Origin of the sequence: Sulfurisphaera tokodaii str. 7 (genome assembly GCF_000011205.1) — an archaeon.
In the GTDB taxonomy this organism is placed as follows: Archaea; Thermoproteota; Thermoprotei_A; order Sulfolobales; family Sulfolobaceae; genus Sulfurisphaera; species Sulfurisphaera tokodaii.
On sequence record NC_003106.2, the window covers coordinates 458,363 to 570,107 of the forward strand.

Genomic DNA, 111,745 nt, shown 5'->3' on the forward strand with positions numbered 1-111,745 from the left:
CTAATCTTCTTATTTCATACTTTTATAAAAAGTTCACTACTCTATTTTCCTCGTTAATTTAATGTATAGCTTTCTTAGTAACCTTATAATCGTTCTTGCCTCTTCCTCATCACCGATTCCTTTAATTAGGGCTCTTTTTAATGCTATATACATAGCTTCATCTCCTTCGTTACTTTTTATCAAGTTTACTAAATCTCTAGAGTATTTATCAATAAGCGATATAGCCTCTCCGCTAATAACTGGTTTATTTTCACCTCGACTTTTCCATATTTCGTAAAGCACTATACCAACAGCATGAGATAAATTAAGGACAGGGTATTCCGGATTTCCAGGGATAAATAAGAGTAAATCGGATTTGGCTATCTCTTCCCTAGTAAGGCCTACACTCTCTCTACCAAATATCAGCGCTACTTTTTTTCCTTCTATTATTCTAGGTAATTCCCAAGGTCTAATTGATTTTCTTAATATATCTCCTTTTATATCAGCTATACTAGAAGTGGCAATTTTAAGTTCAACGTCTTTTATTGCTTCATCAAAGTTATTTACTATTTTTGCTTTTTCTAAGTATTCTAAACCTTTAGCAGAAAATTTTTTTGCTTCTTCTAAGTCACAATGCGGATTGACTATATATAATTCATCTACTAGAAAATTTTTCGCTAATCTACTAATGAATCCTAAATTATATGACCCTTCTGGTTCAACTATCACTAATCTTATCATTATATATCTCTAAAGCATAAAGGGTTTCAAAACCTATAGTTTTCTCTTTTCTTAATGAAATTCTATATTTTAATTTGTTAATGATTTCTTGCAAATAGTCCTCATCATCCAAAGAAGAATATAGTGTATAGATCCTTTTTGCTTTAACAATTCTCAAGAACCTTACTAGTACATCTACTCCAGTTTTACCACCCGACCAACTATATTCGATCCATCTATGGTATTCTTCATAGGGTAAATATGGAGGATTAAAAATAGCTACATCAAAATTTACATTATGTCGAAAGCATTCCATTAAATCACAATTTAAAATATGATACGACGTAAATGGATACATTCTTAGAGTGCATAATGTAGCTTCTGTAGCAAATGGATTTATATCTACAAAAATAACCTCTTTAGCTCCTTGAAATAGGGAATGTAAACCCAAAATTCCAGTTCCAGTCCCAATATCAATTACTTTCTCTCCTTTATTTATCTTTATTATATCTAATAATAATCCAGTGTCATCTGATGGTTCATAAGTTTCATCATTTAGACATATTTTGTACTTATTATATTCAATAACTCTAAAACTTGACATGGTTTAAAATCCCTTACTCTTTTATTTATATCCGTACTTAAAGAAGAAGATAAATTACATAGTTTTACAGCATTTGTAATTTTTTTATTTCTATATTTACTTATGCATTTCAAAATCAAATTTATTTTCTCATCATAACTTCTAATTCTTGTAAAAAGAACAATAGTAGAATAAACCCTTGGTTTTGGTTTAAAAAACCATGGCGGAATATTTTCTTTCACATCTATTTTATAATAATAATTTAGTATGAAAGAGATATAAGTAGGCTCATTTAATATTTTTTTAACAAAATCATATTGTAAAATAAGAATTAGTTTCTTAATTTGATCTATTCTAATTATTTCTTCAAAGAATTCATAAGTAATGTAATATGGCAACGATGAAACTATTTGGCCTCTTATTACGGGTAGGAATCTAGCGTCAGCTATAACAAGATTACGAAGATAAGAAGAAAATCTCTTATCAATTTCAATTACTACATCTGGTTTGATATATTTAGTAATATTACCTTTTCCACCACCAATTTCTATTATTGGCCTAAAAGAGAGATCAACATAAGAAACAAATCTTTTTATAGTTTCCTCATTAACTAGAAAATGTTGACCCAGATTCATTATATTTTCCCAATTTCTCTAGGTACCCTATATAGATAGAATGTTCACCAAGTTTTTTACTCTTTTCATCAAATAACGGATATACAAATAGATAATATTTTTCTCCTCCTTGTAATTCTTTAATTATCCTCTCAATGAGTAAACCTACAACATCTTTTATCCCCACTCTGTTTTCAATATCTTTAAAATCAACAAAGGGCTGTTTCTTTCTCTCTTCCAGTATTATTCTTAGCGTTTTCTTACCTATATTTGGTAAAAGCTCTAAAGCATGAAGTTTTAAGGTAAGTGGTTCTGCCTTATTGAAAAACTCAACAAATATAGATGATTTATCTTCTGTAATTATCTTTCTAATAACTTTAGGTAGTTCATCCTTAGCAACACTTGTCAGATCTTCATAAGTTATGTGGAAATCAATCTTTATAGGTGAATTTTCTAATTCTAATTTTTGTTCTATCTGGAAATCAATATTACTTGATAAAGGAGTTGCCTCCATAAGCATAAAATAATCCTCTCCTAGTAATTGCATAACAGGCCTGTTTTTATGTTGTGGGTGTTTATCCAGCGGATTACCTTGCCTCATATAGTCTAAAATGTATGCAATCTTTTCCATTCTGACTTTTACATCCCTTCGTCTCTGCATACACAATATATTTGTTTTAAAGAGTAAAAATCTCAACTCTCCATGTGTGACTTAACTATATTAATTATTTTCTGTATTTGTTCGGTAGTATAAGTTTTCCCAGAATCTAATACTAAAATCGATCTAACTTCTTCTATTGTGGTAGGGCAAATACTTGCAATTACTGCTCTCACATCCTCTCTCTGTATAATCTCTTTTAATTCATCCATTATCTTTAATGCGTCTTCACTACTACATTTAGCTACACTATTTAAATATTCAAAAGTTCTTTGTAAAATAGTAGAAGAAGTACCATTAGATATAAGATCTTGAAGAATTTTTTTAGCAAAAGAATACGGAACATAATGCTCTTCTTCTATTTTTAGAGAAAAAGACAAGATCTTCACCCATTTTTAATACCATTAAATTTTGCCAAGTGCTCTGGTCTAACTATGATAACCTTCTCTTTATCACCTAATGTAACTCTTACGATATAGGCTTTACCTCTTTTTCCTTGAATTACACCTACCTTACCATGATATCTTCTATGAGGCATTCCTTTATGTACAGAAGGATTAATTTTAATTACTACATAATCTCCTTCTTTAAATTCTTCCATTAATAGACTTAATCTTGGTACTGCACCTCTTTCTCTCACATTCTTAGTTAAGAGCTTTCTAGTTCTTGTTCGATAACCCTTTGAATGCTTAACCATGTTTATTCCTTATCAAACTAAAACTAAGTGACAATTAAGATTTTTGTTTTCCTTTGCTGGTAAGTAGAAATTCTTTTCTTTTGAGAGACGCAATATAACATAGTGAACTCTATTATATTTCTAGATTATTTTTAGATGAGCCTCATGGAACAAAGAGAAATATAACATAGGTAAATAGCATTATTTCTAGAAATTTTCACATTATCTCACAATATGCCGATTGTGAATGAACATACAGAATTATCTAAAATAATACCGACAATTAACGATACAATAATTCTAGTAAAATATTTTTATTAGGACTATTATACTCTTTAAGACTTTAAAGGCATTATATATAATGTCTTTAACAACCCTAAATTCGAGAGTAAAGATCTTCTATTTAATATATATAGAAAACCCCTATGTAATTTTAGCGATACTATTGATATCAACTAATCTTCTACTTTATTTATTAATCCTTTCAAAATCTAGCTCAATACCTTTTAAGAATATTTATATTAAGGTAAAATAACACATCTATAAATGCTATATATACTCGAAACAACTTAAAAGATGTTTTCTGATCTAATTACATTAGCACAAAATACTATATTACATTTTATAATTCATTCCGTCTTCATAAGCAAATGTAAAGTTAATAATATCATCTTATTTTTTATTATTCTATTTATCGAACTATAGAGAGTCAAGGTATAACGTAATTTATGGTCGAAAACAATATAAGGGATTGCAAAAATATTTATTTCTAGGGCACGCGGGGGTGCCCGAGCTGGTCAAAGGGGGCGGACTTAAGATCCGCTGGCGAAGGCCTGCGTGGGTTCAAGTCCCACCCCCCGCACGCTGCTTTTACGTAAAATTCTACAATCTTATCTAAAGAACCCATGTAATGATCCTTTCTCTGGCTACCTTCACCCTTCTTTATTAGATAAACATAAACATAATACTTTCCCTTAAATTCCCTAATTCTGATATCACAAAAAGTGAAAGCTTTATTATCAATAACCCAATTATCACGCCCTTAGCTTAAAAACGTTGATAATTATCAAATCAGCCATGGAGTTGAAGGCGATGATAAAATTTTTTAATTACGCAAAAAACTGAATTTTAGCAACTAAGTTACTGATTAAAAATTAATGCCTTGCTCTTCACTTTTTTCCTTTTCAATATCTTTAAAGCTTATCTTCATGAATTTGTAACCTTTATCTTCATTCTCCATTTTCCTCAATTATGTCTCTTAACTTCAGTATCTCTTTTCAAGATTTTCTCTTGGTTTGTCTTTACTGAAGCTGTAATCTTAAGTATCTTATTCAGCTTAGGCTCATTAACCTCATTATACCTCATTAGTTTTAATTTGATATAGTCCAGGAGGAGAGTTCTTATAACATTAATAAAACCATCTTGAGTTAGCCATACATGTCTATTATTAAAATTGAATCCCATTCTCCTTTATCTCTTTTTCATAAAACCTTCCAAATAACCTCGAATTGTAGATTTAGGTGATTTTGAGTCTACCGTGTACTGTTGGAGCACACTCTCTCTCCTACGGTTGCAAATCCAGACTTGTTAAAGGCGTTATGATGTAGTATCTCCTCTAACCCTAATTTTATGTAAAATTCTATAATTTTGTCTAAAGATCTTGCTATTGATTATATCTTTTACCTTTATTTGATGATATAATACTTTCTCTTATCTTCCCTTATTTGATATTACTCTGTTTAATCATTCTTCTTTTTATGTATTATGAAAAGATTTTTGAAATGTGAATTAAAACTAGATGTTAATGGCTCAAGAACTACAAGAATTGGAGGAAATAACAAGTCAAAGTGCAAATTATGAATATGGTATTTATTATTATTATATAGAGAAAGGTGAGGGAGCTAATGATGATACGATGGAGCAGTTTACTTTGGCTGTGCGTGGTGGTTTAAGGGTACCACAAGAGTATGAGCAAGATGCTAGGTGTCAGGTTCTTGGGAATAGGAGGGCTTTTAAGGATAATATGTTTTGGCTTTATCCAGCGATGATAGTACCGGATAGAATGGGATCAGATACTGGGTCATTAGTGAACATTGTAAGGCAAGGTGTAGTGATAAGGTCTAATGAAGAAGGAGTATTGTGGTTTATTGGAGGGTGTGCACCAAGGTATTGGCGGTCTGGAAAGTACTATATATTTCAAGGAGGAACACAATTAGGCTATTCCACTTCAAATATAAAAGTTGGGGGAGGAACTAGGATAAACGCTAAAGCACTAGAGAAGTACGCAGTATCACTAAACGAGAACTACATGCAAATTTGCATAATCCCAGTCTTATTAAAACCTAACCTTCAATGGAAAGACCCAACATACTACACCCTTACAAGCAATACTAACTATCAAGAATCAGTAAACCAACTAGTACTCCCATCAGCAATACCACAACTACTAACATACCAACCCAAATTAAATGATCTAGCAATCTACCAGATTAATAATTTTAAATATACTAAGGAAGGACATACATACCTAAGTAAATCTGTGTCTACCCACTTAATAGAGTTAAGTAGTAAGTTCCCCTATCCTTATCCTGGGCTTTACACAGCTGGCTTGGTAAGTCCAAACTATCCTAGCCAATTATTTCTAGGACTTATGAGAGTTGTAGTGATTAATTTCCCAAAATTTTCACCATTTTACTCTACAAAAAACTTGCTCTACCCCGACTTTTATAATTTTCTTGCTTCACCCTCTTTCATGTTGAATGATATGTCTATTGGTTCTGTGCTTTATCTTGGTAAGTATAGTCCTAGTAATCCTGATATGTGTTCTAATTATGGTGTTTTGGGGTTGGTTAGTGGGATTACTAGCTTTGTTGTTAATATAGGTGGGCAGATAATTTCTGATAGGGGTTTGTTATCGCAACCTCCGCCAGATGATTTTAAGTGGGGTTTTTATATTTTGGCTGTTATGAAGGTTCCTGATGCGTCTAATATTGATGGTTTTATTGATGGTTTGGGGCAGAGGGAGGCTGTGAATATTGTTTTGGGTAGTGTTAGGAGTGCTAGGAGGGCTGTTGGTAGTCTTGTTGCTTCTGGTGTTCTTGCTGGTATAGCTTTTGCTGCTGTAATGGCTGTTGAAGATTGGGAGAGTGAGGAGCAAATAGTTAGTGATTCTAAGAAGTATGTTGAGAAGTTGAATAGGGTTTATAATGAGGTTTTAAACTTTATAAATAGTTGTATAGAATCTCAACCAAATTTAACAAGGAATGAGAAAATAATGTATGCGCAACAAGTGCAAGAGTACCTGAATGGATTAATGTATGATGTTGATGCTGAGGAAAGTGAGGATGATATAATCTCATTCCTAGAGGATGAGTTATCATTATATTTGGAGAATCAAGGAATATCTTGTTAATAATTTTTTCCTACTCTTATCTTTCCCAATAAGGGAATTTACGACCATGGATAAAGATTCTATTTAACGATGCCTCACTTACCGCAATATAATACTTTCATTTACTCTCAAAGATAGACGTTTAGTAAAAATTTGATGGATTTTAGATTTAGTTTTTATTCTTTATTCAATATATAAAATTTATAAATAAAAATTAAGAAATAGTCTCATAATAATTCACTTTTTATTAAGATTATATATTATTGGTGCGTTTGGTATTATTTGAAGTTTAATTATAAGGAGATGCGGGGGGTGGGACTTGAACCCACGCAGGCCTATGCCATCGGGGATCTTACCATTAAGGTCCTAAGCCCGACCCCTTTGACCTTGCTCGGGCACCCCCGCACAAAATAAAAAACTAATGTTAAGAATAAAAAGCTTATCAGTCTTTTACAGTTTCTAACATAGATACTACATTCCAAATTGATATTCTTGTATGTGTGGGCATATTAGGGTCTTGACTTATTTCTTCGAGTATGCCTATTGCATTTGCGGCTCTTACGGCCGGGCTTAATGATGAATCTTGCAAGTTTCTTATTGCATCAGTTGCGGCCCTTCTAATATTTCTTGGTACGCTAGTATCATTTACTATCTTTTGTAACATTATTATTGCTTGTTTTATTTTTGCCTCATTGTCATAAAGGGATGCCATATTTGATTCACCGTATCATATTTATTATACTTTGGTTTTTTAGTTTATACATATGAGTAAGGAAGATACTGGTGTGAAAAAAGCGGCAGAACTACTAAGACAAGGAGCTACAATGTTAGATATTGCTTGTCCTAAATGTCATATGCCTCTTTTTAAGTTAAAAAATGGAGATATAGTATGTCCTAATCATGGAAAAGTTATTGTTGTGAAAGATGAAGAAGAGGAAAAGAAGATTACTCTTTCTATCTCATTAGATATGCTAGAAGATGTATTATTTAAAAGCATGAATAGTGTTGTTGAAAAAATAAAGACTGATCCAATGGATAGTGATGCTTTGTTACAAATAATAAGGTACTTAGACGCTATTGAAAGAATAAGGAAGATTAAGAGCATTTCACCAGAGAACAAATGATTTGTACAGTTTTTTCTGTTAATTCTTCTATTTTAGACATGGCATCGAGTACTATAAAATTATATTTTCTAGCCAGTTCAAGGTACTTTTTCCTAACGGCTTCCAATGTAGCAATCTTTTCCTCAAAATTAAACTGGTCATCTTTTCTAATCCTCTTTATTGCTTCATTAACCTTTATATCAAGTAAGAAGACTATATCGGGTTTAGGGAATTTAGAATTTACTTCTTCTATCCATTTTTCGTCTAAACCAAGTACACTTTGATAAGCAATCGTAGAATGAAAATACCTATCCATTAAAACTATTTCAGGCTTTTGTTCCATTATCCATTTTATGTGAAAAGCTCTATCTGCTGAGAATAGTAGGGTTAACAATACTGGATCATTCCAACCAGCTTTCTTTATTAGCTCAGTAATTTCTCTCGTAAAGGGTTCTTGTGTTAAAATAACATTATATCCTTTTTTCTTTAGAACTTCATATACTTTTTTAGCTAATGTTGTTTTACCGGCTCCGTCTATTCCTTCAAATGATATGAATCTGGGCATTTTCTTATCTTTACTTCAGTATCTTCATAATTATCATTTAAGCTTATATAACCCAATAGGACACCATCAAAATCTTTTTCTGGCGTTTTGATTAGAACGTAATTCTTATTTATATCCTGGATTATACCGGCTCCTACAATTTTACCTTTTTTTGTTAGTCCTACTAATAAACCTTTAATGTTTGATACGTAATAACCTTCGCAAGGTAATTCGTAGACCAACTGTAAAGGCGTTCCCCAACTTATAAATAGGGAATCAGCTATCGGAGTACCAAATAGCTTATCACTTTCTATTTGTATTGTAGTGGCTTTATTAAAGTATTCTTTAAACAGTTCTTGTCTATATTTACGTCTTTGAGTCCTATCTCTTTTATCTGGTAGTGGAAATGCCTTTACATATAATATTTTGTTTTCAAGGGCTTTAGGGAAAGTTAATTTAATAGCATTTTCAAAAACTACTATATATTCTGGTTCTGTTAAATAAATCAATTCTAATTTATGTCTATATGCATAGATTCCAGTTATCCATCCATCTGTATCAATTACTATATTGTTGTTTTGGATAAGTTTTGAAACTAATGCTATATGTAACTTCGGATTTACAGATGGGCTCTTATGCCCAAAGAATTGAAGTTCAGAATATCCTTTTTCTTTGGTATTTAAGGTTTTTTTAATATTAGAAAGAGATATAAATGTAGGAATAAAAATTGAGGACTGTCCTACATCTGCATCTATTATTTGACTATTATTAAGATTTGCAACTAAATTTGAAAAATAAGTTTTCCCCGAATTTTCGTCACCTAGAACAATTACTTTTCCGCTTATTCTCTCTCCTATTTTTCTCCAATTAAGAGAAGGAAAGTAAGAAATTATTTGGCATTCTGTATCTATTTCACTTTCTCTCAAAGTAGTTAGCGTGTATGTTTTGTTGTCTTTTATTTCTATTTCATCGTTTATTTCAATACCTTGTATATCTATAGTACCTTGTTTTACTCTTATTTTACAAGGCCCTCTAATTACTATATCTATATCTTTGTTAATTAGCATGTAAGATTACCTTAAGGTAGACCTTAATGCAATCAAATATGCAGCTCTTATATCTCTATCTTTTATATTAATAAAGGGATTTTTGCTACTAGTTTTGTTTTCATTAACTATTTTAGTTTCCGTGAATTTAATTTTCAGCATTCTATAAACCAATTCTCCAATTTTGTTTCCTCCACCAACTCCTATATATAATTTTTTATGAGGAAACATATAGACTATATTACTGATTTTTTCTTCTATTTCCATTAAGTTACTATTTTCAGAATATATAAGTTCTCCGTCTCCTACAACAACCACTGTTAACTTTTCTTCTTTATTAGTATCAATTCCAATAAGTAATTCATTAAAGTTATCTTTTCCTCTGACTTTACAAACTATATATCCTATTAATTTATCGAAATTGAATTTTTTTATTAAATTATCTGTAATTATAATATCTCCATCTTCAGCAATAAGTATGTTAAATTTTTTCAAATTGGATATTAAATAGTACATGAGTTTTGGATCACTAACTCTTAGTGCTACTTTTTTTACCACACTTTATCTTTATATCTTAGTGGAATTTAAGCCTTGAAAATATCAGATTTCGTTTTTGAGAAGGGGAGTGTTGTTTCCTTATATGGCGTAGCTGGTAGTGGTAAAACTAATATTATACTTCAAGTTATTAATGAAATAACTCCTAGTCTTTATATTTCTACGGAAGGTGTCTCATACCAGGCTAGAGTTGAAGGCATTAGGTGGAAAAAAGATGTATATTTTGCTAATACAAATAATATTTTTGAGTTAATTTCAATAATAATTAAAGCAACTAAATTAAATTTGAAGTTAATTTCAGTAGATACTATAAATAGATTTTATAGGGAAAGTAGAAAAGTTAAGGACATAGAGTACCCTATTTTAATGCTATTAGCATTATCAAGAGAGAGTAACGTTAAAGTTCTTTTAAGCTGGGAAGTTGCTGGAAACAATAGAGTTAGCGGTGAAAAATTTATGCGAAAGATATCCGAGGACATTTTAAGGGTTACTAAAAACTATATCATAGGGAATCTTAGAGTTTGTAAGTTTAAGATAAGTTCGAATGGTGTTGAAGGGTGCCTATAATTTATTATGTTATATTTGCTATTTTGTATTATTTGCCAGCATTAGTTGCTAATGGAAGTGCTCCTTTTGTCAAAAATGGTACTCCAATAGATTTTAGAAAAAATTTTGTTGATGGGAGAAGACTTTTGGGTGATGGTAAAACTTTTGAAGGACTTTTAGTAGCGGTTACATTTGGAACTACTGTAGGTATAATATTAGCAAAATTCTTAGGTATTTATTGGATATATGTTAGTTTTATTGAATCTTTGTTGGCAATGCTTGGTGATATGGTGGGTGCTTTTATAAAAAGAAGATTAGGCTTAGCAAGAGGTGCAAGAGCTATAGGATTAGATCAGTTAGATTTTATACTTGGTGCCACTTTAGCCTTAATAATAAGTAAAATATCTTTAAATATATATGAATTTTTAAGTATAGTAGTTATAGCTTTTGTACTTCATATTTTAACTAACAATGTTGCATATCGATTAAAAATAAAAAGTGTACCGTGGTAATAAACTAGTATGCCTAAAACTTCAAAATCTGACAAAGTTTATAGTTCACTAAATAATGTTTACATACTGATTATCTTAATTGTTATAATGGCAATAGGAATATTAGGAGCTATTGCATTTCCTTATTATATATCGCCTATAACCTATTCTAATGGTGGTGTTCCACAAGCAGGTGGCATTGCATTTCTTGCAACCCTTTTGATTGCAGGATTATTAATAGGAACTTATCTTCTAGAAAATAAAAATCATGAGTTAGGTGCCACGTTTTTAATTGCTGTATTACTAATAATTATGGCTTATGTGTGGATAGCGTATGGCTCTACAGCGATTAAATTTTTATTTAATATAAGTTAAGAAGAAGTGGATAATTATGGATCAAATCAAAATAAAGCTATCTAGTGGTAGAGAAGTAATATTAGATGACGAAGCTATTAGGGCGTTAAATGAGTATGTAAGAACACAGTTAACACTAGAGCAATTAGCTAAAAGGTTAGGATTAAGTGGATGGGAAGAAGCCTATGAATTAGTTAAGCAAGTACCAGCATGGGTAATGTGGACTCCTCTTCCTATTTATAAAAAGCTAAAAGTTTAGACTTTTCTATAACAATCTGGTCTAGATTCGTAAATTAAGCCTTGTTTTCTCATATCGGTTAATAATTTTTCTACACTTGCTTTATCAATTCCTATTCCCTCAGCTTCTTTTACAATCTCTTTTACTTTTGCACACTCGTTTGTGCCAGCTAAGGTATCGATGATTTCTAGTATTCTGGCCATTTTTTCTCTTGCACTCTTTGGCTTTCCAGTCATAATCGTATCAATATCTATTTTGCCAGATTCTACATCTAATCCTACATTCTCGAGGAATATTCTCATTATATTTATTGCTCTTTCAGCATCTTCTCTCGTAACTTCATTTTTTAGTGCCATTCTTGCATAAGCTTCAGATATTCTTATTAAGGCTTCAAGTTGTCTTGGGGTTATAATTATTGGAGAATCTGGTGATTCAGAACTCTTCTTTCTCATCTCTACGAAGAAATCTTGCAATAAACTCTTTGCTTCATCACTCAGTTTTGGAAATACATTCTTCCTTGCATATGCTATGTACTTCTTAAGTAAATCTACATCTATAATTTCTGTACTCTTTGTTTTACCAGCATGAACATTTAATATATGTGAAGCTAATAATTGATCTTCTACACCAGGTTTATCTATTAGTATAAATATCAAATCAAATCTTGAAAGTATAGTAGGTGGTAAATTAATATTTTCAGCTATTCCTCTTTCAGCTATATATCTTCCTAACTTAGGATTTCCTGCAGCTACTACTGTAGCTCTTGCATTTAGCTTAGCAACAATTCCAGCTTTTGCTATAGAGACTGTTTGCTGTTCCATTGCTTCATGTATTGCTACTCTATCTTCTTCTCTCATTTTATCAATTTCATCTATTACTGCGACTCCTCCATCTGCTAATACTAATGCACCAGCTTCTAAATAATAATCTCCAGTATTTTTATCTCTAGTTACCGTAGCTGTTAATCCAGCAGCAGTAGAACCTTTTCCAGTTGTATATACAGCTCTAGGAGCAACTCTTGCAGCAAACTGTAAAATTTGAGATTTCGCTGTACCTGGATCACCAATAATTAGTACATGTATATCTCCTCTTACTCTGGTACCATCTTCCATTATCTTTGGTACTCCCCCAAATAGGGCTAATGCTATTGCTTCCTTTATCTCCCAATGTCCGTATATTGATGGCGCTATTGAACTAATTATCTTCTCTCTTATCCAAGGATCTCTAGATAATTCTCTAATTTTTTTCTCATCTTCTTCTGAGATCTTTACTTCATCCAATACTTTTTGTGAAATTTCTATACTATTAACTTTCAAATAAAAATCAAAGATAGCTTTGCTCCCTCTTTTTATTTGAGAATCTTTCTTTATCTCTAAAATTCCAACTATCTTCACTCTATCTCCAGGACGGGCAGAATCAACTAAATCGTCTTCAAAGACTACTTCAAGTTGTCTAGGTAACTGTCCAGGTGGAATTTCTTCTGGCCTCTCTTGAATGACTGCTTTTTGCCAATCTATGAATTCTGATCTGTCCTCAATAAGTTTAAATTGTCCAGCTTTTCCACACACCGGACATGTTGTAGGTAGTTCAATAATTTCATCAAATTCTCCTTCTGGTGGCCATACAAAATCTTGCATACAATCTGGATTAATGTGTTTAAACACTGATCTGCTCAATCTTTCTTTTACTGGAGTAGATTTAACTAATATACCTTCTATTGTAATTAGTTTTCCTGCATCACTACTTCTTATTTTTCTTAATTCTATGAGTCTTGGTACATTAGTAATTCTTAAGTGTATTTTCTTTATTTCCTCTTGGAATGAAGGATCTTTTTCTATTATATAGTCATATATTTTATTCTCTAATATAGGAAAAATTTCTTTAGGATTATTGATTATTTGAGTCGCTAGTTGCTCATTAAAGTTAAACAAATCGCTGAAATTTATTATAATGCTCTTCTTTCTATATGCAATAATTTCATTTATTTGATTAAGATAAGTAGGCTTACCTTTGCTATCTCTATATGTATTGATAAATTCAAGTAACAAGTCTCCGTAGTCAGCTTGTTGTATAGCCAATTATATCACCTATGGTATGCTCAATAGTATATTTTATGTTTCTATAAACTAAAATTTCTTCCGTTGTTAGCTTGTCAAGTATTGTTTGGTCTGAAATTCCTAGAAATGCTAATTGTATTATTTTTCTTATTCTTATTGATATTATCTCATTTATAAGTTGCCTTGCTTTTCTTATTTGTTCTATTGCTTCTAGGTCATTTTTTAGCTTCAAATTGTCGATAAGCAAAAGAGCTCTATAGTAAAAATCTTTAGGTAATTTTACTAATGACGCTGGTGTATTAATGTTTTGCCTTTCTTGGAATAAGATTCTACCCAATTCTTCTACTGAAACATAATCTAAAATTCTGACTATTGATTTTTTCTGTAACTCGTCTGCTAACCAAAGTTTTATTTCATCTTCGCTACCTTTAGTTAAACTAATTTCTTCGAAGCCATCATCAAAAGGTCCCCAATCATCCAATACCATGATCTTCTTTTTGTTTAACAAGTTTAATTTTGATAAAGCTTTAAGTTGTACAGTAAGCATTGACACAAAATAAAAATTAATCTAACAAAAAATAAAAGCATAGAGAGTAATGGAAGAACCGAAGTTAATACTTACTGTGAAAAATAACAAGAATAATAAATGTATAATTGAGATCCTTAATAGGTTATACTTAAAAGATCTAAATTCAAAGGCAGAAGAAATAATAAAAAATGTTATACTAGTCTATACCTCATTAACTCCTATTATGGCATATGGATTGTTAATATCAGCACCTCCTTCTTGTTTAGCAAAAATATATCCTGTCGATTTAGTAATTCATTCAGTAAAAGAGCGAGAAATTATAGATAAAATAACAGAATTTTTAAAGAAAAATATTCAATTTAAAACTTTTTATGTAGATTGTTATGATAGAGGTATTAAAATAAATTGCAGAGAGGTTGAAATAGGAATAGGTATAGGTCTTAGAGGATTTGCTAGTGTGGATTACAAGAACCCAGAGAAAGTGATTGTAGTTAACGTGATAAAGGACTCTACCTATATGTCGGTAATTAAAAAGGGTCAAGAAAAAGTTTCAGTTATCTCTCTCCGTTAAAATATATAGTATTACCAGAATATTTTAGATTGAGGTGAAAGTTTTGGATGAGCTAAGAGATTTGGTTGAGGATGCAATTAAGGGCTCAACAGTATTCGAGAAAAGCAAAGTTTTAACACCAGATTATATTCCTAAGAACTTGCCTCACAGAGAAAAACAGATAAAGGAGTTAAGTATAAATTTCAGAGAAATTCTTTCAAACCCTGGGAGTACATCAGTTAGAGTAGTAATTTCTGGTAAGACTGGTACTGGTAAAACTGTTACGACAAAAAAGTTTGGAGAGCTTTTTAGTGAAATTGCAAAAGAGAAGGGGCTTAGAGTTGTTTATACTCATATAAATTGTCATAGACAAAGAACTCTTTACCTTATGCTAGTTGAAATTGCAAATCAGTTAAATTTGCAGATACCTAATAGAGGTTTATCATCACAAGAAACCTTTAAGTTAATATATGATTACCTAGAAAAAAGAAACATTCAACTAATAATTACATTAGATGAATTTGATTATTTTGTAAGTACCTCACCAGTTGAAGACATTTATTTTCTAGTGAGGATATATGATGAACTTAACGCTTTAGTAAAACGCATTCACTACATTTTCATTCTGAGAGAACTGACTAGTTTAGCAAGCTTAGACAAGAGTATAAAAGATCACGTGATAAAGAATGTTATAGAGTTTCCCCCGTATACTTCTGAGGAATTGTATGATATTTTAATGGATAGGATAGTAAATGAGAAAGCATTCAGAGAAGGAGCTGTCTTAGAAGAGACTGTAAGATTCATTTCAGATATTTATGGTATTGATAAAGGTGGAAGTGGTAATGCAAGACTTGCGCTTGAAACACTAGAGCTTGCTGGCAAGATTGCGGATACGGAAGGTTCATTATTAGTAACTATTGATCATGCTAAAAAGGCTAATTCAAAAATTAACCCTGAATTAAGTATAATCTTAGATACGATAAGAGATTTAGATTTACATCAACTATTAGTAGTTAAGGCTATAATGAATTTACATAAAAAGGAAGGAGATGATTTCTTCTCAATGGGAAAAGTAGAAGAAGAATATAATATTGTAGCAAAAGATCTAGGAGAAATACCTAGGAAACATACGCAAGTTTTTGAATATATAAGAAAGTTAAAATTAATGGGTTTAATAACAGCTAGGCAAAGCGGTAAAGGAATGCGAGGTAGAACAACTCTTATATCTCTTTCAGTTCCTATATCAGAAGAATTAGATAATCTAATTAATAATGAAATAAGGGATAGACTATTACAGCAAAAGAACTATTAAATCCTAGTATTTTAAAAATTCTTTATATTTTATTTAAGGAAGGAGAGATAAACATAAGTAAACTAGCTAAGGAAACTAAATTAAACTATTCTACTTTACTTAAATATATTGAAATCTTAGAACAGAAGAAACTTATTGAAGTAATAAGAGGAGATAGAAGCAAAATAATCAGATTAAACTATGCTAATCCTAAAGTAATAATTTTAAAAAATTTGTTTGAGGAATTAGAAGATATATGACTGAAGCAAAAATAGTAGATATTTCATCTAAGGATATAGTTCTAAGGGAAGCTGTGGTAGAAGGTTATATAAAATTAAGAAAAGAAACAATAGAAAAAATTAAAAATAAAGAAGTTGAAAAAGGCGATGTAATTACTGTAGCTAAAACAGCTGGAATATTAGCTGCTAAAAAAACTCCAGAATTAATACCAATGTGTCACCCAATACCTTTAGAGTTTGTTGATGTAGAAATTAAAATTGAAGAAGAAGGATTAAGAGTAATAAGTACTGTTAAGGCTCATTATAAGACTGGTGTTGAAATGGAAGCACTAACCGCAACTTCAGTGGCTCTTCTTACTATTTGGGACATGGTTAAAAAGTATGAAAAAGATGAAAATGGACAGTATCCTTATACTGAGATAAAGTCAATTAGGGTTATTAATAAAATTAAGACTTACGACGATATGAAGTAGTTCTTCTTTTACTTGGTTCTTTTTTCTCTGGTTCTTCTATTTCCACTTTACTTCCTTCGTAGAATGAAGAAATTAACTTAATAACATCTTTTTCTTTTTCGGTAAGTTCGAGCTCCTTATCTAGTTTTTCCTGGTATTTTCTGTAATATATTATAAAAGCTGGTAGAAAATCATTAAGAGTTTTATCTTTTGAGGCATGTATAGCCTGGCCTATCTTTCTTAGTAATGTATCTAAAGCGTCTCTAATTTCTTTAGTTTTAGCTAACTGTTGAATGTACTGAGGAAACTGATACTTGACCCACTTAGCCTTATATGTAGGCTTTTTCTTCTCTAAGGAGGCAAAAGCTATACCAGGCCCCATTAGATCAAACGTATAGGATAAAAGATCCCACCCAACTAATTTAGATCTTGTTAAAAATAATGAAGCTCTTGATAAAGCATCATATGCTCTCCATACATCTTCTAAATTATCATATTGCAATGGTATATTTTCATCTAACCATCTCATTAAAAGTTCGTAATCTATCTGAGTATCTGTTACTGCGCTTTTAGCTTGCCAGTAATATTTAGCCCAAAATACACCTCTTAATGCTTCAAAAGGATCTAATTCTCTATCTTTTCTCCTAACTAAATTTTTAGCCATATCTAATGTTACTCTACCATAACCTTCTGCAACCCCTTGTAACATGTTTATAGCATATCTAGCGTCTCCCTCTGACTGTTCAATTATAAAATCTAATGCTTCATCCTCACATGTAATCTTTTCTGCTTCACATATTTTCTTAAGTATTCTCTTTAATGGGTATTTAGTTAACCTTTTTAATTCTATCATTTTTACAGCATTTCTTAAAGGTCTTAAGGAAGGGTCCCAAGGATCGTTAGCTGTTAAAATTATTGGGTATTTAGTTTTATTAATAAGTTCTAGAATAGCATCAATTGCACCAGCATCAGCTCTTGCATTCAAACCATCAACCTCATCTAAAAGTATTAATTTTCCCTTAATCCCGAAGATTGTCCCTGTTATAGAAGCTCGTTCAGCCATAGTTCTGATATCATTTAAATTTCTTGAATCACTAGCATTCATTTCAAATAATTCGAGTTTATAATCTCTAGCTAGTGCTTCAGCTAACGTTGTCTTTCCAACTCCGGGAGGTCCATAGAGCAATACGGCCTTATAATTAGGTTTTCCCTTTAACCAACTTTCTATCCATTCCACTAGTTCTTTTTTAGCATCTTCTTCGTTCTCTACTTCATTTAGAGTCTTTGGCCTATATTTTAGAAACCATTGTAGTGGCAATTTACTTCCCTTTTAAGTACTTTTCTCCGTAAACGGCCAGTTTAGCTAGAAGAGCATTTAGTTGGATCTCGTCGTCTGCCCCTTCCATTATTCTATATTCTACCTCACCAATATAATCTACTAGTAATACTTTTAAATCATCTGGAATATTTATTTCGTTACCTGTAACTTCTCTATGTATTTGTTTTATAATATCTTCACCTGACAATCCATAATTTACTAATAACTCTCTTAACTTCTCTCTCGCCTTAAGGAAATTTCCTTGTAGTGCCAACATAATCATTTCTCTTATTTCTTTTGGCTGTGCAAGTCCAAGAACTTTGTATACAGCTTCTACAGTTACTTTACCATATACTGATGAAGCTTGAAGTATATTTATCGCTTTTCTCATGTCTCCTTGAGTTATATCATAAATTGTTTCAAGGGCCTTCTGATCATACTCTACTTTCTCGTTTTTAGCTATATATGCAAGTCTAGCCACTACATCTTCTTTCTTTAACGGATAAAACCTAAAAAGTGCAGTTCTTGATTGTATAGGTTCAATTATTTTACTAAGATAATTACAAGCTAAAATGAAACGGGTTGTTTCTGTATATAATTCCATGGTTCTTCTTAAAGCTTGTTGAGCATCAGCAGTCATATTATCTGCTTCATCAAGTAACACCACCTTAAATGGTACGTTTCCCCCAGCTACTGTTCTAGCAAATTCCTTAACTTTATTCCTTATAACATCTATACCTCTTTCATCACTAGCATTAAGTTCAAGAAAATATTGCCTATAATTGTCACCGTATAAATCATGAACTAAGGCTAAGGCGGCTGTAGTTTTCCCTGTACCGGGAGGACCAGAGAAAAGTAAATGGGGCATATTCTTATCTTTTACGAATCTTTTTAATCTCTCTACAATATCTTTTTGATTAACTATGTCATCAAGGCTTCTAGGTCTATATTTTTCAGCCCAAAGAATTTCCTCCTCAAGTGACATGAAATTTACCCTTACATATATTATTCTAAAAAGATAGTTAAAAGGGCTACTTCCTTTTATACTTACCCATAATTACTCCTTGATCAATTATATGTCCTTTCATTAAATTCTTAAGCTCATCTGCAGTTATTCTTGATCGTTCTGGCAGTTCTGTATCAAGAGCATATACATAGAAGTAATATCTATGAGGAGGATGAGTTCTAGGAGGACATGGTCCTCCATAACCTATTTTTCCAAAATCATTTTCACCTTGAATACCAAATTCAGTTTTTTCAACTTTTTTTATATTTTCTGGTAATTTTGTTCCTTTTATATTATATATAATCCAATGTATAAAAATACCTCCAGGTGCATCCGGATCTTCTACTATTAAGGCATAGCTTTTTGCATTTTGAACCTTATCCCACTCTATCTCTGGAGATATATCCTCTCCGTCACAAGTGTACCTTACTGGAATAAAATCTTCATTCTTAAAAGCTGAGGACTTTACATTCATAATTATAAATTCCTAGAAAGGAATAAAAACTTTTAGATTTTTCTTTGAGGATAATATTCTTTTTCCTCATGTCCATTTTTAGTTATCTTACTCACTATTACTCCAGTCCCAGTATAGGGATCTCTTTTTATAGATGAGAAGATTGCTCTTCTAGCTAAGTCAGCAGCTTCATCTAATGTCATATCTGGCCTATATTCATCTTCAATTACGCCTATAGCTTCTACTGAACCAGAACCCGTCGCAGTATAATCCTCTTCTGTTATATCGCCTACATAATCAAGATTATATAATCTTGGCTGCTCATCTACACCACCTATTAATATTTGAACTATATAAGGAAGATACTTAGAAAATGATAACATATTAGCTAAATATGTAGCTAACGCTTTGATTGTAATTGGTCTCATCCCCGTTATTAGGTTATAATGATATATATTCTTTAGCAAATCATATATAAACTGTAAATCAGCTACACTACCGGCTGTAGTAATACCTATATTTGGTGCAACATAGAGGACTTTTCTTACATACTTATGTGCTACATACATTCCAGCACTTGCTCTTCTATCAGCAGCTAATACTACTCCATCTTTTACTTTTATTCCAACCGTGGTAGTTCCGGTTTTTAAAATCTTTAACTTATTATTAGTCTCCATCAAAACAAATTGTGTAAAACTACTTAATAAAACCAACAATTCCCATTATTTCCTCTGCAATATCTAAAACAGTTCCATCTTTATAGGGCTCTCCGCTAATCATTAACCCCACAGGTAAATCATTTAGCTTAGTTACTGGAATTGAGATTGATGGAGCTCCTAAAGTATTAAATATTTCGGTATTAGCAATTAAAGAGTCTCTATATTTTAGTTCATTCCCTATTACTTCTTGAATCTTAGGTGCGACAATTCTTGTTGTAGGTGAAATTAATGCATCTATTTTTTTAAAGATAGAGAAGTATTCCTCTAACAATACTTTTCTAATTCTTAAAGAGTTGACGTAATCTGTAGCCAAAATTTTGAAGCCTTCTTCGATTAATTTTCTAACATCAGACGAATACAAGTCTTTATATTTATCGTAATATTTCATATGATAAGATGAAGCTTCTGCTAAAGCAATAGTTTTTCTTACAATTCTAGAATGTTTAATCAGAAGTTCATTCTCTATCTGTACTAAATCAAAATAGGATGAAAGTTTATTTATTACTGGTTCTAAGGCCTTAGAAGTTTCATAATCTCCAAATAGGAATAATCCTAACGTAGGCCTTCTCTTAGAGTATGATATAAAAGGAATTTTATTTTCAGCAAGAGCTTCAATAGTTCTTCTTATTAATGAGATATCTTTTGCTAAGAAACCTATAGTGTCAAATGTCCAACTGAAAGGAATTACGCCATCAGTAGGTATAATTCCGTAGGTTGGCTTAAAACCTATGACTCCACATAATGATGCTGGAATTCTTACAGACCCTCCAGTATCTGTTCCTATACCAACATCAACTAAACCTAATGCTACTGCCACTGCTGATCCTCCACTAGATCCTCCACTTATTCTCTCTGGATCATAGGGATTTTTTGCTGGTCCAATTAGAGATGAGGTATTAGTAGCACCAATAGCAAATTCATGAGTATTAGTTTTTCCTATTATCTCTCCTCCTTCAGCTAATATTTTATCAACAATATATGCGTTCTCACTAGGTATGAAATCTTTTAATATTTTTGAACCAGCAGTTGTTCTTACACCTTTAGTTAAAATGATATCTTTTATTCCGAATTTTAGGTCTCTTAGTTTACCTTTATCTCTATATTTCATTCTGCTTATTGTGATGAAAATATTGTATTTTGTATTTAATTCTTCTAATGACATCTTCATTCACGCAGAATAAAGGCTCATTAAGTCTTTCTAAGATGTAATCTTCTAAGTTCATCAAGGATTACCTTTATAAAATTTTCCAATTCCCACCTATTAACGTTTCTTTCTTTAGCAATATTAAAGACTATTTCCTCAACTCTTTCATAACTTTTATACTCTTCATTTAGTTTCCTCCAAGGTATTCCTTTTAATGCACTAGAAAACTTCTCATTAAAAGATAGTTTTTTCAACAACATTAAACAAGCTATTATAGGATATCCCACGTAATTTCGATAAACAGTACCATTATCATTACTATTAACGAGATCTCCTTTGATAATAACTTTATAAATTCTATCACCTTCTGAGGAAATTACTTCACATTCATTCTCGTTAATAACTTTAACTCTACCATCAGCTATAGCACCTAAAGCTTCAAGTACTTTTATTCGTGGAGGATTTTTTAAATACATAATTATAAAATCGAGCGTAAGGTAATAAGCTAATAAAAAATTTATACTATTTAAACAGTATAAGCAATAAATGAAAGCAATTGTAGTTCCAGGACCTAAGCAAGGGTATAAACTTGAAGAGGTACCTGATCCTAAGCCGGGAAAAGATGAAGTAATAATTAGGGTAGATAGAGCTGCTCTTTGTTATAGAGATTTGCTTCAACTACAAGGATATTATCCAAGAATGAAATACCCAGTTATACTAGGGCATGAAGTTGTAGGAACCATAGAAGAAGTCGGAGAAAATATAAAGGGATTTGAAGTAGGTGATAAAGTAATTTCTTTATTATATGCACCAGATGGTACATGCGAATATTGCCAAATAGGTGAGGAAGCATATTGTCATCATAGGTTAGGCTACTCAGAAGAGCTAGACGGATTTTTTGCAGAGAAAGCTAAAATTAAAGTAACTAGCTTAGTAAAGGTTCCAAAAGGTACCCCAGATGAGGGAGCAGTACTTGTACCTTGTGTAACCGGAATGATATATAGAGGTATTAGAAGGGCTGGTGGTATACGTAAAGGGGAGCTAGTGTTAGTTACTGGTGCCAGTGGTGGAGTAGGAATACATGCAATTCAAGTTGCTAAGGCCTTAGGTGCTAAAGTTATAGGGGTAACAACATCAGAAGAAAAAGCAAAGATAATTAAGCAGTATGCGGATTATGTCATCGTTGGTACAAAGTTTTCTGAAGAAGCAAAGAAGATAGGTGATGTTACTTTAGTTATTGATACTGTGGGTACTCCTACTTTCGATGAAAGCTTAAAGTCATTGTGGATGGGCGGAAGGATTGTTCAAATAGGGAATGTCGACCCTTCTCAAATCTATAATTTAAGATTGGGCTACATAATATTAAAAGATTTAAAGATAGTTGGTCATGCCTCAGCTACCAAAAAAGATGCTGAAGATACACTAAAATTAACACAAGAGGGAAAAATTAAACCAGTTATTGCAGGAACAGTCAGTCTTGAAAATATTGATGAAGGTTATAAAATGATAAAGGATAAGAATAAAGTAGGCAAAGTCTTAGTAAAACCATAAAATTTTAACTGAATATGATACTACTGTGAAGTTAAAATTTTCCTCTATTGAAATAAAAAGTGATCTACTTCCTCATAGTGAGAATGATACAAACCAATATAAGGAAATAGCTGGTTATATTTTAGATGCGGCTTCAGGAAGTCCTTATCTTGACGTGGAGATAGATGATAAAATACTTTATTTTTCCACAATATTTACTACTAAATTAATTGAGGGAATAATTGATAATATATATTCATACGCGTATAGTCGTAAAGGTGCCAAATACTTGTCTGGAGACGCTTCCATGAGTATAAGTGAAGCCATAACTTATGCTACTTTTAATACCTTATATAATGTTAAATTTACTAATATTATTCCTTTTAGAAGTGTAAAATATCTTGGAACAATAGCTGATGCTATGATTGATCTAACTAGAGAAGAAAAACTTAGGAAGAGCATAGGGGCAGAAGGTGGCCTATTATTTATTAACATAAGATCTTCGATGAATCCGAGAACATATTATATATTAGACAAAATAACTAAAAGCCTAATGAACATAGAGATTGTTAGATATCCTAATAATTATGGAGTACTGTCACTTATAACTAGAGAAGATGAAAACCTAAAAGAAACTTTCATCTATATAAAACCGTGATACAAATGGATTGTGAAAAAATTTCCCTAGCACTTATATATTTATGGATAGGAGAATCTAATGACGCTAAAGATATTGCAAAAAATTGCATAGAAACTCTTAGAGATTCTATCACTGATATAAGAGAAAAGATTAAAGAAGTAAAGATTAAAGTGGAAGACGAATACCTTTTGCCATATTATCTTAGAAATGAAGGGATAAATAGTGATGATCTTGTAAAATTAGGATTGTATGAATTAGCAAGAAGAATTCAATTATTTTCTGGAGATTTAAAAAGTAAGGAGTATAATAGTATAAAATATAGTATTATTAACAATGGTTATAAAGTTGTAATAAAGGGATTTTGTAAAGATTGTAACGGATATAAATTTAAGGAATTAAAAAATGGTTTTATAGTTCAATTAGATGGATTAATTTATGGAGAGGTTATAGGAAATATTAGAGAAGAGGATTTGATAAAAGAAATAAAATCATTATAGTTAAATAATTATTTTATGTAATTACGTTGGGTTTAATCATAAAAATAACCATAGAATAATAGCTGATATATAAGATAACTAAAATTATTTTTAAAATTGTAAATATTCATAATTCTATAAATTAGCTTAATATTATAATGCTTAAGACTAAATAGATTAGATTATAATAATTATAAGATAAAAGTAAAATTTATTTTAATCTGAAAAATAACATTACTATAGTTTTTAAATAAGTTAACTAGCCCAACAGTAATAGGTTTAAATTGATGCGGGGGGTGGGACTTGAACCCACGCAGGCCTTCGCCAGCGGAGCCTCAGTTTAGGCCCCCTTTAAGGGACCGCCCCCTTTGACCTTGCTCGGGCACCCCCGCACAAACATTTATAATAATTTATTAGTACTAAAAAACGTTTTCTTTAACCAAAGACCTAAATTAACGTAGCAAGCTTTATTAGGTTAATTAAGTAACTTATATATCGATAAGGGATGAGTCTTTGATAAATATCAAATAACTAAACAAGAATTAAAAGTTCTTATAAGAGAATTGAAAAAATGGTCTGCCCCAGCTACAGTGTTGCTATCATTGTACATACCACCTGGAAGACCTATACCAGATGTTCTCAATTTATTAAGGCAAGAATATTCAATAGCGCAAAATATTAAATTGAAGAGAACTAGGGATGCAGTAACTTCGGCAATCCAATCAGCTATAGATAGACTAACGCAAATACCTAAGGTTCCAGATAACGGATTAGTTATATTCTGTGGTGAGAATTTCGAGACAGAAGAATCAAAATGTTTTGTGTTCTCTCCACCGGAAAAAGTTACAATATTCTTTTACAGAACAGACAAATATTTTCATACTGAATTTCTAGAAGATATGATAGAAGAAAATGACGTTTTCGGATTAATAATAGTTGAAAGAGATTATGCTACAATTGGTATATTAAAAGGAACCAGAATAGAAGTGCTTGACGAGTTTGAAGGCTTTGTACCGGGTAAGCATATGATGGGTGGACAGTCTCAAAGACGTATTGATAGAATAATTGAGGAAATGTATGCTAATTTCTTGAAAGAAGTAGGAGAAAAGGCAAATTCATATTTACTTCCTTATTTAGAGAGCGGGAAATTAAAGGGAATATTATTAGGAGGACCAGGATATGCAAAGAAAGATTTCTACGATGGAGATTATTTAGATTATAGGCTAAAAAAATTGGTTCTATTACCCCTTATTGATATTCCGGACCAAGGTGATGCTGGATTAAAGGAGTTAGTTATGAAGGCACAAGATATTTTGAAAAACCAGAAATATGTCCAAGTTCAAAATCTCCTAGAAGAACTAAAATATCATATCGCTAAGGATGACGGCCTAGTAGTTTATGGTATTGAAGAAATAAGAAAAGCGTTACATATGGGTGCTGTCGATTCATTAGTTATCTATGATGAGCCAAATAGTGAATTAGAGAAACTTTCACAAGAAGCAGAAAATTATGGTACAAAAGTTTATGTAGTAGGGGATGAATTGCCAGATGCTGAATGGGTCAAAAAGACATTTGGTGGAGCTATAGGTAAATTAAGATATAAAATATACTAAAGTAGATTTCTTCTTTTCATTTCAGTCAGAATTTTTTCTACTGGTATAGGTGGTTCTACACCATAACTTTCTATAAACTTTGCTTTTAAATAGGAAGTATCTATTGCTTTATCATTTTCTTCAGTCAGAATTTTTCTAATTAAATTTATTTCATCTTCCCAATAATTCCATGGATACATGAACCAATACCAATCTTTAATTACCATTGCATAATAGTCAGGCTTAATCTTTGCACTAGCTTCTATGATTTGCATTGTTGCTGTCCTAACTTCTTTTGGGCCAAAATTTTCTTTCACATATTTTTTAGCTAGTTCTACGCTATCTCCAGTATCTGTAATATCATCTATAATCAGTACTTTTTTACCTTGTAGGTCTACTTTAAAAGGATATTTGACTTTAGCCTCTGGCGTGTGAGAAGCTGTTTCTACCCAGTGTTCTATTTTTATAGATAAAATATCAATCACTCCTAAGACATCAGCAACTATTCTAGCTGGTACCAATCCTCCTCTGGCAATTGCAATTATAATGTCTGGATCATATTTTGATTCTTTTATTTTTTCAGCTAGCTGTGTTGACCAATCTACTACTTCTTCCCATTTAACAACTTTAACAGGTATCTTAGGCAATTTAAATTCCCAAAAGCTCTTGATATGAAACTTTATCAATTTTTTGGTTTATACTTTTATACTTAGCATTACAAGAAATGTGTGATGATTGAGCCAAAAGAAAAGGCGAGCATAGGAATTATAGGCGGTTCTGGTTTATATGATCCACAAATACTCACTAACGTAAAGGAAATTAAGGTGTATACTCCATATGGAGAGCCTAGCGATAATATAATTCTTGGTGAACTGGAAGGTAGAAAGGTTGCCTTCTTACCTAGACATGGAAGAGGTCATAGAATTCCTCCACATAAGATTAACTATAGAGCTAATATATGGGCTTTAAAGAGCCTTGGAGTTAAATGGGTTATTGCTGTATCTGCTGTAGGAAGTCTAAGATTAGACTATAAGCCTGGTGATTTTGTAGTTCCAAACCAGTTTATCGACATGACCAAAGGAAGGACATATACGTTTTTTGATGGCCCTACTGTAGCTCATGTATCAATGGCTGATCCTTTTTGTGAACATTTAAGATCTATAATCTTGGATTCAGCAAAAGATTTAGGAATAACTACTCATGATAAAGGAACGTATATTTGCATCGAGGGACCTAGATTTTCCACTAGAGCGGAAAGTATAGTCTGGAAAGAAGTATTTAAGGCTGACATTATAGGCATGACTTTAGTTCCAGAAGTGAATTTGGCATGCGAGGCTGAAATGTGTTATAGTGTTATAGGTATGGTTACTGATTATGATGTTTTTGCCGATATTCCCGTAACTGCAGAAGAGGTAACAAAAGTTATGGCTGAAAATACTGCTAAGGTTAAAAAACTTCTTTATGAAGTTATTAGAAGACTGCCTGAAAAACCTGATGAAAGGAAGTGTTCATGTTGTCAAGCTTTAAAGACAGCTTTAGTATAAGTAAAAAGATAAATTTTTACAATATTCCGATAGAAATACCAGAGAATTTAACATTAGTTTATGATGAAGATACAGAATTAGAAGCTTTTACCCTAGAAAGAAGTATTATCTCATTAAAAGGTACTTTCGTTAAATCAGTTAGCTTATATGAGTTTTCGTTTTTAGAAAATCCTTATTCTGGAAGTTTTAAAGATATTATTGTATTCGTTAATGATGACAATAAAGCTAGAATTATTCTAGATAATGCATGGGCCCTAGAAAATATTGGTTATTTGATTACATGTAATAGTAAAATAAAAGGAAAAAGTAATATTAAAGTTCTTTATTTTTCTGACGAATTATGCGAGATAAATGTTTCGCTATCTCTAATTCGGAAAGTTGCTACTGAAGTTAATAATAAGCGAGCTGAGGATATAATTAAAGAATTAGAAAATATTGATAGTTTAAACCAGTGGTTATTAACAAAATTAAATGAAATAAATTTTGATAAGGAGATCTTTTTGTCGCCCATTTTCTTTCCTGCATTAACTTTAATGAGAAGATATCTTAATAGAGATGTAAAAAGATTTTATGATCTTCCTACATCGAAGGATCTGATTTTTATTACATCAGGTGTTGATTCTATAATAGTAAGAAAAAGAGAGTTTGAATTAAGAAATTCTATGTTTAATGTGAGAGAAATTCTATTAGATATAGATCCTCTTCTAGCACCAATTTATTTAATTCTTATGACATATTTATTTAAGCGAGTTAAAGGAGGATTATAAAGTGGATTTACTTTCTTATTGGAAAAAGAGCAAGGAGATCATTGATAAATTAGTTGACGATTATTTAGTTGATATTAAAGATTGGCAATTATTAGAAGTTAGTAAATATATACTAAAGGATGGGAAGAGATTTAGGGGGACATTAACATTTTTATTTACAGAAGCTCTTAATGGGGATATAAAAAATGCATATAAAGCAGCTCTTGCTTCAGAGATTCTTCATTCCGCATCTCTTGCATTGGATGATATTGTAGATTATGATATAATTAGAAGAGGAGGGAGTTCAGCTTGGGCAATTTATACTAACAGGAAAGTTATCTTTATTACCAATTATCTAATTCCCTCAGCATTAAATATAATCTCTACTTACGGAGAAGAGGCGTTAAAAATTAGTATACAACTGTGGAAGGATACGGCTGTAGGTGCTTTAAAGGATATATTTGGTTCTCCTTCAGAATATCTTTCTACGATCGAACTAAAAACCTCTAGTTTATTTAAACTATCTACGATGTTAGCCTCATTTGCATCTCATAGAGAAGATTTAGTGGAAGAAACTTTAGATATAGGGAAATATATAGGAATCGCCTATCAATTAGTTGATGATTATATAGATTGTGTAAAATATGAAAGAGGAGAATTAAAGGAGCTAACTGGAAGTGCTAAACAGTTATATGAACTTAAAGGGAAAGAGTATAAAGAGTTTGTAAAGAAGCAATATGAAAATGCTTTAACTAATTACTTAGATATTGTAAGAAAATTGGAAATAAGTCAAGATTTTACTGAAGCTATAATATCGTTGCCAACTTTTTTAACGAAGGGGCTTTTAAACGAAGCCGGGCTGGATAAATTATAAAAAGTCTTCTATCGAGTGTTCACTTGGTGGATTGATATTAGAATAGCAGTTATTCATGAATCTCAAAAAATTACAGAGTCAGCTAAGCAACTTCTACTAGAGATAAAGAACACAGGGAATACGCCAATATACATTAGAATTTCCAAATTAAATCCTATAATAACTAAGGATGGTTTAGAATTTAGTTATGGAGGAAAAAGAATAGATTTAGATGGTGCAGTAATACGGAACTTAGGGTTTATATCTTCAACAGAGCAGTTAATGAAAAGATTTGATACTCTCAAAGCCCTTGAAAGTAGTGGTGTTACATTAATAAATTCACCGGACTCCATGTTTATCGCAAGAGATAAGTTTAACAGTTTATTAAAACTAAAGATGGCTAAAGTACCAGTTCCAGATACTACTATAGTAGAAGATCCCTTTGAGGTGATGAGACTTGTTAATGAATGGAAAGATGTTGTAATAAAACCCGTTATAGGTAGTCTAGGACTTGGTTCAGTACGAGTTTCTGATCCAGATATAGCGTTTAGAGTGGCAAAAGCAATACTATCTGTTAATCAACCAGTTTATGTTCAGAAATATGTTGATAAGCCAGAAAGAGATATAAGAGTGTTTGTTGTAGGTAACTCAATACTAGGAAGTGTATATAGAATTAACAAATCTTCATGGAAAACTAATGTAGCTCAAGGGTCTCTTACTCAAGTTCTCTTACCAAATCATGAACTTGAAGAATTGTCACTTAAAGCAGTTAAAGCATTGAAATTAGATTATGCAGGGATAGATATCGTAGAAGATAAGGATGGCAGTTATAAGGTTATCGAAGTAAATGCTGCTCCTCTTTGGAAAGGATTTTACGAAGCTACACATATTAATCCTGCAAAATATATAATTGAATATCTCATTAAAAAAATTAGGAAATGAAGAATAATAAACCGGCTGAAAACATGATGAAGAGCTTTCGCACGGATTAAGTAAAGTCTATTGTCTTCATTTCTTTAATTGTTCTTAATACAAACATGGTATAAGTTGAGGTTACTCCATCCATATTACCTATTTTATCCAATATTGTTGCAAGTTCTTCTCTGCTTTTTACTCTAACTTTTAATAATGCATAATATTCACCAGTCACGTCAAATATTTCATATACTTCCTTGAACTCATATATCTTTTTCAATATTTGTTCGTATTTTTTTGGATCTGCCTTAATTAATACAAAAGCTACAACATTGTAACCTATTTTTTCTGGGTCAACATCTACATAAAATCCTTTTATTATACCATTTTCCCTTAATCTCTTAATTCTAATATGTATTGTAGACTCACTTAGATTAAGCATTTTAGCGATCTTAGAAAAAGGCGTCCTAGCATCTTCTTGAAGAATTTTTAAGATTTTTTTATCTATATCATCAAGGAAATATGTCATATAATCATCCTCCCAAATAACTTAATAATATCAAATGAATCGAAGTCACCGATAGCAACTTTTAAGACTAGATTAGGATCACTTTTTGTCATAATTCTAGATAGTCCCTTTAAACTCATATATCCTTTTTTAACGCCATGAACAATTTTAGCCTGAGTTTGGATGGTCCAATATAATTTGCTTTTTTTAAACTCCCTCTCGAAATTTTTCTCATTGAGCAATGAATCTGCTAAGAGTTTTGCTGATATTATTGAGGGTCTAATTCCTTCTCCAGTTAGAGGATATACAGTGCCTAAGGCTTCACCTATAAATCTCCCGTTTAATCTCTCTTCTAGAATACCAAAATCTGATACTCTTGCTCCATGAAAATTGAGTATTTTTCCCTTTAAAATTCTCTTTATTCTCTCTTTAAGAAAGGGTATATCAGCCCATCCTCCAATTCCAATTTTACTTCCATTTTCGTCTGGAAATATCCATGCGTAACCTAATAAATCACTATAGAAATAGAATTCTACTATTTCTTTATCTATTTGGTAATCAGTTATATATTGAATGGCGGGAATTGTGTTATCTTTAGGTAATGAGTAATGACCGTTAGCATAAATCATTTTGTCTGCAATTATTTTTGTTCCTTCTGTAGTAAAATACTCGCCGTCTTTTTCTATTATTTTTATGTTATATTTTACCTCTACCTTTTCAGCAATATTCTTAAGAAAAATTGGCTTATTTATTATATATCCTAACTTTTTATTTACTCGAATATCATGTACTAGTTTATCATCAAGGTATATCCTAAATCCTTTTATTTCACTTATAATAGCCTCTTTAGTTATTGGTACATAATCTTCAATACCAGAAATTAATCCCCATGCACATGGTTTCAGACCTACATCATTAAGTCCTTCATAGACTGTAACGTTATATTTGGTACCCTTTAAGAACCATGCTAATGCTAATCCCGCAGGACCTGCCCCTATTACACCAATATCCATTTAATTTCACTTCCTAAGATAGAGTAATATTAGTATTCCTACTATAATCGTTCCAGAATATAATATAATTAATTGATAAAAGTTTGCTAAGTATCTTCCTATTATAGCTCCTATAATTAGAACGAGTAAGAATGCAACATAACCATTACCAAAAGTTAAAAGATTTCTAGATATAAGCTTAGATATAAATGGCTTTATTGAAATTATAAATTGAAATATAAAGGGTAAGACGTAAATGAGCCCTACTATAGCAAAAAGTCTAGGTTTCACTGGTAGAGCAAAGAAAATTCCTAATGTGATTCCCAGTGCATAAACCCCAGAAAAATATAGGCCAACTATTCTACTTTTGAGTGTGGTCCAAGTCTTATATGTTGTCATTATGTATATTACGATGGCTAAATCTATGGTTGATAGGGCTACAAAGGCTGGAAAATTTAGCAAATATGCTGGAATAATAGGTAAGGCTATTAATAATATAGAAATTAATATTAATGTGGCTGTATTCAACTTAGCTCATAACTATACCTTAATACTAAATATAAAATTCTAATGCTAATGGTTATTACGAAAAGATAATATAGCATTTGAATCAAATAATCTAAAGGTGAAGAGAGTTTGAAGCTACTAGTAATGGGGAATATCAGATTTCCAGAGCCTCACGTAGAAAGTACATTATCTTCCATAATCAAGAAAGAGGAACCAGAAACAATAGTTTTAGATGGGGATACAACACAGTGTTACTGGGATTATGAATGTCCAAGGGTAATTGATGTTCTTTATGTTATAAGAAGTTTAGCTCCTTGGGCACAAATTGTCTATATTCAAGGAGACATGGATCCTCATGCAATTAAGTGTATTATGGCAGAACCAAGATATAGGGAAGAGATAATAGCTACTACAACATATATTGCTGAAATTTCATCTACTAAATATTTCATACTTCATGGTCATCAAGGCGATATCGACCAGTTAAGACGAAGTATATCTGCAGGCCCTTGGGACTGGTTAGTTGTTGCTCAACATAAAAGATTAGAAATAGATAAATTAGCAAGAGTTATTTACATAGGTGGTGTAACAAAAGAGTTCCCGCCTGAGGCAAGAGGATACCTTGTTATAACTGATTCTACTCACTATATAAGACAAATCAGGAGCTAACACCCATTATTGCATTCTTAACTAGTTTGTAAATCTTAACGTTGTAAAACTCTTCGATTATTTCATCCTTACTTTTCCCTGTTTCCCAAACTTTATAATTATCAATGAAAATTTCATTTCTATTGGATTTAGAGAAGAATATCTCTTTTTCTCCTTTTAATCTTCTTAGAATGCCTATAACAGATAGTAGCTCCTTATCTATTTTTTCATATAAGACTTGAATTATCATATATATTATATTTTCTCATATCCATTATATCGGCTAACTAGTTATACCTAAGTATTTTCAAATCCAAACGAAAATCACTAATACTTTACATTTCTACAATAAAATATGCCGTATAAAAATATTCTTACATTAATATCTGTAAATAATGATAATTTCGAAAATTATTTTAGAAAAATATTTTTGGATGTGAGAAGTAGTGGAAGTAAAAAAACTACTATTAACGTTTTTACTGAAATACAATACCAAGAATTAGTAACGCTTATAAGAGAAGCACTACTTGAAAACATAGATATTGGGTATGAGTTATTCTTATGGAAGAAAAACGAGGTGGATATTTTTTTAAAAAATCTGGAGAAATCTGAAGTCGATGGTTTACTAGTTTATTGTGATGATGAAAACAAAGTTTTTATGTCAAAAATAGTAGATAATCTTCCTACTGCTATAAAAAGAAATTTAATAAAAGATTTTTGCAGAAAACTTTCATAAACAGAATACTGTAGATAGTTTTTTAATTATTAATAGAGAGTATAAATACCGATTTGGTTTGAAGGAGTTAAAATATGATGTACTCATTATTGGAGGAGGTTTTGCCGGAGCATCAACAGCTTTTCATTTGGCTGGAAAAGGATTAAAAGTGCTATTAGTTGATAGCAAACCGTGGAATAGAATTGGAGATAAACCATGTGGTGATGCAGTAAGTAAGGCGCATTTCGATAGGCTTGGAATGCCTTATCCTAAAGGTGAAGAATTAGAGAATAAGATTAGCGGTATAAAACTGTATAGTCCAGATATGAAAACTGTATGGACTGTAAATGGAGAAGGATTTGAGCTAAATGCTCCTCTTTATAATCAACGAATACTTAGAGAAGCTGAGAGTAAAGGCGTAGAAATATGGGATCAAACTACTGCGATGAAACCATTCTTTGAAAACGGCTTTGTTAAAGGTGCAGTATTATATAATAGAAGAAGCAATGAAGAAGTTGCTGTATATTCGAAAGTTTTAGTTGATGCAACGGGATATTCAAGAAGTGTAAGAAGCAAATTACCGCAAGAATTACCTATTGCAGAAGATCTAGATGAAAAAGATGCTGATATTGCGTATAGAGAGGTATTATTAACTAGAGATGACATTGAAGATCACGATTACCTGAGAATTTTCGTTACACAGAAAGCTTCTCCTGGCGGATACTGGTGGTATTTTCCTAAAGGCAAGAATAAAGTTAATGTAGGACTAGGTATTCAAGGGGGAATGGGTTATCCTAGTGTTCATGTCTTTTACCAAAAATATTTAGACTCATATGCCCCGGATGTTGACAAATCAAGGCTTTTAGTTAAAGGAGGGGCTTTAGTTCCAACAAGAAGACCATTATATACAATGGTGTGGAATGGTATTATAGCTGTTGGAGATTCTGCATATACTGTAAATCCAGTTCACGGAGGAGGGAAGGGTTCAGCCATGATATCCGGTTATTGTGCAGCTAAAACTATACTTAATGCTTTTGAAAAAGGTGACTTTTCAGCTCAAGGATTATGGGATATGAATATATGTTATATAAATGAATATGGAGCAAAACAAGCTAGCCTTGATATATTTAGAAGATTTTTACAGAAACTCAGTGATGATGATATAAACTATGGAATGAACAAGAAAGTTCTAAAAGAGGAGGATTTACTTGAAGCAAGTGAAAAAGGTGATCTTCACTTATCAGTAGCGGAAAAAGCTATGAGGATAATTGCAGGATTAGGTAGACCTTCTCTATTAATGAAATTAAAAACAGTAGCAGAATACATGAAAAATATTAAGCAATTATATTATAATTATCCTAGATCCCCATCTGGCTTACAAATATGGAAAACTCAAGTTGATAGTTTAATCTCAGAATTTAATATGAACATTAGTAAGTAAAATAAAAATTATAGTAAGGATAAAAGGTGTAACTAAAGGAATCCAAAATGTTTTCATTGTATACCCTCCTACTTCTTCTAGTGCATTTACCATTAATGATATAATTGATCCTAGTATTTTAACCCCTTTTATTTCTATTCCTTTAAAAGATATAGTGGTTTTTAATGCTTGGCTTTTGGCTTTTAATGTTAATTCAAGCGCTTTTTCCACTAATTGCTCACATGGTTGGGCTGGGATGTAAAGATCTCCAAAAACTGTACCAGTACAACTATGATCATCTGGCGTTACAAGTATGGGATAGTTAACTACACCTTTCAGTTTTTCTCTGATTTTTACGGTCAGATTCGGATCAGCATTGTTTGAGTAAATATAAATTATGCTAAGATCTTTCTCTCCATCAGATATGTAAGTAACTCTAATTCTGTTATCGCATAAACCTTCACAGTCTTTGACCTTATCTTCAGCATACCCTACAATAAAAGGCTTTTCTTCTCCTTTTTCTTTTATACTTTTTAGTATACCATTAGTTATACATGAATCAGTATTAGAAGGTAATTCTCTCTCTAGGTATTCGTTATGGCAATCAACTATATAATTTCCAGAATTTACTATAAAATTCCACAGTTTTAAGGGTAGGTCATCAATACCGTAGTTAGGTCTTTGTACGAATGATAAGCTTTTATCACCAAAATCTAGAGTGACGCCAGAAAATTCACCACAGGTCCATTCTTTTATACCGTAGAATTTAAGAGAAACCCAATTATCAGCTTTTTTCTCCTCATCTGAAATTAATTTAGCTATGGCTTTAGATTGTGTTGATGTTGCTAAATCTATCTCATGACTTCCTGGGCCATGGAAAATTAAGTTATTTGGATTCTCTGACTCTAGTTGATAGATAAATTTGCTACTTCCTATATCTCCAGAGATGCCATAATGAATTTTTGGTAAAACAAAATAGATATTATTCACTTTGAAGATACCTATATGAATGGTTGATTTAATTGATATATCCTGCAAGAACTTTTCTAATTGCTTAGAATCTTTTTTTATTATGTTGGCCAAAAAAGGTCTTAGAATTTGTAGTGATTTAATCCCAGTTATTTTTTCGCCTTTCTTATTAATTAAGTGAATGTAATAGTAAAAAACCAAGGAGATCATTACTATATATATAACGTTAAGATAAGTTATGTGAAATGCTATTGATGCAAAATTTATTGCTAGTATAATAAGTGATGATTTTAATTCGCTTGTTCTTGGTAATAATGTATAACCTATGAGTGGCGAGAAAAGAGTTAATGCGTAATAATAATACCCTATAATTATATAAGAAAATATAATATAGAAGAATGCAGTCAAATCTATGAAAAAGAAAATTAACTTTTTTTCAGTTATGAATAATATTGATAATAATGCAAAGTATATTATAAATGATACTAAATATAACAATCCTATTTCTATGCTTCTTATTATTACTATAGCTGATTCAAACGTTGCAAGTCCTGAGAGAATCTTCATGTCTGGTAAGCTTTTTAATTTAGAGTAGTACTTTCTCGTAATAGCTTCAGAATCCACGGTTAAATAGAGTAAATTGGGGGGTTTAAATGCTATTGACAAATGAAATGTTGAATGCCAAAAAAGTAGTCCATTATAAAAAAGAGGAATGCGATATTTATATAATAGAGAAAAATGACGAGAATTATGTAATAGGAATTTATAGAGGTAATAATACCATTTACGCAAAAGTTACGTTACCTTTTGTTAGATGGGATTGCGAGAGTATACTTTATTATCCTTTTGGATATTTTGTGTTTGCCGAGGACGAAAATAAGCTAATAGAAAAAATAAAGATAAAAATGAACGAGTTGAAGTCCAATGTTATTGGATGATTATGAACTTATAATAAGTGATGTAGATGGAGTCTTGGTCAGAGAAGGAGAACCTATATGGAGTAATATTGTAGCAATCAAGAAAATTATAGAAAGAGGTAAAAAAGTATTATTAATTACTAATAATTCTGGTTTTAGTAGGGTAATTTTATCTAGACAATTAAATTATTTAGGAGTAAAGATAGAGCCTAAAGACATTATAACTAGTGGAACTGCAGCAGCAATTTATCTTAAGGAAAGGACTAATGTGAAAACTGTTTTTGTTGTGGGTGAAGAAGGACTAATCGAGGAATTAAAAAATTTTAATTTTAGAATAATTAGCTCAAATGAAGTAGAAGAGGAAATACCAGACGCAGTAGTTTTAGGTCTAGACAGATTAAGTACATACGAAAAATTATCTACAGCAATGAGGTGTATTTACAAAGGTTCTAAGTTTATAGTTACAAATATGGATAGGCTTTGGCCTTCTAAGGATGGTTTAAAATTAGGAGCCGGTGCATTAGCGTCTGCTATAATTTATGCACTTCAGCGAGAGCCTGACTTTATAGCCGGTAAACCAAATACTTGGATTATAGAAATAGCATTGAAATTATCTGGCATAAATAATTTGAATAAAGCTGTTATAATTGGTGATCAATTAGAGACTGATATAAAAATGGGTATTAATGCTGGTATAGATACAATTTTGGTTTTAACTGGTATATCTTCGATAAAAGATATTGAGAGAACAAATATTAAACCTAAGTTTGTAGTAAACTCTCTAAATGAAATTGTGAAATAAAGGTTTTTTAGTCAAAATACACATTTACTCATGTGGAGAAAGTTTCATACGATGTTGTAATCGTAGGAGCTGGGTTAGCTGGATTAATGGCAGCACACGAGATAGCTTCAGCAGGTTATAACGTAGCAGTAATCTCTAAAGTATTCCCTACCAGATCACATTCAGCGGCTGCTGAAGGAGGAATTGCGGCCTACATTCAAGGCAATTCAGATCCAAATGATAATCCAGATTATATGGCTTATGATACTATCAAAGGAGGCGATTATTTAGTCGATCAAGATGCTGCTGAACTCTTAGCATATAAGTCTGGAGAGATAGTGATGCTTCTAGAAAGATGGGGAACTTTATTTAATAGGCAACCAGATGGACGAGTTGCTGTGAGATATTTTGGTGGGCAAACTTATCCTAGAACTAGATTTGTTGGAGATAAGACTGGAATGGCACTATTGCATACAGTATATGAAAGAACTTCTGGTTTAGGTAGTGTAGATTTCTATTTTGAATGGTTTGCATGGGAATTAGTTAGAGATGAGAACAGGGTTAGAGGTATTATAGCTTTTGATATGAGGAATATGGTTCCAGTATTTTTCAAAGCAAAAGCTGTTGTGATAGCTTCCGGAGGTATGGGAATGTTATATAGGCATTCAACCAATAGTTATATCAATACTGGTGACGGTTATGCTATGGCATTAAGAGCAAGGGTCGCATTAAAAGATCCAGAATTTGTTCAATTCCATCCTACAGCATTGTATCCCTCAGATATCTTAATTAGTGAAGCTGCAAGAGGTGAGGGGGCAGTACTAAGAAACGTTAAAGGAGAAAGATTTATGGCAAGATACGCCCCTAAAAAACTGGATCTTGCCCCCAGGGATATAGTTTCTAGAGCAATACTTACTGAAGTAAAAGAAGGAAGAGGATTTCCGGGAGGGTATGTAGGCTTAGATCTTACTCATTTAGGTGAGGATTATATTAAGGAGAGATTAGCCCTAGCTTATGAAGCAGCAAAGAGCTTTGCAGGGTTAGATGCAACCAAAGAGATGATTCCAGTAAGGCCTGCTCAACATTATTATATGGGAGGTATTGATGTAGATATAACTGGTAGAAATCCAGATTTGATAGGATTATTTGCAGCAGGAGAAGCAGCATGTGTTTCAGTACATGGTGCCAACAGATTAGGTTCTAACTCTTTGTTAGAAACTTTAGTATTTGGTAGAGAAACAGGAAGGGCTGTAGTCGAATTTCTTAAAAGTTACACTGAACCTTCTTCCGATATTGATAAAGAAGCTGAAAAAATGATTGACTCAGCTTATGACGTAGTAAAAAGTGAAAGCGGTATTCATTTTGGAGAAATATTAGAAAAATTGAGAGATACTATGTGGGATTACGTTGGTGTGTTTAGGGATGAAAATGGATTAAAAACTGCTCTTTCAGAAATTATGAAACTAAGAGAAGATATGAAAAAAATGTATGTATTAGATAAGAGTAAGGTCTATAACACAGAATTTTATAATGCTCTTGAGCTTAAGAACATGTTAGATCTAGCCCTTGTAATAGCTACTTCTGCTTTAAACAGAAAAGAATCAAGAGGAGCCCACTATAGGTTAGATTTCCCAGAAAGAGATGATCAGAACTGGCTCAAACATACGATAGCATATCTGAGAGGTAATAGTGTAGAGATTACATATAAACCTGTAAAAATGACAAAATGGAAACCAGAAGCTAGGGTGTATTAAAATGTCTCTACAAAATGAAGAGATGGATGTAGTACTTAAGATAAAGAGATATTCTCCTGAAAAAGGATATTGGTGGCAAGAATATAAATTAAAAGTTGATAGATTTACTCAATTTACCGAGGCTTTAAGAAGAATTAAAAGTGAACAAGATCCTACGCTTGCATACAGAGCATCTTGTCATATGGCAGTTTGCGGAAGTTGTGGAATGAAAATTAATGGAGAACCAAGACTTGCATGTAAAACATTAGTCATTGATATGGCAAAGAAATACGGTTCTAATGTTATCACAATAGAGCCGATGGATTATTTTAAACCAGTTAAAGATCTTATTGTTGATTTAGATGAATTTTATCAAAGAATGTATAAAGTTAAACCTAGACTTTATCCTCATAAGGAAGTTTTAGAAGGTAATGTTGAACAAAGATTAAAACCTGAAGATCAGAGAGAACTTTGGAAATTCGCTCAATGTATATGGTGCGGGCTATGTGTATCAGCTTGTCCGAGTGTTAAAATGGATCCAGAATTTTTAGGTCCTGCTGCTCATGCTAAAGGTTATAGATTCCTAGCCGATCCCAGAGACACGATTACTGAAGAGAGGATGAAGATTCTTATAGATAGTGCATGGCGTTGTACATACTGTTATATGTGCTATAATGTTTGTCCAAGAGATATAGAACCTGTAACAGCTATTAAGAAAACTAGGGCTTATACTAGATTAGCTAAAGAAAAGACGTCAGTAGCACAAACTGGAGAGAAGCATATTGAAGCAATATTTAATTCTCTAGTAGAATCTGGAAAACTAGAAGAGGCTAAGGTTTATCTCAGTACGTATGGATTGCTTGGTTCCATAAAAGATTTCATTTATCTTTTCCAATCTGGTAAAGTTAAGTATGCTTTAGTAAAAGAGAAACCAGTTGAAAATATAAGTGAGGTCAGGAAAATTCTTAGTGGTGATAATAAATGAGCTATGCGTATTATCCAGGTTGTGCAACTCATGGGCTTTCTAAAGATGTAGATATCGCAACAAGAAAAGTATTCGAAACCTTAGGGTTAAAGCTAGAAGAAGTGAAAGATTGGAACTGTTGTGGAGGAGGATTCTATGATGAATATGATGAAGTTGGACATGTTGCCTTAAATCTTAGGAATTTATCAATAGTGGAAAAAATGGGATATAATAAAATGATTACTCCTTGTAGTGTTTGTCTTCATAGCCATAGGTTAGCTGCATATAAGTTTAAGGAAAATAAAGATATAAGAAAAAAAGTCGAGGAAAGAATTAAGGGTACTTCAATTAACTATTCTGGAAAAGCTAATGCTGAACATATAGTATGGGTTCTTGTTAGAGATATAGGAATTCAGAAAATCAAGGAAAAAGTAAAAAGACCATTAACTGGATTAAGAGTTGCAGCATATTATGGATGTCAGATGTTAAGACCAGAGGAGATAATGGGTTTTGAACCGGCATTTAATCCTCATAGTATGGAAGATTTGATTTCGGCTACTGGTGCAATTCCAGTAACGTTTCCTAATGCTAGGTCGTGTTGCGGTTTTCCTTTAATGGGTAGTAATCCTAACGTGGGAATAAAAATGGCATATAATGTGCTGAAAAGTGCAAAAGATCAAGAAGCAGACCTTTTAGTTCATCCTTGTAGCTTGTGTCATTTACAGCTAGACTCACTACAACTTAAAATAAAGGCTGAGTTTAATACTAATTGGACTCTTCCTGCAATATATGTAACTCAATTACTAGGTTTAGCGTTCGGTTTTTCACCAGATGAACTAGGTATAAGTAATCTGGCTAAACAAGTTCTAATTTCGAAGGGTGTAGTTTAATGTCGTATGAAGACAGGATTAGCGATACACTAACAAAAATAGGAGCTACTATAACAAGAGGTTGGTATTCAGTAAGTGAGAGACCAGAGAGACCTCCTTTCGGAAAAGAATTGGAATATAAGGTTGATGAATTATTCTGGGGTAAAATTCATCTAAGAAACGAAGGGGACCTCTATCTCTTAGTAATATCTAAGGATATATTCAATTGGAAAGATAAGATTTCACAGTTAAAAGTTAAAGGTGAGATTGAAGACGCTGCTGGTGGATTATTATGGTTAAAAGAGAATTTGGACAACTTAGAAGAAGATATGAAATACATTAAGGAATACCTTTCATCTCTTAAAAAATAATTTTTTATTTTATGGAAGTATATGGTTAAGTGGCCATGCCCAGCTGACGCCCAAGTATGGATGGAATGATGCTGGGTCCTCCTCCTTTATGCTTCTACTACCTTCAAAAGGTCTTCATGATCTAATTTATATACTACTAAATATTGATCTGAGACTCTTCTCAAATCAGCATTATCTCCTCTTATCATTACGCTAATTAATGTAGAATTAGCCTCTTTCAAAGACCTTCTTACTGTAGTTTCAGCAATTTTATCCTCACCATCCGTTAATAATATTATCTCACTTACTCCTTTTACATGACCTTCTTTAATATCTTCACATGCTGAAATTACAGATCTACTGATATCAGTACCTCCTCCTCCTCTTATTTTGCCAATATATTCTATCATTTTAACAACATCTTTACTTTTTGCATTTTTAGGAACTTTAATTAAAGGATAAGGTATATTATCAAAGAATCTTATATAGAAATCTCTATTTTCTCTTCTAGCTCTACTATATAATGCCAAGGCTACAGCTTTAGCCCATATTATTTTTTCACCATCCATACTTCCTGATTTATCTAGTAATAAATAAATAGGTCCTAATACTTCTTTTATTCTCTTTTGATACAATAATAATTGGGATTCCGCAAGTTTTATGTAGAATAGTTCTTCTGGCAAAGCTAATTCAGAAGATACGATTCTCTCAAGATCCGAGCCTTCCTCGTATCCATAAAGTTCTCCTCTAGAAAATCTAGTAGTTCTTTTCTTTGTAAAGCTTCCTAATCTGGGCATTCCGCTTAAAAATTCTAGAATTTTCTTTATTTCTGTATTTCTAGCTAATCTAAGAACTTCATGAATTTCTCCTTCAAAATTAAGTATCGAACCCGTACCTGCACCATTGCCGCCTATTATTTTCTGTAAATTTCTAACTGATTCTGCATCTTCTATTGCTTTGCTTAGTGCTTTGTCATTAACTTGTTTCATTAGTTTCTCCATTTGCTGACTATCTTGTTGTTGCTGTTGTTTTTGTCCTTGCTTTCCTCCACTTCCTTTCATTAGACCGTTAAGTATTTGCTCAGCCATTTGTCTTTCTTCTTGGGACTGTGAAGTTCTCTTTATTCTTTCTAATTCTTCTATTAGATTTTGAACATAACTAACAGATAATGCCATACTAACAGCTGAGTTAACCATAGAGTAATTCCTATTCTCTTCAACTAAAGGTGAATTTAGCATCATATCTATAAATCTATACATTATTTCTTTTCCTTTAGGAACATCCTCCTTTGTTTTAGGTATAGGCATAGGTAAGTAATGGATGTAATATGTATCTATCAAAAAATTCTCATCTAATTGTAAATCTCTACCACTAAGTTTTTTCAATGTATAACTTATTCTTTCACCACGATAACGAACTAAAGGATCTTCATAATCAATACCTCTTAAAAAACCTTCTTCTTCACTCATGTATAAATCCCCAGCTTTCTAGCTACTTTTTCTAATAGTACATCAATTTCTTTAACAACTTCCTTTGAAAAATCTTCCACTTTTTCGTCTCCACTCTCCTTTCCTAAAGCCATCACTCTGTCCCTAGTAGCCCTTAAACTTCTAATTAGCTCAATTAATCTAGGATCAGACTCATTAGCCGCATCAACATATTTACTCGCTTCTTTTATATTTGAGTAGATTTCATTCAGCTCTTTCATATATTTAATAGGTGTCTTTAGCTCTTCTGATAATAGTGCTGATACTTTCTCAAAGTCATCTATTTCCTTTGGGGCTATATACTTTAGTACTATTAAATCTTCTTCAATAGCTTTTAATCTTCCATTAAGTATAGCATGAGCAGAAACTATTTTCAATACTTTACCTTTTCTTCTATCTGTTAGATGAATTCCTTTTTCTTCTAGCATTGCATACAACTTTAATAGTTTACTTTTCACTGGGGACAAATCTACTTGGGGAATTAAACTGTATAAATCATCTAATTGCTTTATATTCATAATTGGCTCTTTAACTATCCATTTATTAGAGAACTCATAATCCCATGCAGAGTTTATCAGATCTTTCCATAGATCTTCACTAACGGGTCTCGCGTAATGTCTTAGTAAAAGTCTATCATATAAAGCATCTAACTCCGGTTCATCTGGAACTCTGTTACTTGCTGATATTAATGTTCGTAATGGTACTTTTATTACGTTATATCCATCATATATTACTCTTTCATTTAACAAAGATAATAAGGCATTTAATATAGCTGAATTAGCATTAAATATTTCATCTAGGAATGCTATTTCACTTTCTGGTAGTCTATCTTTAGTAATTCTTTTATATATGCCTTGTTTTAATGCGTTTATATCTAAAGCTCCAAATAATTCAGCTGGTTCGGTATATTTAGTTAATAGATACATAAAGAACTTGGCGTTCAGTAATTCAGCAGCTCTTCTTGCTAGTGCAGACTTTGCTGTACCTGGTTCTCCAATTAATATCACGTGCTCTTTAGAGAGTAGGGCTAGTGTTATGACTTTAGCCTCTTCCTCCCTTCCTATGAATGGAGCTGAGAGTAATTCAACAAACTTTTTAGGATATTCTAATAATTGTTGATTACTACTCACATTTATTCCCAAAGATAATTATAGCTGTATAGCTTAAAAAGAAATCTTAACAATATTGGGTGATTAGTTTAAAACATACAAAATAATATGGAACAAAAAATCAGCCTCTTTTTAAACTTAAACTAGTTAATCGATACCTTATTCACGATATGACAAGAATTTTTATACTATGACGTAAAGTATATTTTAACAAATCTCGTGAGTCGAGTCGAATGGGAGAAGAGAAAATAAATAATCTAAAACCAGGAATGGAAAATGTTAATGTAACTGTAAGAGTTTTAGAAGCAACAGAAGCAAAAGTTATACAAACAAAAAATGGTGCTAGGACAATAAGTGAAGCTATAGTTGGTGACGATACTGGTAGGGTAAAACTAACATTATGGGGTAAATTAGCTGGTTCTATAAAGGAGGGAATGGTAGTAAAGATAGACAATGCATGGACTACTGCTTATAAGGGTAAGGTCCAGTTAAATGCTGGTAGCAAATCACAAATTTCAGAAGTAAATGATGAATCTTTTCCGCAAGCGGATCAAATTCCAGATACTACTCCATCAGCTGGAGAGTATAGGAGACCTTTCAGAGGAGGAAGAAGGCAAGGCAGAGGAGGAAGAAGACCAAGATTTGAAGAAGAGAGTGGTGAGGAAGAATGAATTTTGATGAAGTAAAGAATTTAAAACCACAAAAAATAGGAGAATTCCTAGATAAAAGTGAAGATGGAGAAGGATATATAGTTAAAGTTTCAGAGGATAAGGTTTACGAATTAGCACCTATAGCTTATTATGTTTGGGACTTATGTGATGGAGAAAAAACTGTTGATCAAATCGTAACTCAAATTAGTCAAGAGGCAAACTTATCTGTTGAACAAGTTCGTGACCCTATATTAATGGTTCTAGATGAGTTGAAAAAAGCCTCACTCATAAGTATGTAAAGTTATAAGTTTTGTTTTTTATTTTCTTTTATGCGAGCCATATTAGACGATAAGAACTTACTTTTGGCTGAAGATGCATTAAGAATTTTCATTAATGAAACTTCTCCTAAACCCATTGGGGTAGAAGAGGTTGATATACTAGACTCATTAAATAGGGTTTCTGCTGAATATGTTTTTTCTCCAATTGACTTACCACCATTTTCAAGATCTACTGTTGATGGTTATGCTATAATTGACTCTGAAACTCCAGGAGAGTTTACTGTAATTGATAAGATTAGTATAGGAGAATATAAGGAGATTGAAATAAAAGATAAAGAAGCTGTAGAAGTTGATACTGGTTCTATAATTCCAGAAAATGCTACAGCTGTAATTAAGGTCGAAGAAACTGAAAGAAAGGGAGATAAAATCTTTGTAGGAAGAAAAGTAAGATTTGGGGAAAATATTGGATTTATAGGAAGCGATATTCCTAAAGGGTTTGAAATTTTAAAGCCTGGAGAAATTATTAAGGCTGAAAAAATAGCACTTTTAGCTTCTGTTGGAATAACAAAGGTTAAAGTATTTAAAAGACCTAAAATCTATATAATAACAACCGGAGATGAACTAATAGAGCCTGGAAAGCCGTTACAGAAAGGAAAGATTTATGAATCTAATTCATTTTATCTTTATGCTAAACTAAAATCAGAAGGATATGAGATTATTGGTTATACTCATGTAAGGGACGATAAGGAGTTGATCAAAGAAGAGTTACTTAAAGGTTTAGATTTAGCAGATGTGGTGATATTGACTGGAGGTACAAGTGCTGGTGAGAAGGATTTTGTTCATCAAGTAATTAGAGAATTAGGTAAAATTATAGTTCATGGATTAAAGTTTAAACCGGGAAAACCAACAATATTAGCCACCGTAAAAGGAAAACCAGTAATAGGTCTTCCTGGCAATATTGTTTCAACTGTTATGATAACTGAAAGGGTAATAAATAAATACCTCTCAATAGTAGCTGGAAAAGAATTAACAGACGAAATTAAAGTTAAAGCAATATTACTAAACGATGCAAAAGCTGATAAGAACCGTTACACTTATCTTCCAGTATATTTGTTTAAAAAAGATGAAAAATACTTTGCTTTAAGTATACCCTTTGATAGCTATATGATAGGAACTTTTTCAGTGGCTGATGGTTATATAGGTCTTGAGCCTGCTGAAGAGCATAAAGAGGGTGAAGAAGTTTATGTATATTTAAAGAGATTAGATTTAAGACCTACTTATATAGGAGAAGAAGAACCTAAATTGCTTAAATTGTTCTCAGAATTTAGAAAAATTCCCTTAGGTTCTTACCCAGCATTAAAAGCTCTTAAATACGGAATCGGTGACGTTATTGTAATTAGTAGTCTTTACGATAACTCAATATCTGGTGAATATGTGTATAAGAGAAAAATATTACAGAACGGTAATGGAGAAAAGATTGTGGGTTATCATGATTGGATTGGATTAAGTAGAATGATCCAAAATTCTTCTATAAAATTGCGCTATATATCTTTATCTCCTAATTTTATCGGTAAGGCTACAGTAATAGCGCCAGACACTATTATCAGTGAAGGTAAGGAAATTGGTGAAGAAAAGCTGATTATTGTTTGTAAAGATGAATATAAATCAAAACTTAAAACTCTATCTTAATATTATCGTTTATGATTGTAAAAGCTTTCTCGTCATCGGCAAACTTAGGTGCAGGTTATGATATACTAGCTCTGGCACATGATGCTTTTGAAGATACAATTGAAATTTACGCTCAAAATTCTAGTGAATTAGATATAAAAGTAGAGGGAAATGGTGTACCACTATCAATAGATAAGAATTCAGCTAGTTTTGCTTTGCTTGAATTGCTAAGGTCATATGATATTAAAGCAAAGATTAGGTTAAAGATTATAAAAGGGATTCCAGCTGGTTTGGGCTTAGGTAGTAGTGGCGCGTCTGCTGCCGCTGCGGTTTATGCGGCCAATGAGATTTTTAAACTTAATTTAAGCCGACAAGAATTAGTTAACTTTGCTATGAAAGGGGAAATAGCCTCATCTGGTTCTCCACATCCAGACAATGTAGCAGCAAGTCTGGTGGGCGGTCTAGTAAGTGTATTAAATTCTAATCCCGTTAAGGTTGAGCAAGTACCTCTCAATCTTGAGTTTCAAATAATACTTATTATACCATTTGTTAGAATAGAAGCAAAAACTAAAAAAGCAAGAGAGATGGTTCCAAAACAAATTGATACATCTAAATATGTTACTAATGCTAGATATCTATCATCTCTTTTACTAGGCTTCATTAAGGGTGATAGAGAATTGGTTAGGTTAGGTTTAAATGATGAAATTATTGAAAAAGCTAGAGAACCCTTATTCCCTCACTATCCCAAAATAAAGGAAATTTCACTATTATATGATGCTATCGGTGCATGCGTTAGTGGTGCTGGTCCAACAATTGCTATTTTCGTTGATTCAAAGTCAGATAAAAATAAAATTCTTGGGGAATCACTTAATGTTTGTAAAGCTTATGGATATGAATGCACATATAAAATAGCTAAAGTTTCAGGAGGTGCATGGGTTGAGAGAAGGGACTAAAGTTACAACGGAAGGATATGATGAAGAGACTGGTGCTATAACTACTCCAATATATCAGACTACTTCTTATATTTATCCTATAGGTGAGAAATATCGGTATAGCCGAGAAGTTAACCCTACTGTACTTAAACTTGCCGAAAAGATATCTGAACTTGAAGAGGCAGAGATGGGAGTAGCTTTTTCATCTGGAATGGGGGCTATTTCGTCTACTTTGCTTACATTAGCTAAGCCTGGGAGCAAAATACTAATACATAGAGATATGTTTGGAAGGACTTACAGATTCTTTACGGACTTCATGCGTAATCTAGGAGTAGAAGTAGATGTTGCAAATCCAGGAGAAATTTTAGAAATGGTAAAAGTCAAAAAATACGATATTGTTTATGTTGAAACTATATCAAATCCATTATTAAGAGTTATAGATATTCCAGCTCTTTCAAAAATATGTAAAGAGAATGGAAGCTTACTAATTACTGACGCTACTTTTTCAACACCAATCAACCAGAAACCGTTAGTTCAAGGTGCAGATATAGTTTTACATAGTGCTTCAAAATTTATAGCAGGACATAATGATGTTATTGCTGGTTTAGGTGCTGGGTCTAAAGAATTAATGACTAAAGTAGATTTAATGAGAAGAACTTTGGGCACATCTTTAGATCCTCATGCAGCATATCTTGTGATAAGAGGAATAAAAACTCTTAAAATTAGAATGGATGTGATTAATTCAAATGCACAGAAAATAGCCGAATATTTACAAGAACATAATAAAATCAAATCAGTATATTATCCTGGACTAAAGTCACATCCAGATTACGAAACTGCTAGACGAATACTAAAAGGATATGGTGGTGTAGTTACATTTGAAATTAAAGGTAGTATGAATGATGCACTTAATTTAATAACGAGATTCAAAGTTATTTTGCCTGCACAGACTTTAGGTGGAGTGAATTCTACAATTTCACATCCTGCAACAATGACTCATAGAACTTTAACTCCCGAAGAAAGGAAAATCATTGGTATTTCGGATTCCATGTTAAGACTCTCTGTTGGAATAGAGGATGTTAACGATTTAATAGAAGATTTAGATAAAGCACTAACTTCACTTAATTAAATTATCGCCCTTATTTCGTTTTTGAGCTCTTCTTCTAACATAGTCTTTATTTCGTTTCTATGCAGTCTTATCAAATGTAAATATAATCCTCTTTTCGTAAATGGTCCCTTACCACAAAGCTTACAATAAAGTAGAGAATTCCTTGACTCTGTTAACCAAAAAGCTACTTTCTCAACAGATTTTTTTGCCAAATTAAATGAGGATATGCCAACTGCTTTTTCAATTTCTCTATCCTCTACTTTTATTTTACTAGCTACTCTAGCAGTTATATCTACCAATTTTTCTGCGGTTATTGATATTCCACTATCCATTTTGGATCCCATATAGCAGAAATTCCTATGGCTATGGCTAAAATTGATACTAGTCTTGTTAGTCTTTTATGTAAGTCTACATCTAAAAATATTTTTATATCATTAAGATCAATTCCTAAAATTCTTAAAACTTTCTCAGTTCTAACTTCAAATTCCTTATAGAAAGCAGGTATTTCATTATTATCTAAGGATTTTTTGATATCGATAGTCATTTCTAATGTTTCAGCTAATTCTTCTTCTGTTATTTCTGGAAATACTTGTGTTATCTTCTTATTTATCTTATTACCTATTATTTCAGCCATACCTGGAACATAGTCAATAGGAACTAAATACGAAATCCAGGCATCAACATATCTTCTGACGGTCTCGTTTACCTCGGGTAAATTACCTTCTAGTTCTTCTACAATAGAGGCGGCAGCTATTATATGTGCTGTAGCTTCTCCGATTCTTAGGTTTTCGAATTCAAATTGTGAGTTTGAATAATCTATTACATCGCTCATCAAGTAACACTATATATTTTCTAAGCAGTCTCATGTTTAAAGATAAGAATCAGATAATACGTTAACATGAAGAGTATAATTTAACGTAACTTAGTATTTAAATCTTGAAAGTACAAAATGAGTAAAAGGTTAAATATGAATGCATTCGTCTTTGGACTAGGTGGTGGAGGAGACGTAGCATCTACTTACATAGCAATGAAGTATCTCTATTTAAAGAACATCTCAAGTATAGTAGGAGCTGTAACATGGGAAAGATATGTAGAAGATCCTTTACCAGGCCCAATATGTAAAGAAGATATGAAAAATGCTGTTGTAATTAATGATGTAATAACTGAGGTCAATCAATCTTCATATGCAATTAGGAATGGGTTAACTGTGATACCTCAATTAGTTCGTTATTTGAAAGCTATGAATATAGACAAGGGTTATTCTATCTGTATAAAATATGGTCCTAAAAGTATTGCAGAAGGAATTGCAGATTTAGCTTCAAGGTTAAATACTAATTTTATTATTGGAGTAGATGCAGGTGGTGACGTATTAGCAAAAGGTTGCGAAGAAACTCTTGGAAGTCCATTAATTGACTTCCTCATGTTAGCGTCTTTAGTTGAGCTAGAAAATATGGGTTTTAATGTTCTTTTAGCAACAATAGGTGCAGGTAGTGACGGAGAATTGGAACAAGAGTATATTCTAAAACGTATTTCTGAAATCGCCAGAAATGAGGGATTAATAGATATTAAAGGTATTGATAAAGACATGGAAAGAGACTTAGAAATAATATTATCAAATGTTAATACTGAAGCTTCTAGAATTCCTTTTGAAGCATTTAAGGGGCTTTATGGTGAAATCCCAATAAGGAACGGAACTAGGAAAGTGAAAGTCTCTCCGATATCTTCAATTATGTTTTTTCTTGATCCTAAAAAAGTAGCTTATACATCACCGCTGTATAACATAGTTAAAAATAGTAGTTCGCTAGAGGATGCAAATAGAAAACTTAATGAAGTTGGTATTTACACAGAATATAATTTTGAACTAGATTTGTATGCTAAGTTTGGGTTAAATGCAAGGAATGTTGATTCAGAAAAAATATTACAAATAAGAAGTGAAGGAAGAAGGAAATTAGGTGGACTTAAGATTAATTGTTAATTTTCTATATTATTTCTTAAAACATGTAAAATAATTTATAACCTTTGATGTAATTATATAAGCTGTGAATATACTTGATGAGTTAAAAAATACTTATGATCTTTCTGATGAAGATATCGAGTACGCATTACAAAAGGCTAAAGGCATACTGTTAGGCTTTGCAATGGAATATAAGGCAATTAGAGTTCTAGAGAACATGGACTTCAAAAATGTAAGATATGTTGATTTACCAACTCATGATTTAGAAGCAGAAAAATGTGGAAAGAAATATTACATTGAGGTTAAAGCTTCTAGTAAATCACCTACAAAAGAATATACTGCACATAAATTGGCTATGATAGCTATGCTAGACGGAATTCATCTTACACTTGTTATGAAACCATCCCCACATTTATTCAGTACTGAAGAGATATTAAGTATGCCAAAAAAAGTATTATTAAACTTCTTTAGGTATGCGTATAAAGGCGAAGTAGAGAATCTTAAAATGCTTCTCAATAATTCTAAAACTAGAGAAATTTTGTTAGGTTACGAGAGAATAATAAAGACGTATACTAGCAGATACAGTGAAGAAAGTTTAAGTATTATCGAGTCCCTCTTTTAAAGCTCTGTTAACATTAAATAGCGATAATTCTCTTTCAGCCTTGTCTAGGTATTTATATACAGTAGAATGTTCTTTTCCTTTAATTAGCATCTCTATGGCTCTTTTTGCTATATCTGCTTGTTCAATAGTACCTAATATTCCCACATAGTGATCAGTAATAATTATATTTACTCCAGTATATTCTTGGATTATTTTCTTAGTTTTTCCTTTTTCACCAATTATTCTTCCTTTAATCCTCTTCATATCTTCTGGTCCATTAGTAGAATCTTTCAAATCAATAATATCTAGAACATAATCATCTCTCATAAGTTTCATAGCCTCATCAACATCAAAACCGACGCCAATAGCTTTTATAACTGAGACAACTTTCATAGCCTCATAAGCATTATTATCTTTTGGAATTACTCTTATAGATTTAGTTTTTTCATCAAATTCTATCTTAGTATTGCTGATTTCTTCTAGTCTTCCTAGTATTGATTTTACTAAATTAATTTTGTCATCTGGTACAGTAATATACATCAATTTTGGTCCTCATTTTCATATATCTTAAATCTCCTTAATATTTCCTCAGTCTCAATAATCTCAATTCCCTTACTTTCAAAGAATGTATTTAAATTCTCTATATCTCTCTTTAATAGTTCTAGTGCATTTGGATGATCTATATCTACTGCTTGACTTACATCTATAATATAGTTTTTTCCATCCTTAACCATGATGTTATATTCACTTAAATCTCCGTGCACTAATTCAGCTTTATTTACCATTTTATCTAGCTGATCTATAATATCTTTGTACAACTCCTCATTTATTTCGTCATCTGGAAGTTCTTTTAGAAGAGGTGCCCTGATTCCGTCTTCTCCAATAAATTGCATCACTAAAATATTCTCAAGAACATAAATCGGCTCTGGTACTCTCACATCATTTCTGAAAAGACGACTTAAATTCTTAAACTCTTTTCTTGCCCATACACTTATTAATTGTCTTGTATTAGATACCTTTATACCTTCAAATCTAGGATCACCAAATGTATACTTTTCTAATGCTCTTTTACTTGCAGCAGTAGATACATAATATATTTTTAATGCGTACCACTTTCCATTTTCTGTTATTGCTGGATAAACTTTGGCTTCTTTTCCAGAGGATATAGCACCATATATATTTTTTAAGTTTAATTTTCTAGATAATTGATAAAGAAGATAGTAAGTTCGAGTATCTAGTGTTGAGTCAACAACTTTAAAAAGATCTTCATCTTTCCTTCGTTTCTCTTCCTTTTTCCCTTTTCTCTCCAAAAAATCATCCTCTTAGCTGCTCTATGATATCTGCGGAAACTACTTGCTCTTCCTCTAATCTTCTAACCTCACTTTCGCTATATTTATATATAATATCGCATTTATTTGGCTGAAAGTCCCAAGGTGCTGCTAATACCACATCTCCTTCTTTTACCCACATCTTTTTCTTCATTTTTCCTGGTATTCTTCCTAGTCTTTCTTTTCCATCTAAACAAATGACTTGTACATGCTCAGCTCCTAGCATTTTCTTTACTACACAAATAACTTCTCCTTCTGCTGGTTTAGGTACTTCTTTTACAGAAGGTTGCTCATTTGTTTTCTTTTTAGCCAATCAGTTAGCCACCATTTTCATATTATTTTTTAAACCTAAAAAGTTATAGAGGCCTTAATAATTCAATAGCAATGGCCGTACTTCCTCCAGTACCATGACAGATACTAGCTATTCCTCTTTTTCCTCCCATTGTTGATAACACATTAATAAGGGTCGTTATTATTCTGGCACCACTAGCACCTATTGGATGACCTAAGGCTATTGCTCCTCCAAATACGTTTAGCCTGTCATACGGAACACCTAAATATTTATTATAGAGTACATTGTTGACTGCAAAAGCTTCATTATTCTCGAAATAATCAAAGTGTGAAATTTCCATATTTAATTTCTGTAGTAATTTCTTAACAGCAAATATAGGTGCTTCAGTAAATCTCCAACTTTCAATTCCAACCCAACTATAACCTAAAATCTTAGCTATTGGTTCCAATTTATATTCTTTAACTATTTTTTCACTTACTATAACTAATGCTGATGAACCATCGGAAATCTGAGATGAGTTTCCTGCAGTATGTACACCATCAGGACTAAATGCTGGCTTTAGTTGAGATAATTTTTCTATGGATGTGTCCCTTCTAATTCCTTCATCTTGAGTAACTTCTTTGCCATCTACTTTAACTGATACTATCTCCTTAGCAAAATATCCTTTTTCAGTAGCTATTATTGCTCTCTTATGACTTTCATAAGCCACTTCATCTAACTCTCTTCTACTGATATTGTGTGACTTTGCAACCATATCAGCTTCCTGTCCCATCAATTTCATGTTGAATGGATCTGTAAGCCCATCTATCAACATTGTATCAATAAAGTCCAATTTTTTACCTAACAGCATTTTGACTCCCCATCTTGCCTCACTTCTAATTGCTAACATAGCCTGACTCATACTCTCCATTCCACCAGCTACTACTATATCTGCATCCCCACTTTTTATCATCTGTACTGCGTTTATCACACTTACCATACCAGATGAACACACCATGTCAACACAATAACCATCAATTTCCATTGGGATTCCAGCTCTTATTGCTGCTTGTCTTGCTAAATCCTGCCCATGTCCTGCCCTAAGTATATTTCCCATTATTGTTATATCTACTTTAGCAGGGTCAACGTTAGCTCTTTTTAAAGCTTCCTTTATTGCAATAGCTCCTAACTCATAAGGAGGTAGATCCTTAAATACTCCACCAAATTTTCCTATAGGAGTTCTTACAGCGGAAACAATATATGCATCCATATTAATCACTTTGTTTAAACTATTTTAAATTTTTATGCATTTGAATTTGTCTCGTTATTGAATAAATTTTCCTCTTAAATCAAAAAATGATGCCTCAGTAATTTTTACGTTAATCCACTCACCTAATTTATCATAATCCTTAATTACGACTGGGATATAATTAATAGTTCTTCCTATTATTGAGCCTTTTCTACCTAATTCAGTAGTTAAAACTAAAGCATTTGAACCTAAATATTCAGAGTGAACAGAATATGCTACCTCTTCATACACTTCATTAGCAATTTTCATTCGCTCCTTCTTTATAGAATCTGGCACTTGTGGCATTGATGCGCTTCTCGTATTAGGACGTATTGAATACATTGCTAGGTGTATTCTTTCAAACTTTATTTCTTTAATAAGATTTATTGTATTCTGAAAAGCTTCATCATCTTCTCCTGGATGACCAATTATAATGTCCGTAGTTATGTTAACTATTGGTATTTTGTCTCTTATTTCCTTAACTAACTCTCTATATTCATCAACGGTATATTTTCTATTCATTAGCTTCAGAACTCTATCATCTCCGCTTTGTACGGGTAAGTGTAAGAACTTATATACTCTCTTATCTTTAATTATTTCTAATATCTCATCAATTTGTTTAAAAGCTAATTCTGGGGTCATCATACCTATTCTTATCATATAATTCCCTTCTATTTCTAATATTTCTTTCAGTAATTCTACTAAGTTGTAGTTGATATCCAATCCGTAAGCGGCCGTATCTTGAGCTGTAAGTTCTATTTCTACAGCACCTTTCTGAACAGCCTCTTTAACGGCATTTACTATGTTTCTTGGAGGATAACTTCTTAGTTTCTTTCTAGCTAATTTAGTTATACAAAAATTACAATCTCCAGCACAACCATCAGCAATTGGTATTATTGAAATTTTACCTTCAAATATTCTAGGCGTGACTAATTCTTTACTTTCTTCAAGAAATATCCCTCTCTTGTTACTTTCAACCGCTTCAACTATTTTATCTATACTTTGTGCTCCAACAATACTACTTTCAGGTGCTAGGCTCATTACTAATGCTGGTTGAGAGCTAACCAAACACCCAGCTATTATTAGTTTCTTTCCAATTTTTTTCAATTCCTTTATCCTTTGCTTCATTCTTTCTTCTGTTTCTAATCTAACAGCGCAAGTATTCAGAACTATTACATCAGCCTGATTATAACTGTCAACTATATCATGCCCTCTATCTTTTAATAAAGTCATCATTATGTATGAATCTCCTTTATTAAGTGCACAACCATATGTTTCAATATAAACCTTCACAACTAATCATAAGTAATTTATACTTCAACCTCTTAAGATTACTTGTGTCTACAGAAGAAGAGTATATTAAACTATTGGACAGATTGTATTCAAAACTACCTGAAAGAGTTCAAAAGGTCAGTGGACAGTCATTACCAAATCTGATTATATTATCAATAGGAAATAACACAATAATAAAGAATTTTAGTGAATATTGTGATAGAATAAGAAGAGAAGATAAGCTGTGTGCAAAATTCATCTTAAAGGAATTAGCAGCTCCAGGAAATGTTGATGAAAACGGACAATTAGTCATTCAAGGAAAATTCTCTTCAGCTTCTATAAATAAAATCATGGAAAGATTTATAAAAACTTACGTTCAATGCAGTACATGTAAAAGTCTTGATACCGTTCTAATAAAAGAGAAAAAAGCGTGGTATATTTCATGTTTAGCTTGTGGTGCTAAAACACCAGTTAAACCGTTGTGAGCAAAATGAAAGTTAGCTTAAATATTATAAGGAGAGAAGGTTATGTTTTTGTTAATATTTGTGAGCCTGAACTTATAGGTAAGACATTTAAAGAAGGCGAAGTAAATCTAGTGATAAATAAGGAATTTTACGAAGGGCAAGAAGTTTCTCTTGATTACGCTTTTTCACTTCTAGATGAAGCAAACGTTGTCAGTATAGTAGGAAATAAAATAATAGAAGAAGCAGTAAAAAGAGGTTTTTTAAAAGAAGAGGGAGTAATCTCTATACAAGGAGTTAAGTTTGCACAAATATATAATATGTGAGAATTATGGCACGAAAATTTTGCGTTTTATGTGGTAGAGAGGAAGGGGAATTTATTGGCTCTTTATGCGTTGATTGTTATATAAAAACTAAAGAAATCGTAAGTTTGCCACAGAGTATAAAAGGTAAGTATTGTAAATTATGTGGAGCTGAATGGGTAAATGGCAAGTGGATACGAAGTAAGGATAAAACTCTAACACCCGTAGAATCTATAATATATAGAGAAATTGGGAAAAAGATAGAAGTAGATCCTAATGTAGAAGAGATAAGCTATCATATCGAAAATATCTGGAAAGACGTTAATGGACATACTTTTGTAACGCTTAATATTGAAGGCAAAATAAGAGGAAAACCTTTCACTTTAACTAAAGTTGTTGATTTAAACATAGAAAGAACTTTATGTACATCTTGTATAAGAAAGAAATCAAGATATTATGAGGCTATTATACAACTAAGATTTAAAGAGGGAAAATTTGACGCTAAAAAGCGAACAGTCTTTGAGTCTTTCTTTACTGATGATATTATAGATAGCTTATCCGATGTGGTTGAGGGAAAAGAAGGAGTAGATTATTATTTCATCAATAAAACAGTAGCAAAAAAGCTAGTTTCTAATTTTACTTCAATGGTAAAAGACGTAAAAATTATGGAAAGTTATCAAGATGAAACAATCAGAAACGGTAAAAAATTTGCTAAATTAGTTATATCAGTTAGAGTATGATAGTAGTTGGAATTGATGAAGCTGGTAGAGGATCATTAATTGGTCCGATGATTGTTGCTGGAGTTGCTATTAAGAATGATAGGTTAAAGTTTTTAAAGAATATAGGTGTGAAAGATAGCAAACAATTAACGAGAAATAGAAGGGAAAAATTGTTTGATATTATATGTTCTTATTCCGAGGGATTTACAATAGTAAAAGTCTCACCAGAAGAGATTGATAGTGAAAATCTAAATGAGTTAACATATAAAGCTATGATAAAAATAATCTATTCTCTAGTAGAATTTAAACCCATTAGAATAAGTATAGATAAAGTTGGGAATACAAAAGTTGTTGAGCAAGAAATTATAAAACTTGGAATGGAACCTAACATTGTAACTAATGCAGATGTTTATTTTGTAGAGGCAAGTGCTGCAAGTATTATTGCTAAGGTTATTAGAGATAATATAATTGATACGCTTAAGTCAAAATATGGAGATTTTGGTAGTGGTTATCCCTCAGATCCCAAAACAGTAAATTGGGTTAAGAACGTTTATAAGGAATATTTAACTCCGCCTCCTATCATAAGAAGGAGTTGGAAAATTTTACAAGAGATAGCTCCTAATTATTATATTAGAAAATGGTAACTAACTTACCAGCTGAGGCTAAGGCAAAATGGTTAAAATATATGGATGCTAAAACTACAGAGGAGAAAATCAAAGCTCTCCAAGAATTTTTAAGTGCTGTTCCTAAACATAAAGGCACTGAAAATTTAGTATATTGGGCTAAAAGAAGGCTAGCAGAATTAAAAGAAGAGGCTCAATTAGAGAAAAAGAAATCTTCCTCACTAGGTAAAGGGCTACAATTTTTCATAGAAAAAGAAGGTGCTGGACAGGTAGTACTCTTAGGTAATAATGAATTAAGGAACAAATTAATGAGAATTTTAACAAATGTTAAAAATGATCCTAAAGAGCTACCTATCCCAGGGATGATGGAATATCAAGATATCAAAATTCAATTGGTTAATCCTCCCCCATTAATTTTTGAGGCTAAAGCATTAGTAGGAAAAGTGCTTGGTTTAGTAAAGAATGCGGACTCATTATTGATAGTTGTTAAGGATAGAGAGGAGTTCTTTAATATTCGTGATTTCTTAGAAAATAATGGAATATATCTTAAAAAACCTAAGGGGAAAGTAATAATAGATAGAAGTAGATACGGTAATAGTGGTATAAGGATAGTACTCTTAGGAAAACTAATAGGTACCAATGAGTCTGAAGTGAAGAATTATTTAGAAAGTTTCGGAATTAAAAATGCGTTAGTTAAAATATTAGGAGAAGTTACTTTAGATGATATAGAGAAAGAAGTATTTGAAACAGCATTTTATAAACAGGCTATAATAGCTACCCAAGAGCCTTTTTCGTTATCAGATATTGTTGTAGTGAGTCTATTTGATATTAACAAATTAAAGGAAGCTATTTTCAGATCGTTAGATATTATTAGAGTTTATACAAAAGAGCCTGGAGAGAAACCTACATCTGAGCCTTTAGCCTTAAAACGTGGCTCTACTGTGATAGATGTAGCAAGAAAATTACATAATGACCTGGCTGAGAATTTTAAATATGCTAGGGTGTGGGGAAAGTCTGTAAAATTCCAAGGTCAAAAAGTTGGTGCTGATTATGTATTAGAAGATGGTGATATAGTAGAGATACATGTTAAATAAAAGCTTATATGTATAATGTTGAGATATATTATATGGCGGTTATTTCTAGTGGGAAGAAAAAACCATCAGATGAAAAGATTAATATATCGCAAATAGATCTGTTATTTTATAGAACATCACTAGTAGAACCGCTTGCTAAATCCTTAGATAAAAAGCTTAAGCAAGCTGGCTTGTCAGATGATCCAAGAATTTATGCTTCAAGGTTATTTTTCTTCTTGATTTTAGGTATAATTATTGGAGTAATGTTATTATTTGCAGGTTTTATATTTTTAAGAGAATTTGAATTAACTAAACTATCTAAATTTGCTGTAGGCGGAATTATGTTCATATTGTTTGGTGTGATTATTCCAGTAGTAACATACCTAGTATTAATTTCTAACGTATCACAGAAAGTAGAAAGTAGAAGAATTGGAGTTGAGGCTGAAACTCTAGCATTTTCGGCTTTATTTTTAGTATTCCTTAGAAGTGGACTTTCTCCAAGATTACTCTTTGAAAATCTCTCAAAAACTAAAGCATTTAATTATATGAATAGTATAGCAAAATATATTGTGAAAAGGATTAATTTTCTAGGAGAATCAGTGGAAAAGGCAATAGATGAGTCAACTAAAATAGTTCCTTCTAAACTATATAATGATCTAATGGTAACATATATTACAGCGATTAGAACTGGTGCCCCAGTTTTTGAGACAATGCAATCTAAAATTAAGGATATCCTAAAAAATATGGAATTGCAAGCATCAAAAGCTGCGGATAATTTATCGGGTGTTGGAGAAGGCTACGTTACATGGTTAGCTTCAGGTTTTATTAGCTTTTTCTTAATATTAATTCTAGAAGCAGTTTTTCCCCAATTGCATGTATTACCAATTGGAATATTAGGGGCTTTTGCTGTCCTAGGAATTCCAATTGTAAACATTTTATTTGTATGGGTAGTAGATCAAACACAGTATAAATTCCCAGAAAAACAATTGCGAGCTGACAAGATTTTCTTAATGTTGTTCCCAGTAGGAATTATTCTTGGCATAATTTTAATGATAGTTCTAGAGCCTATAATAGCTAAGATCACTCATCAAATCCCTGTAGCTCCTAAATACATGTTGTTAGGCCTATTTACACTTTCTGGAAATTTAAATTATATTCCAGCTACTGTGATAGGATTAACAATAGGTCTTATACTGTCGCTTATTCCTCCGTATATTATAGCAAAAAGAGAATTAAGTGAAGGTAGCGGATATGATATCTATGTAGCTAGATTCCTCAGAGCTATTGGCGAAGGTTCAAGAGCAGGATTATCTCCAGAAGCAGTAATTAAAAACCTTAAAGATTCTAAAGAATTAGGTAAACTACAAAACATATTAAGAAGAGTATATGCATACATTAATCTAGGTATACCGATTAAGGATGCTTTTAGAAAGGCTTCAGATATTATCATTGATTTCTCCACAAAAATTGCATTTACATCGTTAGCTGATATGATAGAGATAGGAAGTCTAACACCAGAATCAGTAGAAACTTTAGCAGATCAATTAGATGCACAAATAAGAATTAGACGTGAATATTATGCTAAAATAAAGATATTACTCTATATGCCTTACGTTGGCTCAATTCTAGCTTTAATTGCAACAATTATATTATCATCAGCTATAATATCCTTATTAAGTTCCAGTAGTTTCATTACAAGTTATGGTCCACTAGCTGCTGCACAAGTTTTAGTTCCTAAAGCAGTATATATAGCGTCATTATCATCTGTGTTTAATGCATATACAGCTGGGCTATTGGTGGGTAAATTAGCTAGTGGAAGAATAGCAAACGGATATTTACATGCTATAATTCTATTGATAATCACAATGATTCTAGTATTGCTAACACTAAGTATTAAATTCTCATTTACATCTCCAGTAGCTCCCACTCTATAAAAGCTTATATAGAAGAAAAGCATAATAAAAGGTGATATATAATGGACTTAAAACTTAATATATTCGGGAAAAATAATACTAATAAAAAGAATGATAAAGAATTAATAGACTTAGATTTACCATACTCACTTTATCCATTATTTGTAACTTCAGCCTCATTTGAAGGAGAAGTTCAATCGGATTATGATATAGATTTAAACCAGATTATACCAGAATATATAGCAAAAGATTTTGATGCACATAAAATTGAATTATCAATAGCAAAACCCCATGTATTTATTACTTATGATGAAGAAAAGGGTATCTATAAGTATAATTTAGTAGAACCTCCCCTTGATCTTAATACATTTAAAAATTATGTTATACTAATATCTGAAATTGAGAGGAATCTTCTTTCAAATGCTGAATATGTTGAGCTAGGTAAAATCTTAGAAGAATTAAGTATAAAGAGGAAAGATCTAAATGTTTTCCAAGGTAAAATAGGAGAGTATAAACAATTATCTACCCCATTTAAGGTTGCCCTATACTATGTGTTAAGGAATATGTTTGGTTATAACATTATAACTCCACTTTTATTAGATAATAAAGTAGAAGATATATCTGTTAGTGGTATAAACTTACCTGTTTACGTATATCATAGAGAATTCGAATATACTCCAACAAATATTATATTTACTAAAAATATGAGAATGTTTAATATAAATATTGACGGAGAGGAAATAATTGACGAATTAGTTTTAAGATTAATCTCCTTATCTAATAAAACTATTTCTGTTGCAAATCCCATAATGGATGGTATTTTACCTAAGGGAGATAGAATTGCGGCAACTTTTAGAAGAGAAGTCTCTGCTAATGGTTCTTCGTTTGTAATAAGAAGATTCTCAGAAAGCCCTATAACTATATTAGATCTTATAAATTCAAAAGTATTATCTCCACAAGCTGCTGCCTATTTATGGTATGCTATAGATATGAAATTATCTTTCATGGTTATAGGAGTTACTGGAGCTGGAAAGACAACAGTTTTAGGTTCTATACTTAATTTAGTGAAAGAGTCAATGAAAATATTAACTATAGAAGATATTCCAGAATTAAGATTAGCTCAAGATAATTGGGTTCAACTATATGCTAGGCCAGCTTATGGAGGAATGGGAAAAGAAATAACTTTAATGGACTTGTTAAAACTCGCATTAAGATATAGACCGGATATAATAGTTGTTGGTGAGATTAGAGGAGAAGAAGCTTATGTATTATTCCAAGCAATATCAACTGGGCACGGAGGTGCAACTACTTTTCACGCTTATGATAGTGAGAGCGCAATAAAGAGACTAATGAATGAACCATTAAATATTCCAAGGGAATGGATTCCTATGATGAATATTATAGTTACAGTTAGAAGGTTACCAGTATATGTTGGAGATAAAATATTATTGAGAAGAAGAGCTGTAGCAATAGACGAGATTGTATCTTATAATGATTTAAGGAGAACAGTTAGATGGGATCCAACAACTGATACTCATATTATAGACTATGAAGCCATGCAAGTTTTAAGAGCAAGAACTGAGGAGGCTGGAAAGAACTGGGATGAAGTTAAGGCTGAGATAGAGAGAAGGGCCGAATATCTTAAGTTGTTAGCTTCTGCTAGACCCATAGTTCAAAGTAAAGAAAGTTACAAGCTACTGAAGAAGTACATAATTAAGTATAGTTTAAGACCAGCAGAAGCTATGAGAGAAGTCCAAGCTATGGTGGGAATCAAACAACAGACTCCATAATACTAAAAAACAATAGTATAATTGATGGTAAAATATTTCCGAATATTATATTTAAAAATGAAAATAGAAGAGGAATAGTTATCCAAACCTTTATTTTTTCCTTCTTAACTTCTTTTTCCATTTCTTTTGGTGTAATCGTCCATTTAAAAGGGAGTCTAATTAGACCTTTACAATACCCTGCTATTGAAGCATTTAATATCACTAAAGGCAACTTGTAATTATTAACTTTTTGTTTATATACTAATGCATATATGGAAACAGACATTCCATAGACTACAATAGATAATATGAATACTAAAAGAGGAATTTTTAAGATAAAGTTAAGTGAAGAGAGTAAAATTAACATGAAAATAAATAATCCGTAAATGCCCCATTGCTGGGCATAGAGTACTCCTTCAATACCTCTAATGCCCTTTTTAAATAACTTAAAGGATTGTAGTAGTAATTGGGCTGAACCATAAGACCATCTCTCTATTTGTTTATAAAGATCATCTAAAGTAAATGGAGCTAAAGAGTAAACTATTATGTCATCAAGGTATTTGATTTTGTAATTATGTAGGAATAATCTAATCCCTAATTCTAGGTCCTCTGTTATGATATTTTCTTTCCATCCACCTACTTTTATTAAGATATCTTTTCTTATACAAAACGCTGAGCCATTTGGAAAAATGGGTAACCCTAGATAATATCTCACCTTAAAAAGAGAATCCATAACTTTTTCAGTGAACTCTTTATAGTATCTTTGAACATCTGTTTCAGCGTTATAAATCCTTAATCTATAAGAAGCTACATTGAAATCATATAATGCTAGTTTACTTAAGAAATCCTTGTCTACTCGTGCATCTGAATCAAGAAATACAAGATACTCGTACTTTGAATGCTTTACGCCATAATTAAGAGCTCCAGCTTTTCCTCCAACCGGATTATTTCTATGAAGGATTTTTAATTTTTCTATGTTCATGTATTCACGATATTTTTCTTCAAATTTTTCTTTAGGATCATCGGAAATAATTATAATTTCGTACTTCTCGTAATTAATATCTAGTAGATTATGTATTAAACCCTCTATAGTTTTTTTACTTTCATTCTTTTCAGCCACAATTATACTAAACCCCTTTTGAGATTTATTTTGTGGTTCGTAAACGTTAATTTGATGTTTTGAGTAATAATAAGACTGTAAAAGATTCCAAACAGATGGTAATATAGCAGATAAAATTAGTAACAAAGAAAAAATATTCATTTTGAATTTGCCCTTTTTATGGCTTCATTAATTCTAGTTTTAGCCTCCGAAACTCCTCCCCAACCAGATATCTTAACCCATTTACCTGGCTCAAGTTCTTTATAGTGTTCGAAGAAGTGGTTTATCTTGTCTTTAATAGCTTGAGGTAAATCAATTATATCCTTTATATTTGAAAATGTCGGGTCTACTTTATCTTTTGGCACTGCAATAATTTTTGCGTCTTCTCCTTCTTCATCCCTCATATAGAGTATTCCTATAGGTCTAACTTCTATAGCCGTTCCTGGTAGTAATGGATAATTGCTAATTACTAATACATCTAAGGGGTCTCCATCTTCTTCTAATGTACCAGGTATAAAGCCATAATTAAATGGATAAACCATCGAGGTGTAAAGGATTCTATCTACTTTCACTACTTCTTCTTCTTCATCGTACTCATATTTTATATTTGATCCTAAAGGTATCTCTATTAGAACATTTACTTCATCTGGTGCCTTTTTACCTGGGCTTAATTTCATTTTCACTCAAAAGATGATTTCATTAGCCATTTATATTCTTTATCAAGTTATTTATCTCATTAATAATCAAAGATAATTTCTCATCCTTCATGAGGTTTTCAATTTCCTTTTCGTAGGTTTTGATTATTTCACTAACATCATAACCTAATTTAGCATATCTCTTTGCTTGCATGTATGTAGATAATCTATCACATAATTTTGCAATCTTTCCTTCTAAGCTTTTCATTTCCTTATATTCTATGAATAATTCAACATCCAGACCTAGTTCTTTAATAGCTTCAAGTTCTATTTCCTCCTTTTCTTCTATTCTCTCAGAAGCCCATTTTGGTAAATCTCCTAGCAAACTCTCAGCAACGTCATGAAATAATGCTATCACTGATGCTCTTTCAGGATTAATCTTAACACCTTTTTCCTTAAGCTTACTAGCAAGATAATATGCTAAAACAGCCGCTTCCCAACTATGCTGGGATACTGTCTCTCCTATTGATGGCGGTACTCCTCTTTGCATCCAACCAGTTCTAACTAAATTTTTACATCCTATAATAACTCTTTCTAAACTCATGGGAAAAGAATTTCAAAGCTTCAGCTTAAATTTTTACATATATAATTTAGTGTATCAATTATTGTATCAATATCTTCTGTCCAAATTCTTATCATTGCTTCCTTTCCTTTCATTCCCTTATCAAATATTACATTGGGAATCTTTCCGTAATTTTCGTATATAAAATCTATTATCCATTGCATACTTTTTCCCTCTATTTCATGCTCTGGTTCTTTTTCCCTATCTATTTCTATAACATCATATCCATATAAGCGTAGAAGTTTTATTGTATTTTCATCATATCTTAAATTAATAAGAACCGTAGCTCTTTCTCCTTTTCTTATTGTTGCTAGAAGTAATCTGGCAGTATGTGTAGGTTTTCCGAAAACTACTGGAAAGCCTATACTCACTTTATTATCCCAATTTCTTATTATCCTATTTTTAAAAGTTGCAATATCATTAAGATCTTTAACATATGATGAAGGTATTGAGTGGGCTAAGTTTGATTGAACTTCTGGTATTAACTTATAAAATGAAGGAGTAGATTCAACAAAATTAGCAAATTTATACATATCTTCTATAACTTTATATTTATAAGCATTCTTTTCTATGTAAACAAGAGGATCCACTGGTCCTATTCCCTTTCCTATTTCAAGACCATATTCAATAGAAGTTTGAAGAATATCTCTAGCAATTCTTATCGCATTATATATTTTTTCTCCTTTTGCTAATTCGGCCGATATTACTGTTGAGAATACGCTACCAGTTCCGTGTGTATTTTTTTGATTAATTCTCTCATAACCAACTAGGTAAAAGAAATCTTTTTTAGCATCATAGAGAATGTCAAAACTGTACTTCGTAGATATATGGCCACCTTTAACTATTACGTATGGTATATTATATGTATTAGAAATTATCTTACTACTTTTCTTCATATCCTCAAGAGTCTTAATGTTAATACCAGAAAAATAAGAGGCCTCAACAGCATTAGGAGTGAGAACTGTAGTAATCGGTAGGATATATTTTTTATAATCCTCAAGATCTTTAATTAGCTGAGTTCCATCTTTAGCAAATATTACTGGATCTGTTACAATGGTCTTTCCTTCTAAATATTCCTTTACAACTTCATATTGTTCCTTATTGTAAATCATTCCTATCTTAACATTATTTATGTCAAAATCCTCTAGAACTGTTTCTAGTTGTTTTTGAAAAAAATCTCTTTCAATGACAAGTATATCTTTTATACCTCTGGTGTTTTGAGCAGTTATAGCAGAAACTACTAACGTACCATGTACTCCTAATATTTCGTAAACTTTTATATCAGTTTCTGCTCCTGCACCATTACCAGTATCTATTCCTGCCACACTAAGTGCTACTACCTTTTTCATTTCTTCTCACTCTAGTATTTCCAGCAACTACCCAAAATTCTCCATCATCTCTTATTTCTAATTTCCAAATACCCGTCGTATGTTTCACTAATTCTAAGGTTTCTTCTACTGCATGTATAGCATCTTTTCTACCCTTTCCTAATGCCATAATCAACAATACATCTTCACCTGGTTTCATGTTATCTATTACATGAATAATTTGTAAATCAACTAGATCATTATATTTTTTCTTAACTTCATCTATTATTTCCTTAAATCTTCTCCTTGTATATTCCTCGTAAGCTTCATATTTCAATTCATAAACTTTATGATTCTCAACTATTCCCTTTACGAAACCTAAATAAATTACTAGTGATCCAGCTTCTGGTGGTGCTTTTTCTCTAAATTTTTTTATTTCCTCTAAAAGATCAAATCTCTTTGAAACATATAATTCTCCTCCAGAAGGTGGAGGTAAAATTGCTATTTCATCTCCATCATTAATGTTATTTACATTAGCTTTACCATTAACTAGAATAGTAACTCTTACACTACCTAAGCCATTTTTGATAATTCTTAAGAATTCATCTCCATATAAAGAAGATAACTGTTCAAGTAAACATTCTACTGTTTTACATTCTGTTTCTATTTCCTCAGAACTCTTATTTGTAAAGTCTTGGATAAATGAAAAATATCTTAAACGTATTTTCATTCCTCTCTCCCTTTATATAATAACATGATTAAATATGGATAAAGAATTATTAAATTTCCTATTAAACAATGAACCTCAAAGGATTTATAAAGATGATAAATATCTCGAAATATTAAACAAATTGAGCGAAATAGATGCTAAACTTCAGTTACTTCTTAAATCAAAGCCAAATAAGTCTATATGTGAACAAATACTCGGTAAAACTTATGTAATAGTTTCGGCATCAGAAATAGATCCTAAGCTTCATCCCTCGCTTTTCATATTAGATCTGGACGGAGAAAAAGTACTCGTCACATTTAAAGATACCATAGAATTACTAAAAATGTATTTTATGATATATAAAGATCAAGTAGAGATAAAGATACCAAGAAGATTAACTCCACTTTTTGGTTTTCTAAAGAAAAATGGTTTAATATACTTAGACCATGAAGACATGACTTATAAATTTGTTTAAGAATATATTATTTCCTTAAATACTCTTTCAATAAGCTTTGGTGTAATTGCTCTTTTTATCATCTCATCAATTGCTTTTATCATTTGATCACTGTTTACTAGATCTTTAGCCGAATATTCAAGTTTACTTGAAGTAAGAATTTTTTCTCTCATCTCCATAATTAAACTAGAATAATTTTGACCCCTTAAATAATCTGAAATTAATGTAATCTTCTGATCTAGTATTATAGTGTCATTAACTATCTTTGAAATGTATTTAATCATTTCATCCTTTCTTTCGTGCTCTTTTATTTTCTGTTCTAGTATATTCTTAAACTTATTTAGAATAACTGGGTATGTAACAAGGATAAAGTATCCTTCACCGCCTAAGTTCCATAAGCTAACTTTCTCTGCAATTTCATCTACTGAGTCTGTTAAGGCTTCTTTAATTGAATCAATTGATAGATCTAGTAATAAATTATCTAAATCTTTTTCTCCAACAAGCTTCTCCATATTCTCAGATCCTACATAAAATACGGAATATACAGATGAAGTACCATATTTCCATGTAGAAAATGGACAAATTGTTAGCACAGCTTTTCCCTTAGAAGGTATTGGATATCCCTTATATGTAGTCAAATTTAATCCAGCACATTCATCATCATTTCCTTTAATTCCTAGTTTTTTAGCCCAACAACCAGCATGAATTTTTCTTTCTTTTAATGCATCTTTTACAACTTCATATGCTAATATACCCGTATCTCCAGATAGTAAATTGTAAATGTATAATGCTTCTGGACAGAGGAAATAAATACCTTGGGCATTTTTATTTTTCTTTAATTCTAAAATTTTACTTACCTTATCTTTAGCACCTTGAATATTCCCTCCAATAAAATCATCAAAACCGCAACAAGCATTTACTAATTCTACTCTAGGAGAAAAGTCTTGAGGCAAAGAGTTTCCTTTATCTAACAAGTATGTTAAAAAACCTCTAACACCATTTATATCATATTTAGATGCGCATCCTACAAAGAGCAAATACAAAGGCCTATTTCTATAAGTATTTTGAAGTTTTTTTGCTAGGTTAGGGATATCTGAAGGTAAATCTTGTATTTCTATTTTAATTTTTTCTGGAGAAATAATATTTACCCCTTCAGTAGTTAATTTACTAATTGGTATATTTACTGGGCATACTTCTTCATCTTTTACACATCCAAAGCAAGTTTCAAAATCCTTTTCCTCCATTATAAGTCTACCAATTTTCCCAACTGGAGAATATAGAGGGTTATGGGTGACTTCGTATGCTTTACAAACATTAAGGCATAATCCACAGTTAATACATTTAGTTGCCTCGTTATATATGCTAACTATGCTCTTATACTCTTTTGGCAATTTAGTCTTCTTTCCTAATTTGTTTAAAATCTCTAAATGTAATTTGTCATATTCAGAAAGTGAGGGGAAAGGTAAGAAGTCTTTATTTTTCTTTAAAAAAGAGAAAAGCTCGTTTAAATCATCAAACTTAATCCGTCCTAAAAATACATAGTATTTATCTGGTGAATTAAAATTTATTTTGTATCCTATAATTTTTTCAAAAAATTTTAATTGAGCTAACTTAGAATATGAAGACTCTGGAAATCTGAGCATAACTGGTATATAATCTCTTTTAAAGCTCTGTATAACAATTTTATTTATATCGTTAATTAAAGAGTAAGTATCAATACTACTCCCAGAAATACCTTCCAGTTTCGCATAATTAGAAGTTAAATAAAATCTTTCTTTGTCATCTAGTATAATTGCACTCCATGCAAACTTACTTTCTTTATCACTTTCAATTACTTCTGTATAATTTGCTGTCATAACGATTGCTTCATTATCTTTAAGACTGTGAACCTCTTTCTTTCCTCTTACAAAACCAAATTTGTAACTTCCAAATCCAGACCCATTAGTTGCTATGAACCCTCCTATGCTTCCTTGCAGATATAATGGAAAAAGTACTGGTACTTTTGAGTATTTCTTTAATTCGGATATAAGTTCTTCAAATGTAAGTCCTGGTGCTACTCTATAAATAGAATAAATAGAAGAATCGGATTTGATTTCTTCTATTATATTCCCAGAAGGTAATTTTGTAGGTGAAGGAATAATTTTAGGGTTAGAATATTTTATAATGTCCCCATTCATCGAGGTAAGTCTTCCAATTACAACTTCTTTATCTTCCTTGATAAGAAGTTTTTCTATTTCTTTGATTTCAATAGTAGTCAAAGCCCTACTAAAGATTGATGCATCAGTAACTCTCATCCACAATAATTAAAAATATAAAGTAATAAATGTTTTCCTAAATAGATGACAGATATTGAAATTATCGTTCCCCTAAATATTTCTGGAATCTGGTATCCAGTTTATACTGAAGATATAAGGTATACTGGGTCTATAGGCTTATCATTGGTATTAAATCCGCCAATAATCGCTTTTCCTAAAAAAGGCGAACCAGAAATTTATTTTAATAATCAACGTGTGAATTTTCCAAATTTAAAGTATCTAAGTCTTTTAGCTAATGTAAAACTTTATATCCAATCTGAAGTACCTTTAGGTTTCGGCTACGGGCTTAGTGGTGCAATAAGTTTAGCTTATGCTCTAGCTTCTTATGAATTGTATAACATAAAATTAGAAGATGCACTTGTGGTTGCTCATGAAAGCGAAATATTTACTAATAATGGACTCGGTGATTTAATCTCTGAATATTATGGCGGAGGATTAGTTTATAGAAAGAAGCCCGGTGCTCCAGGATATGGAGAAGTAGAAAAAATTATAGTTGAATGGGAGCCAATTTGTAGTAAACCTTTATCAAAAGAATCTACAGAGAAATTAATAAAAAATAAAAATGATAATGCGCTAGTATATATAAACCAGTTTTTACATAATCCTTCTTTATTAAAGTTCTTTGACTTATCAAGGAAATTTACTGAAGAGATCGGATTTATATCCCCTTTTCCAAACTCTTTCAGAAAGAAAGGTTTAATACTTAGATTAAAAGAATGTGAAGAAGGATGGATAAAACACACACCAGCAATACATGGAGCTTACATTCGTTAATCCCAGAAAATCATCCTAGAAAAGAATCTCTCATAATAAGAGAAAAAATAGTGGATGGTTTATTAGATGGCTATGTTGCGCCCCAAGGATTAATTGCTCATGGAAGGGGAGAATGTTTTGACTATCTTATTGGAGAAAAAACTCAAGAATTTGCGATTAAAGCTATAAAAGCCGGAGTTGCTTCTCTACTGTTAGCTAAAAACCCCGTAATATCGGTAAATGGTAATATGGCAGCACTAGTACCTAACGAAATAGTAAAATTGGCGGAATTAACAAATGCAAAAATAGAAGTGAACTTGTTTTATAGGACTATTGAAAGAGAAAGGAAGATTGCTGAAATACTAAAGAAGGCTGGTGCAAAAGAGGTCTTAGGTGTTGATGAAGATGCGTCGGCTACTATTCCAGAACTTTTCAGTGAAAGAAGAAGAGTTAGTCCAAGAGGAATATACATAGCTGATGTAGTATTATTAGGATTAGAAGACGGAGATAGAACAGAAGCTTTAGTTAAAATGGGTAAGAAAGTTATTGCAATAGACTTAAACCCTATTTCAAGAACTTCTCAGAAAGCTAGCATAACTATAGTAGATAATGTGATTAGAGCATTTCCAAAAATGGTTGAGATAGCTAAAGAACTAAGAAACAAAAGTAAAGAGGAATTAGAACAAATAGTGAAAAATTATAATAACAAGGAAATATTAGCTGAAAGTCTTAGATTTATAAGTAACTACCTTCTTCAGCTATCTCGAGATTTATAATGTTCTTTTCCTGGGAATTTCCCTTCTTTTACCTCTGAAATATAATCCTCTATTGCTCTTCTTATTAGTCCCCGTAAATCTATATATTTTTTTGCAAAATAAGGAGTAAAATCTGAAAGACCAAGTAAGTCATGAATAACTAAAATTTGTCCGTCACAATATGGTCCTGCTCCTATACATATCGTTGGAATACTAATGCTTTCAGTTATCTTTTTAGCCACATCTGAGTAAGTGTTTTCTATTACTATTGAAAAAGCCCCAGCTTCTTCTAGTGTTTTTGCATCTTTAAGTAATTGTTCCTCTTCTTTTTCTCTTTTCCCCAAAATTCTATATCCACCTATTCTTAAGAATCTTTGTGGGGTTAATCCTATATGACCCATAACAGGTATTCCAGCCCTTACTATAGCCCTAACAACATCTCTCATTTCCTCTCCACCTTCTAATTTTACTGCATCAGCACCGTGTCTAGCAAGTAATCCGGCATTTTTTACAGCATCTTTGATTGACGTTTCATAGCTTAAGAATGGCATATCAGCAACTATTAACTGTGGAGGCTTAGCTTTTACTACTGCGTCTAAATGAATTAACATATCTCTCATAGTCACTTTAAGTGTGTTCTCTTTTCCTAAAACTACCATTCCAAGGGAGTCTCCAACTAGGATACCATCAAGATTCGTCTGAGATATTATCTTCGCTGAGGGATAATCGTAGGCTGTTAACATTATTATTTTCTCTTTCTTTTCCTTCTTTTTCAAGAAATCCCTTATTGTAACCTTTTCCATAAATTTTCCTAGCAATAATTGATGCTAAAGTTAATATTCTCTTTATTCTTTCAGCAATTGGTAATGTTTCCTCATATTGTGAAGCTTCCTCATAAATTTCCGTTAATTTTGAAAGCTCATCAAATACCATTAACCTAAAAGTTTTCTTGTCTATCTCAGTAATAATACTTTTCTTAGACATTAAATCCAGTTTTCTTTCTATTTTTTGTGGTTCAAGAGAGTAAAATTTTATTTTAATAAGCTCTATTTTGGGATCTCCTTCTTTATTTTCGTTTAAGACAGTCTCTACTTGTTCCTTATCGATAAACTTCCACCAGTGTTGATTACTGCTTTTATATGTGGTTTCTAATATACCATAATCCTTTTCCAGAGCCCTTAAAATCATTTTAGGGTCATAAGAATAACCTAATTGTGAAAGTTTATCTACAACGTCCTTATAACTAAAATCTCCTAATTCTGGCTTGTTGTTCTCATATGAGCAATCTAAAGCAGCTTGAAGTATAATCCTTCCTTTCTCTCCAAACTTCAGTAAGAACTCTAATGTTCTGTCGCTAACGTTACCAGTTACCACATATAACTTACTTCGAATGATTTTTTATTCTAATATTTCGAAAAACATGGTATAATGAATGAAGAAATTGTTATCAGTGTTATCAATCTTAGAAAAAAGTTCGGTAATTTTTGGGCCTTAAAAGATGTTAACTTTACGGTTAAAAAGGGGGAAGTATTTGGTTTAATTGGCCCTAATGGTGCTGGTAAAACTACTACACTTAGGGTAGTTGCAGGTATAATTAAGAGCTACGAAGGTATCGTAAAAGTATTTGGTTTAGATCCTGTAAAAGCTAAAAATAACGGATATATCTCCTATATGCCAGAAGATGCGTTCCCGTATGAAAAACTTACTGGAATAGAAAATTTACAATTTTTTGCTGAACTTTACAGTCGTGGTGATAAGAGGAAAACTCAAGAATTCGTTGAATTAGGCATAAAAATAGCTAATTTAGGGGATAAAATATACCAGCCAACCTCAACATATAGTAGGGGAATGAAAAGAAGGCTTATTATTGCTAGAACGTTAATGGTGATGCCTAAATTAGCAATTCTTGACGAACCCACGTCAGCACTTGATGTTGACTCTGCTGTAAGGGTAAGAAACACAATAGTTGAAATGTCAAAAAAATACGGAATTACGATTATTTTGTCTTCTCATAATATGTTAGAGGTTCAATATATGTGTGATAATATAGCCATGATAAATGATGGAAAGACAATTATTTCTGGTAGTCCGAATGATATCATTGAAAAGTTAAAGGTTAAAAACCTTGAAGAAGCTTTCATGAAGGTGATTTCAAATGCTTAAAACATTTATAAATAAAGAATTATTAGAAATTAGAAGAGACAAAAAACTATTACTCTCTTCCATCTTATTACCCTTCATACTTTTACCTTTAATTGGCGTAATACTATATGCATCAGTTTCTGCCCAACCTCCAATTATAGCAGTTATAAATAATAATTCTGCAAACACTCCTTATGTCAATATAGTTACTAGTTACATTAAACATAATGGCGGAATCGTGATAACAAATAGTACTCAAAATGCTGATGTAGTTATAGTTTTTCCAAATGAATTTTATCAAAATATAAGTAACATATCTCGTCAAGCCTTTGTTTACTTTTACGTACTAATTTCATCAAATCAAAACGCTCTTGATATTGCAAATAATGCTTTATATACTTTATTACTTAATATATCAAATCAAAGAATCGAATATTTGAAAAACTTAGCTCATGTAAATGTTACTCCTTCTTCTATCAGGAATCCGATATATGTGGTTTTAGGTTATCGCTCAATAACCGGAAAAGTTGTTTCATCTGGAGTTAGCCAACTAGCTAGTTTTGCCAGAATTATTGCATTAGTGTTATTTCCTAGTGCTACACCAGTGGTCTTCTATCTATTAGAAGGAATAACCGGAGAACGGGAGAGGAAGACATTAGAATCCTTACTTGCAACTCCACTATCAATAAGGTCTTTTATCATTTCAAAATTATTTGTAGCAATAATTTTAGGAATTTTCTCTTCTTTAGGCGATATTGTAGGAACATTCTTCTTTATATCACTCTCATCTTATGCATTTAATATTTCAGTGTCTCTTACTTTTTCATTTCTTATAATCATAGTATTAGTCTATTTAATTTCTATTCTGTTAACCGGGGCATTGAGTTTAATATTCTTATTTATATTTGGAGGTTCTACTAGAAATATTCAGATAATTAATTTTATAATAATATCCTTTGGGATGATAGCTTCATTTGTAGCACTCTTTATAAATCCAAGCCAATTAACATTTCCATTAACAGCAATATATGGTATTCCTTATGTTCAATTAAGTCTTGGATTACTCCTATATGTATTCGGATCAATACGAGATTCCATATTCTCTCTCTCGGCAACAATGATTGTATCTGTATTTCTAATATTACTGGTATCCAGATACTTTAATTCCGAGAGGCTTCTCTTAAAATAAAAAATATAAATTTGTATTGACAACTATAATATATGCCGGTAAAAGCGTATATATTAGTTGTAACCGCTGTGGGAAAAGAAACAGATGTGGCTAATTCAATAAAAAGAATAAACGGTGTAAAAGAAGCTAATCCAGTATATGGAGAATACGATGTAGTAGCGGAAATTGTTACAGATAGTTTAGATGAGCTAAATAAGGTAATTTCTCAAATTAGAAAAGATCCATCTATTCTAAGAACTGTAACTCTAATTGTAATGTAAATCAGAACGAGGAAATTTTTCCTCATTTTTTATATTCAGTACGTCCCTGCAACATCATAAACATAGAATTAGGGGACCCACCTATGCTCATTTAGCTCTCGGGACACGAGAGCATAATCACATAGGCCCAAATTAACTTTTTTCATCTTTACTAATAACTTCAACTTCTTCTTCTTCACTTTCTTTCTCTAGCAATCTTTGAACTAATTCTTCAACAAGAGCATCAAGTTGGGCAACTTTTGCCTCTAAATAGGCAACACTTTCTTCCAATTTTTCATATTTATCATCCTTCTCCTCTCTGTCCTCTTTATCCCTTTCTTCTAATCCTTGTCTAATATAGAACTTTACTAAGTCAGTAATCTGTACTCCAAGCTCCTCTGCTTTTCTTTTTAGTTCTTCATAAAGTGACTCTGGTAAAGATAAGTGTATAGTAGGCAATGTGTATACTCCTCATGATAAAAATATATAAGTACAAATATTTATATCTTCATCATCATATACTCCTCTTGAAAGCATAAGATGGAAATACCGCTCCAGAAAATACTTAAACCTTAGTATGAAGAATATTAATATCGGATAAAAGATGAGAGTTGTAACATTTAAAGTAGAAGAAGATTTATTGGAACTATTAGATAGATATGCAATAAGGTATGGTTTAAATAGATCAGAAGCTATCAGAAAAGCTATTGAAAGCCTGGTTAAAACAGAAATAGATAAAGAAACAGTGCCAGTTGCAAAGGTTGAAAAAGTTAGACTTTAAAAATAAGTACAGATCCCTTTTCAATACTATTTTCGTCAACTTCTTTTTCTCTTATTTCTATGGTTTTTCTATTTATAACTTCTAAGAAGTTATCTAAAGGGTCTAATGGCATAAAATGTCCTTTAATCCAGTAATGCATTGGAATTGTTATTTTAGGATTTAGTTTATCTATTATTTCTTTTGCTTCCAAGGCATTTATTGTTATAACTCCTCCTACTGGGACCATCAATATATCTGGATTCTTTATCTTCTCAAGGATTTGATCATCTGGCATATGGCCAATATCGCCCATATGAACAATCAATTTTCCATTAGGGTTTACAATCCTGTAAATAGCAGTTTCTCCTCTTCTTTTTCCTTTTTCCTTATCATGATATGCTTTTAATCCTTCAATAGTATACGAAGCATAATTAAATTCTCCATAATATTTAATTTTTACATCTTTATGAGGAATTATTTCATAAGCATTATGGTCGTAATGATTATGAGTTATGAGAATTAAATCAGCTTTAGTTTCAGGTCTGGGTAAGCCTATACTTCCTCCATCATGAGGATCTAAAAGTATTTTATTATCTAGAAGAAAAGAAGAATGATAGAAAAACTTTATCATACTTTAATCTTTTTGCTACTTACTTTAATAGCTATCTCTTTAGCAACATCAACATTTACCTTTTCACCATTTTCAGCAAGTTTCTTTATTTCATTTAATACTTCTCTTAACTCTTGATCATTTAAGTAAATTCCTTGTTCCTCAAGAAGTTTTTTCAAACCATGTATACCACTATGTTTTCCTAGTGCTAATCTTCTGAAATTACCTACCTCCTCTGGAGATATTGGCTCATATGTCAATGGGTTCTCAATAACTCCGTGAACATGGATGCCAGCTTCATGACCAAATGCATTTTCTCCTACTATCGCTTTAAAATAGGGAACAGGAACACCAGTTAACTCTGATACAAGTCTGCTTGTTTCGTATAACTTATATGTTTTGATATTAACCTCATATCCCAAAAGTTTTTTCAGTGCCATCACTACTTCTTCTAATGATGCATTTCCAGCTCTCTCTCCAATTCCATTCACAGTTACATGAACTTGTCTTGCCCCAGCCATTACTCCAGCAATTGAGTTAGCTGTTGCTAAACCAAAATCATTATGGCAGTGTACACTTACGATTTTATCTTTAGTTACAGAAACAACATCTTTGATTAAATCATGAAACTTGAAGGGATGCATAACTCCAACAGTATCTGGTATATTTATTCTATCTGCCCCAGCCTCAATAGCAGTACTTACAGCTTTTAATAAGAAATCCTTATCAGTTCTTGTAGCATCTTCTGGGGAATATTCAACTATTAAGCCATGATCTTTAGCATATCTAACTGATTCATAAATTTTATCTAGTACTTGTTCCCTTGTCATTTTTAGTTTATATTTCAGATGTATATCAGAAGTAGCAATGAATACATGGATGCTTGATATGCCAGTATCGATGGTCTTATCTATATCTTGCTTATTCGCCCTTGATAATCCTATAACCTCAACCTGATCTCCAACTTCTTCTAGGATTTTCTTAGTGGCTATAAATTCTCCCTCAGAAGCTGCAGGAAAACCAGCTTCTATTACATCAACTCCTAGTTCTGCCAATTTTCTCGCTATCTTAACTTTTTGTTCGACTGTTAAATCTATACCCGGAGCTTGCTCGCCATCTCTTAATGTTGTATCAAATATTCTAACTTTTTTTGAATTAACCGAGAATTGACATCCCAAACTATCTGTTACTTAAAAAATTATAAATCTTTGCTTAAAACTTGTTCGATTATCTGTTTAGCTATTTTTAGTTTGTTTCTTTTAACCCAGTTAGCTGGTAAATTTTGTTCATAATAAGGTTTTGAATATTTTCCTACATAACCAGAATCAAAGTCCATTCCATAAAGTACAATTTCTTTAGCTTTGAAGAGTTTTGCTAAAATTACAGCTCTATCTCCATCAGTAAATCCACCGAATAAATGAATATTTCCAAAAGGGAAAACTTGTGCCGAACCTATTACAATTTTCATATTATTTACCTTGTACAATTTTCTAATATTATCACCATGTGCATGAACTACGTAAATTGATTCTTCTGGAAACACAGAAATTCCATCTAAATCAGTTACAATTATATCTGGAATGATTCCATGTTCATATAAGAAATTTGTTGCTCCATCTGCTGAAATAATTAAATCTTCACTAATTTCATTTACAGATACCAGATTAGGACCTGCACCTACAACTGCTACTCTTTTATCTCTAATAATGTTAAGTTTCTCTACATAGTCATTTTTTATTTTCATGTTCAATAATAATGCTGAGTAGTAATCATCTCTGTAAGAATAACCAAAAATCGCTCTTATTCTTGAATAAAAAGTTAACCAGTAGAAAGGATCTTGAAGTATACTGCGTCACCTTCATCTCTTATAATTTCAATTTTAAAGTTATTCTTAATATATTGAAAATAGGGATTATTTTTAGATATTTTATAGATAATATTTTCATTAGGAAAAAGTGCATCAATCACATTTGAACTACATATATCTTTGTCCAAATCAACTATGAAATTCATCGAATACATTATTAGCAAGTTCAAATATTTCTTCTAATTCCTTTATCAACCCTTTGGCTTCAAAATTTCTTATTATCACAGAATCCTTAAATGAAGATTCATCAAGTAATGTTAGAGGATAAAGCTTTTCTTCTAAGAGTTGAAGCCTTCTAATCAAGGTTATTTCTTTTTCTTGAGTTAGTTTGGAAAGAATCAAATTAAGTTTTTGTGATACATGATCTTCCAGCGAGTAATACCCATAAAGGGCTAATAATGCTTTACTCAGATTTTCTATGAAATCATAAGAATTATCTATGGTTCCTACTAAATCTCCTTCTTCTAGTGAAGTTTTAGCTTGCTTCAGATATCTGAAAGATTTACTAAGATATTCTGATGAAAGAGCACTATTATTCATAATTCAATCACCTCACCCTTATTTATTTCACTTAATTTCAAAACACCGTTAATATTTGTCACATTCACTTTCTTAACTTCTTTTTCTATTAACTTTTCTTTATCAAACAAGACCTTTCCATTAGTTAATAAATATAAGACTATAGGATTGTGAAAAGAAAGCTCTGAAGGATCAAGAATTATAAAATATAGAAGGGGTCTTTGCCCATATTTTTTAACATATTCAAAATAACTTTCTAACGGCTCAATCTTTTTTATAAAATATTCAGCTATTTCCTCTCTGGCATAAAACGAAATTTTATGAACTTTATCTAAAACTAATAAGATTAACAGAGTTTTTTTCTCGTCAAAAGTATCTATAGCTTCTCCTCCTATTACTATACCTTTCAATTTATCTTCGTAATGTTCGAGTATTTTTTCACTTAAAGTCTCAACTAAATTAAGTAATGACTGCATGCTTATTATTTACAACCACAAAAATTAAGTTTGTGTATGAATTGATATCCGAATATTTGAAATATCCACCATATGAGATTTTACCTATACTTGAGTTAAGAATACCATGTAGTACTCAATGTATATCTAACTCTAAATTTAAGCAACTACTAGAAATAGAGGAATTTAGATCACAGCTAGAAGTAGTAGATAGTCTTAAAGATTTGATAAATTATAAAATAGAAAATCTCGTTGATGAAATTTCAGTTAGAATATCAAATAAGAAAAATTTAGATATTAATTCGCTAACTTATTCTGTATATAAAATCATAGAATTTGGTGGTGATTATCAAATAGGGTATGATAACATAGTTTTTGAAGATAAGAAAATATTTGCTGGTAGTTTTAATGAAATTATGAGATTAAACAAAGAGATAGAAAAAATTCTAACCGATAAGGACGTAAGATCATTATGTGATGAAATTAAATATTTAGTTGAATCTTTGTGGGAACATTTTGACAAGAACATAAGGAGGTCATTAAATGAAAGTCAAAGTAGGACTTGAAGGACTTTCTTTTGATTCTGCACATTATACTTTATCCTCAGAAGGAAATCAGCAGATTCATGGCCATACATACAAACTTTCTATAGAAATTGAGGGTAATTCAATAGATGAAAATACGGGATTTGTTATAGATTTTGAAATTTTAAAGAAGATAATAAATGATATAGTAAAAGATTGGGATCATAAATTAATAATTCCTTCCGAAGATCTCAATCAAATATACTTTAAAGGCCCGTTCAAGCTAGACATAAAGGTTATTCCATACAAATATCCTACAGCAGAATATATCGGATTAGAAATAGCTAAGAGTATATATGAAAAATTACAGAAAAAGTATAAAATTACAGTAAAAATATATGAAGGAGAAAACAATTATGCAATAATTGAGTATCCGTGACTATTTTATTATGAATCGTAGACCAATATTATCAATAGTTTTACAATTCTCGTCCTTTACTTTTGAAAAACAGATTTTACCATTGTCAAAAGAAAAACATCTATAAGGATTTTTTAGAAATTTTTCCACCTCAAATTCATCTCCATTATCGCTTTCTTTAAAGCAACCTTCCAACTCAACTCTTTCTAAGATAGAGTTAGCACTTATAACTATTCCGCCATAAAGAAGAGCAAAGCATTCAGCAAGACTAAGGTCTTTACATGATTCTTCAACATTTAAGGTCTTCTTTAATCTTTCAAGGAAATTACTTCTTGTTATAAGAGGATAAGTTGATATTAGTATAGTTATGTTATTTTTTCTTAGTCGTACTATTGTTGGAGTCGATGATATTATATCCACGCACAAATAAAGGTTCGTCTTGTATATAATTTTTATCTAACTTTAATGCTAATTCAGCCTTAGCTAACTCATATCCTATATACAAACTATGCTCATTATTAATATCCTTCTTCAAATCTATTAATTTTCTACCTATACTAAGCCCATCTCTTCCAGATATCTTAATATTCTCTTTTCCCTTCCATTCGAGATAGATCTTATCTGCCACTTTTATGATAACAAATCCTTTATCCATGATTTTAGGTTCTATATGTTCACTAATATATAGATAATCTTCTGGGTTTACAATTTTCTCTTTTATCCTCTTTTTCTCTTTTAGTATTAAAAGATCTAAACCTAAATCTTTTGGTAAACTTTTCTTATATAGGGATACACTAATCATTTTAGTAGCTATATTTACTTCATAAGAACTCCAACGAGTCTTACCGTGTTCCATTATCAGTAAGTTCCCAATTTTGAGCTCGCCAGCTATTGCTGTTAATAATGCATTAACACCTATACTATCTACATCTATTAGCTCAGTAACATTAAGTATTCCCATTAGCATAGGAGCATCTGTAAGGTCTCTTAATTTTTTGTATTCAAAAATACTATTAACCAGACCAACCATTGGTGGTGAGAGGATAGGATCTAATATTAGTTTCTCGAACTTCATTTCTTTTGCTTTCCTATATAGATTAAAAGTAACATCAGCTCTATTTTCAATAGAAAGGGGTGCAATTACGAATGCCTTATCTTTTATTACGGCGAGTTCATTTATATTATCCTCATTAAGATTAAATATAAAATCTGCACCAGCTTTTGCCCCCTCAATAAGCTCTTTAGTTGAGGCTGAATCTATACCAACAATATATCCTTCATCTCTGAATTTAGTAACTTTCTTTCTTACCTCATCTAAATCCTCATGGCCATTAGGAAATCCTAGTACGAATACATTAACGTAATTAGATACCCTTTTAGCTTCTTCTAGCAGAAACTCTATATCTTTACTTGCATCAAACTCTATGAATATTCTAAAGGGAGGAGGATATCGTGGTATTTTTAATCCATTTACCTCAAATGCAAAATCGCCTTTTTCCTCTAATTCCCTTAAGATCTTTTCTATGTCCTCCTCTTTCTTTTTCTTTAGTATAGTATCAGCTGGATAAATCGTAGATAATGCTTCACCTTTTGAAAGAGCTTCTATTACTCTAGGAATATCTCTATAATCTTCGCTACCTTTATACGTTTTAACCTTTGTTACTTCTTGTATTTTTTGAGCATCACCACTAGCTAAACCTGGAATGATGATGTAATCATAATCCTTAAGTGATATATTCTTTAAGTTTTCTGCTATATAATCTACTGTCATTAACGAAGCAATAGGGTAATTAAGTGCAATAACATCAGCCTTTACATCTTTTAATTGACTTGCAATTTCTTTTACGCTCTCGTATGCTAATTTTCCGGTTACTAGTAACACTTTCACATACTATCTTTCTTAATTTAGGATTAAAAATACCGTTATTAGAAACTCTTTTATTTACTTTAACACATAATATTAATGATGAGTCTTTTACCTAGAGCATTTGATGTAAGACCAGGAGAAAAGTTTGATGTGGTTATAATTGGTATGGGTCCTGCAGCGTATAGTGCAGCCCTATATAGTGCAAGGTTTATGCTAAAGACTCTAATGATAGGTGAGACACCTGGAGGACAATTAACAGAAGCTGGAGAGGTTGATGATTATTTAGGTTTAATTGGAATTCAAGCTGCTGATATGATAAAATTATTCAATAAACACATAGAAAAATATAACGTCCCTGCAATTATGGATACAGTAGAATACTTTAGAAAAGAAAATAATGAATTTATCGTTAAAACTAAAAGAAGAGGAGAGTTCAAAGCTGATGCAATAATAGTTGCGGTAGGCGTAAAGAGAAGAAAATTAAATGTGCCAGGAGAAGCTGAATTTACTGGTAAAGGTGTTTCTTATTGTTCAGTTTGTGATGCTCCGCTATTCAAGAACAGACCAGTTGTTGTTGTTGGAGGAGGAGATTCTGCATTAGAAGGAGCTGAGATTCTTTCTCGTTATGCAACTAAAGTATATCTTGTACATAGAAGAGATGAATTTAAAGCACAACCAATTTATGTAGAGAGCGTAAAGCAAAAACCAAATGTTGAGTTTATCTTAAATTCAGTAGTTAAAGAAATTAAAGGTGACAAAATAGTTAGAAAGGTTATTGTTCAAAATCTAAAGACTAATGAAATTAGAGAACTCGATGTTAATGGAGTGTTTGTTGAAATTGGTTTCGATCCGCCAACAGATTTTGCGAGGCAAAATGGCCTAGAAGTAGATTCACATGGGTATATTAAGGTAGATGAATGGATGAGAACTAATATAGAAGGTGTATATGCTGCTGGTGATTGTACTGGGATGTGGTTAGGTTTTAGGCAAATTATAACTTCAGCTGCACAAGGTGCGGTAGCCGCACATAGTGCTTTTAATTATTTAACAGAGAAAAAGAGGAAAAAGTAATGCGAGAGGTTTTAGTAAAGATTACAAAGGAAATAATTTCTTTCCTATATGAAGAAAAAGATAAACAAGGTATTGATAAAATCATAGGAAAACATGGAAATGATGTTACTAGGGTTATTGATAAGAAATCAGAAGAATTGATTTTCGATAGGCTTAATCATTCTGGATACAAATTTATGTTCGTCTCAGAGGAAGCTGGTGTGGTTAATAAAGAAAACTATGAGTATATAGCTATTATTGATCCTTTAGACGGAAGTACAAATTACCTAAATGGAATTCCTTGGTCTTCAGTATCTATAGCAGTTTATAGAAGAGGAGAAAAAGATATTTTGTCCTCTTTTACTGGTGTAGTAGGTAATATATTCACTAAAAAGATATATTCATATGATGAAAATTTTTCATATATTGATGAAGAAAAAATTAGTACTCCTCATCCACCAGACAGACTTCTGATCTTAGCATATTTTTCAAGGTCAAGGCTTTTATCCGTAAAGAACTTTCTTGATTCATTAAATGCTGATTATAAAATAAGAAGTTTAGGGAGTGCCTCATTAGATATGATTTTAGTGTGTACTGGTAAAGCATCTATTTATTTTGATGTTAGGGGAAAATTAAGAAATGTTGATGTGGCAGCTTCTTCTAACTTCTGTAAAAGGCTTGGAATAATTCCTAGGAACTCAAGATTAGAAGAAATAAGAGTAGGAATAGAAAAAGTAGAACAAATCCAGGAAATTATTCTTTCTTCAGATCAGAACTTGTTGAATTTAATTGCTCTTTCTTTACAGAAGGCTTAACTTTTGCAATAGCTTCTAATAAGTCTTCATAAGTCAATTTTCTTTCTTTGTTTCCCCTTATTATTTCCTTTAAGACTTTCAGTTTTGCTTCTCTTGTTACAGCAGCTATATCAGCTCCGCTGTAACCCTCAGTAATGTCAGCCAATTTATCGCAATTCACTTGTTCACATATATCTTTACCTAAGTACTTTTCAAATATATCTTTTCTTTCATCTTTATTAGGTAATGGCATATAAATTATTCTATCAAATCTGCCTGGTCTTTTTAATGCTGGATCGATATCTTCTAATCTATTTGTAGTTCCTATAACCACTACTTCCTTCAAACTTCTAATTCCGTCCATTTCAGTTAGAAGTTGGTTAACTATTTTTGAAGCCTCTGACTTTTGGTTTTCACGTTTAGGAGCAATAGCGTCAAGCTCATCTAATAGTAAGATGGAAGGCTTATTCTCTCTAGCTCTGTTAAATACTTCTTTAACTGCTGAAACAGCACCCTCATATCCCTTATAAAGAATTTCTGCTCCACTTAGCATAATTAATCTAACACCTAAAGTTCTTGCTAGTGCTTTAGCCATCATTGTTTTACCTACACCTGGAGGTCCGTAAAGTAAAATTCCTCTAATTGATGGAATCTTCATTTGTTCCATTAAATTATAGTACTTGAATTGCATTTCTAGTAAATCATATAATTCTTTCTTTATCTCTTCATATCCTCCTATATCATTTAAAGTTATTTTTTCAGCATCCTCTGATTCTGGTAACTCGGGTCCTCTGAACTTTCTCTCATAATCTAACCTAAACTTCTCATATTCATCAAGCATTTGTAGAGTTACACTTGGTTTATATCTCTTAATTACGTTTATGAAATCTTGTAGTGTTATTTTTCTTTCTACTCCCTTTTCTAATGCCTCTACAGCAGCCATTCTAGCAACTTCTTGGCATACATTTGCTATATCGGCTCCGGTGAATCTTTCTGTCATTTCGGCTAATTTATCAAAGTCAACATCTTCACCTAAAGGCATATTCTTACAATGAATAAGAAATATCTCTTTTCTAGATTTTTTATCAGGCACACCAATATAAATTAGTTTATCAAATCTACCTGCCCTTAAGAGTGCTTTATCTAAAAGATGTGGAACGTTAGTAGAACCAACAATAATAACCCCATCTTCGCTTTGTAATCCATCTATCTCTGACAGCATCAGAGAAAGTAATCTAGGCGTGACAGAATCTCCAGTATGACTTTCTCTTTTAACTCCTATAGTATCTATTTCGTCAAAAAATAATATGCATGGTGCGTTTTTCCTAGCATTTGCAAACAATTCTCTAAGTCTAGCTTCACTTTCGCCGTACCATTTGCTCATGATATCGCTTACATTAACATAAATAAAGTTAATTTTTGCCTCATTTGCTAGTGCTCTCATCATTAAGCTCTTACCACAACCAGGTGGACCAAATAGTAAAATCCCTTTCGGAGGTCTCAATCCATATTTTTTAGCTATTTCCTTATACTTCAGTGGAATCTCTATATATTCTTTAATTTCTTTTTTTACATCATCATATCCACCGATCATATCCCATGTAATTTTTTCTTTAACTTCTTCTTTCTTTTTCTGAGACTTTTGTTGTATTTGTAGAGCTTTGTCTGATAATATGAACTTTTGAGTCTGCTTTCTGAATAGGAGAACCAGAAGGACTATTGTAATTCCAACAGCACCAAGAACCTCTATTAATGGAATAAATTGAGTAACTCCCATGTTCAAAAAACATTATGAATTTGCAAATATTTAAATTATAGTCAATGTTTTATGTCTTTCAAAATCTCCATAGAGGCATTATATCCTGGTGCTCCAGTAACACCACCACCTGGATGAGTCCCAGATCCACACAGATATAGGTTCTTTATTGGAGTCCTATAATTAGAATATCCTATCAGAGGTCTAAAGAAGTATAATTGGTCTGGTGTCATGTCAAGATGAAATATATTCCCTTCCCATATTCCAAATCTTCTTTCAATATCTAGAGGCGTTAATATTTCGTATTTAATAGGCTTAAAATTGGGTGCAAATTCTCTAACTTTTTCAATACTGATTTCTGCTATCTTATCTTTAATCTTATCAAGATCTTTACTATAAGGTACATATTGGCCGAAAATTGTGAAGACAAACTTCCCTTGAGGTGCTAACGTAGGATCCACAGTTGATGGGATGTTAATTGATAACCATGGTTCTCTGGAATAGCCCAAATTTTTTGCATCTAAATATGCTTTTTCTACGTAACTTACAGAGGGTATAATTAGTTCTGAAGCTATATGCTCTGGTCTTAATGATTTTCCATTTCCAAAATCTGGGAGTTCTTCTATGTATCCGTTTATCTTAAATGATACACCGATAGTCTTAAGTGCATTTACTTTTCTAATGAATTCTTCATCTAATTCAGCATTTCTTAATAGTTTAAGAAATGTAGTCTTGGGATCAGCATTAGAAAGAACTATTTTACTCTCTATTATTTTTCCGTTTTTTAATTTTATTCCTTTAGCCTCACCATTTTTAACAATTATCTCATCAACTTCTGAGTTAAGAAAAATTTCTGCACCATAATATTCTGCAACCCTCCTAAGAGCATTGGATACATTTCCCATTCCTCCTTCCACATAACCCCAAGCTCCTTTAACTCCATTAACCTCTCCGAAATTATGATGAAGTAATACATAAGCCGTACCAGGAGTAGAGGGAGAAGCGTAAGTTCCTACAACAGAATCTTCTATCAAGGCTGATTTTACTTCTTCACTTTCGAAGAATTCATCTAGGAATGACTTCCCGTCCTGGAAAAACATCCTCGCAATAGTCAATGCTGTGTTTTCGTCCACGTTTAAACCTTTAAATAATTTAAGTAATTCTTCTGCTTCAGAGAGGTTTATTGGTTTATTTAATATTAAGAAATCTGCTATCTCTGAGAAAATTTCTAGAATTTTTACGAATTTTTCATAAGACTGGGCATCTTTTTTTGAAAACTTTTCAATTTCTTTTACTGTTTTCTTAGTTGAAGTCCAAATAGTTATGCTCTTGTTCTGTCCAAAAGGGACAAACAGACTTGGGTCTTTTAAATATACTTTCAGCCCGAAATCATATAGTCTTAGATCGTCGATTATCTTTTTTCTAAATAAGCTAAAGACATATGATGCTGTGGAAACTTTAATTCCAGGCCATAATTCTTCAGTTACTGTTGCACCACCTATAACGTTTCTTCTTTCAAATACTGCAACTTTCAAACCTTCTTTCGCTAAGTAGGATGCTGCAACTAAACCATTATGACCTCCACCTATAATTACTACATCGTAAATTCTATTCACCTCTTTTAATTCTAAATACTATTGCTAGTATAGCACCCAATACAGATAAACCTACTGCTGTATACGCGAAAACCAATAACATTTCTGTTGGGTTCATTTAGGATAACTTAATTAACTTAAATAAAACTTTAGTGGTATGAATTTCATTTACCCAGATTATATGAGGAATAGTATTTATAATCTTGCCTGTGGTATAGCTGATTTTCTTGGAGTAAAGAGAGAATGTAGGGGAAATAAGATAAATATTTCTGGTAAAAAATTGGCATTAATTCTTCTTGACGGACTAGGTTACAACATGTTGAAATCTGTAGGTCTTGAAAGTGAAAACAAGATAACTACTGTTTTTCCTTCAACTACATCAACAGTATTAACCACATTATTTACAGCACAATTACCCGGTGAACATGGAATTCTAGGCTATAATACTTTGTCTAAGAGGCTAGGAGGAATAGCTAATGCTCTTAGATTCACTTATCCAGCAATTGGAAATAGGGATACTGTAACTGAAAATATCAAGTTTTCGAGTGCATTTCCAAATGTTAAAAGCTACTTAACTGAAGTAAAAGATAAAAAGACCGCGGAAGTCATACCCAAAGGTATTGATAATACTGAATTTACATTAGCAACCCATGGGAAAGTATCTACAACAAAAACGTATGTAACATATTGGGATGCGCTATACGAATTTTCTAATATACTTCAAGATTACGATTTTGTTTATTTTTACATACCAGATATAGATACTTTAGCTCATAAGTATGGTCCTTCATCTTTACCAGTAAAGCAAGCTATAAAGGAAATTTTTGAAGGAGTTAGACAAATAGCTTTGCATCACCAAGATTATATATTCGTTATTACAGCTGATCATGGTCATGTTGAAGCATCTTCCCATATACTGTTAAACCAAGATACTGAACTTCTAGATATGTTATATTTGCCCCCATATGGGGATTCAAGAGCTTTATTTTTCTTAACAAAATTTGATTTAAAGACATATCTCTATCACAAGTACCCTGAATTAAAAGTTTTTGAAAAAGTGGATTTTGAAAGGCTTGTAGGAGCAGAAAATATAAATGCTGATTTTATAGCTGTACCCTCGGATAACAAAGCGTATATATACTCCTTTAAAGATCAAACAGATGATTACGCAAAATTAAAAGGTCATCATGGTGGTTTATCTGAAGACGAAATGTATGTTCCTCTGGTGATACTAAATGGTTGAATATTATGTACCTAAATGGGAAGAAATAGAAGAAGGGATTTTAGATGTTGTAGAGAAAATGGTTAATGATGACTTTGTGCCAGACGTTATTGTTGCTATCTTAACTGGTGGAGTAATACCAGCTAAATTAGTCGCAGACGCATTAGGGATTAGAAATATAAAATACATAGATATAAAATTCTATAAAGGAATTGAGTCTAGAGAAAGAAAACCAGTAATAAAAGCTGTTTATGTAGATAACTTAGAAAATAAGAAGGTTCTAATAATAGATGACGTAGCAGATACTGGTGAAACATTAGATGCTGTAGGTAACATCATAACTATGTATAATCCTTCTCTCATTAGATCAGCTACGGTATATGTGAAACCTTGGTCTAGGAAATATCCTGATTATTATTATAAAATATTAGATAAATGGATCATTTTTCCATGGGATAAATGGGAAGTAGTAAGAGAAAACACAAATGCACCAATAGATAAAAAGGAAAAATATTTTGATATTTTGAGAAAACTTAGAAAATAGATGGTTCCCTATATTCTCCCCATATTTCTCTTAAAGTTCCGCTAATCTCTCCTACTGTTGCACCAGCTTTTATAGCGTTTAAAATGTATGGGAATAAGTTTTCATTTTCTTTTTCTGCAGCTTTCCTTAACATATTTAGTGAATCTCTCCACTTTATTTCATCCCTCTCGCTTCTATATTTCTTTAATCTCTCTAGAACTCTATTTCTCACTTCTGGATTAACCCTAAATACTTCAGTAGTTCCAATCCAATCTGGTTCATAAAACATATTTACACCTACTTTAACCATTTCTCCACTTTCAATTTTCTTTTGAATCCTATAAGCACTTTCAGCAATTTCTGCTTGTGGATAACCTTTTTCAATAGCCTTCATCATGCCCCCCATACTCTCAATTTTTTCAATTATTTTCCATGCTTTCTCCTCAATTTCATCTGTTAGTGCTTCAATGTAATAAGATCCAGCTAATGGGTCTATTGTGTCAGCAGCACCACTCTCATACGCAATAATTTGCTGAACTCTTATAGCAATCTTAGCCGCTTTCTCACTTGGCAAAGCTAAGGCTTCATCATAGGAATTTACGTGTAAGCTTTGAGTTCCTCCTAGTACAGCAGCTAAAGCTTGTAAAGTAGTTCTAATGATATTTATTTCTGGCTGTTGTGCTGTTAACTCGGCACCGCCAGTTTGTGTGTGGAATCTTAACATCATTGATTCTGGTTTTTTAGCACCAAACCATTCTTTCATTATTTTGGCCCACATTCTCCTTGCCGCCCTAAACTTTGCCACTTCTTCAAAAATGTTAGTATATCCAGCGAAGAAGAATGAGAGTTTAGGCGCAAATTCATCTACTGGAATTCCTCTTTCCATTGTCTTTCTTACATACTCAATTCCATCTGCTAGTGTAAATGCTACCTCAAGTATTGCATCAGCACCAGCTTCTCTAATGTGATATCCACTAATACTTATTGGATACCACTTTGGTATGTTTTTAGCTGAATATTCTATTAAATCTATTGCATATCTCATAGACGGTTCTGGCGGATATATAAAGTTTTTCCTCGCTATATATTCTTTTAGAATATCATTCTGAACTGTTCCATCTAAAACTTTCTTGTCAATTCCTCTTGCTTCAGCTGTAGCTACATACATTGAAAGCAATTCTATTGCTGTGGCATTGATTGTCATTGACGTAGTTACCTTATCTAAAGGTATGCCACTCATCACTATATCCATTTCTTTCCAATGGAACATTGAAACTCCAACAACACCAACTTCTGTAAACGCTAAGATATGATCAGGGTCTAATCCTAACTGTGTTGGTAAATCAAATGCCATACTTAAACCAGTTTGTCCTGCTTGTAGTAATTTTCTAAATCTTTCATTTGTGTCTTCAGCGGATCCAAACCCTGCATATTGTCTAATTGTCCATAATCTTCCCCTATACATTGTAGGGTAAATTCCTCTGGTAAAGGGATATTCACCTGGAAAACCTATTTTTTCGGCATAAGAACCTTTAAGGTCTAATGGTGTGTATAATCTCTTAACTTCAATTCCCGAGGGAGTAGAGAATGATTGTTTTCTTTCAGGTCTTTTGCTCAACCATGGCTTTAGAACTTTTTCCTCCCACTGCTGGTAACTTTCTTTAATTTTCTCCTCAGTATCCAAATCTAAATCCCGCATTTATATATGTTTAAACACTTAAAACTTTTGCTTTTTTAAACAAACTTTTAAGTCAAAAATGTAAAAATACAATTGATGGAGACACAAAATATAGATCATATAGGTATTGCTGTGGAAAATATAGAGGAAGCAATAAAATTTTATACTGAAAAGTTGGGAATGAAGGTTATACATAGAGAAGTGTTGGAGGATAGAGGCTTAAAGGTTGCATTTTTAACTGGTAAAGAAGGCGAAACAGCAATAGAATTATTAGAACCTATTAACCATGAAGATATGAATAATACTGTAGCTAAATTCATTAAAAATAGGGGTCAGGGTTTACATCATTTAGCTATAAAAGTTGAAAACATAGAGTCTTCACTTAAGGAGTTAGAATCTCAAGGAATTCAGTTAGTTGATAAAAAGCCAAGACCTGGTGCTAGAGGGCATTTAGTTGCGTTTGTTCACCCTAAGAGTGTGATGGGTGTTTTACTGGAGTTAGTTCAGCCGAGAGAATAAATGATTTTTTAACTTCAGTTTGATATATATTATTGGGATCAACAATGTCAAGGAAATATAGAGATCCTTTCGATTTATTTGATGAACTTTTTAGAGAAATAGAGGAGGAATTTGAGAGATTTGAAAGAGAGTTTATGAGATTAGGTAGTGAAGAAGGTGCTAAAGTTTACGGTCCTTACGTTTATGGATTTAGAATAACAGTAGGGCCAGACGGAAAACCAAAAATTGAAGAATTTGGAAACGTAAGGAATTTTAAGGGGAAACCTATAGTAAGTGAAGAAAGAGAACCATTAGTTGATGTTATAGAGAAAAATGATGAAGTTAGAGTAATAGCTGAAGTACCTGGCGTGAATAAAGATCAGATTAAAGTAAAAATTTCTGGAAATAAGTTGATCATACAAGCACAAGGTGAAGATAGAAAGTATTATAAAGAGGTAGAATTACCTACTGAGGTTGATGATAAAAGTGCTAAAGCTACGTATAATAATGGTGTATTACAAGTAATTTTGAAGAAGAAACAGCACCAAGAAGCTGGTACCGAAATTAAGGTTGAGTAGAATTATCTAATTTTTTTATAACTACTTTTTCGCTTTGAATAAAGCTTAATCCACTAGGATCTTCTATGATCAATGTAAATGGTTTTTTACCCTCTTTTGCTTCAAATATATCTTTACACGTTTTTTCATTACACTCATTTATTTGATCTATAATGATTTCTAATATACCTTCCACAGTTGTTATAATTCCTTGATAAGCAGAGCCAGCTGTTATCTCAACACCTAACTCTGGAATTATTAAGCTAGCAAACGCTGATCTATATACGATAGTATTTAGATCGTTTTCTGTTTCAATTTTATATTCTAACTTTATAGGAGTTAGTGTTTCGAAAGGTTTTACATCTCTTACTCTGAATCCACAATTTTCACACTCCCAAACTGATAATTCTAACTTGCCTACCTTAGGAGCCTCATAAACGTACTCTTTAATTACTAGAGTCTCTTTATGGCATACCGGGCAAATGTGTTTTCCTTCATAGAGTAATTTAGGCTCACTCATTTATCTTCAATTATAAAATTTAAACCCTAGTACAAATTATTTATTGATAAAAGTGGTGAGATGAACTATCCTAGAGAAAGTGAAGATGGTAAGATTGAGTATAAACTTATTCTTACCAGTAAGGATGAAAGTAGATTACAAGAGTTAGCGTCTCAAATGAAGTATAGATTAGAAGAAGGAGGAGGAGAGGCTTTCTATATAATTGGTGTTAGCGATAATGGTGAAGTATTAGGATTAACAGAGAACGAGTTGAATAAGAGCTTAGAAATTCTTTCAAAAATATCATCCATTATTAATGCAAAGATAGTTCATGTAAGGAAAGTAGAAGCAAAAAAAGGAAAATATATTGCTGAAGTTTTAGTTAGAATTCATAGAGACAAAATACCGGTACAAGTAAATATTGCAGTCATGGGTCATGTGAATGCTGGCAAAAGCACTTTAACTGGGGCTCTTATTTTTGGAAAATTAGACGATGGCAATGGTACTTTGAGAGCAATGGTAGCTAAACACGTCCATGAAGTAATATCAGGTAGAACTTCTTCCATAACACTAAGAGTTCTTGGCTTAAAAGATAATGGGGAAGTAGTAAATTGGAACTTACGAGACCCGTTAGACGAAGCTGATGTAACACTAAATAGTTCTAAAATTATACGTTTAGTAGATTTAGGTGGTCATGAGAGATATCTAAGAACTACGCTTAAAGGTTTGTTAGGTTACGAGATAGATTATGTTATGCTCGTTGTAGGATCAGATGACGGTTTATCAGCTATGGGGAAGGAACATTTAGCAGTAGCATCTATTTTACATTTTCCAATTTTTATTGTTATAACTAAAATTGATAAATATCCGAAAGAAAGAATTAATGAGATAATAACTGATATAAGAAATGTTCTAAAAATTCCTGGAATAAATAGACTTGTAATTGAGGTAGAGAGTGAAGAAGATTTGTTAAATGCAATTCTTGCTATGAGAACTGGAAGAGTAGTTCCAATATTTAAAGTCTCTAATGTAACTGGAGAAGGGCTATCTTTGCTTATAAAGTTTCTAAATATGTTACCTCCTAAAAATAAAGTAGAGAAAGTAAGTATTTCGCAACCTCCCTTAGTTTATATTGATGAGATATATAACGTAACTGGCGTTGGAACTGTTATTTTGGGCTCTGTTATACGCGGGAGTGTAAATACGAACGACATTTATTATATTGGTCCTACAAAGTTTGGTGAATTTAAACCAGTCAAAGTAAAGTCTATACAGCTAAATAGAATTTTTGTCGATACTGTTTATTCCGGCAGTATTGCGACTTTTGCAATACAAGGAGTTGAAAAAGATACGTTGAGAAAAGGCATGGTGCTAGTCAAGAATGATCCTAAAGCTCATAAGAAATTTAAGGCAAAAGTAATAGTACTTCATCATCCAACAACAATAAGAGAAGGTTATGTAGCAACATTACACCTTTACACTATAAGACAAGCTGTAAAATTTGAAAAAATAACTAAGAAATATTTACGTACTGGTGATTCCTCAGAAGTTGTTCTATCTTTTCTTTACAGGCCAGAATACATAGAGAAAGATCAAATATTTGTGTTTAGAGAAGGAAGAACAAGAGGTCTAGGTATAATAACTGAATTACTAGATTAGCTTACTGCTTGTGCCGTACACTCTAAAATTTGTTTAGTTAATTGTGAGACGTGTTTTTCAACAAAGTTTTTTAATGCGGGGATTTGAACATCAACTTCGTAATCAACATCATAAATTAACTCATGATTCTGAATTCTAACTAAACTTCTTACTGTAGCTTTTACTCCAGCTCCTAATATTTCTATAACAGTTTCAGACCAATTATCTCCTTTATTAAAAGATTTGACTTCACCATCAGTTTCAATAGTTAAGAACCCTATTCTGCTTTTTGCTACAAATCTATTTTCCTCGATATCCTCGATACCTGGAACACAACGCAGTAAATTGTAATAACTAGAAATAAAAATTTCGGCTTTTTTTATATCATTTATTTTAATTTTTCCTTGTAATTTCATCTATTACTCGCCTTTGTTTTAATACATTCAAATAAATCATTTAAAATTTTATTAACGGCAGAATCCATTAATCTAGCTCCTATTGAAGCTAATATACCACTCACTTTTACATCAGCAGAATACTTGAGCCTAGTAGGATTGTCTATTACAGTAACTAAAGCATTTATATCTACATTACTATTTAATCCGTTACCTTTCGCTACTAAAGTAACTGTTTTATTTTCTTTATCTATTTGGACGAATTTTACTGAAGCTTTATAATCTCCTTTTATAAATCCAATACCGGTAGAGCCTACGACTTTATATTCGTCTCCTTCTTTGTTTAGACTTTTTAGACCTGGAAAACATGATGCTATTTTTTCTGGACTTGTGACATATTCCCATAATTCTTGGGAAGAGATAGGAACTTGAACTTCCCCTTCAAATTTCATAAGCTATTATAACAAATAGTAGTATTTATGAGAATTGGTGCTGTTGTACTAGCTGCAGGAGAAGCTAAACGATTTGGCAAAAATAAGCTTATTCAGAATTTTATGGGAAAACCGATAATAATAAGAGTTATAGAGTCAGTCAGTTTTTTAGACAGAGTAATAATTGTTGGTAAATATATAGAAGAATTGATACCATTTTTAAAGAATGAAATAGTTATCTATAACCCTAAATGGATGCTGGGTATAAGTGAATCAATTAAGCTTGGAGTTAGGTTCTTTCAAGATTATGATGGTGTCTTAATAGTACTAGGAGATATGCCCCTATTAACTTCAGAGACTATAAGAAAAATTATTATAAATTTCAAAGAAAGTTGTTCGGCTGTTGTTCCAGTGTATAATAATATTAGAGGAAATCCAGTTCTAATTTCAAGAAAATTATACGAACAAGTTTTTTCATTATCTGGAGATATAGGAGCAAGAGAAATATTGAAAAAGAGAAGTGATTTATGTTTTGTTGAATGCGGAGTAGAAGTTGTTACTGATGTTGATACGGAGTCTGACTTAACTTCTCTGCAGCAGCCTTAATAGCTTTTACAATATTTTGATATCCAGTACATCTACATAGGTTCCCAGATATGCCTTCTCTTATTTCTTCCTCTGTTGGATTAGGTTTTTCCCTAAGTAGCCAATAAGCTTCCATTATCATACCAGGGGTGCAATACCCACATTGTAATGCGTGATTCTCCCAGAAAGCTTCTTGTATTGGATGAAGTTTTCCATCTTTAGCTAATCCTTCAACTGTAAGTATTTCTGCTCCATCTGCTTCTACTGCAAGCACTGTGCATGATTTTACTGATTTTCCGTTCATAATTACCGTACAAGCACCACAATTTGATGTATCACAACCAATATGTACTCCAGTAAATCCTAATTCTCTAAGTACATGAACTAATAATCTTCTAGGTTCAACTTCAGTCTCATACTTTTCGCCATTTATCTTTAATGTAATTTTTACTTTTTGATCACTATTGATTATTTTCATCTGTTTCACCTCTTTAACGCTGTAATAATAGCTCTCTTAGTTAAAACTTTTACCATCTTTTTCTTATATTCAGCAGAGCCTCTTAAATCTGAAGTGGGGTTTGCACTCTCCATAGCTCTTGTTGCCGCTTTTTCAATTATCTCGTCATTTAACCTTTTACCGAGTAACTCTTCTTCAGCACCTTTTGCTCTAACAGCTACATTATTTACTGCTGTTAATCCAATTCTAACATCTTCAATCACATCACCAGATAATTTTAGGAGTAATGCTACACCAACTATAGCAAAATCTCCAGCTCTTCTTTCTAGCTTTTGATAAGAGAATTTGTAACCTTCAAATGTTGGAACCTGAATTTCAGTAACAAGTTCACCTGGATTTAAATCTGGAGTGAACATGTCCTTTGCAAATGATTTAAAGTTAACCACTCTGTCTCCTTTTCTACTTGTAATTTTTACTTTTGCATCCATTGCAATGAGAGCTGCTGGATAATCTGCGGAAGGATCTAAATGAGAAATACTACCCCCTATTGTTCCCATATTTCTTACTTGCGGATCTCCAATGTTACTAGCTGTTTCACTCAGTAGAGGTATTGATGATTTCGAGATGTTATAATGCGTAGTTAATGCTCCGATTTTATATAAGTTACCATCTTTAGTAATATAACTTAAATTAGAGAATCTTCTGATTTCTACAATATATGAAGGCCTTATTAATCTTAGTTTTAGCATTGGTATTAAACTATGGCCACCAGCTAATGGTCTAGCGTCTTGATGTTCTTCTAAGAACTCTAAAGCTTCGTTTAGATTATCCGGAATAACATATCCAAACTTTGGCGGATACACAAAATTAGGTAACAAACTTATTTAATATATTTTTCTGGTCTCTTTTTGAATTCAGCCATGCACATCGGACTACAAAAATAATAAGTTTTTCCCTTATAGGTAAACTTATAAGGAGTGGAATCTTCTACATCCATTCCACAAACAGGGTCTTTAATTTTCATATTTTTAAAGTTCTCATATAATGTTTTTAAGTTAACTTCCAAAGTTTCTCTCTTAATTTCACAACATCTCCAACAACAATTATTGCAGGAGGTCTTATTTTATGTTCTATTATTAGTTTAGATAAGTCTTTTAGCCTTCCCGTTATAACTCTTTGTTTTTCAGTTGTACCGTTCTCTATAATAGCTACATATTCCTCATAATCTCTCACTGAGAGTAAAACTCTCTCTAATTGTTCTATTACGTGAATTCCCATCAAGATTATTAGAGTTCCTTCTCTTGGAATATAACTTGCATCAATGATTTTATTATCAGCCCTAGTCCCTGTAATTACTGTAAAGCTAGAGGAGTTTGTTAATCTGCTTGTAACCGGAATGCCCGCATAAGCCGGCACTGCAATAGCACTACTTACTCCCGGAACTACTTCGCATTCAATTCCGTGAGATAATACGTAAATACACTCTTCTTCTCCCCTTCCGAAAACATAAGGATCTCCCCCCTTTAATCTCACAACAATGCTATTTGTCTTTGCTTTTTCTACTAAGAGTTCATTTATATAATCTTGAAGTTTTGAGTCCCCTATCTCTTTTCCTACATATATAAGTTCTGCTTTTGTATCTTCTAATAACGTCTTTGGAACTAATCTATCGTAAATAATTACATTAGCCTTTTTTATCAAGTTATAAGCCTTAAGTGTAATTAGCTCAGGGTCTCCTGGACCTGCACCTACAATAAAAACCTTTCCCATCAAATTGCCTTTACTTTTTTAATTATATAAACTCCAAATAATATTCCTTCAGGAAATTTCAGACCGAACACTAGAAGTAGTATATAATTTACAATGATGGTTTCTGGGAAACCAAACATGTTAGCTGCATCATAAACTATAAAGAAGTATAAAATATCAGCTAAAAAACCTAGACTATATATTATTATTTTCTCTATAAATTTAAATGATGATATAAAATAGCCTATTAAAAATCCGGCAATAGCCATAGAAGTAAATGATCCAGCAAAAAGTATCTGATTTTCTTCTTCAATCCTAAACATATATGGTGTCAACCAAGGGATTATAATTGCTAAACTTACTACAAAGGCTATTATTGAGTATTTTCTTAATGCTATTGAAATTACTGGTATTCTCTCACCTTGATCGTCCTCTACGTATTTATCCTTACTAGATGAATTTAGTACATACCATCCTAGAATTCCGCTACCCAAAATAGGCCCTTGATAGGAGAGTAACTTTATTATTGGATCTCCAAATACATAAACTATAGCTGAAACAAGAAGAATTACTAAACTGCTATATTTCGCTAATGCAAGATAGTTCATAAATATATAAACTAATTCACTTCTAAAATGCTTTTTCATTGGCTTAGACAATTTAACTTAGATTGTAAAAAAATCTATTAAGACCTAAGTGATTTATGGAAGATATACTTTGTATACGATTTTATCCCCTTCATCAGATTTTGATAATATTTTAACTCCTTTTTCCTTCATAGCTTCTGCCCACATTTCAACTTGATCCGCTTGTAATCCCTTTAACGCTATAATTTCAATTTCCTGATTCCCTCCTTCACTAAGCCAAAACCTCATTATACTTAGAGCAGGAGAGTTACTTCCACACTTAGTATCACTTTGTCTTAAATCTAGTACTTTCATCAATATATCATCTCAGAACTAATATTTAGGATCTTTTCATCTTCAAGGAAATAGATTCTATTCCAATTATCTCTTTTCATTTTATAAATTATTGATGATAAAATAACTCTAGTGTTACAGAACGCACCTACGCATCCAGTCTCTTCTACTATCGTAAAATCAATCATTTTATATAGTTTATTTTCTCTCTCGTCACCAGAAGATAATATTATAATATTTCTATTTCTTGAGGAGAATATAGGAGAATGCACAAATAATTCGAGTCTTTCGTAATTAGATGGTATACCAAAAACTTCAGCCATTTTTAAACTACTGAAATATGCTACGCCATAATTTTCCGATTTACCTATAAAGAAGGGACTATTATCTAGGTTAATAACTTTATTTACTCTCTCTTTATCTTCTTCAAATCTAAACATAGAATAAAGAGCTGATAATGACATTAGGAAGGATAAAAAACCTGGAAGTTTAGCTTTGGGCCTATAAGGTAATATAACGACGTCATTAACTTCTTTAGCAAGTGGTGATTCCGAATTTGCTGTAATTCCAATAACCTTAACGCCCTTACTTCTTAACTTTTTAGCTAGAATTACGTTATACCTTGTTTTTCCAGAGACAGATACGATAACAGTTGGTTTAGTAATATTAACCTCTAATGCCTCATAAGGGTCTAAAACTGTTATTTTCCTCTTACTTTTCCCTTCTATGACTAAACCGCTAGCGTAAGAATCTCCAGATCCTATTATATACGCCTCATCTAGTTGAATATGAGAATCTACTTGATAGTTAGTATTTAATTCCTCCTCGAGTAACTTGATATAGTTCATATAATATTATTTAGGTGTTGTTCAAATGAAAAGTATAATTAGAGCTGGAATAGCGTTAGGGGCAGATAATCCCTTAAAGAAAGTATACGTTGGTGTTAATGAAGGAAAAATAGAAGTTGTAAGTAATGAAGAGTTAGCTGGTTATGAGGATGCTGAGTTAGATATAGGCGGATGGGATAGGCTTCTCTCACCTGGATTTATTTCTATCCATACTTTCATTACTTTATATCCTTTTAGATTTAGAATATTTTATGGAAAAATTAATGCTAATGATCTTCTTTCAGTTATGAGTAATAATGATGTATATCATTTAGCTCTTTTAGGGGCATATCATTTGTTAAGATCCGGCGTTACCACTGTTGTATTTAGCGATAAATATCCAGACCCCGTAGCTAGAGCTGTAACTAATGTAGGTTTAAGACCAATTATTGCTATCCCAGTAGGGTGTAATAACTCTCCGGATAATTGGGAAAAGGAGTTTAAAGCGATGTATAACAGATGGTCGCACTCTGGAAGTAACAACGTTATTTTAAAATTATGTGACCAAAGCCTTAGTAAAGAGGTTTTTGACGTAGCAAAAAGTACTAACATAGTTGTACTAGTTGAACGAACTGTTAATTTATCAAGTTTTAAAAAAGATGAACTGCCAGAAAATATAATTGCATTAGGCGGAGGTTCAAGAAGTGATCTAGATTATATAAAGAAGTATAAGATATATTTATCTTTTACCCCTTCGTTAGAAATCTCTAGGTTTCCATTAAGTGAATATAAACCATCTTTGGCATTAGACCTTGTTCCTTCATTTGATATAAGACAAGAGATTGCCTTAGCTTCAACTAGATTAATGTTAACACCTGAAGAAGCTTTTAGATCGATAACCATTTGGGGTCATCAGCAACTTGGTTTAAACGCTGGCTATTTAGGTATTAATAGTGATGCTGACTTGATTATCTATGAATATAGAGAACCGCCAGCTTTTCCATTAGATTATAATTCTCCCTATGAATCCTTGATATATTCTGGTTATAACATAGAAACTGTATTTGTAGGTGGAGAGAGCGTATTAGATGGTGGAGTACCTCTAAATGTGGGATTAAAGGATGTAGAAGAAGGATTAAGGAGGGTAGAGGAAATTGATAAAAGACTTGGTGAAAGAATTAGGTCTCTGGAAAAGAGTAGAGATAATAGGTGATATAGCAGTAATAGGAATACCTTTTGATAAAACCCCAGAAGATGTTAAGCCATTTGCTGAGGAATTACTTAGGAAGCTTACATATATTAAGGCAGTTTGGGGAAGATATAGGGATACCCATGGTGATTATAGATTATCTACGTTAGTTCATTTGGCTGGTGAAAAAAGAAGTGAAACTATATATAAAGAGCATGGTTGCAAGTACTTTTTAGATATAACAAAGGTCTTTTTCTCTGCTAAATTGTCATATGAGCACCTAAGGATAGCTAAGGAAGTAAAAAGTGGTGAGATAATTATAAATATGTTCGCTGGATATGGACCTTTTTCTATCCTATCTTATATCTTAGGAAAACCAAAGATTGTTTATTCTATAGATATTAATCCTTTTGCATATTACTATATGATGGTTAATATTGATCTTAATAAAGCGTACGGTGTTATTCCAATATATGGTAATGCTTTCGAAAAAATAAATTATTTACCATTAGCTGATAGGATAATTTCCCCTTTGCCAGAGAAAGCTGAAGAAGCTTTTAAAGTAGCGTGGGATCATGTGAAAAGTGGTGGAATAATTCATTTATTTACTGAAGTAGAGGGTGAGGATCCTTTAAACAAGATAAAAGATATGTATCCAAACGTAATTTTTGCGAGGATTGTGAGAAGTGTAAAACCAAAAGTTTATCATGTAGTTGTAGATATAAGAAAATAATGGATATTTACACAATAATGTTATTAGGTTATCAAGTTTCTCAGAAAAAGACTGTTAATGCTGGTGTATATACGATTAAATTTCATAGAAGAAAGAAAAATAACACATACATGTACATAGTAGAATTAGAAATTGAAGGAAAAGTAATAGAAAGGGGAATTTTTAGTGAATATTCTAACGCAGTAATATATGCTGGTGAGATTTTTAGTCGTTTTCGTTAATGCTTATAAATTGAATAAGTTAATTAGTTGTGAGAAAGTTGCTTAGAGATGAAGTCCTCGAAGTTCTAAAAAGTGGAAGGGTAGATTACGTTAGAGTAGTATTTGCTGACATTTTAGGAAACAGTAGAGGAAGGTCTTTGAGAAGGATTGAGTTTGAGAAATCATTAAATAAAGGTATAGAGTATTCAGAAGCACTTCTTTATCTTGATTATAAAGATACTCCAATAAAGCAAAGATATGGCGATATTTTTGCAGTTCCAGATATAAGTACATTCGTACTAATACCATATTTAGAGAGAACAGCTAGAGTATTATCTTTCTTGACTACACAAGATAATTCTCCTCATCCCTTATGCACAAGATCGTTATTAACAAGATCAATTGATAAACTTGCTGAACTTGGTTATAATATCAAAGTTGCTTTTGAACCTACTTTCTACCTAATTAATTTCAAAGACGGGAAGCCAGTTCCAGCAGATGAAGCTAGAGCGTTCTCATCTGAAGGACTTATGGAACAACAGAATTTTCTTAGAGACCTTATTAAATATTTAGAAAGTGTAAATATTCAAGTTCAATATATAAATAAGCATTATGCACCAGGACAGTACGAAATAACTTTCAGTATGGGTGAGGCATTAGAAGAAGCAGATTCCTTGATTACAGCTAGAGAAATCATTAGAGATACTGCGAGACTATACCATTTATATTCAACATTTATGCCAAAACCATTTAAAGAGTACCCAAGTAGTAGCATGGATATTTACATAAAATTGGTTGACACACAGAATAAGTCTGTAGGTGTTGATACTTCGGATCCTAGAGGATTAGGATTAAGCAAGATACTATATTCTTTCTTAGCTGGTATATTAGAACATATTTCCTCTATACTGGCTATAGCTGCCCCAACCATAAATTCTTATAAGAGATACAGAGAAGTAGTTACACCCAATGTTGCTGGTATAGGGAATGAAAGACATTTTATAATTAGAATACCATCTACATATAGAGATTTAGGTGTTTTCGAATTTAGATTAGCTGATCCCTTAGCTAATCCATACTTATTACTTTCATCAATGATATTTGCTGGGATTGATGGAATAGAGAAAGGACTTGATATTGATGTTAACTATGAAGTTAGCACTCTTCCGACAAATCTTAAGGAGGCGTTATATAAGCTCGATAGTGATACAAAACTAAAATATTACCTTGGAAAAGAATTAGTAGATACCTTCATTGAATTGAAGAAGAAAGAAATTGAAGATTACGAAAAAGAAATAACAGAGTGGGAAATTAATTCTTATCTCAAGTCTGGATGGTAACATGAAAGCTGCTGTCTTCAGAGAAATAGGTAAACCATTAAGCATAGAAGATGTTCAGTTGCCCCGTTTAGAGTCTGATAAGGAAGTATTATTAAAGGTTAAAGCTACTGGTGTTTGTCATGGGGACTTACATGTAATAATGGGAGACTGGCAATACGAAGTACCCGTTAATACCCCAATTATTTTAGGTCATGAAATAATAGGTGAAGTAGTTGAAGGAGGAACAAAATTCCAAAAAGGAGATTTAGTTATGGTATACAATGCTTTTGGTTGTAAAGAATGTAAACATTGCAAGGCGGGGTATTATCAATTCTGTGAAAGAGTAAAAGTGTTGGGAGTTCATTTAAATGGGGGATTCGCAGAATATGTGAAAGTACCCGATGAAGATTTCCTTATGAGAGTTGAAGGTAACCCAATTCAATTAGCCCCTTTGGCAGATGCTGGAGTAACAGCATATAGTGCAACTAGAGGTATAAAAGAAGGTGATAAGGTTTTAGTTGTTGGGACTGGAGCTGTTGCACTTTTGGCAATACAAATTTTAAAAAGTCTTAAAGCCGAAGTAAGTGTAGTTAGTCGTAATCCAACAAGGTTGGCTAAAGCTGAAGAACTTGGGGCTGATCATGTATATTATAGGAAAAAAACTTTTCCATCATTATATACTTCTATAGTAGGAAAAAAATTTGATTATATTATAGATTTTGTAGGATCTGACGAAACTCTTGATGAAGTAGCATGGCTTTTAGATAGAAGAGGTGAACTTAGAATAGTAGGCGAATTTGGAGGACAATTATCCATTCCAGAACAATTATTAGTGTTAAGAGGACTTAAAGTACAAGGAATTCTTTATGGTACTATGGACGATATGAAAGGGGTAATTAATCTTTATAATTCTGGTAAGTTAAAAACTCTTGCCGTACCTTATTATCTAGATGAAATAAATGATGCCTTAAATGATTTAATGCAAGAGAGAATTTTGGGAAGGGCTGTCATAATTCCTTCTTAGCTCTAAAAATGAATGGTTTTTCGCCAGAAATTTGAATATTCACATTAAGAAACTTTTTGATAATCTCTGAATTAGTTCTTGCATGAGATGTGAGTTCAGAACCTATATATTCGCCATAATATAATGAAGCATATAGCATTAACATATCGCTCATATGTCTATCGACGGTAGCATTGCTTATAATTTCTTCATAGATAGATTTAGCTGCTTCTTCACCTACTATTTCAGCCCTTTTACCCTTTTCTCCTAAAGAGTCGGAGCCAAGAAAAGTTTTTTCAAAAATCGCTGTTAATGCGATACCGGAGCCCTTACTTCTTTCATTTTCCCTGACATCAATTTCTATTTCTACTGGAATCTTTATTTTTGAGAGAAGAAATTCTTTAGCTGACTTAGCTTGTCTCTCAGCTATGTGTGATGGTAAAGACGATACGTGGGAGATCCCTTTTATCATTAATAACTCTCCTCTTTCCATTAAAGAGAATGAAGAAGGGTTTCCTTTTACTTCTGTAATTTTGATTTCTCCTCCTCCTTCTGGGTAATGTCCTCTTCTAATAAGTATTAAATTTACTCTAATTCCTATTTTTTCTAACAGAGAGAGAAAGGTTAATCGTATATAATCTATTGAAGGAGATTTAGGAACATCCGTACCTCCTTTAATGGTAACTTTTATATTCCTATTAATTAATAAAGGCAGTATTGTTTGTAGAATTAAGGTTACACTTCCCGCAGTTCCTACGTCAAATTCAAAGTCTCCTTTTTCTACTATATCTTCAGGTTCGAAAACTAGTTCAGTTGATCCTACAAAGTCTCCTTTTACTTTAGCATTAGTTAATTTTTTTACTGCCTCAACAGCTGTAAGATGCTGTCTTTGTAAACCAGGTTTTGGTCTATTTGCTCTAATTTTATATATTCTGAATGGTTTCTTAGTTAATGCTGAAAGTGTTAAAGATGTTCTTAAAATTTGTCCTCCTCCTTCACCAAATGAACCGTCTATTTCAATCATGACTGGTGAATATAGGAATGCGTGTGAAAATAAATGCTATTGCCAAAATTATAGGCACAGAAGAGTTAATAATTATTCCAATTACCCGAAACGGTGATTTCGTATTAGCATTAAATTTTTATGAAGACGTTGAAGGAGGAAGACTAGCTAGATTTGTTCTAGTTTATGATAAATTCGGAGAAATTGATTATATGGAGACTATAATAAGGGGGGATAAGATTATTGTTACAGCTGAGGGAATAGAAGAAGATTTCAAAAAGATCAGCAACTTAATAAAAATAGATAAGTATCTGAAAAGTAACAGAATACCTTTATTTGTCAACATAAGCGTGCTAAAGGATGCTAATATTAATGAGAGGGGTGTTAAAGGTTTTATAAATTATGTTGCTAAATTTGGAAGAATCGATGTTACTAAAGTGAGAAATGTTGTTCAGTTAACTATTGAAGAAAACGTCTAATCCCTTCGATTTGTATATATTATCAAATCTTACTCCAACTCTTCTAACTAATCTACTATCTTTTTGTAAAATTTGTTTTAATAATTCAATTGATTCTGTATAAGCTCTCTCTTTACTTATACCAGTTTTAAAAGTTTTACTTTTACTTACGATGTCTAAGTCCTGCATGATAGTTACCACAGTCATTCTCTTAGGTATACCTTCTATTTTGTTGTATGCTTCATCTATAGCTTTTTTCAGATAAAGTTCTATCACTTTTATATCTCTAGTATTTTTAGGTAATGTCAAATATCTTCCATGCGGTACCCTTTCTTTATTTAATACCGGCTCAAAATAAGAGTTTGTGGCTAATCTATAAAGATAAAATGCCTTAGCTTCCCCTATCTCTTCTTTTAATTTATCAAATGAAACAGATAAAATATCTATCAACTTATTTACACCTAATGAATGAAGTCTTTCAGAAATAACATTACCTACACCAGGAACCTCATCTATATCAATACTTTTGATGAACTCCTCTATTTCTTCTGGTTTTACTACTCCTAATCCATTTGGTTTTACTCTATCTGCAATGATTTTTGCAAAAACCTTATTTGGTGCGATTCCAACTGTTACTGTAATCTTTTCCTTCTCCATTATTTCTCGTTTTAATTTTTTTCCTAATTCTATCGCCTCTTCAAAATTTTTCACCTTGCTAGTTATATCGATGTAGGCCTCGTCTATGCTAGCTATTTCAATTTTATCCGAATAGCTACTGATTATGCTCATTATTCTATTAGAAACCTCAGTATATACTTCTTTGTGCATTGGAACGAATATTGCATTTGGTGCTAATTCCATTGCTCTTGATATAGGCATTCCAGCTTTTACTCCTAACTTCCTAGCTTCATAATTAGCTGTCGCTACAGCTCCACTTTTCTCATTTCTACCAGAATAAACACAGACTATAAGAGGTTTTCCTTTATATTGAGGATTTAAAACTTCCTCTACTTGAGCAAAGAAATAATCAAAATCCACAAACAATATTATCATATACATTTTACCTTAGGCTCATAGATTTTTAGTGCTTCATGCACTTCATTAAGATTTGGTGAGCTTATTCCGCCAAGCCTTTGTATCTTAATTGCAGATGCGGTCACAGCTAATTTTAATCCTTCTTCAATACTTAATCCTTCTAAAAGAGAGTAATTGAACGTAGCGTCAAAAACATCTCCTGCACCAGTCGTATCTACAATATTGTCTACTTTGTATGCTTCAACATAGCACTCTTGATTTTCAGTAATTACTTTCGCTCCTTTTTCTCCCATTTTAATTACAATGATTTTAGCTCTAATCTTATCTAAATTAATTGCCTTACTTTCTTTCTCATTTAGGTAAAGTACATCAACATCTACTTCATTAACATCTTTACTGAAGGGGCCAGGGTCATAAGAGATTAATCTTGCCATCGGATCTCTCACAACTATGTTTGGAGGAACTGAGGCAAAATGGATAGTATCGAAAAGTCCAAAATACTTTTTCACGTCTTCTTGGGTAATTAATGTTGAAGCACCAAGTTTTCTTACCATAGAAATCTTGCCATTCTTTCTTAAGAATATTAATGCCATACTTTGTGGAGCATTAGTCTCTTCTACATAATCAAGTCCTACACCCATTTCAGCTATACTCTCCATTAGACTCTGAGTTATAGTGTTTTTCCCTACTTTTGCTAATAACTTGCTACTATGCCCTAACTTTGTTATAGCTACAGCATAATTTACTGCAGCACCACCTGGCATAATTTCCATTAAATCAGTAGTTAGAAACTCGTCTGTATCAGGCATTTTTTCTATATTTACAATAATATCTATATTAAATCTACCCACTGATAAATGTATAGGTTTCATATCTCAAACCTCAGACAGCCGCCACTTCAGCACATATCAGTACCAAAGGTCTTCATCACTACATATAATTTTCATGTTAGTAACTTAAAAGGATAATCTCAAAAGCTTATAGTAATATATAATATAACGAATATGGCAGAGATTAGAGAGATAAGAAAGATTGAACGCGAAAGAGCAAGTATTCATAGTCATATTTCTGGATTAGGTTTAGATGAAAAAGGAAAAGCCAAATTTAAGGCTGATGGTCTAGTTGGGCAAACAGAAGCACGTGAAGCTGCAGGTATTGTCGTTCAACTTATCAAACAAGGTAAAATGGCCGGAAAAGGGGTACTATTCGTAGGCCCTCCTGGAACTGGAAAAACGGCCTTAGCTGTTGCAATAGCCAAAGAGCTTGGAGAAGACACACCCTTTACTACAATGAATGCTTCTGAAGTTTATTCGACAGAGTTAAAGAAGACAGAAATACTCACACAAGCTATTAGAAAATCAATAGGCGTTAGGATTAAGCAAAGGAGAATTGTTTATGAAGGTGTAGTAAAGGATGTAAAATTAAAAGTAGCAAGAAGTAGATTAAATCCTTATGCTGTTATGCCTAGAGAAGCACAAATAGTTCTAGCTACTAAGGATGAGGAGAAAACACTAAATGTGGGAGATAGCATTGCTGAACAACTAGTTCAACTTAATGTAAAAAAGGGAGATGTAATATGGATCGACGCTCAAACTGGAGAGGTAAGTAAAGTTGGTAAGGCTAAGGGGTTTGAAGGAGCTAAAACTTATGATATAGAAACTATTAGACAAGTTGATATTCCTACTGGCCCGGTTAAGAAGGAAAAAGAAACCACAATAACTGTAACATTACATGATTTAGATTTAAACGTAGCAGCTAGAAATATTTCTATAACAGCGTTATTTAGTTTCTTTACAGAAAGAGAAATAAACAGTGAGATAAGAGAAAGTGTAGATAAATTAGTAAAAGATATGATAAATAGGGGAGAAGCTGAACTCGTACCTGGTGTATTATTTATTGATGATGCACATATGTTAGATATAGAAGCATTCTCATTCTTAACTAAAGCATTAGAAGCTGACCTAGCACCAATATTAATTTTAGCTACTAATAGAGGTATAACAAAAATAAGGGGTACCGACATAGAATCTCCACACGGTATGCCACTAGATCTACTCGATAGATTACTAATAATACCTACAAGACCATATACTGCTGATGAAATAAGAGAAATTCTAAAAATAAGAGCAGACGAAATTGATGTTCATCTAGAAGAGAAAGCGTTAGAGACTTTAACGAAGCTAGGCGTAGAATATAGTTTAAGATATTCCGTCCAGCTCCTTGAGCCTTCTTATGTAATTGCACAAAGAAACGGTAGAAATGTGATAAAAGAAGAAGATGTACTAGAAGCATCGAAATTGTTCTCAGATTTCAGAAGAAGTGTGGAATATGTTAAGGAATACGAGAAATTACTACTAAAATGATGAAAGGCAACGGCACTGAATTATGATGTATTGTTGCCTGGCTGAATACATTTTTCGTATATTTTTTTGTCTATAATATCCCTTAATATTCTATATGTCATACCCCAAATACGATAACCATTAAAATAATATTCGTCCCCCTTCCCTTTTTCAAGTTTGTTAATATCTGCCCAAAAAGCTGTATCAACTTCTTCTTTTTGAATTTGCAATGTAACTTCTTTATCAATACAACTTACATAAGCTTTAACCAGCATCGTAGGCATATTATTTGGATAATAAATACCTAGTTCAATTAAGTTACATGGTCTTATTCCTACTTCTTCTAAACACTCTCTAATTGCAGTGAATGAGCATTCTTCATTTCCTTCTCTTCTTCCTCCAGGCAATGCAATATGACCGCTCCAAGGATCATTTTTGTTTTCTTTTCGTTTGATTAAAAGTATTTTACCATTTGCAGAAATAAGAGCAACGACTGCAGCCTTACATTCATTCATATTTATTTAATCTGACCCAAAGCTTATATTTTTGAAAATGAACTTTCAAGTGTGAAAATTGCTGTAATTTATTTTGGAGGTCAATATAATCACTTAATAGTCAAAGACTTAAAATATCTAGGTTTAAATGCTGTTCTTATAACTCCAGAAAAACCGGTTGAAATTCTAAAAGATTATGATTGTATAATTTTTGGCGGAGGTCCTTATTCGGTTATTACAGAGTTAAACAAAATGGGTAATGCTGTAGATTATGTCCTTAGAACTTCTCAACCTAAACTAGGCATCTGCTTAGGTCATCAATTATTAGCAAAGGTTCTAGGTGGTGAAGTAACGAAGGCAACAAAACCAGAGTATGGATTAGTAAAAGTGAACATAAACGATGAAGATACCATCTTAAGAGGATTATCACCATCTATTAATGCCTGGGAAAGTCATACCGATGAAGTAATTTCTCCACCTCAAGGGTTCAGAATTTTAGCAAATAGTGAAAATGCTAAAGTCCAAGCAATGGTAAATAAGGACAATACAATATTTGGAGTGCAGTTTCATCCAGAAGTTAAGCATACCGAAAAAGGCATAGAAGTATTTAAGAATTTCATAGAAGCTTGCAAGAAATAGTTATGTAATTTTATCCTCATTAGCTTCCTTAATCTTTTGCATAACTTTAGGAGGTAATGCATAATCCTCTCTTCTCTCGTTTATTTTACCTAGTAATACAATTCCTTTTCCTGGCTTAATATCAATCTCCCAAACGTATTTATCATGATTAGTTTGTCTCATTTTTTCTATGAGAACGTATCTATGCAACATTCCGTCCTTTATAGCTCTTCTAAATCTTATTATTCCATCAGCTACATGTTCTACTCCAAATCCAAAGGCTTGCGATGTTGTAATTGCATATTGCGACGTAGCGTAAATAGTAAACTTCCATTTATTTAATACTCTCTTTAAGTAATAACTTATTTTTCTAGCCATAGCGGGTTTATCAAGAAATAGGGCACTTACTGAATCAATAACTAGTCTTGCTCTTCCAGTCCCTAATTTTTGTTTAGCTTCTATAACTTTATTCACTAACTCCTCAGCATTCAGCTCTGTTAAACTCCATTCATCCTCTTTTTCTTTCATTAATGCATCTATGATAATCAGTTTCTTCTCCATATACTCTTCGAAATCCCAATTAAACTGCTTTGCTTGTCTTACAATCGAATCTCTACTTTCCTCAGTAGTAACATATATACAGTTATCTCCTTCCCTAAGTCCCTCAGCAATAAAATGTAAAGAGAAAATAGTCTTCCCAGTACCAGGCTCTCCAGTAACTGCAACAAAGAATCCTTGAGGTATCCCTCCCTCTATAAGTTTATCAAATTCTGGTATACCAGTTGACAGTCTAATCATAATCTTAAAATTTGTGTATATCCTAATAAATTGTGATGAAGAACAGCGGATCTGCTGAGTGAGGAATGATGTACTGGGTTAGAAAAGGTATAATTGGCGGATCTCCCATACCTTATACAGAAGATGAACTAGATGAATGGAAAAGAGAAGGAGTAAAAAGAATTCTTATTTTACCAGAAGAATGGGAAATAGAAGAAGCTTGGGGTTCAATGGATTATTATTTCTCTCTCTTAAGAGAGAAAGGATTTGAATTTTTACATGAACCAATACCAGATGGTTATGCACCAACTTTCGATCAGTTCCTTAGAATTTATGAATGGTTAAAAAAAGGTTATGCAAATCTTGTTCACTGTGTTGGTGGTATTGGAAGAACTGGAACAATTATAGCAGGGTATTTAATGTTCGAGGAAGATTTAGATAGTGGAGAAGCAATTGAAGAAGTAAGAAATTATAGGCCCGGGGCTGTACAAACTTATGAGCAACAATTGTTTCTCTTACAACTTGAAAAGATGAAGGAGAAATGGAGGACTATATTATAGATTTTCTTATAAAATTTCAAAAGTTAATAGCAAAAAATGTGAAAATTCAGCATCTTGGAATAGAAAATGTTAAAAGAATTTGTGGAACAGATATTGCTTATAAGGGAAATATTGGATATGCTGTTGCTGTAAAAGAAGAAGAAGGAAAAATTGAATATAATCTCGTAAAAGGGGATGTCTTTTTTCCTTATATACCAACATTTCTTTTCGTAAGAGAAGCTCCCTTGATGATAAAAGCTGTGGAAAAATATGAGTGTGATTTAATTTTAGTAGATGGACATGGCTTAACACATCCTAGAAAGAGTGGGATAGCTACAGTCATTGGTGTTTTATTAGATAAACCGACTATAGGTGTGGCTAAATCTAGGTTAACTGGAGATCTAGTAGTAGAAAATAATATAACTTATGTTATTCTTCATGGTGAAAAGTTAGGTGTAAAAGTAGGAAAGTATTTTTTTAGCATAGGTAATAAGACGGATCTTTCTGACGTAATAGATTTAGCTAAGAAAGGATATCCTAAAGTATTGAAACTCGCGGATAAACTTTCAAAAGATTTGAAGAAAAAAGAATAATAAACATGTGTTCGTATTATAAATTATGAAAGTTGAACTACCTCCAATTCCAGAGGAAAAAGAAGTTTTACTTTCTCCCTCTGACACAGCATTACTTATTGTAGATATGCAAAATGATTTCGTAAGAAAGGAAGGTAAATTATATGTTCCTAATGCAGAGACTACAATACCAGCAATAAGGAATCTAATAGATAAGGCAAGAAATGCAAATGCTCTGATAATATATACTCAAGATTGGCACATGAAAGATGACCCAGAATTTAAAATTTGGGGAGAACATGCACTAGCTGGTACTTGGGGAGCTGAAATAGTAGAAGAGCTTAAACCAGAAAAAGATGATTTTATAATAAAGAAATATCGTTATGATGCTTTCTTTGAGACACCCTTAGACTATATTTTAAGGGTTAAAGGAATTAAGAATATAATAGTAACTGGTACAGTAGCGAATATTTGTGTTTTACATACTGCTGGAAGTGCTGCGTTAAGATGGTATAATGTAGTTATGGTAAAAGACGGGATTTCAGCGATAACGGAATTCGACTACTATGCAACACTAAGACAAGTAGATTTTCTATATAAAGGAAAAATTACCGACTCATCTGGAGTAAAATTTATTACTAGAATGTAGGTTTATTGGTTATGGATTATTACGCTATAGTGCATAATGATTTTGATGGTACTGCATCTGCTGCCGTATACGCTAGAGCTGTAAATGATCTTCCTAAAAAAGTATTTTTTACTGAACCTACTAAGATTCATAACTTTTTGAGTAAGTTGGAATTAAGAGGAGTAAATAACATAATGATAGCAGACATTGGTATTAATGCCTCAACGTTTGATAGTATACTTCAAAGCTTAAAGAGGCTAATTTCACAAGGAGCAAAAATTCAATGGTTTGATCATCATGTTTGGAAAGAAGAATGGAAGAAAACGCTTTCAGATATTGGCGTAGAAGTTTATCATGATACTTCTACTTGTGGTGCTGGAGTTATTGTAAAATATTTAAATCCTAACGACGAGTTTTCTAAGAAATTAACTAGTGCAGATTGTTCTGTAGATATTTGGTTACATGATGACCCTATGGGGGAGAAACTAAGAAGAGTTGTTGAATCTAACAGAGATTATAGTTGGAAGGAGTATCTTATAAAAAAGTTTTATCAAGGAATATTATGGGATGAAGAGTTTGAGAAAATTCTCGTAGATCAAATAGATAAAGAATTAAAAGGATATGAGAAATTACCAAAATATATTAGAGTTCTTAATATAAATGGAAAGAATGTTGTTGTCGCTGTAAGAT

The 111,745-nt window shown here is 32.0% G+C and carries 139 protein-coding genes, 3 tRNA genes and 1 pseudogene (1 of these 143 only partly in view); 71 read left to right on the plus strand and 72 right to left on the minus strand.

The features are described from left to right. Window positions 1–36 precede the first annotated feature (36 nt). From trmJ to STK_RS02625, 6 genes are read right to left on the minus strand one after another with little or no spacing between them, the layout of a single operon-like run. Window positions 37–720 (minus strand): tRNA (cytidine-2'-O-)-methyltransferase TrmJ, encoded by a 684-nt coding sequence (gene trmJ / locus STK_RS02600; RefSeq protein ID WP_010978427.1) that lies wholly within the window; start codon window positions 718–720, stop codon window positions 37–39. After that, a complete protein-coding gene (locus STK_RS02605) occupies window positions 698–1,303 on the minus strand; it encodes a HemK2/MTQ2 family protein methyltransferase (protein WP_010978428.1) in 606 nt (201 codons plus the stop codon). Before STK_RS02605 ends, trmJ begins: the two co-directional genes overlap by 23 nt. Continuing rightward, window positions 1,255–1,917, minus strand: a complete 663-nt coding sequence (locus STK_RS02610) for a 16S ribosomal RNA methyltransferase A (protein WP_010978429.1) — start codon at window positions 1,915–1,917, stop codon at window positions 1,255–1,257. The genes STK_RS02605 and STK_RS02610 overlap by 49 nt, the downstream gene beginning before the upstream one ends. Next, the gene (locus STK_RS02615) at window positions 1,889–2,557 is read right to left on the minus strand and encodes a DUF655 domain-containing protein (protein WP_010978430.1); all 669 of its coding nucleotides are present in this window, start codon (window positions 2,555–2,557) and stop codon (window positions 1,889–1,891) included. The genes STK_RS02610 and STK_RS02615 overlap by 29 nt, the downstream gene beginning before the upstream one ends. Window positions 2,558–2,589: 32 nt before the next feature. Next, entirely contained in the window at window positions 2,590–2,934 is a 345-nt protein-coding gene (locus STK_RS02620) for a DNA-directed RNA polymerase subunit F (protein WP_052846882.1), read from the minus strand. Between the two features lie 5 nt (window positions 2,935–2,939). Beyond that, complete coding sequence (locus tag STK_RS02625; protein WP_010978432.1) at window positions 2,940–3,251, minus strand: 50S ribosomal protein L21e; 312 nt, start codon at window positions 3,249–3,251, stop codon at window positions 2,940–2,942. A 757-nt stretch (window positions 3,252–4,008) separates the two neighbouring features. Here STK_RS02625 and STK_RS02630 point away from each other — a divergent pair. Then, window positions 4,009–4,092 (plus strand) — tRNA-Leu (locus STK_RS02630). A 33-nt stretch (window positions 4,093–4,125) separates the two neighbouring features. Here the strand turns inward: STK_RS02630 and STK_RS15540 are convergent. After that, window positions 4,126–4,254: pseudogene (locus tag STK_RS15540) on the minus strand (putative integrase); the annotation flags it as partial. 221 nt (window positions 4,255–4,475) lie between these two features. Further along, on the minus strand, window positions 4,476–4,694 hold the full coding sequence (locus STK_RS02635; RefSeq protein ID WP_052846332.1) for a hypothetical protein: 219 nt from the start codon (window positions 4,692–4,694) through the stop codon (window positions 4,476–4,478). Between the two features lie 340 nt (window positions 4,695–5,034). Here STK_RS02635 and STK_RS02640 point away from each other — a divergent pair, with 340 nt between their 5' ends. After that, window positions 5,035–6,642: a hypothetical protein gene (locus tag STK_RS02640; RefSeq protein WP_052846334.1), complete on the plus strand. Its 1,608-nt coding sequence runs from the start codon at window positions 5,035–5,037 to the stop codon at window positions 6,640–6,642. A gap of 283 nt (window positions 6,643–6,925) precedes the next feature. On the opposite strand, the gene STK_RS02645 is transcribed toward STK_RS02640, so the two are convergent. Further along, a tRNA-Leu gene (locus tag STK_RS02645) sits at window positions 6,926–7,026 on the minus strand. Window positions 7,027–7,063: 37 nt separating this feature from the next. After that, on the minus strand, window positions 7,064–7,333 hold the full coding sequence (locus STK_RS02650) for a UPF0147 family protein (protein WP_010978435.1): 270 nt from the start codon (window positions 7,331–7,333) through the stop codon (window positions 7,064–7,066). Window positions 7,334–7,385: 52 nt separating this feature from the next. Here STK_RS02650 and STK_RS02655 point away from each other — a divergent pair, with 52 nt between their 5' ends. Then, on the plus strand, window positions 7,386–7,745 hold the full coding sequence (locus STK_RS02655; RefSeq protein ID WP_010978437.1) for an Sjogren's syndrome/scleroderma autoantigen 1 family protein: 360 nt from the start codon (window positions 7,386–7,388) through the stop codon (window positions 7,743–7,745). Here the strand turns inward: STK_RS02655 and tmk are convergent. From tmk to STK_RS02670, 3 genes are read right to left on the minus strand one after another with little or no spacing between them, the layout of a single operon-like run. Further along, window positions 7,717–8,289 (minus strand): dTMP kinase, encoded by a 573-nt coding sequence (gene tmk / locus STK_RS02660; protein ID WP_010978438.1) that lies wholly within the window; start codon window positions 8,287–8,289, stop codon window positions 7,717–7,719. The genes STK_RS02655 and tmk overlap by 29 nt on opposite strands. Continuing rightward, window positions 8,259–9,335, minus strand: coding sequence for a Clp1/GlmU family protein (locus STK_RS02665; RefSeq protein WP_010978439.1), 1,077 nt, complete (start codon window positions 9,333–9,335; stop codon window positions 8,259–8,261). Before STK_RS02665 ends, tmk begins: the two co-directional genes overlap by 31 nt. A 6-nt stretch (window positions 9,336–9,341) precedes the next feature. Then, window positions 9,342–9,872: a hypothetical protein gene (locus STK_RS02670; RefSeq protein WP_010978440.1), complete on the minus strand. Its 531-nt coding sequence runs from the start codon at window positions 9,870–9,872 to the stop codon at window positions 9,342–9,344. A 33-nt stretch (window positions 9,873–9,905) separates the two neighbouring features. Between STK_RS02670 and STK_RS02675 the strand changes: the two genes are divergently transcribed. From STK_RS02675 to STK_RS02690, 4 genes are read left to right on the plus strand one after another with little or no spacing between them, the layout of a single operon-like run. Then, on the plus strand, window positions 9,906–10,436 hold the full coding sequence (locus STK_RS02675) for an AAA family ATPase (RefSeq protein ID WP_052846337.1): 531 nt from the start codon (window positions 9,906–9,908) through the stop codon (window positions 10,434–10,436). Continuing rightward, window positions 10,427–10,927 (plus strand): CDP-2,3-bis-(O-geranylgeranyl)-sn-glycerol synthase, encoded by a 501-nt coding sequence (locus STK_RS02680; RefSeq protein WP_010978442.1) that lies wholly within the window; start codon window positions 10,427–10,429, stop codon window positions 10,925–10,927. The genes STK_RS02675 and STK_RS02680 overlap by 10 nt, the downstream gene beginning before the upstream one ends. 9 nt (window positions 10,928–10,936) lie before the next feature. Further along, entirely contained in the window at window positions 10,937–11,281 is a 345-nt protein-coding gene (locus STK_RS02685) for a hypothetical protein (protein WP_010978443.1), read from the plus strand. A 16-nt stretch (window positions 11,282–11,297) separates the two neighbouring features. Continuing rightward, window positions 11,298–11,519, plus strand: coding sequence for a hypothetical protein (locus tag STK_RS02690; RefSeq protein WP_052846339.1), 222 nt, complete (start codon window positions 11,298–11,300; stop codon window positions 11,517–11,519). Here STK_RS02690 and mcm read toward each other — a convergent pair. Both mcm and STK_RS02700 read right to left on the minus strand, forming a co-directional pair. Continuing rightward, a complete protein-coding gene (gene mcm / locus STK_RS02695) occupies window positions 11,516–13,576 on the minus strand; it encodes a minichromosome maintenance protein MCM (protein ID WP_052846340.1) in 2,061 nt (686 codons plus the stop codon). The two genes, STK_RS02690 and mcm, sit on opposite strands and share 4 nt — an antisense overlap. Next, the gene (locus tag STK_RS02700) at window positions 13,557–14,102 is read right to left on the minus strand and encodes a hypothetical protein (protein ID WP_052846341.1); all 546 of its coding nucleotides are present in this window, start codon (window positions 14,100–14,102) and stop codon (window positions 13,557–13,559) included. Before STK_RS02700 ends, mcm begins: the two co-directional genes overlap by 20 nt. 49 nt (window positions 14,103–14,151) lie before the next feature. On the opposite strand from STK_RS02700, the gene STK_RS02705 reads away from it, so the two are divergent. From STK_RS02705 to moaC, 4 genes are read left to right on the plus strand one after another with little or no spacing between them, the layout of a single operon-like run. Next, the gene (locus tag STK_RS02705) at window positions 14,152–14,655 is read left to right on the plus strand and encodes a THUMP domain-containing protein (protein ID WP_010978447.1); all 504 of its coding nucleotides are present in this window, start codon (window positions 14,152–14,154) and stop codon (window positions 14,653–14,655) included. A 34-nt stretch (window positions 14,656–14,689) separates the two neighbouring features. Next, window positions 14,690–15,946 carry an ORC1-type DNA replication protein gene (locus STK_RS02710; RefSeq protein WP_010978448.1) on the plus strand — a complete coding sequence of 419 codons (1,257 nt, stop codon included), beginning with the start codon at window positions 14,690–14,692 and terminating at the stop codon, window positions 15,944–15,946. A 17-nt stretch (window positions 15,947–15,963) separates the two neighbouring features. Next, on the plus strand, window positions 15,964–16,185 hold the full coding sequence (locus tag STK_RS14745; RefSeq protein ID WP_269770909.1) for a winged helix-turn-helix transcriptional regulator: 222 nt from the start codon (window positions 15,964–15,966) through the stop codon (window positions 16,183–16,185). Next, entirely contained in the window at window positions 16,182–16,637 is a 456-nt protein-coding gene (gene moaC / locus STK_RS02715) for a cyclic pyranopterin monophosphate synthase MoaC (protein ID WP_010978449.1), read from the plus strand. The genes STK_RS14745 and moaC overlap by 4 nt, the downstream gene beginning before the upstream one ends. On the opposite strand, the gene STK_RS02720 is transcribed toward moaC, so the two are convergent. From STK_RS02720 to STK_RS02745, 6 genes are read right to left on the minus strand one after another with little or no spacing between them, the layout of a single operon-like run. Next, on the minus strand, window positions 16,612–17,934 hold the full coding sequence (locus STK_RS02720) for a replication factor C large subunit (protein WP_052846342.1): 1,323 nt from the start codon (window positions 17,932–17,934) through the stop codon (window positions 16,612–16,614). The genes moaC and STK_RS02720 overlap by 26 nt on opposite strands. A gap of 1 nt (window position 17,935) precedes the next feature. Then, window positions 17,936–18,919 (minus strand): replication factor C small subunit, encoded by a 984-nt coding sequence (locus STK_RS02725; protein ID WP_010978451.1) that lies wholly within the window; start codon window positions 18,917–18,919, stop codon window positions 17,936–17,938. 46 nt (window positions 18,920–18,965) lie between these two features. After that, window positions 18,966–19,415 (minus strand): YbhB/YbcL family Raf kinase inhibitor-like protein, encoded by a 450-nt coding sequence (locus tag STK_RS02730; RefSeq protein ID WP_010978452.1) that lies wholly within the window; start codon window positions 19,413–19,415, stop codon window positions 18,966–18,968. A gap of 32 nt (window positions 19,416–19,447) precedes the next feature. Next, the gene (psmB, locus tag STK_RS02735) at window positions 19,448–20,071 is read right to left on the minus strand and encodes an archaeal proteasome endopeptidase complex subunit beta (protein WP_010978453.1); all 624 of its coding nucleotides are present in this window, start codon (window positions 20,069–20,071) and stop codon (window positions 19,448–19,450) included. 19 nt (window positions 20,072–20,090) lie between these two features. Continuing rightward, window positions 20,091–21,275, minus strand: a complete 1,185-nt coding sequence (locus STK_RS02740; RefSeq protein ID WP_052846343.1) for an amidase — start codon at window positions 21,273–21,275, stop codon at window positions 20,091–20,093. Window positions 21,276–21,301: 26 nt separating this feature from the next. Next, entirely contained in the window at window positions 21,302–21,733 is a 432-nt protein-coding gene (locus STK_RS02745) for a hypothetical protein (protein ID WP_010978455.1), read from the minus strand. 70 nt (window positions 21,734–21,803) lie between these two features. Here STK_RS02745 and STK_RS02750 point away from each other — a divergent pair, with 70 nt between their 5' ends. Genes STK_RS02750 through STK_RS02760 form a run of 3 tightly spaced genes read left to right on the plus strand, consistent with a single transcriptional unit; the run spans window position 21,804 to window position 23,924 of the window. Then, window positions 21,804–22,808, plus strand: a complete 1,005-nt coding sequence (locus STK_RS02750) for an acryloyl-coenzyme A reductase (RefSeq protein WP_010978456.1) — start codon at window positions 21,804–21,806, stop codon at window positions 22,806–22,808. Between the two features lie 25 nt (window positions 22,809–22,833). Then, the gene (locus tag STK_RS02755) at window positions 22,834–23,445 is read left to right on the plus strand and encodes a hypothetical protein (RefSeq protein WP_010978457.1); all 612 of its coding nucleotides are present in this window, start codon (window positions 22,834–22,836) and stop codon (window positions 23,443–23,445) included. After that, window positions 23,442–23,924: a hypothetical protein gene (locus tag STK_RS02760; protein ID WP_010978458.1), complete on the plus strand. Its 483-nt coding sequence runs from the start codon at window positions 23,442–23,444 to the stop codon at window positions 23,922–23,924. The genes STK_RS02755 and STK_RS02760 overlap by 4 nt, the downstream gene beginning before the upstream one ends. 267 nt (window positions 23,925–24,191) lie before the next feature. Here STK_RS02760 and STK_RS02765 read toward each other — a convergent pair. After that, a tRNA-Leu gene (locus STK_RS02765) sits at window positions 24,192–24,295 on the minus strand. A 135-nt stretch (window positions 24,296–24,430) separates the two neighbouring features. Here STK_RS02765 and prf1 point away from each other — a divergent pair. After that, window positions 24,431–25,516, plus strand: coding sequence for a peptide chain release factor aRF-1 (prf1, locus tag STK_RS02770; protein WP_084742617.1), 1,086 nt, complete (start codon window positions 24,431–24,433; stop codon window positions 25,514–25,516). On the opposite strand, the gene STK_RS02775 is transcribed toward prf1, so the two are convergent. Continuing rightward, the gene (locus STK_RS02775) at window positions 25,513–26,142 is read right to left on the minus strand and encodes a phosphoribosyltransferase (RefSeq protein ID WP_052846345.1); all 630 of its coding nucleotides are present in this window, start codon (window positions 26,140–26,142) and stop codon (window positions 25,513–25,515) included. The two genes, prf1 and STK_RS02775, sit on opposite strands and share 4 nt — an antisense overlap. A gap of 84 nt (window positions 26,143–26,226) precedes the next feature. Between STK_RS02775 and STK_RS02780 the strand changes: the two genes are divergently transcribed. From STK_RS02780 to STK_RS02795, 4 genes are read left to right on the plus strand one after another with little or no spacing between them, the layout of a single operon-like run. Further along, window positions 26,227–27,039 (plus strand): S-methyl-5'-thioadenosine phosphorylase, encoded by an 813-nt coding sequence (locus tag STK_RS02780; RefSeq protein WP_052846346.1) that lies wholly within the window; start codon window positions 26,227–26,229, stop codon window positions 27,037–27,039. Continuing rightward, the gene (locus STK_RS02785; protein WP_052846347.1) at window positions 27,009–27,806 is read left to right on the plus strand and encodes a hypothetical protein; all 798 of its coding nucleotides are present in this window, start codon (window positions 27,009–27,011) and stop codon (window positions 27,804–27,806) included. The genes STK_RS02780 and STK_RS02785 overlap by 31 nt, the downstream gene beginning before the upstream one ends. A gap of 1 nt (window position 27,807) precedes the next feature. Next, entirely contained in the window at window positions 27,808–28,659 is an 852-nt protein-coding gene (gdS-2, locus tag STK_RS02790) for a hexaprenyl pyrophosphate synthase (RefSeq protein WP_010978463.1), read from the plus strand. 15 nt (window positions 28,660–28,674) lie between these two features. Then, complete coding sequence (locus tag STK_RS02795; RefSeq protein WP_010978464.1) at window positions 28,675–29,580, plus strand: ATP-grasp domain-containing protein; 906 nt, start codon at window positions 28,675–28,677, stop codon at window positions 29,578–29,580. Between the two features lie 46 nt (window positions 29,581–29,626). Here STK_RS02795 and STK_RS02800 read toward each other — a convergent pair whose 3' ends face one another. From STK_RS02800 to STK_RS02810, 3 genes are read right to left on the minus strand one after another with little or no spacing between them, the layout of a single operon-like run. Continuing rightward, entirely contained in the window at window positions 29,627–30,082 is a 456-nt protein-coding gene (locus STK_RS02800) for an Lrp/AsnC family transcriptional regulator (RefSeq protein WP_010978465.1), read from the minus strand. Beyond that, complete coding sequence (locus tag STK_RS02805; protein ID WP_010978466.1) at window positions 30,079–31,074, minus strand: NAD(P)/FAD-dependent oxidoreductase; 996 nt, start codon at window positions 31,072–31,074, stop codon at window positions 30,079–30,081. Before STK_RS02805 ends, STK_RS02800 begins: the two co-directional genes overlap by 4 nt. A 6-nt stretch (window positions 31,075–31,080) precedes the next feature. Continuing rightward, entirely contained in the window at window positions 31,081–31,581 is a 501-nt protein-coding gene (locus STK_RS02810; protein ID WP_052846348.1) for a hypothetical protein, read from the minus strand. Window positions 31,582–31,689: 108 nt separating this feature from the next. On the opposite strand from STK_RS02810, the gene STK_RS02815 reads away from it, so the two are divergent. After that, window positions 31,690–32,229, plus strand: a complete 540-nt coding sequence (locus STK_RS02815) for a phosphoesterase (protein ID WP_052846349.1) — start codon at window positions 31,690–31,692, stop codon at window positions 32,227–32,229. Here STK_RS02815 and STK_RS02820 read toward each other — a convergent pair. Continuing rightward, on the minus strand, window positions 32,219–32,458 hold the full coding sequence (locus STK_RS02820; protein WP_052846350.1) for a hypothetical protein: 240 nt from the start codon (window positions 32,456–32,458) through the stop codon (window positions 32,219–32,221). The genes STK_RS02815 and STK_RS02820 overlap by 11 nt on opposite strands. 105 nt (window positions 32,459–32,563) lie before the next feature. On the opposite strand from STK_RS02820, the gene STK_RS02825 reads away from it, so the two are divergent. Together STK_RS02825 and STK_RS02830 are read left to right on the plus strand one after the other, a co-directional pair. Beyond that, window positions 32,564–32,944: a DUF5751 family protein gene (locus STK_RS02825; RefSeq protein WP_010978469.1), complete on the plus strand. Its 381-nt coding sequence runs from the start codon at window positions 32,564–32,566 to the stop codon at window positions 32,942–32,944. Between the two features lie 58 nt (window positions 32,945–33,002). Further along, window positions 33,003–34,364 carry a digeranylgeranylglycerophospholipid reductase gene (locus STK_RS02830; RefSeq protein WP_052846351.1) on the plus strand — a complete coding sequence of 454 codons (1,362 nt, stop codon included), beginning with the start codon at window positions 33,003–33,005 and terminating at the stop codon, window positions 34,362–34,364. On the opposite strand, the gene STK_RS02835 is transcribed toward STK_RS02830, so the two are convergent. Continuing rightward, window positions 34,335–35,936: a DUF2070 family protein gene (locus STK_RS02835; RefSeq protein ID WP_010978471.1), complete on the minus strand. Its 1,602-nt coding sequence runs from the start codon at window positions 35,934–35,936 to the stop codon at window positions 34,335–34,337. The two genes, STK_RS02830 and STK_RS02835, sit on opposite strands and share 30 nt — an antisense overlap. 29 nt (window positions 35,937–35,965) lie before the next feature. Between STK_RS02835 and STK_RS02840 the strand changes: the two genes are divergently transcribed. The 6 genes from STK_RS02840 to STK_RS02865 are packed head-to-tail and all read left to right on the plus strand — an operon-like array spanning window position 35,966 to window position 40,947. Further along, window positions 35,966–36,250 carry a hypothetical protein gene (locus STK_RS02840; protein ID WP_010978472.1) on the plus strand — a complete coding sequence of 95 codons (285 nt, stop codon included), beginning with the start codon at window positions 35,966–35,968 and terminating at the stop codon, window positions 36,248–36,250. Continuing rightward, the gene (locus STK_RS02845) at window positions 36,237–37,031 is read left to right on the plus strand and encodes an HAD-IIA family hydrolase (RefSeq protein WP_010978473.1); all 795 of its coding nucleotides are present in this window, start codon (window positions 36,237–36,239) and stop codon (window positions 37,029–37,031) included. The genes STK_RS02840 and STK_RS02845 overlap by 14 nt, the downstream gene beginning before the upstream one ends. Before the next feature lie 32 nt (window positions 37,032–37,063). Then, on the plus strand, window positions 37,064–38,764 hold the full coding sequence (locus STK_RS02850; RefSeq protein WP_010978474.1) for a succinate dehydrogenase flavoprotein subunit: 1,701 nt from the start codon (window positions 37,064–37,066) through the stop codon (window positions 38,762–38,764). A gap of 1 nt (window position 38,765) precedes the next feature. Beyond that, window positions 38,766–39,728 (plus strand): succinate dehydrogenase/fumarate reductase iron-sulfur subunit, encoded by a 963-nt coding sequence (locus STK_RS02855; RefSeq protein WP_010978475.1) that lies wholly within the window; start codon window positions 38,766–38,768, stop codon window positions 39,726–39,728. Beyond that, window positions 39,725–40,597 carry a CoB--CoM heterodisulfide reductase iron-sulfur subunit B family protein gene (locus tag STK_RS02860; protein WP_010978476.1) on the plus strand — a complete coding sequence of 291 codons (873 nt, stop codon included), beginning with the start codon at window positions 39,725–39,727 and terminating at the stop codon, window positions 40,595–40,597. The genes STK_RS02855 and STK_RS02860 overlap by 4 nt, the downstream gene beginning before the upstream one ends. Next, window positions 40,597–40,947: a hypothetical protein gene (locus tag STK_RS02865; RefSeq protein WP_010978477.1), complete on the plus strand. Its 351-nt coding sequence runs from the start codon at window positions 40,597–40,599 to the stop codon at window positions 40,945–40,947. The genes STK_RS02860 and STK_RS02865 overlap by 1 nt, the downstream gene beginning before the upstream one ends. A gap of 86 nt (window positions 40,948–41,033) precedes the next feature. On the opposite strand, the gene STK_RS02870 is transcribed toward STK_RS02865, so the two are convergent. Continuing rightward, window positions 41,034–42,395: a vWA domain-containing protein gene (locus tag STK_RS02870; protein WP_010978478.1), complete on the minus strand. Its 1,362-nt coding sequence runs from the start codon at window positions 42,393–42,395 to the stop codon at window positions 41,034–41,036. Then, the gene (locus STK_RS02875; protein ID WP_010978479.1) at window positions 42,392–43,543 is read right to left on the minus strand and encodes an AAA family ATPase; all 1,152 of its coding nucleotides are present in this window, start codon (window positions 43,541–43,543) and stop codon (window positions 42,392–42,394) included. Before STK_RS02875 ends, STK_RS02870 begins: the two co-directional genes overlap by 4 nt. A 212-nt stretch (window positions 43,544–43,755) precedes the next feature. Here STK_RS02875 and STK_RS02880 point away from each other — a divergent pair, with 212 nt between their 5' ends. Genes STK_RS02880 through STK_RS02900 form a run of 5 tightly spaced genes read left to right on the plus strand, consistent with a single transcriptional unit; the run spans window position 43,756 to window position 48,179 of the window. After that, window positions 43,756–44,193, plus strand: a complete 438-nt coding sequence (locus STK_RS02880; RefSeq protein ID WP_010978480.1) for an OB-fold nucleic acid binding domain-containing protein — start codon at window positions 43,756–43,758, stop codon at window positions 44,191–44,193. Next, window positions 44,190–44,471 carry a PqqD family protein gene (locus STK_RS02885; protein WP_010978481.1) on the plus strand — a complete coding sequence of 94 codons (282 nt, stop codon included), beginning with the start codon at window positions 44,190–44,192 and terminating at the stop codon, window positions 44,469–44,471. The genes STK_RS02880 and STK_RS02885 overlap by 4 nt, the downstream gene beginning before the upstream one ends. 30 nt (window positions 44,472–44,501) lie before the next feature. After that, on the plus strand, window positions 44,502–46,139 hold the full coding sequence (locus STK_RS02890; protein WP_010978482.1) for a molybdopterin molybdotransferase MoeA: 1,638 nt from the start codon (window positions 44,502–44,504) through the stop codon (window positions 46,137–46,139). Between the two features lie 11 nt (window positions 46,140–46,150). Continuing rightward, window positions 46,151–47,071, plus strand: coding sequence for a homoserine kinase (locus tag STK_RS02895; RefSeq protein WP_010978483.1), 921 nt, complete (start codon window positions 46,151–46,153; stop codon window positions 47,069–47,071). Further along, window positions 47,055–48,179 (plus strand): aminotransferase class I/II-fold pyridoxal phosphate-dependent enzyme, encoded by a 1,125-nt coding sequence (locus STK_RS02900; protein WP_052846353.1) that lies wholly within the window; start codon window positions 47,055–47,057, stop codon window positions 48,177–48,179. The genes STK_RS02895 and STK_RS02900 overlap by 17 nt, the downstream gene beginning before the upstream one ends. On the opposite strand, the gene STK_RS02905 is transcribed toward STK_RS02900, so the two are convergent. Both STK_RS02905 and STK_RS02910 read right to left on the minus strand, forming a co-directional pair. Beyond that, complete coding sequence (locus STK_RS02905) at window positions 48,176–48,490, minus strand: hypothetical protein (RefSeq protein ID WP_052846885.1); 315 nt, start codon at window positions 48,488–48,490, stop codon at window positions 48,176–48,178. The two genes, STK_RS02900 and STK_RS02905, sit on opposite strands and share 4 nt — an antisense overlap. Beyond that, window positions 48,469–48,990, minus strand: coding sequence for a hypothetical protein (locus STK_RS02910; RefSeq protein WP_010978486.1), 522 nt, complete (start codon window positions 48,988–48,990; stop codon window positions 48,469–48,471). The genes STK_RS02905 and STK_RS02910 overlap by 22 nt, the downstream gene beginning before the upstream one ends. 117 nt (window positions 48,991–49,107) lie before the next feature. On the opposite strand from STK_RS02910, the gene STK_RS02915 reads away from it, so the two are divergent. Both STK_RS02915 and STK_RS02920 read left to right on the plus strand, forming a co-directional pair. Beyond that, window positions 49,108–50,133, plus strand: coding sequence for a DUF1152 domain-containing protein (locus STK_RS02915; protein ID WP_010978487.1), 1,026 nt, complete (start codon window positions 49,108–49,110; stop codon window positions 50,131–50,133). 64 nt (window positions 50,134–50,197) lie between these two features. Next, window positions 50,198–50,734, plus strand: coding sequence for a hypothetical protein (locus STK_RS02920; RefSeq protein ID WP_010978488.1), 537 nt, complete (start codon window positions 50,198–50,200; stop codon window positions 50,732–50,734). Here the strand turns inward: STK_RS02920 and STK_RS02925 are convergent. The 5 genes from STK_RS02925 to STK_RS02945 are packed head-to-tail and all read right to left on the minus strand — an operon-like array spanning window position 50,708 to window position 54,836. Continuing rightward, window positions 50,708–51,253 (minus strand): KH domain-containing protein, encoded by a 546-nt coding sequence (locus tag STK_RS02925; protein ID WP_010978489.1) that lies wholly within the window; start codon window positions 51,251–51,253, stop codon window positions 50,708–50,710. The genes STK_RS02920 and STK_RS02925 overlap by 27 nt on opposite strands. After that, window positions 51,253–52,023: a serine protein kinase RIO gene (locus tag STK_RS02930; RefSeq protein ID WP_052846354.1), complete on the minus strand. Its 771-nt coding sequence runs from the start codon at window positions 52,021–52,023 to the stop codon at window positions 51,253–51,255. The genes STK_RS02925 and STK_RS02930 overlap by 1 nt, the downstream gene beginning before the upstream one ends. Window positions 52,024–52,027: 4 nt before the next feature. Then, window positions 52,028–52,354 (minus strand): translation initiation factor aIF-1A, encoded by a 327-nt coding sequence (locus STK_RS02935; RefSeq protein ID WP_052846355.1) that lies wholly within the window; start codon window positions 52,352–52,354, stop codon window positions 52,028–52,030. Window positions 52,355–52,397: 43 nt separating this feature from the next. Further along, window positions 52,398–53,582, minus strand: coding sequence for a thiolase family protein (locus tag STK_RS02940; protein WP_052846356.1), 1,185 nt, complete (start codon window positions 53,580–53,582; stop codon window positions 52,398–52,400). 54 nt (window positions 53,583–53,636) lie between these two features. Further along, the gene (locus tag STK_RS02945; protein WP_052846887.1) at window positions 53,637–54,836 is read right to left on the minus strand and encodes a tRNA (N(6)-L-threonylcarbamoyladenosine(37)-C(2))-methylthiotransferase; all 1,200 of its coding nucleotides are present in this window, start codon (window positions 54,834–54,836) and stop codon (window positions 53,637–53,639) included. 35 nt (window positions 54,837–54,871) lie between these two features. Here STK_RS02945 and STK_RS02950 point away from each other — a divergent pair, with 35 nt between their 5' ends. From STK_RS02950 to STK_RS02980, 7 genes are read left to right on the plus strand one after another with little or no spacing between them, the layout of a single operon-like run. After that, entirely contained in the window at window positions 54,872–55,357 is a 486-nt protein-coding gene (locus STK_RS02950; RefSeq protein WP_156013749.1) for a translation initiation factor IF-2 subunit beta, read from the plus strand. A 5-nt stretch (window positions 55,358–55,362) separates the two neighbouring features. Then, on the plus strand, window positions 55,363–55,659 hold the full coding sequence (locus tag STK_RS02955) for a DUF424 domain-containing protein (RefSeq protein ID WP_052846357.1): 297 nt from the start codon (window positions 55,363–55,365) through the stop codon (window positions 55,657–55,659). 5 nt (window positions 55,660–55,664) lie between these two features. Beyond that, window positions 55,665–56,375: a 60S ribosomal export protein NMD3 gene (locus STK_RS02960; protein WP_052846889.1), complete on the plus strand. Its 711-nt coding sequence runs from the start codon at window positions 55,665–55,667 to the stop codon at window positions 56,373–56,375. Further along, window positions 56,372–56,998, plus strand: coding sequence for a ribonuclease HII (gene rnhB / locus STK_RS02965; RefSeq protein ID WP_010978497.1), 627 nt, complete (start codon window positions 56,372–56,374; stop codon window positions 56,996–56,998). The genes STK_RS02960 and rnhB overlap by 4 nt, the downstream gene beginning before the upstream one ends. After that, window positions 56,992–58,071, plus strand: a complete 1,080-nt coding sequence (locus tag STK_RS02970; protein ID WP_010978498.1) for a TGS domain-containing protein — start codon at window positions 56,992–56,994, stop codon at window positions 58,069–58,071. The genes rnhB and STK_RS02970 overlap by 7 nt, the downstream gene beginning before the upstream one ends. Before the next feature lie 32 nt (window positions 58,072–58,103). Continuing rightward, window positions 58,104–59,984 carry a type II secretion system F family protein gene (locus STK_RS02975; protein WP_052846358.1) on the plus strand — a complete coding sequence of 627 codons (1,881 nt, stop codon included), beginning with the start codon at window positions 58,104–58,106 and terminating at the stop codon, window positions 59,982–59,984. 41 nt (window positions 59,985–60,025) lie between these two features. Further along, window positions 60,026–61,753 carry a type II/IV secretion system ATPase subunit gene (locus STK_RS02980; RefSeq protein ID WP_010978500.1) on the plus strand — a complete coding sequence of 576 codons (1,728 nt, stop codon included), beginning with the start codon at window positions 60,026–60,028 and terminating at the stop codon, window positions 61,751–61,753. Here STK_RS02980 and STK_RS02985 read toward each other — a convergent pair. Genes STK_RS02985 through STK_RS03005 form a run of 5 tightly spaced genes read right to left on the minus strand, consistent with a single transcriptional unit; the run spans window position 61,734 to window position 66,125 of the window. Further along, window positions 61,734–62,993, minus strand: coding sequence for a glycosyltransferase (locus STK_RS02985; protein ID WP_010978501.1), 1,260 nt, complete (start codon window positions 62,991–62,993; stop codon window positions 61,734–61,736). The genes STK_RS02980 and STK_RS02985 overlap by 20 nt on opposite strands. Further along, complete coding sequence (gene ppa / locus STK_RS02990; RefSeq protein WP_052846890.1) at window positions 62,990–63,508, minus strand: inorganic diphosphatase; 519 nt, start codon at window positions 63,506–63,508, stop codon at window positions 62,990–62,992. Before ppa ends, STK_RS02985 begins: the two co-directional genes overlap by 4 nt. Window positions 63,509–63,530: 22 nt before the next feature. After that, complete coding sequence (locus tag STK_RS02995) at window positions 63,531–64,070, minus strand: HD domain-containing protein (RefSeq protein ID WP_010978503.1); 540 nt, start codon at window positions 64,068–64,070, stop codon at window positions 63,531–63,533. 20 nt (window positions 64,071–64,090) lie between these two features. After that, window positions 64,091–65,437, minus strand: coding sequence for a bifunctional hydroxymethylpyrimidine kinase/phosphomethylpyrimidine kinase (gene thiD / locus STK_RS03000; RefSeq protein ID WP_010978504.1), 1,347 nt, complete (start codon window positions 65,435–65,437; stop codon window positions 64,091–64,093). Beyond that, window positions 65,415–66,125, minus strand: coding sequence for a MoaD family protein (locus STK_RS03005; protein WP_010978505.1), 711 nt, complete (start codon window positions 66,123–66,125; stop codon window positions 65,415–65,417). Before STK_RS03005 ends, thiD begins: the two co-directional genes overlap by 23 nt. 34 nt (window positions 66,126–66,159) lie before the next feature. On the opposite strand from STK_RS03005, the gene STK_RS03010 reads away from it, so the two are divergent. After that, on the plus strand, window positions 66,160–66,579 hold the full coding sequence (locus STK_RS03010) for a hypothetical protein (RefSeq protein ID WP_010978506.1): 420 nt from the start codon (window positions 66,160–66,162) through the stop codon (window positions 66,577–66,579). Here the strand turns inward: STK_RS03010 and STK_RS03015 are convergent. After that, window positions 66,576–68,852 (minus strand): 4Fe-4S dicluster domain-containing protein, encoded by a 2,277-nt coding sequence (locus tag STK_RS03015; protein ID WP_010978507.1) that lies wholly within the window; start codon window positions 68,850–68,852, stop codon window positions 66,576–66,578. The two genes, STK_RS03010 and STK_RS03015, sit on opposite strands and share 4 nt — an antisense overlap. Before the next feature lie 45 nt (window positions 68,853–68,897). On the opposite strand from STK_RS03015, the gene STK_RS03020 reads away from it, so the two are divergent. Both STK_RS03020 and STK_RS03025 read left to right on the plus strand, forming a co-directional pair. Then, window positions 68,898–69,647, plus strand: coding sequence for a pantoate kinase (locus tag STK_RS03020; protein WP_010978508.1), 750 nt, complete (start codon window positions 68,898–68,900; stop codon window positions 69,645–69,647). After that, window positions 69,602–70,402, plus strand: coding sequence for a 4-phosphopantoate--beta-alanine ligase (locus STK_RS03025; protein WP_010978509.1), 801 nt, complete (start codon window positions 69,602–69,604; stop codon window positions 70,400–70,402). The genes STK_RS03020 and STK_RS03025 overlap by 46 nt, the downstream gene beginning before the upstream one ends. Here the strand turns inward: STK_RS03025 and panB are convergent. Together panB and STK_RS14750 are read right to left on the minus strand one after the other, a co-directional pair. Then, entirely contained in the window at window positions 70,381–71,184 is an 804-nt protein-coding gene (gene panB, locus STK_RS03030) for a 3-methyl-2-oxobutanoate hydroxymethyltransferase (RefSeq protein ID WP_010978510.1), read from the minus strand. The two genes, STK_RS03025 and panB, sit on opposite strands and share 22 nt — an antisense overlap. Continuing rightward, on the minus strand, window positions 71,069–71,755 hold the full coding sequence (locus STK_RS14750) for a hypothetical protein (protein ID WP_010978511.1): 687 nt from the start codon (window positions 71,753–71,755) through the stop codon (window positions 71,069–71,071). Before STK_RS14750 ends, panB begins: the two co-directional genes overlap by 116 nt. A 54-nt stretch (window positions 71,756–71,809) precedes the next feature. Here STK_RS14750 and STK_RS03035 point away from each other — a divergent pair, with 54 nt between their 5' ends. From STK_RS03035 to STK_RS03045, 3 genes are read left to right on the plus strand one after another with little or no spacing between them, the layout of a single operon-like run. Next, window positions 71,810–72,544 (plus strand): ABC transporter ATP-binding protein, encoded by a 735-nt coding sequence (locus tag STK_RS03035; RefSeq protein ID WP_010978512.1) that lies wholly within the window; start codon window positions 71,810–71,812, stop codon window positions 72,542–72,544. Continuing rightward, window positions 72,537–73,712: an ABC transporter permease gene (locus STK_RS03040; RefSeq protein WP_010978513.1), complete on the plus strand. Its 1,176-nt coding sequence runs from the start codon at window positions 72,537–72,539 to the stop codon at window positions 73,710–73,712. The genes STK_RS03035 and STK_RS03040 overlap by 8 nt, the downstream gene beginning before the upstream one ends. A gap of 32 nt (window positions 73,713–73,744) precedes the next feature. Beyond that, window positions 73,745–73,972, plus strand: coding sequence for an Lrp/AsnC ligand binding domain-containing protein (locus STK_RS03045; protein WP_010978514.1), 228 nt, complete (start codon window positions 73,745–73,747; stop codon window positions 73,970–73,972). A 132-nt stretch (window positions 73,973–74,104) separates the two neighbouring features. On the opposite strand, the gene STK_RS03050 is transcribed toward STK_RS03045, so the two are convergent. Continuing rightward, entirely contained in the window at window positions 74,105–74,410 is a 306-nt protein-coding gene (locus STK_RS03050; RefSeq protein WP_052846359.1) for a hypothetical protein, read from the minus strand. A 145-nt stretch (window positions 74,411–74,555) separates the two neighbouring features. Here STK_RS03050 and STK_RS03055 point away from each other — a divergent pair, with 145 nt between their 5' ends. Then, window positions 74,556–74,732 (plus strand): ribbon-helix-helix protein, CopG family, encoded by a 177-nt coding sequence (locus STK_RS03055; protein WP_010978515.1) that lies wholly within the window; start codon window positions 74,556–74,558, stop codon window positions 74,730–74,732. Here STK_RS03055 and STK_RS03060 read toward each other — a convergent pair. The 6 genes from STK_RS03060 to STK_RS03085 form a co-directional block, all read right to left on the minus strand. Beyond that, entirely contained in the window at window positions 74,722–75,342 is a 621-nt protein-coding gene (locus STK_RS03060; RefSeq protein ID WP_010978516.1) for an MBL fold metallo-hydrolase, read from the minus strand. The two genes, STK_RS03055 and STK_RS03060, sit on opposite strands and share 11 nt — an antisense overlap. Further along, window positions 75,339–76,499: an isopropylmalate synthase gene (locus STK_RS03065; protein WP_010978517.1), complete on the minus strand. Its 1,161-nt coding sequence runs from the start codon at window positions 76,497–76,499 to the stop codon at window positions 75,339–75,341. Before STK_RS03065 ends, STK_RS03060 begins: the two co-directional genes overlap by 4 nt. A gap of 20 nt (window positions 76,500–76,519) precedes the next feature. Then, window positions 76,520–77,065 (minus strand): 6-hydroxymethylpterin diphosphokinase MptE-like protein, encoded by a 546-nt coding sequence (locus STK_RS03070; RefSeq protein WP_010978518.1) that lies wholly within the window; start codon window positions 77,063–77,065, stop codon window positions 76,520–76,522. 74 nt (window positions 77,066–77,139) lie between these two features. After that, window positions 77,140–77,334, minus strand: a complete 195-nt coding sequence (locus tag STK_RS03075) for a hypothetical protein (RefSeq protein WP_052846361.1) — start codon at window positions 77,332–77,334, stop codon at window positions 77,140–77,142. Continuing rightward, a complete protein-coding gene (locus STK_RS03080) occupies window positions 77,318–77,728 on the minus strand; it encodes a HEPN domain-containing protein (RefSeq protein ID WP_010978520.1) in 411 nt (136 codons plus the stop codon). Before STK_RS03080 ends, STK_RS03075 begins: the two co-directional genes overlap by 17 nt. Then, complete coding sequence (locus STK_RS03085; protein ID WP_010978521.1) at window positions 77,725–78,183, minus strand: hypothetical protein; 459 nt, start codon at window positions 78,181–78,183, stop codon at window positions 77,725–77,727. The genes STK_RS03080 and STK_RS03085 overlap by 4 nt, the downstream gene beginning before the upstream one ends. Before the next feature lie 32 nt (window positions 78,184–78,215). Between STK_RS03085 and STK_RS03090 the strand changes: the two genes are divergently transcribed. After that, window positions 78,216–78,728: a hypothetical protein gene (locus STK_RS03090; protein ID WP_052846362.1), complete on the plus strand. Its 513-nt coding sequence runs from the start codon at window positions 78,216–78,218 to the stop codon at window positions 78,726–78,728. After that, complete coding sequence (locus tag STK_RS03095) at window positions 78,706–79,125, plus strand: 6-pyruvoyl trahydropterin synthase family protein (protein ID WP_010978523.1); 420 nt, start codon at window positions 78,706–78,708, stop codon at window positions 79,123–79,125. Before STK_RS03090 ends, STK_RS03095 begins: the two co-directional genes overlap by 23 nt. Here STK_RS03095 and STK_RS03100 read toward each other — a convergent pair whose 3' ends face one another. Together STK_RS03100 and STK_RS03105 are read right to left on the minus strand one after the other, a co-directional pair. Continuing rightward, window positions 79,126–79,524 carry a hypothetical protein gene (locus STK_RS03100; RefSeq protein ID WP_010978524.1) on the minus strand — a complete coding sequence of 133 codons (399 nt, stop codon included), beginning with the start codon at window positions 79,522–79,524 and terminating at the stop codon, window positions 79,126–79,128. It abuts the gene before it with no gap. Next, complete coding sequence (locus tag STK_RS03105) at window positions 79,475–80,992, minus strand: dihydropteroate synthase-like protein (protein WP_010978525.1); 1,518 nt, start codon at window positions 80,990–80,992, stop codon at window positions 79,475–79,477. Before STK_RS03105 ends, STK_RS03100 begins: the two co-directional genes overlap by 50 nt. 78 nt (window positions 80,993–81,070) lie before the next feature. On the opposite strand from STK_RS03105, the gene trxB reads away from it, so the two are divergent. Next, the gene (gene trxB, locus STK_RS03110; RefSeq protein WP_052846363.1) at window positions 81,071–82,042 is read left to right on the plus strand and encodes a thioredoxin-disulfide reductase; all 972 of its coding nucleotides are present in this window, start codon (window positions 81,071–81,073) and stop codon (window positions 82,040–82,042) included. Continuing rightward, on the plus strand, window positions 82,042–82,836 hold the full coding sequence (locus STK_RS03115) for an inositol monophosphatase family protein (RefSeq protein ID WP_010978527.1): 795 nt from the start codon (window positions 82,042–82,044) through the stop codon (window positions 82,834–82,836). Before trxB ends, STK_RS03115 begins: the two co-directional genes overlap by 1 nt. On the opposite strand, the gene STK_RS03120 is transcribed toward STK_RS03115, so the two are convergent. Next, window positions 82,775–84,592, minus strand: a complete 1,818-nt coding sequence (locus STK_RS03120) for an AAA family ATPase (protein ID WP_010978528.1) — start codon at window positions 84,590–84,592, stop codon at window positions 82,775–82,777. The genes STK_RS03115 and STK_RS03120 overlap by 62 nt on opposite strands. A gap of 41 nt (window positions 84,593–84,633) precedes the next feature. Beyond that, complete coding sequence (locus tag STK_RS03125) at window positions 84,634–86,178, minus strand: phytoene desaturase family protein (protein WP_052846891.1); 1,545 nt, start codon at window positions 86,176–86,178, stop codon at window positions 84,634–84,636. A 145-nt stretch (window positions 86,179–86,323) separates the two neighbouring features. Here STK_RS03125 and STK_RS03130 point away from each other — a divergent pair, with 145 nt between their 5' ends. Both STK_RS03130 and STK_RS03135 read left to right on the plus strand, forming a co-directional pair. After that, a complete protein-coding gene (locus STK_RS03130) occupies window positions 86,324–87,409 on the plus strand; it encodes an alkaline phosphatase family protein (protein WP_010978530.1) in 1,086 nt (361 codons plus the stop codon). Then, window positions 87,402–87,932 carry a phosphoribosyltransferase gene (locus STK_RS03135; RefSeq protein WP_010978531.1) on the plus strand — a complete coding sequence of 177 codons (531 nt, stop codon included), beginning with the start codon at window positions 87,402–87,404 and terminating at the stop codon, window positions 87,930–87,932. The genes STK_RS03130 and STK_RS03135 overlap by 8 nt, the downstream gene beginning before the upstream one ends. Here STK_RS03135 and STK_RS03140 read toward each other — a convergent pair. Further along, a complete protein-coding gene (locus STK_RS03140) occupies window positions 87,922–89,595 on the minus strand; it encodes an acyl-CoA mutase large subunit family protein (RefSeq protein ID WP_052846364.1) in 1,674 nt (557 codons plus the stop codon). The two genes, STK_RS03135 and STK_RS03140, sit on opposite strands and share 11 nt — an antisense overlap. A 90-nt stretch (window positions 89,596–89,685) precedes the next feature. Here STK_RS03140 and mce point away from each other — a divergent pair, with 90 nt between their 5' ends. After that, window positions 89,686–90,108 (plus strand): methylmalonyl-CoA epimerase, encoded by a 423-nt coding sequence (mce, locus tag STK_RS03145; protein WP_010978533.1) that lies wholly within the window; start codon window positions 89,686–89,688, stop codon window positions 90,106–90,108. Between the two features lie 44 nt (window positions 90,109–90,152). Next, a complete protein-coding gene (gene hsp20, locus STK_RS03150; protein WP_010978534.1) occupies window positions 90,153–90,665 on the plus strand; it encodes an archaeal heat shock protein Hsp20 in 513 nt (170 codons plus the stop codon). Here the strand turns inward: hsp20 and STK_RS03155 are convergent. Next, window positions 90,652–91,164, minus strand: a complete 513-nt coding sequence (locus STK_RS03155; protein WP_010978535.1) for a ZPR1 zinc finger domain-containing protein — start codon at window positions 91,162–91,164, stop codon at window positions 90,652–90,654. The two genes, hsp20 and STK_RS03155, sit on opposite strands and share 14 nt — an antisense overlap. A gap of 60 nt (window positions 91,165–91,224) precedes the next feature. Here STK_RS03155 and STK_RS03160 point away from each other — a divergent pair, with 60 nt between their 5' ends. Beyond that, window positions 91,225–92,802: a GTPBP1 family GTP-binding protein gene (locus STK_RS03160; protein ID WP_010978536.1), complete on the plus strand. Its 1,578-nt coding sequence runs from the start codon at window positions 91,225–91,227 to the stop codon at window positions 92,800–92,802. On the opposite strand, the gene STK_RS03165 is transcribed toward STK_RS03160, so the two are convergent. Both STK_RS03165 and STK_RS03170 read right to left on the minus strand, forming a co-directional pair. Then, on the minus strand, window positions 92,799–93,197 hold the full coding sequence (locus tag STK_RS03165; RefSeq protein ID WP_010978537.1) for an SRPBCC domain-containing protein: 399 nt from the start codon (window positions 93,195–93,197) through the stop codon (window positions 92,799–92,801). The genes STK_RS03160 and STK_RS03165 overlap by 4 nt on opposite strands. Next, window positions 93,194–93,628: a CoxG family protein gene (locus STK_RS03170; protein WP_010978538.1), complete on the minus strand. Its 435-nt coding sequence runs from the start codon at window positions 93,626–93,628 to the stop codon at window positions 93,194–93,196. Before STK_RS03170 ends, STK_RS03165 begins: the two co-directional genes overlap by 4 nt. A 27-nt stretch (window positions 93,629–93,655) precedes the next feature. Between STK_RS03170 and STK_RS03175 the strand changes: the two genes are divergently transcribed. Then, the gene (locus tag STK_RS03175) at window positions 93,656–94,213 is read left to right on the plus strand and encodes a nucleotidyltransferase family protein (protein ID WP_010978539.1); all 558 of its coding nucleotides are present in this window, start codon (window positions 93,656–93,658) and stop codon (window positions 94,211–94,213) included. On the opposite strand, the gene cutC is transcribed toward STK_RS03175, so the two are convergent. The 7 genes from cutC to STK_RS03210 form a co-directional block, all read right to left on the minus strand. After that, window positions 94,164–94,670 carry a glyceraldehyde dehydrogenase subunit gamma gene (gene cutC / locus STK_RS03180; RefSeq protein ID WP_052846892.1) on the minus strand — a complete coding sequence of 169 codons (507 nt, stop codon included), beginning with the start codon at window positions 94,668–94,670 and terminating at the stop codon, window positions 94,164–94,166. The genes STK_RS03175 and cutC overlap by 50 nt on opposite strands. A 5-nt stretch (window positions 94,671–94,675) precedes the next feature. Further along, window positions 94,676–95,512 (minus strand): glyceraldehyde dehydrogenase subunit beta, encoded by an 837-nt coding sequence (cutB, locus tag STK_RS03185; protein ID WP_010978541.1) that lies wholly within the window; start codon window positions 95,510–95,512, stop codon window positions 94,676–94,678. 17 nt (window positions 95,513–95,529) lie between these two features. Next, window positions 95,530–95,667, minus strand: a complete 138-nt coding sequence (locus STK_RS03190; RefSeq protein WP_375781466.1) for a YHS domain-containing protein — start codon at window positions 95,665–95,667, stop codon at window positions 95,530–95,532. 32 nt (window positions 95,668–95,699) lie between these two features. Beyond that, window positions 95,700–96,422 (minus strand): uroporphyrinogen-III C-methyltransferase, encoded by a 723-nt coding sequence (gene cobA / locus STK_RS03195; RefSeq protein WP_052846366.1) that lies wholly within the window; start codon window positions 96,420–96,422, stop codon window positions 95,700–95,702. Then, window positions 96,419–97,006, minus strand: coding sequence for a hypothetical protein (locus STK_RS03200; protein WP_069168176.1), 588 nt, complete (start codon window positions 97,004–97,006; stop codon window positions 96,419–96,421). The genes cobA and STK_RS03200 overlap by 4 nt, the downstream gene beginning before the upstream one ends. 93 nt (window positions 97,007–97,099) lie before the next feature. Beyond that, window positions 97,100–97,339, minus strand: a complete 240-nt coding sequence (locus tag STK_RS03205) for a hypothetical protein (RefSeq protein ID WP_052846367.1) — start codon at window positions 97,337–97,339, stop codon at window positions 97,100–97,102. Then, window positions 97,339–98,166, minus strand: a complete 828-nt coding sequence (locus tag STK_RS03210; RefSeq protein ID WP_010978544.1) for an SIS domain-containing protein — start codon at window positions 98,164–98,166, stop codon at window positions 97,339–97,341. The genes STK_RS03205 and STK_RS03210 overlap by 1 nt, the downstream gene beginning before the upstream one ends. Window positions 98,167–98,191: 25 nt before the next feature. On the opposite strand from STK_RS03210, the gene STK_RS03215 reads away from it, so the two are divergent. From STK_RS03215 to STK_RS03235, 5 genes are read left to right on the plus strand one after another with little or no spacing between them, the layout of a single operon-like run. Then, window positions 98,192–99,358, plus strand: a complete 1,167-nt coding sequence (locus STK_RS03215; RefSeq protein WP_010978545.1) for an amidohydrolase family protein — start codon at window positions 98,192–98,194, stop codon at window positions 99,356–99,358. After that, entirely contained in the window at window positions 99,300–100,067 is a 768-nt protein-coding gene (gene taw21, locus STK_RS03220; RefSeq protein ID WP_052846368.1) for a tRNA 4-demethylwyosine(37)-methyltransferase Taw21, read from the plus strand. The genes STK_RS03215 and taw21 overlap by 59 nt, the downstream gene beginning before the upstream one ends. Continuing rightward, window positions 100,067–100,288 (plus strand): hypothetical protein, encoded by a 222-nt coding sequence (locus tag STK_RS03225; protein ID WP_052846369.1) that lies wholly within the window; start codon window positions 100,067–100,069, stop codon window positions 100,286–100,288. Before taw21 ends, STK_RS03225 begins: the two co-directional genes overlap by 1 nt. A gap of 38 nt (window positions 100,289–100,326) precedes the next feature. Continuing rightward, entirely contained in the window at window positions 100,327–101,607 is a 1,281-nt protein-coding gene (locus STK_RS03230) for a glutamine synthetase family protein (RefSeq protein WP_052846893.1), read from the plus strand. A 1-nt stretch (window position 101,608) separates the two neighbouring features. Then, window positions 101,609–102,610 (plus strand): alcohol dehydrogenase catalytic domain-containing protein, encoded by a 1,002-nt coding sequence (locus STK_RS03235; protein ID WP_010978548.1) that lies wholly within the window; start codon window positions 101,609–101,611, stop codon window positions 102,608–102,610. On the opposite strand, the gene rtcA is transcribed toward STK_RS03235, so the two are convergent. Then, window positions 102,594–103,613, minus strand: a complete 1,020-nt coding sequence (gene rtcA, locus STK_RS03240) for an RNA 3'-terminal phosphate cyclase (RefSeq protein WP_010978549.1) — start codon at window positions 103,611–103,613, stop codon at window positions 102,594–102,596. The two genes, STK_RS03235 and rtcA, sit on opposite strands and share 17 nt — an antisense overlap. A 17-nt stretch (window positions 103,614–103,630) precedes the next feature. On the opposite strand from rtcA, the gene STK_RS03245 reads away from it, so the two are divergent. Beyond that, a complete protein-coding gene (locus STK_RS03245) occupies window positions 103,631–104,071 on the plus strand; it encodes a hypothetical protein (protein WP_052846894.1) in 441 nt (146 codons plus the stop codon). Here the strand turns inward: STK_RS03245 and STK_RS03250 are convergent. Beyond that, complete coding sequence (locus tag STK_RS03250; RefSeq protein WP_052846370.1) at window positions 104,048–105,103, minus strand: DNA polymerase IV; 1,056 nt, start codon at window positions 105,101–105,103, stop codon at window positions 104,048–104,050. The two genes, STK_RS03245 and STK_RS03250, sit on opposite strands and share 24 nt — an antisense overlap. Next, window positions 105,100–105,957 (minus strand): carbohydrate kinase family protein, encoded by an 858-nt coding sequence (locus tag STK_RS03255; protein ID WP_010978553.1) that lies wholly within the window; start codon window positions 105,955–105,957, stop codon window positions 105,100–105,102. The genes STK_RS03250 and STK_RS03255 overlap by 4 nt, the downstream gene beginning before the upstream one ends. Window positions 105,958–106,089: 132 nt before the next feature. Between STK_RS03255 and STK_RS03260 the strand changes: the two genes are divergently transcribed. Further along, window positions 106,090–107,448: a RuvB-like helicase gene (locus STK_RS03260; protein ID WP_010978554.1), complete on the plus strand. Its 1,359-nt coding sequence runs from the start codon at window positions 106,090–106,092 to the stop codon at window positions 107,446–107,448. 20 nt (window positions 107,449–107,468) lie between these two features. On the opposite strand, the gene STK_RS03265 is transcribed toward STK_RS03260, so the two are convergent. Continuing rightward, window positions 107,469–107,942 (minus strand): NUDIX hydrolase, encoded by a 474-nt coding sequence (locus tag STK_RS03265; protein ID WP_010978555.1) that lies wholly within the window; start codon window positions 107,940–107,942, stop codon window positions 107,469–107,471. 51 nt (window positions 107,943–107,993) lie between these two features. Here STK_RS03265 and STK_RS03270 point away from each other — a divergent pair, with 51 nt between their 5' ends. Next, window positions 107,994–108,560 (plus strand): GMP synthase subunit A, encoded by a 567-nt coding sequence (locus tag STK_RS03270; protein WP_010978556.1) that lies wholly within the window; start codon window positions 107,994–107,996, stop codon window positions 108,558–108,560. Here STK_RS03270 and STK_RS03275 read toward each other — a convergent pair whose 3' ends face one another. Further along, window positions 108,561–109,340, minus strand: a complete 780-nt coding sequence (locus STK_RS03275) for a KaiC domain-containing protein (protein WP_156013805.1) — start codon at window positions 109,338–109,340, stop codon at window positions 108,561–108,563. 65 nt (window positions 109,341–109,405) lie between these two features. On the opposite strand from STK_RS03275, the gene STK_RS03280 reads away from it, so the two are divergent. The 4 genes in view from STK_RS03280 to STK_RS03295 are tightly spaced (at most 25 nt apart) and all read left to right on the plus strand, a layout consistent with a single transcriptional unit that may run on beyond the window. Continuing rightward, window positions 109,406–109,876, plus strand: coding sequence for a protein-tyrosine phosphatase family protein (locus STK_RS03280; protein WP_052846895.1), 471 nt, complete (start codon window positions 109,406–109,408; stop codon window positions 109,874–109,876). After that, window positions 109,858–110,448 carry an endonuclease V gene (locus tag STK_RS03285; RefSeq protein ID WP_010978559.1) on the plus strand — a complete coding sequence of 197 codons (591 nt, stop codon included), beginning with the start codon at window positions 109,858–109,860 and terminating at the stop codon, window positions 110,446–110,448. The genes STK_RS03280 and STK_RS03285 overlap by 19 nt, the downstream gene beginning before the upstream one ends. 25 nt (window positions 110,449–110,473) lie before the next feature. After that, window positions 110,474–111,076 (plus strand): cysteine hydrolase family protein, encoded by a 603-nt coding sequence (locus STK_RS03290; protein ID WP_010978560.1) that lies wholly within the window; start codon window positions 110,474–110,476, stop codon window positions 111,074–111,076. A gap of 11 nt (window positions 111,077–111,087) precedes the next feature. Then, window positions 111,088–111,745, plus strand: partial view of a DHH family phosphoesterase gene (locus tag STK_RS03295; protein ID WP_010978561.1) — the 5' portion only. 317 nt of this gene lie beyond the right edge of the window; the window shows 658 of its 975 coding nt (coding positions 1–658); its start codon is at window positions 111,088–111,090; the stop codon falls past the right edge of the window.

Bases quoted from the DNA above. Each gene is read 5' to 3' on its own strand.
- STK_RS02685 (WP_010978443.1), top strand. From the start codon at position 10,937: ATGCCTAAAACTTCAAAATCTGACAAAGTTTATAGTTCACTAAATAAT.
- trmJ (WP_010978427.1), bottom strand. From the start codon at position 720: ATGATAAGATTAGTGATAGTTGAACCAGAAGGGTCATATAATTTAGGA.
- STK_RS02690 (WP_052846339.1), top strand. From the start codon at position 11,298: ATGGATCAAATCAAAATAAAGCTATCTAGTGGTAGAGAAGTAATATTA.
- STK_RS02995 (WP_010978503.1), bottom strand. From the start codon at position 64,070: ATGAGTTTAGAAAGAGTTATTATAGGATGTAAAAATTTAGTTAGAACT.
- STK_RS02805 (WP_010978466.1), bottom strand. From the start codon at position 31,074: ATGGATATTGGTGTAATAGGGGCAGGTCCTGCGGGATTAGCATTAGCA.
- STK_RS03170 (WP_010978538.1), bottom strand. From the start codon at position 93,628: ATGAAATTTGAAGGGGAAGTTCAAGTTCCTATCTCTTCCCAAGAATTA.
- STK_RS02905 (WP_052846885.1), bottom strand. From the start codon at position 48,490: ATGGATAGTGGAATATCAATAACCGCAGAAAAATTGGTAGATATAACT.
- STK_RS02730 (WP_010978452.1), bottom strand. From the start codon at position 19,415: ATGAATGTAAAGTCCTCAGCTTTTAAGAATGAAGATTTTATTCCAGTA.
- STK_RS03225 (WP_052846369.1), top strand. From the start codon at position 100,067: ATGGATATTTACACAATAATGTTATTAGGTTATCAAGTTTCTCAGAAA.
- STK_RS03250 (WP_052846370.1), bottom strand. From the start codon at position 105,103: ATGATAATATTGTTTGTGGATTTTGATTATTTCTTTGCTCAAGTAGAG.
- thiD (WP_010978504.1), bottom strand. From the start codon at position 65,437: ATGAAAAAGGTAGTAGCACTTAGTGTGGCAGGAATAGATACTGGTAAT.
- STK_RS02975 (WP_052846358.1), top strand. From the start codon at position 58,104: ATGGCGGTTATTTCTAGTGGGAAGAAAAAACCATCAGATGAAAAGATT.
- STK_RS03175 (WP_010978539.1), top strand. From the start codon at position 93,656: ATGAGAATTGGTGCTGTTGTACTAGCTGCAGGAGAAGCTAAACGATTT.
- STK_RS03255 (WP_010978553.1), bottom strand. From the start codon at position 105,957: ATGAAACCTATACATTTATCAGTGGGTAGATTTAATATAGATATTATT.
- STK_RS03060 (WP_010978516.1), bottom strand. From the start codon at position 75,342: ATGATAAAGTTTTTCTATCATTCTTCTTTTCTTCTAGATAATAAAATA.
- STK_RS03095 (WP_010978523.1), top strand. From the start codon at position 78,706: ATGAAAGTCAAAGTAGGACTTGAAGGACTTTCTTTTGATTCTGCACAT.
- STK_RS02865 (WP_010978477.1), top strand. From the start codon at position 40,597: ATGTCGTATGAAGACAGGATTAGCGATACACTAACAAAAATAGGAGCT.
- moaC (WP_010978449.1), top strand. From the start codon at position 16,182: ATGACTGAAGCAAAAATAGTAGATATTTCATCTAAGGATATAGTTCTA.
- STK_RS02860 (WP_010978476.1), top strand. From the start codon at position 39,725: ATGAGCTATGCGTATTATCCAGGTTGTGCAACTCATGGGCTTTCTAAA.
- STK_RS03285 (WP_010978559.1), top strand. From the start codon at position 109,858: ATGGAGGACTATATTATAGATTTTCTTATAAAATTTCAAAAGTTAATA.
- cutC (WP_052846892.1), bottom strand. From the start codon at position 94,670: ATGAAAATAATCAATAGTGATCAAAAAGTAAAAATTACATTAAAGATA.
- STK_RS02750 (WP_010978456.1), top strand. From the start codon at position 21,804: ATGAAAGCAATTGTAGTTCCAGGACCTAAGCAAGGGTATAAACTTGAA.
- STK_RS03115 (WP_010978527.1), top strand. From the start codon at position 82,042: ATGCGAGAGGTTTTAGTAAAGATTACAAAGGAAATAATTTCTTTCCTA.
- STK_RS02745 (WP_010978455.1), bottom strand. From the start codon at position 21,733: ATGTATTTAAAAAATCCTCCACGAATAAAAGTACTTGAAGCTTTAGGT.
- STK_RS02725 (WP_010978451.1), bottom strand. From the start codon at position 18,919: ATGTCACTTGAGGAGGAAATTCTTTGGGCTGAAAAATATAGACCTAGA.
- STK_RS02980 (WP_010978500.1), top strand. From the start codon at position 60,026: ATGGACTTAAAACTTAATATATTCGGGAAAAATAATACTAATAAAAAG.
- STK_RS03165 (WP_010978537.1), bottom strand. From the start codon at position 93,197: ATGAAATTACAAGGAAAAATTAAAATAAATGATATAAAAAAAGCCGAA.
- STK_RS02665 (WP_010978439.1), bottom strand. From the start codon at position 9,335: ATGCTAATTAACAAAGATATAGATATAGTAATTAGAGGGCCTTGTAAA.
- STK_RS03055 (WP_010978515.1), top strand. From the start codon at position 74,556: ATGAGAGTTGTAACATTTAAAGTAGAAGAAGATTTATTGGAACTATTA.
- STK_RS02955 (WP_052846357.1), top strand. From the start codon at position 55,363: ATGAAAGTTAGCTTAAATATTATAAGGAGAGAAGGTTATGTTTTTGTT.
- STK_RS02840 (WP_010978472.1), top strand. From the start codon at position 35,966: ATGCTATTGACAAATGAAATGTTGAATGCCAAAAAAGTAGTCCATTAT.
- STK_RS03290 (WP_010978560.1), top strand. From the start codon at position 110,474: ATGAAAGTTGAACTACCTCCAATTCCAGAGGAAAAAGAAGTTTTACTT.
- STK_RS02635 (WP_052846332.1), bottom strand. From the start codon at position 4,694: ATGGGATTCAATTTTAATAATAGACATGTATGGCTAACTCAAGATGGT.
- STK_RS03215 (WP_010978545.1), top strand. From the start codon at position 98,192: ATGAAAAGTATAATTAGAGCTGGAATAGCGTTAGGGGCAGATAATCCC.
- STK_RS03200 (WP_069168176.1), bottom strand. From the start codon at position 97,006: ATGAACTATCTTGCATTAGCGAAATATAGCAGTTTAGTAATTCTTCTT.
- rtcA (WP_010978549.1), bottom strand. From the start codon at position 103,613: ATGATTGAAATAGACGGTTCATTTGGTGAAGGAGGAGGACAAATTTTA.
- STK_RS02885 (WP_010978481.1), top strand. From the start codon at position 44,190: ATGAATTTTGATGAAGTAAAGAATTTAAAACCACAAAAAATAGGAGAA.
- STK_RS03130 (WP_010978530.1), top strand. From the start codon at position 86,324: ATGAATTTCATTTACCCAGATTATATGAGGAATAGTATTTATAATCTT.
- STK_RS03080 (WP_010978520.1), bottom strand. From the start codon at position 77,728: ATGAATAATAGTGCTCTTTCATCAGAATATCTTAGTAAATCTTTCAGA.
- STK_RS03265 (WP_010978555.1), bottom strand. From the start codon at position 107,942: ATGAATGAATGTAAGGCTGCAGTCGTTGCTCTTATTTCTGCAAATGGT.
- STK_RS03010 (WP_010978506.1), top strand. From the start codon at position 66,160: ATGGATAAAGAATTATTAAATTTCCTATTAAACAATGAACCTCAAAGG.
- STK_RS02700 (WP_052846341.1), bottom strand. From the start codon at position 14,102: ATGCTTACTGTACAACTTAAAGCTTTATCAAAATTAAACTTGTTAAAC.
- STK_RS02985 (WP_010978501.1), bottom strand. From the start codon at position 62,993: ATGAATATTTTTTCTTTGTTACTAATTTTATCTGCTATATTACCATCT.
- STK_RS02825 (WP_010978469.1), top strand. From the start codon at position 32,564: ATGCCGTATAAAAATATTCTTACATTAATATCTGTAAATAATGATAAT.
- STK_RS02780 (WP_052846346.1), top strand. From the start codon at position 26,227: ATGATTGAGCCAAAAGAAAAGGCGAGCATAGGAATTATAGGCGGTTCT.
- STK_RS02915 (WP_010978487.1), top strand. From the start codon at position 49,108: ATGAGTAAAAGGTTAAATATGAATGCATTCGTCTTTGGACTAGGTGGT.
- STK_RS02705 (WP_010978447.1), top strand. From the start codon at position 14,152: ATGGAAGAACCGAAGTTAATACTTACTGTGAAAAATAACAAGAATAAT.
- panB (WP_010978510.1), bottom strand. From the start codon at position 71,184: ATGGAAAAGGTTACAATAAGGGATTTCTTGAAAAAGAAGGAAAAGAAA.
- STK_RS02870 (WP_010978478.1), bottom strand. From the start codon at position 42,395: ATGAGTGAAGAAGAAGGTTTTTTAAGAGGTATTGATTATGAAGATCCT.
- STK_RS03245 (WP_052846894.1), top strand. From the start codon at position 103,631: ATGCGTGTGAAAATAAATGCTATTGCCAAAATTATAGGCACAGAAGAG.
- STK_RS03260 (WP_010978554.1), top strand. From the start codon at position 106,090: ATGGCAGAGATTAGAGAGATAAGAAAGATTGAACGCGAAAGAGCAAGT.
- STK_RS02650 (WP_010978435.1), bottom strand. From the start codon at position 7,333: ATGGCATCCCTTTATGACAATGAGGCAAAAATAAAACAAGCAATAATA.
- STK_RS03210 (WP_010978544.1), bottom strand. From the start codon at position 98,166: ATGAACTATATCAAGTTACTCGAGGAGGAATTAAATACTAACTATCAA.
- STK_RS02910 (WP_010978486.1), bottom strand. From the start codon at position 48,990: ATGAGCGATGTAATAGATTATTCAAACTCACAATTTGAATTCGAAAAC.
- STK_RS02610 (WP_010978429.1), bottom strand. From the start codon at position 1,917: ATGAATCTGGGTCAACATTTTCTAGTTAATGAGGAAACTATAAAAAGA.
- STK_RS02655 (WP_010978437.1), top strand. From the start codon at position 7,386: ATGAGTAAGGAAGATACTGGTGTGAAAAAAGCGGCAGAACTACTAAGA.
- STK_RS03205 (WP_052846367.1), bottom strand. From the start codon at position 97,339: ATGAAAGTACTAGATTTAAGACAAAGTGATACTAAGTGTGGAAGTAAC.
- STK_RS02820 (WP_052846350.1), bottom strand. From the start codon at position 32,458: ATGATAATTCAAGTCTTATATGAAAAAATAGATAAGGAGCTACTATCT.
- STK_RS03085 (WP_010978521.1), bottom strand. From the start codon at position 78,183: ATGCAGTCATTACTTAATTTAGTTGAGACTTTAAGTGAAAAAATACTC.
- STK_RS02640 (WP_052846334.1), top strand. From the start codon at position 5,035: ATGGCTCAAGAACTACAAGAATTGGAGGAAATAACAAGTCAAAGTGCA.
- STK_RS03235 (WP_010978548.1), top strand. From the start codon at position 101,609: ATGAAAGCTGCTGTCTTCAGAGAAATAGGTAAACCATTAAGCATAGAA.
- psmB (WP_010978453.1), bottom strand. From the start codon at position 20,071: ATGGAGACTAATAATAAGTTAAAGATTTTAAAAACCGGAACTACCACG.
- STK_RS02845 (WP_010978473.1), top strand. From the start codon at position 36,237: ATGTTATTGGATGATTATGAACTTATAATAAGTGATGTAGATGGAGTC.
- STK_RS03160 (WP_010978536.1), top strand. From the start codon at position 91,225: ATGAACTATCCTAGAGAAAGTGAAGATGGTAAGATTGAGTATAAACTT.
- STK_RS02960 (WP_052846889.1), top strand. From the start codon at position 55,665: ATGGCACGAAAATTTTGCGTTTTATGTGGTAGAGAGGAAGGGGAATTT.
- STK_RS02950 (WP_156013749.1), top strand. From the start codon at position 54,872: ATGTTTCAATATAAACCTTCACAACTAATCATAAGTAATTTATACTTC.
- STK_RS02925 (WP_010978489.1), bottom strand. From the start codon at position 51,253: ATGTATATTACTGTACCAGATGACAAAATTAATTTAGTAAAATCAATA.
- STK_RS02615 (WP_010978430.1), bottom strand. From the start codon at position 2,557: ATGCAGAGACGAAGGGATGTAAAAGTCAGAATGGAAAAGATTGCATAC.
- STK_RS03020 (WP_010978508.1), top strand. From the start codon at position 68,898: ATGACAGATATTGAAATTATCGTTCCCCTAAATATTTCTGGAATCTGG.
- STK_RS02940 (WP_052846356.1), bottom strand. From the start codon at position 53,582: ATGGATGCATATATTGTTTCCGCTGTAAGAACTCCTATAGGAAAATTT.
- STK_RS03040 (WP_010978513.1), top strand. From the start codon at position 72,537: ATGCTTAAAACATTTATAAATAAAGAATTATTAGAAATTAGAAGAGAC.
- STK_RS02890 (WP_010978482.1), top strand. From the start codon at position 44,502: ATGCGAGCCATATTAGACGATAAGAACTTACTTTTGGCTGAAGATGCA.
- mce (WP_010978533.1), top strand. From the start codon at position 89,686: ATGGAGACACAAAATATAGATCATATAGGTATTGCTGTGGAAAATATA.
- STK_RS03070 (WP_010978518.1), bottom strand. From the start codon at position 77,065: ATGAAAATAAAAAATGACTATGTAGAGAAACTTAACATTATTAGAGAT.
- STK_RS03005 (WP_010978505.1), bottom strand. From the start codon at position 66,125: ATGAAAATACGTTTAAGATATTTTTCATTTATCCAAGACTTTACAAAT.
- STK_RS03045 (WP_010978514.1), top strand. From the start codon at position 73,745: ATGCCGGTAAAAGCGTATATATTAGTTGTAACCGCTGTGGGAAAAGAA.
- hsp20 (WP_010978534.1), top strand. From the start codon at position 90,153: ATGTCAAGGAAATATAGAGATCCTTTCGATTTATTTGATGAACTTTTT.
- STK_RS02970 (WP_010978498.1), top strand. From the start codon at position 56,992: ATGGTAACTAACTTACCAGCTGAGGCTAAGGCAAAATGGTTAAAATAT.
- STK_RS03015 (WP_010978507.1), bottom strand. From the start codon at position 68,852: ATGAGAGTTACTGATGCATCAATCTTTAGTAGGGCTTTGACTACTATT.
- STK_RS02895 (WP_010978483.1), top strand. From the start codon at position 46,151: ATGATTGTAAAAGCTTTCTCGTCATCGGCAAACTTAGGTGCAGGTTAT.
- STK_RS02880 (WP_010978480.1), top strand. From the start codon at position 43,756: ATGGGAGAAGAGAAAATAAATAATCTAAAACCAGGAATGGAAAATGTT.
- STK_RS03025 (WP_010978509.1), top strand. From the start codon at position 69,602: ATGGATAAAACACACACCAGCAATACATGGAGCTTACATTCGTTAATC.
- ppa (WP_052846890.1), bottom strand. From the start codon at position 63,508: ATGAAATTAAGCCCAGGTAAAAAGGCACCAGATGAAGTAAATGTTCTA.
- tmk (WP_010978438.1), bottom strand. From the start codon at position 8,289: ATGCCCAGATTCATATCATTTGAAGGAATAGACGGAGCCGGTAAAACA.
- rnhB (WP_010978497.1), top strand. From the start codon at position 56,372: ATGATAGTAGTTGGAATTGATGAAGCTGGTAGAGGATCATTAATTGGT.
- STK_RS03035 (WP_010978512.1), top strand. From the start codon at position 71,810: ATGAATGAAGAAATTGTTATCAGTGTTATCAATCTTAGAAAAAAGTTC.
- STK_RS03155 (WP_010978535.1), bottom strand. From the start codon at position 91,164: ATGAGTGAGCCTAAATTACTCTATGAAGGAAAACACATTTGCCCGGTA.
- STK_RS03075 (WP_052846361.1), bottom strand. From the start codon at position 77,334: ATGAATTTCATAGTTGATTTGGACAAAGATATATGTAGTTCAAATGTG.
- STK_RS02740 (WP_052846343.1), bottom strand. From the start codon at position 21,275: ATGTCATTAGAAGAATTAAATACAAAATACAATATTTTCATCACAATA.
- STK_RS02625 (WP_010978432.1), bottom strand. From the start codon at position 3,251: ATGGTTAAGCATTCAAAGGGTTATCGAACAAGAACTAGAAAGCTCTTA.
- trxB (WP_052846363.1), top strand. From the start codon at position 81,071: ATGAGTCTTTTACCTAGAGCATTTGATGTAAGACCAGGAGAAAAGTTT.
- STK_RS02945 (WP_052846887.1), bottom strand. From the start codon at position 54,836: ATGATGACTTTATTAAAAGATAGAGGGCATGATATAGTTGACAGTTAT.
- STK_RS02800 (WP_010978465.1), bottom strand. From the start codon at position 30,082: ATGACATATTTCCTTGATGATATAGATAAAAAAATCTTAAAAATTCTT.
- STK_RS03135 (WP_010978531.1), top strand. From the start codon at position 87,402: ATGGTTGAATATTATGTACCTAAATGGGAAGAAATAGAAGAAGGGATT.
- STK_RS03120 (WP_010978528.1), bottom strand. From the start codon at position 84,592: ATGGGAGTTACTCAATTTATTCCATTAATAGAGGTTCTTGGTGCTGTT.
- STK_RS02605 (WP_010978428.1), bottom strand. From the start codon at position 1,303: ATGTCAAGTTTTAGAGTTATTGAATATAATAAGTACAAAATATGTCTA.
- STK_RS02855 (WP_010978475.1), top strand. From the start codon at position 38,766: ATGTCTCTACAAAATGAAGAGATGGATGTAGTACTTAAGATAAAGAGA.
- STK_RS03280 (WP_052846895.1), top strand. From the start codon at position 109,406: ATGTACTGGGTTAGAAAAGGTATAATTGGCGGATCTCCCATACCTTAT.